Here is a 115343-nt window from a genome sequence, read left to right as displayed (position 1 = left end):
CGGACCTGCCGGGTCTTCCAGTTGATGGTGAAAGCGTTCTTCTCGAAGCCTTCGGCTGCCTTGGCCTGCGCGGAGTGGTCCAGGAGGGCTGGAGTGACCATACGGATACCGTCTTGCACGGCCTTGGTGATCAGGTCGGCCGACGGGTAGCCGGAGTCGGGGTGGTGCCCTGCCGGTTTCACGCCGTGCTCCGCGAGCTTGTGCTGGATGGGGGCGGTAGCTTTCACGTCCGGCACGGTCGCGTCGGTGGTATGCACATCGGTGATCAGATTCGGCTTCACCCCTGCCCCTGCCCCTGCCCCTGCTTCGGCTTCGGCTTCGGCTTCGGCTTCGGCTTCGGGGAGTGTGCCGCACGTTCCGGTGGGGTGGATCTTGTAGCCCAGCCAGAACAGGTCGTCGTCCTTGGCCGCCCAGCGTGCGTCCGCGTCGCAATGGGAGGCCAGGCGGAGTTGGCCGCGCGGGACGCCGTCGCCGGCGTCCCGCTTCCTGATCACCTGCCGCCCCGGGCATCGCTGCGGATGATGCAGGTCTGCACGAGGACCTGCCGCAGCAGGCCCACAGCCTCGATCTCACGGATCCATGCCGGGGTATCACCGGCCCAGGCGGCCGGCCCGCCACAAGGCCAGGGCGTCCTGGCCGAAGACTTGGGCGAGACGGCCGCGCTTCGTCTTCGAGGACGGCATCCGCCAGCCGTCGGTCCCGGGCCCGTACCGCTCGGCGAACTCCAGGACACCGACCTGTCCGGCCAGCCAGGACGGGACCGTAGCAACGAGCGCCCCCAGGCGGCCCGCACACCTCCCCGGCCAGCTCGAGGCGGTTCAAGTCCCGCACTGCACTGAGCATTTTCAACTTGGCCACTGATCGGGTGACGAGGTGGTGGTGAAACGGGCAGAGCCCCCGGGCTGTTGAGCAAGGTATCGATGCTCAACTCTTCAGCCTGGGGGCTCTGTTGGTTCCCTGTCGTGCCGTACTCGATGTTGCGCATGCCCTCGTGGAGTGGGTGACGATGCTGATCGTCACCCGGGAGGGTGACCGCCGGTGCAAGCTGCCGCCCTCCGAGCGGGCCCTGGCCGCACTGGTGTACCTGAAGAAGAACGACACCCTGACTCAGATCGCGGCGGGTTTCGGGATCAGCGTGGGTACCACCCACGCCTACGTTCACGGCGTTGTGGCGCTCCTGGCAGGCCGGGCGCCGGGCCTGACCGCGGCTTTGAGAACGGCGGACGCCCGGTATGTCCTGCTGGACGGGACCCTCGCCGAGTGCGACCGGGTTGGTGACGGCCGCGCCGACTGCTCGGGCAAACACCGCCGCCACGGGGTAAACATGCAGGTCATCACCGCGCTGGACGGAGCCCTGGTCTGGATCTCACCCGCTCTCGCGGGCCGGATCCACGATCTCACCGCGGCCCGTCGGCACCGGATCATCGCCACATGCATCCGCCTCGGCATCCCCGTCCTGGCGGACAAGGCCTACCAGGGGCAGGGCCCCGGAGTGTTCCGGGAATGTCCGGTTTGATCACATGGGCGGCGGCTGGTCCTGGGCATGAAGCGAGCACGGCACCTGTGGATCATGGAGTTCTCTAGGCTTCACGATCTGCAGGGGTGCCGTGCTCGTCGCTTCATCTTCCCGTATGGCCGTCGCGCCCGTGTGCGCGCCCCTGCTGGCGCGGTCGCCGACCGAGTCGGAGCCGCCCGTCCCGGACGGCCTGCTGCAGGCCTTGGCCCAGGTGCCTGATCCACGTGATCCGCGTGGGGTGCGCTACCGGCTGGCGATCGGGGTGTGCGCGATGACCAGTGCCGGCCACAACTCCCTTGTGGCGATCGGCGAGTGGGTGAGCCGCTGCGACCAGCAGGTCCTGGCCGTCCTCGGCTGTCCCTTCGACCCGATCGGCGGGCGGGTGCGGCGCCCCGACGAGAAGACCCTGCGCGACGCCTACGGCAGGGTCGACCCGGCTGAGCTGACCCGGGCCGGCTACGCACGACTGGCCGTCCTGGCCCAGCAGACAGCGGCCCAGGAACCGAGCGTGCAGAATCCAGAGGGACTGGCCGAACGCGAACCGTGCCGTGCCCACCGCTCCGCCGGCGGCGAACCCCGGCCCCGCCCGCGGCGACGGGCTCTCGCGGCCGACGGCAAGTGCCTGCGCGGGGCGAAGCGCCCAGACGGCTCCAAGGTCTACGTCTTCTCCGCGGTGCGCCACCAGGACGCGCTGACTGTCGCCGCCCGCGAGGTCGGCGCCAAGACCAACGAGATACCCGAGATCCAGCCCCTGATGGAACAGATCCCCGACGAGGAACTGGAGGATGCCGTGGTCACCCTCGACGCCCTGCACGCCCAGCGCGAGCACGCCCGCTACCTCGTTGAAGAGCGCGGCGCACACTACCTGCTCAGCGTGAAGGGCAACCAGAAGAACCTCGCCCGGCAGCTGAAGTCCCTCCCCTGGAAACAGATCCCGGTCCTGCACCGCACCAGCGAACGCGGCCACGGCCACGGCCGCGAGGAGATCCGCGAACTCCAGGTCGCCAGCGTCAACGGGCTCCTGTTCCCGCACGCCCGCCAGGTCGTCCGCACCCGCCGCCGACGCCGCCCACTCGGCACGAAGAAGTGGACGGAGGAGATCGTCTACGCGGTCACCGACCTGCCCGCCGAGCAGGCGAGCGCCGACGAGATCGCGGCCTGGGCCCGCGACCACTGGACAATCGAGAACAGCGTCCACTGGGTCCGGGACGTCGTCTTCGGCGAGGACGCCCGCACCATCCGCACCCGCAACACCCCAGCCATCATGGCCACCCTCGGCGACCTCGTCCGCAGCACACTCCGCGCGGCCGGCTGGGTCAACACCGCAAGCGCCAGACGCGCCCACACCAACCCCGCCACCATCCTCCAACTCCACGGCATCACATGATCAAACCGGACATTCCCGGAACACTCCGGGGCCCTGCTACCAGGGAGCCGGCGACATCGTCGCCGTCCCACACCGCCGGCGACCCGGCAAAGACCTCACCGTCAAACAGAAGTCCGTCAACCGGGCACACTCCCGACTCCGGTGGCCCGTCGAGAGAGCCATCGCCCGGATCAAGACCTGGCGCATCCTCCGCAAAGCCCGAACCAGCCCGAACAAACTCACGTCAATCACCAAAGCCATCCTCACCCTGGAGGGGCACCGCTGAAAAGGTTCAGTGCCCGGAACAGCACGGCGCGGTCGTCCGCACCGATCCGCTCGCCCGGACCGGTACGGGCTTTCACCGGCACGGCAAGCGCCGGGCGCCCGCCGGCCCGGTACCTGCGCCACCACGTGCCCGCCGAGCGCTCCGACACCCCGAACGCCCCAGCCGCCTGCCGGTACGGACCCAGCCGCCCCGACTCCGGTGCGGCCACCACCCGCAGCCGCACCACTTCCTGCACCGCCGCCCGTCACCCGAACCCGTCACACACACCCAACGAAACCGGGCAGTCAAAGAGTTTCGATTCAGTATGCTTCTAATCTGCCCACTGAAGATTCTAGGGCCAGCAACGACGCCAGGGAAGGAAATCGGAGTGCGCAAAGAAAGAAAGTGGTGCCGAAATGAGTGAAACATACTCTGCAGATCCGGCCCGTACAGACGAGGACAAACTCGTAAACCTTGATTCGGCTATTAGGGATCAGGTGCCCTCCTGGGTGGCCTATTCGGGCTACTTTGAGGTGCAGCACGTCAGTAGTAGTGGCGTCACCTTTCAGAACGCTGAGGCCATCCCCATCGGAAGCCCGGAGATTTCTTACGCGAACACCTGGTACATCGGCTCTACGACCCTGGTCAACAGCAGTGACGTCGAGCAGACACTGTCCACCCAGTCGTTCAGCCAGGCCATAAACGAAACTCTGAGCACTTCCGTGACGCGGGGTCTGAGCGCCACCGCCACTGTGGGCGCCTCATACACGTACTCCGGGTTCGCGGTCAACACCACGCTCAGCACGACCGTCAATTTTAGCAAAACCGAAACCCAGACCTCCTCGGTCACGCAGACGTACACAGCGCCGTCCCAGAACATCAAGGTCCCTGCCCACAGCAAGGCCGACGTCGCTGTCGTGCTGCAGCAGGCCAGAGCCACCGGCCGGCTAGCCCTGAACACCGACCTCGGCGGCAACGCAACTTTCGATGTGTATCGCCCCTCAAGGCACCACTTCGACGTCCCGATCTATGGAATCCTAGGCCCGCTGCGATACGGCGGAATAAAATATAAGGTCCACCCGCCTCCCTTGCCTACCGGGATCACGGTGGACGACGCCACACAGACCGTCAAGTTCGACGGTATCGCCAGTTACACCGCCAATTATGGCACTACCATGTCCGTACAAGTCGCCATCACCCCCTATGGCGTCGGCCTCGCGCCCGCTCCGTCCCAGGCCCCTTCTACCTACGAATACAAGATCTTTCCCGAGGTGGACACTGAGCGGGTAAATCCCCTGGAAATTTAGCCGCCCCAGGAGGTCTATTCACGAGATTCTCGGGCTGGTTGTCGTTGATCACGGAAGCGGCCCTGCTCGGTAGCGTGACGTTTTGCGACAACGTCAGATTTCTACCGGGCAGGGCCGTTGGGATGGAACGTTACGACGGGGCTGGACGCAGATCAACTGGATGCGCTGGTGGCCCGTGTCTATGCCGAACTGCGGGCCGTGATCTTGTTCCGCTTTGACGGACACCTTTGGTGTGTTGGTCAAGCCGCCAAGGCGGTCTCATATTCGGCGGGACTACGGTAGCCGAGACTGCTGTGGAGACGGTGCAAGTTGTACCAGCTCTCTGGGCGTGATCCGCTTTGACGGACATCTCAGAGGGCGTTTGAAGTAGGCGGATTGCCCTTTGTTGCCCTAGTACGTCCCTCGCCAGGTAGGTGTGGTTTCGTCCGTTATTCGCTTGGCGAGGTTGTCGATCGAGGCGATGTAGATCATGACTTCGGAGCTGGTGGTGAGGGTCTCGTAGTCGCGGGCGAGGCGGCGGTGCATCATGATCCAGCCGATGCTCCGCTCTACCACCCAGCGTCTTTTCAGTGGGCGTTAAGTCTGTTTCTGGTAGCGGCCTCGTCCGGGTTGGGTGAGGAAGCCTTGGCGGGTGAGGCGTCTGAGGCGGCTGCGGGTGATGTTGACGGATGCTTCGTCGGTGGGCATGTCGAGGAGTTCGTGCAGGTCGCTGGCCCGGAACGCCTGGTCGGGGTGCTGGTTGCGTCGCCGATGGTCTGGTAGGCGGTGCTCGACTCGGGCGGATCGGGTTCGGTGCCGGTAGGTGCGAGTTCGGTGATGACCTTGCGGGTGGTGGCGAGGTCCGCGAGGCGAGCTTCGGTCTCGGTGAGGGCGGCGGTGAAGTGTGCGATCTGATGGCGGAGTTCGTCTGCCCGGGCTGTGGCCTGGTTCTCCCGGAGGTGAAGGTCCACCAGGAGTTCGGTGATGTTCACGCGGCCAGCCCGATGGTGTCGCGCCAGGTCGGCGTGGGTGTGGTGAGGCGGCGGGCCATGTTGGCGGTGGAGGCCCAGTAGACGCGCGAGGCGGAGGTGTCGGGCCGGTGGTCGTACTCACGGGTCAGACGCCGGTGGAGCATCAGCGTGCCGTTCGTCTGCTCGACCACCCACCGCTTGGGCTGCGGGACGAACCCTTTGCCCTGGTCGGCAGGGTTGCGGCGGACGACCTCGACGCCGATGTCCAGCAGGGCGCCATGAACGATGACCGCTTCCTTGAAGCCCTGGTCCACCAGCACCTTCTCCAGGCGCATTCCGCACCGCTCGGCGGCCTGGTCGAGCAGGGCGATGCCGGCTGCGTTGTCGTGCGCCGAGGCAGCCATGACGACGACGCCGATGATCAGCCCCAGAACGTCGACGGCCAGTCCCCGCTTGCGCCCCGACACCTTCTTGTTCGCATCCAGCCCCGTCGTGGCCCTGGGAACACCCGCCGCAGCACGGACGGACTGGGTATCGATGATCACGAGGGACGGGTCCTCTAATCGGCGGGCCCTCTCCCTGACTTGGCAGCGAAGGAGTTCCTGGATCCGCTGGTCAAGCCCGCCCTGGCGCCACAACCTGAAGTAGTAGAACACCGCCGACCAGGCCGGGAAGTCATGTGGCAGGAATCGCCACTGACAGCCCGTCCGGTTCTGATAGAAGATCGCGTTCACGACCTCCCGGAGGTCGCAGGACCCGGGATCTCCGGTCGCCGACCGCGCCACCCTGTCCTGCTTCCAGGCCGTGATCATCGGCTCGATCAACGCCCACTGCTCGTCCGATAAGTCGCTGAGGTACGGCTCTCTCTCCACGCCCCGCATCTCAGCATGGACATGCTCACCAGGCGGCCCGGACGGCGATCAGTACCACGATCGAGCGATCACGAACCGAGGAAGGTCGGACTTAACGCCCACTCATGACGTGGAAGCCGCGCTTTTCCGGGTTGCGGTTGACGACTTCGACGTCGATTCCGAGGCGGGCGCCGTGCTCGACGACGGTGTTCTTGAAGCCGGTGTCCACCCAGCTTTTCGCGATGAACCTCTTCCAACCTGACGGGTGGTTGGATCGGGGTTCCCGGTGGTGGGCATGAAGAAAGCTCCTGGTAGACGGGTTCACGACCAAGATCACCAGTCCGCCAGGAGCTCTCGTGCTTGTCTGCCCGTCCGCCATCGATCTGTCCAGCCGCACCCTGCAGCACCTCTCCGGTCTTCTCGCAGGTCACCGCCGCCGCATTGAACCTTTTCAGCGGTGCCCCTCCAGGGTGAGGATGGCTTTGGTGATTGACGTGAGTTTGTTCGGGCTGGTTCGGGTTTTGCGGAGGATGCGCCAGGTCTTGATCCGGGCGATGGCTCTCTCGACGGGCCACCGGAGTCGGGAGTGTGCCCGGTTGACGGACTTCTGTTTGACGGTGAGGTCTTTGCCGGGTCGCCGGCGGTGTGGGGCGGCGACGATGTCGCCGGCTCCCTGGTAGGCCTTGTCCGCCAGGACGGGGATGCCGAGGCGGATGCATGTGGCGATGATCCGGTGCCGACGGGCCGCGGTGAGATCGTGGATCCGGCCCGCGAGAGCGGGTGAGATCCAGACCAGGGCTCCGTCCGGCGCGGTGATGACCTGCATGTTTACCCCGTGGCGGCGGTGTTTGCCCGAGCAGTCGGCGCGGCCGTCACCAACCCGGTCGCACTCGGCGAGGGTCCCGTCCAGCAGGACATACCGGGCGTCCGCCGTTCTCAAAGCCGCGGTCAGGCCCGGCGCCCGGCCTGCCAGGAGCGCCACAACGCCGTGAACGTAGGCGTGGGTGGTACCCACGCTGATCCCGAAACCCGCCGCGATCTGAGTCAGGGTGTCGTTCTTCTTCAGGTACACCAGTGCGGCCAGGGCCCGCTCGGAGGGCGGCAGCTTGCACCGGCGGTCACCCTCCCGGGTGACGATCAGCATCGTCACTGAGGGGCACCGAAGAAAACGGACTGTGCTTGCGCGAGAAACTTACGCTGCGAGCTGTATCTTCTCGTATTCGCGGTGAACCTCTTGCGGGGTCTTGTACCCAAGTCCCGAGTGCAGGCGTCTACGGTTGTAGAAGACTTCTATGTACCGCACTATCGCCTTGCGTGCGTGTTCCCGGGACGGGAAGGTAGTGCGATACACGAGTTCGTTCTTAAGGGCTCCGAAAAAAGACTCGGCCATGGCGTTGTCCCAGCAGACTCCGGTCTTGCCGACCGAGGGCCGCATTTGCATCCTTTGAAGTTTCGTTCGGAACTCTTGTGAAGTGTACTGGGCGAGTTCAACCGATCGATGCAACACCAGGTTTTTGAAGTGAGCGTAGTGATACTTACCTTGACCAAAGGATAGGTAAGTGGCAAAGCGCACGACCCCGTACTCGGCAGAACTCAAAGAGCGAGTAGTGCGGGAAGTACTCGACAAATCACGCCCCCACGCGGATGTCGCCAAGGAGTTCGGTGTCACCGAGAGCTCGTTGAGTCGTTGGGTCGCCCAGTACCGGAAGCGGCACCTCGCAGGCGAACCGATGGCAGATTCCATCGCCGCGGACGAGCGTGTCCGCGAGTTGGAGAAGAAATTGCAGGAGGTCACCACCGAACGGGACTTCCTAAAAAAAGCGGCAGCCTTCTTTGCCCGCGACCATCGGTGACCGAGAAGTATGAGTTCATCGACGGCGAGAAGGACAATTTCCCGATCACGGGCATGTGCACCTGGCTTGACGTTTCCACCTCTGGTTTCTACTCCTGGAAAATGCGACCGGCTTCGCCCACTTTTGAGCGGCGTGAAAAACTGAAGCTCATCATTCGTCATGTCTTCGACGAATCCGATGGCACCTACGGATACCGCCGAGTTCACGCCGCCCTCGGCCGCAAGGGCGTCGAGGCAGGGCCCGAGCTGGTGCGTCTCCTGATGCGGGACCTGGACCTGGTCCCCTGCCAGCCAAGGCCCTGGCGGATCACGACCGTGTCAGACAATGATCAGCCGGCACTCCGGGACTTCCTCGGACGCGACTTCACGGCCGCCGCTCCCGGACAGAAACTGGTGGGAGACATCACATACATCCACACCTGGGACGGCTTCCTCTACCTGGCGACGGTGATTGACTGCCACACCAAGGCCGTTGTCGGCTGGTCCATGGCGAACCACATGAAGACATCCCTCATCTCGGACTGAGGGGCACCGAAGAAAACGGACTGTGCTTGCGCGAGAAACTTACGCTGCGAGCTGAATCTTCTCGTATTCGCGGTGAACCTCTTGCGGGGTCTGAGGGGCACCGAAGAAAACGGACTGTGCTTGCGCGAGAAACTTACGCTGCGAGCTGTATCTTCTCGTATTCGCGGTGAACCTCTTGCGGGGTCTTGTACCCAAGTCCCGAGTGCAGGCGTCTACGGTTGTAGAAGACTTCTATGTACCGCACTATCGCCTTGCGTGCGTGTTCCCGGGACGGGAAGGTAGTGCGATACACGAGTTCGTTCTTCAGGGCTCCGAAAAAAGACTCGGCCATGGCGTTGTCCCAGCAGACTCCGGTCTTGCCGACTGAGGGCCGCATTTGCATCCTTTGAAGTTTCGTTCGGAACTCTTGTGAAGTGTACTGGCTTCCTCTGTCAGAGTGAAATATGCATCCATCAGCGAGCTTGATATTGCCCGCTGCCATGTCGACGGCGTCCGAGATGAGGGATGTCTTCATGTGGTTCGCCATGGACCAGCCGACAACGGCCTTGGTGTGGCAGTCAATCACCGTCGCCAGGTAGAGGAAGCCGTCCCAGGTGTGGATGTATGTGATGTCTCCCACCAGTTTCTGTCCGGGAGCGGCGGCCGTGAAGTCGCGTCCGAGGAAGTCCCGGAGTGCCGGCTGATCATTGTCTGACACGGTCGTGATCCGCCAGGGCCTTGGCTGGCAGGGGACCAGGTCCAGGTCCCGCATCAGGAGACGCACCAGCTCGGGCCCTGCCTCGACGCCCTTGCGGCCGAGGGCGGCGTGAACTCGGCGGTATCCGTAGGTGCCATCGGATTCGTCGAAGACATGACGAATGATGAGCTTCAGTTTTTCACGCCGCTCAAAAAGTGGGCGAAGCCGGTCGCATTTTCCAGGAGTAGAAACCAGAGGTGGAAACGTCAAGCCAGGTGCACATGCCCGTGATCGGGAAATTGTCCTTCTCGCCGTCGATGAACTCATACTTCTCGGTCACCGATGGTCGCGGGCAAAGAAGGCTGCCGCTTTTTTTAGGAAGTCCCGTTCGGTGGTGACCTCCTGCAATTTCTTCTCCAACTCGCGGACACGCTCGTCCGCGGCGATGGAATCTGCCATCGGTTCGCCTGCGAGGTGCCGCTTCCGGTACTGGGCGACCCAACGACTCAACGAGCTCTCGGTGACACCGAACTCCTTGGCGACATCCGCGTGGGGGCGTGATTTGTCGAGTACTTCCCGCACTACTCGCTCTTTGAGTTCTGCCGAGTACGGGGTCGTGCGCTTTGCCACTTACCTATCCTTTGGTCAAGGTAAGTATCTCTTGCATGGCGGGAGTCCGCGAACTTCGGGGCACCTCAAACCCACCCCGGCAAGCCCCCGAACAGCGAAAACGACGGAACTACAGCTGCCGTGACCGTGCCCAGTTTCTGCTTGCGGCCGAATCCCGCCGCCCGCAAGCGGCCCCCGCCACGCCGGTCGTGCAGGACCGGCTCGCGGGCGGCCGCCCACTTCGGGGCGATCTCTTCGGTCAACTCGCCGAGATGCTGGCGGGACACACTGGACAGGGCAGGATGAGCACAGGCCGCACGGGCCCAGGATCGCTTCACAACCATGCTCAACCCGTGCGGCCCGTCTCATGTCACGGCCCAAGCCGAGCCGATCTCGCATTGCTCCCCAACTCGTAAGCCCCCGGCACAGCGATAGAACACATCACCTGCCTTGATCACACTGACAGGTTCCGCCGGGATTTTGAAACAGCCCTGGGGCCCTCGACTTTCGCGGTTTTCGCAGTCGCTCGGGCGGGTGGGAGTGCTGGCGTTCGGTGCCTGGGGGCTTGGCGTTGGCCGTAGGCTGCGGCTGTGGATGAGTCGCTTGTTGCGCGGGTGCGCTTGCTTGATCAGCAGGGTCGGTCGGTGAAGACGATCGCCAGGGCGACGGGGATGAGCGCCGGAGATGTTGTAGGGGTGCTGAATGGCGCGGCGGAGGCCTCGGGGTCGAGTCGCGGCGGGCCTCGTTGCTGGGTGAACGCCGGCTGGAGCCGCAGTGTGGATCTTGAGGGTGTGCCGCAGTGGGCGGGCCATGATCTCGGGGCTTCCGATGCGGAGGCGGGGCGCGGTCTGCTTACGGTGCTCGTCGCCGCGGACAGCACGCGCTCGACGAAGGCGCAGGTCGCGGGGTTCCTGTTGGACGTGTGGTGTCTGGGGGTGAAGAACGCACTCGCCCCGGAGCCGATGAGTGAGAGTCGGCTGGCCGGACACCGCGGGCTCTACTTCAGCGCCTTCGAGGGGCATGTGCAGGTTCCGGCCGATCTTGCCCGTGCTCTGGTGTTCGGTGCTGCCGCCTACGCGCGCGGCTTCGGGTTCGAACCCGAGGGAGAACTCGCCGAGGAGTTCATGGAGGCCGCCGTGCTGCTCGGCGAGCCTGCGGGCCCGAGCCCGATCGGCTTCGGCCGGGATGGCAAGCCCTTCTTCGTCAACGGCCCCTACGACGATCCCGAGGTGGTGTTGCGGACTCTGCGGCGCGCGGTCGGAGACGACGGTTTCCACTTCGAGGTCGCCTTCCCCGAGCAGCCGTCGCCGCGACGTCGCTTGTTCGGGCCGCGCCGGTAGCGATCGGCGCGCTGGAGCCGAACAGCGGTTCCCACCTGGGTGGGTGACAGGCAGGCTGTTCTAGCCCGTGGTGGGCCGGGGCGTCGGCAGCATCGGTGTTGTGGCGGCCGCGCCCGGGGAGGGGAAGCCGATGCCCGCAAGTCCGGTGGTGCCCGCGTCGCTGCTGGGGAAGCTGCGCGTGTTCACTACGCCGGGGTTCACGACGTTCACCGCGATGATGACGGGGCTGGTTGCGCAGACCGGGGCCGGCACGGTGACCGGGATGCTGACCGGGGCAGGCTTGGCCCGGGCCTGGCCGCACGACCGGGCCCATGCCTTCTTCTCCCGGACCCGCTGGAACGTCGACATCCCGGGGATCATGCTGGCCCATCTGATCGCCGACACGCTACTGCCGCAGGGGTGTGGCGGTCACGGTCGCGGTCGACGACACCTTGTTCAAGCGGAGCGGGAAGAAGGTGTTCGGTGCCGCGTGGCAGCACGACGGCGCCGCCAAAGGCCCGAAGCCGGTCGGGCGCGGAACGTGCTTCGTGGTGGTCGGGATCGTCGTGGAACTGCCGTTCCTGGCCCGGCCGGTGTGCCTGCCGGTGATGGCCCGGCTGTGGCGGCCCAAGACCGGACCGTCGAAGGTCGAACTCGCCGCGTCGATGGTGAAACTGCTGGCCGTGTGCCTGGACCGGCCCCTGCACGTGGTGGCGGACGCCGCCTACCACGGCAGGGCCCTGCGCCACCCGCCCGAGACGATCACCCTCACCACCCGTGTGCCGGCCAGCGCCGTGCTGTTCGACCTCGCGCCACCGCCGACCGGGAAGCGCGGCCGCCCCCGCCTCAAGGGCGCCAGGCTGGGCACGCCCGCCGAACTCGCGGAGACCGCCACTTTCACCACCACGCGCGTCGCCCGCTACGGCCGCACCGACCAGGTCCACATCGCCGATGTCCCCTGCCTCTGGTACGGCTCCTTCCACACCCAGCCCGTCCGCATCATCCTGATCCGCGACGAGGACACCACCACCGGCTACGACCTGGCACTGGTCACCACCGACCTCGCCACCTCCGCCGCGGCGCTGGTCACCCGATACGCCTGGCGGTGGTCCATCGAGACCACCTTCGCCGAAACCCGCACACTGCTCGGCGTCGGACAGGCCCGCAACCGCACAGAGAACGCCGTCCGACGCACCGTCCCGTTCGGCCTATACTGCTACTCGGTCACCGTCGTCTGGTACACGTTGCACGGCCACCATCCCAGCGACGCCGCCGACCACCGCGCACGAGCCCCCTGGTACACCACCAAGACCGAGCCGTCCTTCGCCGACATGCTCGCCAAGCTCCGCCGCGTGATCATTGCCGCCCGGTTTCTCCCCCTCACCCCAGGCCAGCCGACAGGCGCCGAAATCCAGGCCGTCCACCAAGCCTGGGCCCAGGCAGGCCTCCAACACACAGCCTGATCACGCAAGCTCCGCGAGAACAGCGAAAGTCGAGGGGGCCCAGACGGGTGATAATTTCTTACGGCTGCCGATGGTTCGCGAGCTAGCGCTATTCCTGACGTATCTTCGCTGCACCGATACGTCAGGAGCCAGAGACAATGAACAGACTCGTAGGTAAGAATTTTGATTCCCCGGACGAAACTAGACGCTTCGACAAGGGACGGCTCGATCTACTGAACACCGACCGGGGCCAGGTCGGAAGGGCCACCTTCGAACCCGGCTGGCGCTGGTCCACCCATGTCAAGCCGATTGCTGACACTGACAGTTGCCGGTTCGCCCACACCGGCTACATTGTCAGCGGACGGGTGAAGGTCGTCATGGACGACGGTGAGAGCCACGAGTACAAAGCTGGCGACTTCATGGAAATCCCTCCAGGACATGATGCTTGGGTGATAGGCGAGGATCCCTGCGTTGCACTGGACTGGACCGGCTTCGGGGACTACGCCAAGCCAATGTAAGGCTGCCGATCACCCGATTTCTCCCAGCAAGCTCCGGGCTTCAGCGGTGGGCCACGAACAGTCGGCCTGTCGGGAAGCCCAGCTTCACCGTTTCAACGTCTGTGAATCCGGCCTTGTGGAGCTTGCCGGTCCACTCCTGCTCCGAGAGGAGCTTCCGCTGCATGAACTGTTGGTGGTAATAGGTGACCACGGCGCTGAACCGACGCTCACGAGCGTTGCGCAAGTAGGGGACGGCTTCGGTGAGGGCCATGATCCCCCCCGGCCGGAGTGCGTCGCGGCACCTGGCCAGCACCGCGTCGGCGAGGTGCTCCTCCTCCGGCATCATGTCGTGGAAGACGAAGCCCGCGTGAATGACGTCGGCGCCCTCCAATGGGCTGGGGTCGTCGGCAACCGACTGGATAGAGCGCTCCAAGACGGTGAGCCGGTCGCCCATGCCGGCTTGTTCGGCGGCCTTCTCAGCGGCTCGGCAGGCACCTGCGTCCAGGTCTAGGCCGATGCCGGTGGAGCCGGGGATGTGCTGGAGCACTTCGATGAGCAGGCGGCAGCTCCCTGCACCGAGGTCGGCGATCCGGCTTGGCTCGGCGCTGAGAATCCGCTCAAGCGCGGCCGGGTAGAAGGCGAGCGAGCCCATCCACTGAGAGCTGATCGCGACTTCGCGCCCGTCCCGCCGGTAGCGCCGGCCCGCCGCCTCGGGATCGATAAAGAACTCGCGGGCATGTTCGATGAACGGCCGGTTCGCGTTCATCGCCCACGACACATAGCCAGCGCGGTGCAGGATTCGCGGGAAGTCCGGGACGGTCCGGTACTCCTGGGCATCAGGGCGGACTGGCTCGATGATGCCGGCACACTCGATGGCCTCCAGGTAGCGGCCTGTTGCCTCCAGGGGGAGGCCGGTGTGAGCGGCGAGGGATACGGCGTCGAAGGTGCTGCCGGGCTTGATGAGGTCCATGGCTCCGAGGCGGTCGCCAATCTCAAGGAACGCGGCAGCCGCGGCGATGTCGGGGGCCTCCCCGCTGTGCTCGATCTCGCTCGCCAAGTTCCGGACGGTTTCAGGGAAAGACATGACACTTCCTCCAAACTTGTCGCTTTAGCCACGTTAACGCCTTTTTTAGCCTCCGGCTTGGCACTGTCACCTTGTTCGGCGGCCTGGGATGATCTTCGGGTTGTCGGTGTCTGGGGAGGGGAGCCGTGGTGTCGGATGTGGTGCCGTCGTACAAGAACCACCGGCATCCCGTGGAGGTCATCTCGCACTGTGTGGCTGTACTTCCGCTTCCCCCTCAGCTACCGCAAGGCCGAAGAGTTCATGCTGGAGCGCGGCGTGGTCGTCTCCTACGAGACGGTCCGCCGCTGGTGCCTGAAGTTCGGCCAGACCTAGGCCAGCAGCCTGCGCCGACGGCGCCCACGACTGGGCGAAAAATGGCACTTGGGCGAGGTGCTCATGGCCCTGCAGCCGTCCGCAGCCGACGTCCAGATACACGTCCGGTTCCCATACGTGTATCTGGACGCGACCTACTGCAAGGCCAGGGTCGAGCACCAGATCGTGTCCCGGGCCGTGGTGATCGCCACCGGGATCACCGAGGACGGCGGCCGCGAGGTACTGGGGGTGATGGTCGGGGACAGTGAGACCGAGGTGTTCTGGACCCAGTTCCTGCGTCACCTGCGCGAACGCGGTCTGACGGGGGTCCGGCTCGTGATCGGCGACCACCACAGCGGCCTGGTCAAGGCCATCCGCAAGGTCATGCTCGGGGCCGCCTACCAGCGCTGCCGCGTTCACTGAAGCCGTCAAGAATCAACCTGTTGCTTCGGGGTCAGCGGCTCGTTGGCCTGGTATGGCGATCACGGAGGAGATTCTGCCCCAGCTGGGCTGCCGTTTCGCGGTGTTGCTGCCGCATCTGAACGAGCGGCAGCGGCGTCTGGCGGTGGCGGCCGAGGCACGGCTGCTTGGCTACGGCTGGGTGTGCGCTGCGGCCCGGGCAGCGGCCGTCAGCGAGACCACCGTGCGCCGGGGGATCACGGAACTGGAAGCCGGCACCGGGCCGCTGCCCGGCGGACGCATCCGTATCGAAGGCGGAGGTCGTAAACCGGCCGATGAGATCGACCCCGCCTTGGCGAACGCGCTGATGGCCTTGGTCGAGCCGGACGAGCGTGGCGATCCGGAATCTCCGCTGCGCTGGACAACGAAGTCGTTGCGCCATCTGGCCGAGGAGCTGACCCAGCAAGGGCATCCGGTCTCCGCACCGACGGTGGGCCGGCTGCTGAAGCAGGCCGGCTTCAGCCTGCAGGCCAACGCCAAGGTCCTGGAAGGCGCTCAACATCCCGACCGTGAAGCCCAGTTCCGCTACCTCAACGAGCAGGTCAAGCAGCACCAGGGGGCAGGCGAGCCGGTGATCAGTGTGGACACCAAGAAGCGCGAACAGCTCGGCCGCCTGCCCATGGCCGGACGCGAGTGGCGGCCCAAGGGCGATCCGGTGCAGGTCGAGGACCACCACTTCTTCTTCAGCGGACCGGATGTTGAGCAAGCCATCCCGTACGGGATCTACGACATCGCCCGAAACACCGGCTGGGTCAGCGTCGGCGTCGACCACGACACCGCCACCTTCGCCGTCCCCGCCGCTCTCGCCACCGACGGCGTCAAGTGCTGGGCGGACAAGGCCTACCAAGGTGCGGGTGCTGCCGTCCGCGTCCCGTTCCGGGGCAAGAACCTTCGCGGCTGGCGCCGACGTCACAACCGGGACCACGCCAAGATCCGCAGCCTCGGCGAACGCGCCATGGCGACCCTCAAGTGCTGGCGACTCCTGCGGAAGCTCCGCTGCAGCACCACCCGAATCACCGCAGTCGTCCGAGCCGTCGGCGCCCTCGAACTCGCCAACTGATCAAGATGGAAAAGGCTCACTGCCGCTCGTTCAGGTGAGGGAACAGCACCTCGAACCTCAACGCGAGTTGATCACTGACCTCGCCGGATATGCGAATACCACACAAACGAGCCAACCACGGAAAGCAACACCTTGATTCTCTGCAAGCCCGTACGCAGTCGTAGCACCTTGCCAAGCTGGGTGCCAGGCCCGGGCGGAGACCAGGGTCTGGCACCCAACTTTCTATTCAAATGGCGCGTCGAGAGACGGCTGGGCGAAATCCTTCAGGCCCGGAGCCCCTGGACCTGAATTTAGGGTACATTCCCCTACCACGGGCTCTATTTCGCATCCGTCCTTAGGGTTACCCCACCTCTCTGGAATATTCATCCACGAATATTCTCCAGAATACGAGCCAAACTGTCGCCAGTCGAAAGCTATCGCTCGAGAGCCGTCCCAGCGGGCGCCAGCCCCTGTGACATCCGCCAGACTGCTGCCATTGGGGAGGGTCTTGTAGACGTGGATTCCAGCTTTCGGGTAGACCGCATGAGAGCCCTCGGCGGAGAAAGCCTGCAGATGGATGCCGTCGCTCCGCTGCTCGAGTCGCAAGTTCTTGTCCCCGAAGTCGAACGTTTGGGACCACGAATGCTGACTTAGAACGATACTGCGCGGAAGGCCCTGCTCGAATCGCACTGTGAGATGCTCCCAGTCACCCACATGATTACCGAATGTAGCCCATCCACCTATGCAGGTATTTCCCCATTGCATTCCGAGGCAAACGCGTTTGCCGTTATTGTAAGGATAGAACATCCAGTAGATTATGTCGGTGGTTTCCGTACTTCTCCCCGAAGAATCAACCTTGGGTATGATCTCGGCGTACATTGGGGATTCCGAGACTGGCTGCCCATTCAAGAACGTTGGATCCGTGCATGACGGGCACCCAAGAGGTTGATTTGTGACTAGGTGGCCATATGAGCGATGCGTATTTGCGAGAAAGAACTCGACGCCAGACGGGTTGTAGGTTTCCCGCGGGGCTAGGTACACATCGGGCGCGAAAGCCCGTGCCCAGGAGGCGGGGACTTTACCTTGCTGTGCTTGAAATGTCGATATTTTCCGCTTATCGAGCACGCGGTAACTGGAGTCTGGACCCCGGTAGTCATGAGAGCTCGTGGCACGGAATGTGGATGCGGTAAGGCCGATATGATCCTTCGCGTCAGTCTGCCAAATGCTGACATCCCGATCTGCACCCGATCCGGCATCATCCCATATCTTCGTCCACCTTCCCTGATATGTTAGATCCGAGCGCACGCATCGCACGGAATCACGGGAAGGCTTACTGTAGGATGAATTTGCTACAGTTCCGAGGCACGTATAGCCTGCCGGGGCTAGCGGTTCCCAAACCGACCCGTCAAGATCTCCCCCCGACCCTCTATCGTTCCAGATTTCTCGAAAGTCTACTGGAGGCGCGAGAGTAACGCCATCATCCTTTACGAGAAATGCATTCAAAGGTGCGGTCGAGTGAGAATCCATGGCTACGTCACCGATGCTTCTGAATCCGGGATGGCTTCCCGAGTTCGGTCTCCATATTGAGACGTCTCCATTTGCCCCACTTCCGGAATCATCGTATATTTTAATGAAGGAGGAAATGGGTATTATTTCCAGGCTGGGCGAGTTTTCCGCCGCGCTGTAATTCGTCTCTGACCGCGCGTGCGCGGCGGAAGCGGAGAGTGGCACCAGGGAAGCCGTCACGACGGCCACGAGGCCGCTGAGCAAGGCGCGAAGTCTCATCAACTCTCCTTTTCACCTGCCGGAAGAATGCCCGTGTTACTTATCGGTAAGTTTTAACAGGGCGCCTCTGGAGGGTCAATAGCCTGGCCGGACATCCTGCATCCCTATGTCTGGGGGTTTGATATTTAGTGATTGCGATCACGAATCTTTCGGATGTCGTCGGCCGGGTTCGTTTGCGGATCATCGCTGCCGCGACCCTCTGATCTGCGGAAACCTCGGTGAATCGTGGGCGATCAAATCCGGAGACGAGGCCATGAGAGTCCGTGATCGAAATATGCACAAGTGATTACTGAAAACCTCGCCCCGTCCGGTGTGACTCAGGCAACGGCACGTCCAGGGCCCCGGAGTGTTCCGGGAATGTCCGGTTTGATCATGTGATGCCGTGGAGTTGGAGGATGGTGGCGGGGTTGGTGTGGGCGCGTCTGGCGCTTGCGGTGTTGACCCAGCCGGCCGCGCGGAGCGTGCTGCGGACGAGGTCGCCGAGGGTGGCCATGATGGCTGGGGTGTTGCGGGTGCGGATGGTGCGGGCGTCCTCGCCGAGGACGACGTCCCGGACCCAGTGAGGCTTATTCACGGGGGTTCGTAGCCCGATTTCCTTGATCATGAAGAGGGCCCTGCTCCGTAGCCTGATGTTTGCGAAGACGTCAGTAGCCGTTGTCGTACCGAGAGGTTCGCTTGGTGGTCGAACGAGGGTTCCCGGTCGGGTGGTCTTCTGGTGGCACGGGCATGAAGGCAGGGCCTCCTGCACAGCTCGTGGGTGTCGAATCCATCCGAGCAACAGGAGGCCCTGTTGTCGCAGTCTTCCGTGCCGACGCCCGCCGGGTCCAACTCGGTTACCCGGTCGTGTGATTGCCTCGCCCATCAGTACGGGAACGCGGGCGACCATGCCGAGCGTGCGCCCGCCTATCCCTCCGACATGACGGATGAGGAATGGGCGGCGGTGCGCGATCAGCTGCCCGTGCCCGCATGGCTGAACGGGAAGGGCAGACAGCCTGAGGGCTACTGCCACCGGCAGATGATCGACGCGATCCGCTACCTGGTCGACAACGGCATCAAGTGGCGGGCGATGCCGGTCGATTTTCCCACCTGGGACCGGGGCTACGCCTTCTTCCGGCGCTGGCGCGACAAGGGGCTGATCACCGAGTTCCACGACCGGCTGCGCGGGAAGGTCCGCGCGAGCGAGGGCCGCGCCCCGGAGCCGGCCGCCGCGATCATCGACTCGCAGTCGGTGAAAGCAGCCGCGTCGGTGCCGGCCGCCTCACGCGGCTTCGACGGCGGCAAGAAAATCAACGGGCGTAAGCGGCACGTCATCGTGGACACGCTCGGCCTGCTGCTGATGGTGCTGGTCACGGCGGCCGACGTGACCGACCGCGATGCCGCCTGCAGCATGCTGGAAAAGCTCCGTGCCCGCTACCGGAAGATCAGCCTGGTCTGGGCCGACGGCGGCTACACCGGCCGCCTGGTCGACTGGGCGAAGGAGACACTCCGGCTCACGCTGGAGATCGTCAAACGCAGTGACGACATGAGCGGGTTCGTGGTGCTTCCGCGCAGGTGGGTGGTGGAGAGGACGCTGAGCTGGCTGATGCGCTCGCGGCGCCTGGGCCGGGACTACGAGACCCGGCCCGAAAGCAGCGAAGCCGCCGCCCTGTGGTCGATGACCATGCTCATGGGGCGCCGCCTCGCCCGCCACCGGAGCCGAAACGTCACCCGGCCACCCGCCGCGGCGTGAACACCCCAGGACGCTCCTCGGCCAGCCAGCCCCGCTCCACCAGCCGCTTAACCTTCGACCGCACCCCCTCAACCTTCGCCGGCACCCCCTCCAGACCCAGCCGCCCGGCCAACTCCCGTGCCCGCAGCCCGGACCCGCCCGCCTCCGCCTCCAGCACGCCCACCAGCCGCTGGTAGTCCGGCGCGAGCGCCTCCACCGCCAGGCCCTCCCGCCAGTGCGGCACCACCGACCCCGCCACCGGCGCCTTCGCCACAGCCGCCTCCGCCTCCGGCGGCTGTTCGGCCTCCGGCTCCGGCGCGGCCAGGGCCTCGGCCAGCTCCACGCGGGCGATGGCCCGCCGCTCCAGCACCGCCTCCGCCTCCGCAAGCTCGGCCAGCACCCGCTCCACCTCCTCGCGAAGCTCTTCGACCCGAACCTGCGCAGCCGTCTCGCGTGCTTCCAACAAGCCCATGACCGAAGCCATCGACGACCTCCGTGTCATCCCGACAAACGTGACGGCCCGACTCTTCCTCGATGCCACGGAGTGCATGCCTGACCAGCGGAAACCCACCGATCACGTCCGGAAAGACAACGGCTACTCAGATCATTACCGGGGCAGGGCCGTTGAGCTGGGACGTTACGACAGGGCTGGACAAGGATCAACTGGGCGGGCTGGTGGAACAGGTCCACCGGGCGTTGGTGGAGGATCCGGACCGGACGGTGACGCCGGGGCGGATGTGGGTGCTGGGGCTGTACAAGTCGGTGGTACTGGTGCTGTTCCTGCTGCGGCAGAACCCCGTCCAGGAGGCGGCCGCGGAGCTGTTCGGGATCTCCCAGGCCACTGTCTCCAGGCGGTGGACGACGCTACTGCCGGTGGTGGAGAAGGTCCTGGCCGGACACGTCCCGGACCCCACGGAGATCTCAGCCGGCCGCATCGTCCTGATCGACGGCACCCTGGTGACCACCTGGGACGGGGCAAGCGAGGGCACAACAATGTTCTCCGGCAAGCACAGGGACACCGGCTTCAACCTGCAGGTCGCGGCCACTTTGTCAGGGGATCTGCTCGCGGTCCCGGCGCCCGTCCCGGGCTCACGGCACGACATGCATGCCTGGCGGCAGTCCCACTTTCCCGGGACGTTCGCCAACCGGGAGGACATCGGTGACCTGGGCTACCTCGGCTCCGGGATGCTGACCGCGAGACGCAAGCCCCCAGGCCGGGAACGGCCCGCCGGAGACAAGGTCTACAACCAGAGCATCGGCAAACTCCGCGCCGCGGTCGAGCGGGCGATCGCGCACCTGAAGGACTGGAAGATCCTCGCCACCCGCTACCGCGGCGCCCTCCAAACCTTCCCCCTCATCACCAGGACCATCACCGCCCTCGCCTTCTACAAGAAGGGCTGGTGAACCCCGTGAATAGGCCTCCCGGTCTCCCGACGTATCTCGAACACGAGCCGGATCGCTCGCTCCCGCAGCTCAGCGGGGTATTTCCTCGGTGCCGGCATGACTCCAACCCTTCCAGGGTTCAGAGCCTCCAAGATCCCCGGGGCGGTTCAGACTGCCAGGGAGCCAAGGGCCTGGCCCACCTCGACACCGGCCAGGTCACCTCCTGGACCTCCTGGCATCGCTGGAGCCTGATGAGCGTCCTCGCCTACGCCCTCCTGGCCATCGGCGCCCTCCACGAGAGGCAACGGGCCAACCCCGAGACCGACGAGACTGATGCCGACAGGGCGATGGGGCCCGTCAGCCCGTGTGAACTCCTCGCCTTGCTCCGGGCCTTCGCCCTGCCCCGACCCCGCCAGGACACCGACCCCGCCCACGCCCTGCACTGGTCGCGACGGAGCCGTCCATCACCAGAATCGCGCAACAGCCTGCCACCGCCGCTGGAACGACATCACCGCACCAGCCACCACATGACCAGGAACCTCACCCGTCACGAACTACAGCTGCCGTGACGGTGAGGGAGTGTTCCGCTGATGACGGCGTACCCACGAACGCAGGGTCTCTGCATTGATCTCAAGTTCCCGGGCCGTCTGGGATATCGGCTTGTTCGTAGAGAGAGCCAGCCGGACAGCTTCCTCGCAGAACTCCGGGTTGTACGGGTTGGAACGTGCCACTTGCATTACCTCGTTTCCTTACAGATCGACCCTACTGGGTCGCTGTCCGGAAACTTCGGGGCCCCTCACCCAAAGCGCCCGGAGGCGGCCCCCAGCCTTCAACAGGCAGGGCAACTTCGTGTTGCTATCCCCGCAACCGCCCTGGCGTCGTTCCCAACCGCTGCCTCAACAAGGTTGTCAGGGTGGAGGCGTTCTCGTAGCCGACCCGGTACGCGACGGCCTCGGTCGGCAGATCAGTCGTACGTAGCAGATACGTGGCCTGTTCGATCCGGATAGCCTGTATGAACCGCAGGGGGGACACCCCTAGTACCTTGTCCACGGCCCGCTGTAGCGTCCGCTCACTCACTCCGACCGCGCGCGCTGCCTCGGCCATTCGCAGCGGTTGATCTATATGGTCCCGCACCCAGCGCTCGAATGCGCTGACGGTGGGGTCGGTACGGGCCAGGTGGCTGGGTATCGCGTACCCAGCTTGAGTGGGGCGTTCGTCGACCACCAAATAGCGGGCCGCGAGTTCCGCGAGGACGGGGCTGGCCTCCCGGACGAGGGCGAGCGCGAGGTCGAGGTGCGCCATAGCGGCGCCGGCGGTGGTGACCCCATCGGCATGGGCCAGCATGTTGTTCTCCTCTAGCTCCACCTGGGGGTAGGCATGCCGGAAGGCCGGTCCCAGCCACCAGCTGGTGGTAGCGCGGAGTCCGTCCAGCACCCCTGCCTCGGCAAGCAGAAACGTACTTGTACAGGCCGCGGCGAGTGGGATCCCGTCGGCCCGGGCCTGCCGCAGGACGGCCCGGGCGGCCGCGCGCTCGGGGGCGGCCACCCAGTCCAGCAGCGGCCCTGGCTGCTTCGGGCCGACACCAGGTACAAGGAGCAACCCGGGCGACGGCGCGTCCTCGGCGGCGACGGCCTCGATGACGTGCCCTGCGGCAGTCCGCACGGCGCCCTGTCCGACGCGAACCCGGACTACCTCCCAGCGTGGCGGTGGATGCGGCAGCTCCGTCCGTAGGTCATTGGCCATCTGAAGGATGTCCTGGACGGCCGCGAGCCCGGAGTCGAAGAGGCCGTCAATGACCAGTACCCAGATTCTCATGTCGAAAATGCTAAAGCATCCGTCGGATCCGCCTCTGCTGGCGGCGGTGGCCCGCTTCTATGGTGGTCTCACCGCAGCACACAGTACGTAACTACCCCTTAGGGAGACCAGCTATGACAATTTCCCCCATGCCCGAGGTCACCCCGCCTCGGCCTGCTCGCCCGCATCGAGGCCAAGCCGGAGCATGCCCAAGATGTCGAGGAGCTCCTCATAGGCGCTCTCGATCTGGCCCAGCAGGAGCGCGGGACCACTGAACCTTTTCAGCGGTGCCCCTCCAGGGTGAGGATGGCTTTGGTGATTGACGTGAGTTTGTTCGGGCTGGTTCGGGTTTTGCGGAGGATGCGCCAGGTCTTGATCCGGGCGATGGCTCTCTCGACGGGCCACCGGAGTCGGGAGTGTGCCCGGTTGACGGACTTCTGTTTGACGGTGAGGTCTTTGCCGGGTCGCCGGCGGTGTGGGACGGCGACGATGTCGCCGGCTCCCTGGTAGGCCTTGTCCGCCAGGACGGGGATGCCGAGGCGGATGCATGTGGCGATGATCCGGTGCCGACGGGCCGCGGTGAGATCGTGGATCCGGCCCGCGAGAGCGGGTGAGATCCAGACCAGGGCTCCGTCCGGCGCGGTGATGACCTGCATGTTTACCCCGTGGCGGCGGTGTTTGCCCGAGTAGTCGGCGCGGCCGTCACCAACCCGGTCGCACTCGGCGAGGGTCCCGTCCAGCAGGACATACCGGGCGTCCGCCGTTCTCAAAGCCGCGGTCAGGCCCGGCGCCCGGCCTGCCAGGAGCGCCACAACGCCGTGAACGTAGGCGTGGGTGGTACCCACGCTGATCCCGAAACCCGCCGCGATCTGAGTCAGGGTGTCGTTCTTCTTCAGGTACACCAGTGCGGCCAGGGCCCGCTCGGAGGGCGGCAGCTTGCACCGGCGGTCACCCTCCCGGGTGACGATCAGCATCGTCACCCACTCCACGAGGGCATGCGGAACATCGAGTACGGCACGATAGGGAACCAACAGAGCCCCCAGGCTGAAGAGTTGAGCGTCGATACCTTGCTCAACAGCCCGGGGGCTCTGCCCGTTTCACCACCACCTCGTCACCCGATCAGTGGCCAAGTTGAAAATGCTCAATGCGGCGGCGGTGACCTGCGAGAAGACCGGAGAGGTGCTGCAGGGTGCGGCTGGACACATCGATGGCGGACGGGCAGACAAGCACGAGAGCTCCTGGCGGACTGGTGATCTTGGTCGTGAACCCGTCTACCAGGAGCTTTCTTCATGCCCACCACCGGGAACCCCGATCCAACCACCCGTCAGGTTGGAAGAGGTTCACTGAAACAGGCTGAACCGATGCTGTTGGTGATCTTTCGGTGGGCAGGCTGCGGCAGAGCTTTGGGGAACGGCTTCTGGGCCGCGGGCTGCTTCGACTCCCGGACCATCCCGTGGCCCTCGGATCAGGCACTTCCACCAGGTACCCGCATCCACCTCGACGGGCGGGAACGACGAGCAACTCGCACAGGCGTGACGTTTCCTCACCCCACCGCGTTGAGCCTGGCGATGCACCGAGCCGTCCCCCGGCTCCCGCGGGTGCCGGCACCGCATTCCTCCCTCGGTCCCGGCACCCCGTCCTCCTGGGAGACACCCATTCCCCGGTCCGCCTGCACCGCGCAGCAACCTCCAAGCGCGCCCTCCGACCGGCCACAGCCGAAGAACCCACTCCCGCACATCCGCTCCAGGCGCGGCAGGGATTCCCGCTCAGCAGCCCCGGTGGATGAACCTGGAACGCAAAGAGGCCCGCCCCTGCGTGCAGATCAGGTCAGGTCAGCGCGCTGACCAAGCTCCGCCGCCGGGTCAGCGACGGCCGCCAGGAGCGACACGAGATCATCACCGACAACACCCTGATCCGCGTTGCCGTCGATCTCCTGATGCACCACGCCGCCACCCTGGCCGGTGACACCGAGAAGGAGCTGCTGGAGTCGGTGACCGCCCAGCCCCCGCTGAGCACAGCTCGCCTGGCTGTCGCCACCGCCATCGCCGCCCTGGAAGACATCGACGACCGGCCGAAGGAGGCCGTCGCCCTGCGCAACTCGCACCCTGTTGATCAGTTTCCGGGCCTTCCAGCAGCGGCCCGCCCCGTTGGCGACCTGGTACGAAGCCGGGATGCCGACCGCATAGCCGAGACCCGGCGGGCGTATGCCCCGACGCAGTTGACGGCCGCAGTACACCTCGTCGCCCGCGAACCAGCGGGCTGCGATCCCTGCGGCGAGGCCGTCGGCGGCCACGGCCCGCGCCTGCTGCGGTTTCGTCGCGAACCCGGTCCGCTCCGGCACCCCGGCGACCTCGCGGCGTTCCTCGCCCGCCGCCCAGTCCGCCGGGAGGCACAGACCCGATCGATGATCACCTCCGTGGTTGCGGTGAACCGCCACCAGGTGCACCGCCACCTGACACAGACCGGTACCACCGATCGCACCCGAGTGCTGCCTGCCGGCTCCCACACCGTTCATGGACGGCTTCGCATCCCCCGTCCTGTCCACCACCCACACCGCCTCCTGCCCGGCGAGTTCATCGACGACCAGACCGACGGTCTCCCTCCGGGCCAGGTCGTGACCGACCCGGGCCCGGGACATCAGGTGAACCGGCGCCCGTTCACGCACACGGGCGGGGTCCGCCCCTTCGGCGCCCAGGACCGGCCGGGAGGAGCGGTGTCCGAACGGAGTCCGCACTGATCCGCCCAGGCCACCACCGCCTTCTCCGCCTTCGCCCGGCGGCGATCGCCGGGTACTCACCGTCAGCCAGGCATCGACCTTCGCCTGGTCCTGGCGGTACGAATGCCGCTCGGACCGCTGCGGGGAGAACCCGTGCCGGCGCAGCCACTTGCCCACCCCCCCTGCTCCGTCATCACCACCCCCGTGAACATCCGGATCGACTCAGCGGCCAAGGGGCGGGTCCACAACGGACCGCCAGAACCGTCCTCGGGCGTGTAGTCGGCCATTGAGCATTTTCAACTTGGCCACTGATCGGGTGACGAGGTGGTGGTGAAACGGGCAGAGCCCCCGGGCTGTTGAGCAAGGTATCGACGCTCAACTCTTCAGCCTGGGGGCTCTGTTGGTTCCCTATCGTGCCGTACTCGATGTTCCGCATGCCCTCGTGGAGTGGGTGACGATGCTGATCGTCACCCGGGAGGGTGACCGCCGGTGCAAGCTGCCGCCCTCCGAGCGGGCCCTGGCCGCACTGGTGTACCTGAAGAAGAACGACACCCTGACTCAGATCGCGGCGGGTTTCGGGATCAGCGTGGGTACCACCCACGCCTACGTTCACGGCGTTGTGGCGCTCCTGGCAGGCCGGGCGCCGGGCCTGACCGCGGCTTTGAGAACGGCGGACGCCCGGTATGTCCTGCTGGACGGGACCCTCGCCGAGTGCGACCGGGTTGGTGACGGCCGCGCCGACTACTCGGGCAAACACCGCCGCCACGGGGTAAACATGCAGGTCATCACCGCGCCGGACGGAGCCCTGGTCTGGATCTCACCCGCTCTCGCGGGCCGGATCCACGATCTCACCGCGGCCCGTCGGCACCGGATCATCGCCACATGCATCCGCCTCGGCATCCCCGTCCTGGCGGACAAGGCCTACCAGGGAGCCGGCGACATCGTCGCCGTCCCACACCGCCGGCGACCCGGCAAAGACCTCACCGTCAAACAGAAGTCCGTCAACCGGGCACACTCCCGACTCCGGTGGCCCGTCGAGAGAGCCATCGCCCGGATCAAGACCTGGCGCATCCTCCGCAAAACCCGAACCAGCCCGAACAAACTCACGTCAATCACCAAAGCCATCCTCACCCTGGAGGGGCACCGCTGAAAAGGTTCATTGGTTGGTCCAGTGATGACGTCCGAGTGGTTGACACCCCGACAGGGCGATCCGGTGGATGATGGCTCATACGCGGAACATGTCGCAGCTGGGTGCCGGCCTGCCATCGTCGCGTCCACGGCGTAAGCAGCTGGGGGTACGCCCGGCCCAGGAGTTGCAGGGCCCAGCTGTCGAGAGTTCGTCCCCGATTCCGTCGCCCCGTAGAACTTGAGGTGGCCACGAACACGATGGCGCCACAATCTCGCGGTCATCGTGCGGCATGATCGCTGTGTACTGACGTAAAAAATATTAAATTCACATTCGCCACTCTCCCCCGTTTAGCGCAAATTCGGAGTCCGAATGGCGAAATTTGCACTCTGCTGGTTTAAGGTTTTTCCTCCACGCGACGCGTGTGACTAGTGTTGCTGCATGCCAAAGAGTGCGGGTGACTGATTCTATGTTCTTTCTCGGGCTTATCCTATGATGGGGTCGACGGATTCTTTGGCCGCAGCCGCGGCGGAGGCCCTATTCAGTCAAATCGCAGAGCAGCTTCCCCTTTCAGTTTGGGTCACTAACTATGACCTGGCAGTTCTTCGGCACGTCAATGGGCGTGGCATGGATTGTATGCCTTCCCTGCCGTCACCATCCGGGAAAATCAGTGATCGAGACTACTTCGATAAGCGGCAGCTTCAAAACCCTGACGTGGCCGCCCATTTCCGTGCTCGTGCGGGTGAGACTGTTTCTTGGAAAATGGCAACACGCGGTTACCTGGCCTGTGCTGTGCCGTTGCGCGACCAAAATGGTGAAGTAATCGGAGTAATTGGTACTGCGCTCGATTTTTCGGCCGCCGAACGCGAGAAGACCTATCGGAAAAGTATGGAGGATCTCTTCTACGAACTGGCGGAGCAGGCTCCTGGATTGGTCGCCATTCTGGATGAAGAGCATCATTATCTTTTCGCGAGCACGAAGTACTTGTCCACCCTAGAGCTAACCGATCGCGACGTTATCGGGCATTCAGTTGATGCTGTGATTCCCGAATCTAGGCGCTGTACAGGATTGGAGTCCGGCCCGGAAGGAAAGGGTGATGTAAGGTACTGGCTTGATTCTAACGAAGCCAGGCTGCGCAGCCAAGTATTTCCGGTGCACGGCCCAGACGGTACTTTTCTGCTCGAGGTTGCCATTTCCGAGGACGGCGGGCCGAGGCGCGAACCCGAAGCCGGGGAGTCGCCATCTCCACCTCAAGCCCCACAGGATGCCGTCGTCGGAAGAACCCCGTTTACGACTGTATTCCAGGCTTCGCGGACCCCCATGGCCGTCTGTAATCCAGAAGGTTTCCTCAAAGATGTAAACTACTCTTGGATTCAGCTACTAGGGGATGTCCCGGTTGGCGATAAAGTGAGTTTTCAGTGGGTTGCTCAAGCATCCCGCAGCTTTCTCCGCGAGGCTCTTGATGGGCTCCGAGGCCAGACTACAGTATCCTGCAAAGGTATGGTTCTAGACAGCGGGAGCGATGTCATCGTAGCCGACATTGATCTGGCTCCCCTGGAACTTGATTCCGGTTCCATTCTTTTGTCAATCACAGCACTGAAAAATCCCGAAAATGGCGCCACGGCGGCAGACATCCCCAACCTCAACGAGTTGGATGGAAAGATTATCGAGCTCCTCGCGCTCGGTGCTAGCAACGCTAAAATTTCGGATTCGCTCAGTTTGAGCCGACAAGGGCTAGATTATCGCCTTAAGCTGCTTAAAGAGCGCCTCAATGCAAATAGTCGAGGAGGTCTCGTGGCACGCGCCTACAATAGGAGAATTTTTGAGCCTGATAGGTGGCCTCCGGTACTTCGAGCTGCAACAGATGTCCATGAACAGAGAAATAGCGAAACGTCATGAAATGTCAGAAGGCGAGGTGGTACTTTCTCCTACGGGCGACTATTGGGGAGCGGGGGCGGCAAGAATGAAATTGAGAGCGGATGTTCCGCTAGTTCATAAGCTTGGAAATGGCGTTGCGGCGTGGGTATCTTCTGTGACGCTCGCCCGACGACCTTTCAGTGAAGTCTTCCAGAGTCCTTTATGGCCGCTTATTCGGCTAGATGCAGGAAAGGGGAGCATGCAAAGCCTCCCCCATTTATTCGATTGTCGGCTGTGTGGTGCCCACATTTTTCGCAGGGCTCTTCAACGCACGGCCTTTCGCTCCGATGCTTGAGGAATGTCACCCCGTCCAGGACATTTGACGGGAACAGCCCGATGAAGAGGGTGTACTCGCCCAGCTCAACGGACTCCTCCGGCAACTACTGATCTTTGACGTCGTGTTTGATGATCTGGGTATGTGCGGCATATCGGTTGTATGGGGACTCGAACTCGTAGGTCGTTGAGCCCAGTTGATCTGGAGCGGCGGCGTTTGCAGGCGGCTGATTTATTCGGACAGGGGATGCGGCAGAGCATGGTCGCGCGGGTGCCTTGGGGTGACGCCGCAGGCGGTCAGCCTGTGGCGGCGGGCCTGGGATGGGGGCGGCCGGCCGGCGCTGCTGTCCAGGGGGCCGGGTGGCAGCTCGTATCTGAGTGCGGAGCAGGAGCAGGAGCGGGAGCTGGAGGGTCTGCTGCGGGCGGGGCCGGCGGCGTACGGGTGGGAGGACCAGCGGTGGACGCTGGCCCGGATCGGGGTGGTGACCGGGGAGCGGTTCGAGGTCCGGTATGAGATCTCCGGGGTGTGGCGGCTGCTGGACCGCCTGGGCTGGTCGTGGCAGGTCCCCAGGGTGCGTGCCGTGGAGCGTGACGGGGAGGCGATTGCCGCATGGCGCACGGAAACGTGGCCGGCGGCCTCTCATCCGCGCAGGTCACAGCAGGTGGCGGGTGGGTGTGCTTCGAGGACGGGGCCGGAGCCTGGCTGAACGGGCCCACCCGCCGCACCCGGGGCAAGGCCGGGCAGACGCCGGTACTGCGGCTATCGGGGAAGCGCAACGACAAGATCAGCATGGTCGCGTGGATCTGCTTCAAGGAGGGCGCGGAGCCCCGGATGATCTATGCAGTCAAGCCGTCGGGCGGCTGCACGAAGAAGGACTTTCCCCGCTTCCTGGCCCTGCTGCACCGCCGCCTGGACGGGCCGGTCACCCCCGTCTGGGACAACTACTCCAGCCACATCAGCACCCACGTGAAACAGTACGCACAGCAACAGGACTGGCTCACGATCACCCAACTGCCCCCGGGCCCTCAAGTTGGAGCATTGAGGGGCACCGAAGAAAACGGACTGTGCTTGCGCGAGAAACTTACGCTGCGAGCTGTATCTTCTCGTATTCGCGGTGAACCTCTTGCGGGGTCTTGTACCCAAGTCCCGAGTGCAGGCGTCTACGGTTGTAGAAGACTTCTATGTACCGCACTATCGCCTTGCGTGCGTGTTCCCGGGACGGGAAGGTAGTGCGATACACGAGTTCGTTCTTCAGGGCTCCGAAAAAAGACTCGGCCATGGCGTTGTCCCAGCAGACTCCGGTCTTGCCGACCGAGGGCCGCATTTGCATCCTTTGAAGTTTCGTTCGGAACTCTTGTGAAGTGTACTGGCTTCCTCTGTCAGAGTGAAATATGCATCCATCAGCGAGCTTGATATTGCCCGCTGCCATGTCGACGGCGTCCGAGATGAGGGATGTCTTCATGTGGTTCGCCATGGACCAGCCGACAACGGCCTTGGTGTGGCAGTCAATCACCGTCGCCAGGTAGAGGAAGCCGTCCCAGGTGTGGATGTATGTGATGTCTCCCACCAGTTTCTGTCCGGGAGCGGCGGCCGTGAAGTCGCGTCCGAGGAAGTCCCGGAGTGCCGGCTGATCATTGTCTGACACGGTCGTGATCCGCCAGGGCCTTGGCTGGCAGGGGACCAGGTCCAGGTCCCGCATCAGGAGACGCACCAGCTCGGGCCCTGCCTCGACGCCCTTGCGGCCGAGGGCGGCGTGAACTCGGCGGTATCCGTAGGTGCCATCGGATTCGTCGAAGACATGACGAATGATGAGCTTCAGTTTTTCACGCCGCTCGAAAGTGGGCGAAGCCGGTCGCATTTTCCAGGAGTAGAAACCAGAGGTGGAAACGTCAAGCCAGGTGCACATGCCCGTGATCGGGAAATTGTCCTTCTCGCCGTCGATGAACTCATACTTCTCGGTCACCGATGGTCGCGGGCAAAGAAGGCTGCCGCTTTTTTTAGGAAGTCCCGTTCGGTGGTGACCTCCTGCAATTTCTTCTCCAACTCGCGGACACGCTCGTCCGCGGCGATGGAATCTGCCATCGGTTCGCCTGCGAGGTGCCGCTTCCGGTACTGGGCGACCCAACGACTCAACGAGCTCTCGGTGACACCGAACTCCTTGGCGACATCCGCGTGGGGGCGTGATTTGTCGAGTACTTCCCGCACTACTCGCTCTTTGAGTTCTGCCGAGTACGGGGTCGTGCGCTTTGCCACTTACCTATCCTTTGGTCAAGGTAAGTATCTCTTGCATGGCGGGAGTCCGCGAACTTCGGGGCACCTCACATGCCGACGTGAGATGCTCAGCAGCTCGAGGGCCTCGCCTGATGCGCTCTTGCCGCGATCATCATCCCATCAGTGGCCGCGCGAGAAAGCTCGGTAGTCCTCATGGTGGGCGTGACTCCAGGTTTGGGAGCTGTTGTAGCTCCAATAACCAGCATGCCAAGTATGCTGCCATTGGCCTGAGTGCAAGCAGCCATTGCTGTCGAAGTAGCTGCTCTGCCAGTGGCTCTCCCAGTACCCATCGTGCCAGGATCCGCGATCGTTGTGCGTGATTGCGCTGGCGGGGGCGGCAGCGAAGGCAGTGGAAGCCGCCCCGATCGCCGCGCCGCCAGCCAGCAGTACGGCAATGGCGGATGCCGCAAGAGTGCGCTTCACGTGGTGCTTCTCCATGATCTTCCGTCCTTCCACTGAGGCTGCCGCAGAGGTGCAGCGGCCGGCATACCCGATTCGTGACAGGCGCTTACCAAGACTGTCGGACAATCACATTCCGATGGATTCTCTACATATGCCCTTTATCGGACAGAGTAACGCCAGCTCTGTGGGGGCGCTGATTACAGCGGCAGCATGGGCACGATATCTCCAACACGCGGGCTTGTGCTGTCCTCAGCGAGTTCCGCCTGGCAGCCGCATGCAGTCCACCCGCGGCAGGTCCGCCTCGAAGTAGACCCGCAGCAGCCCCTCGTCCACCGAGCGCCAGCGCCTGCGGCGGCCCCGGTCATACAGCGGCGCCCGCCGGCGGCACACCCCGCAGGCCGGCCGGCGCTCCCACCTGCGGTCCGGCCGCACCGAGACGATCTTCACGGGTTCGACCGGGTGAACACGCACCTCCTCGACCACCGTGCGCCCGACCCCGGCCGCCCTCACCAGTACGTTCGCAGACACGCCGCACCCTTCGGCAGGTTCCTGATCATCACAATCAGAAACCTACGCAGGGCGCGGCGCTCGTCATCTCAGGACACGAACCGACCCACACATATGAGCGAAGAGCCCCAAATACCGGGCTGCCTTACGGAGAATGCCATGCTCTCCCACCAGCCCACAGATCCCCTTCCGCACCGTGGCCAGCTCCGTGTGAACTCCGGCACCATCAGCCTGCGCAGAGCTGGGCGGTGCCAAGTGGGCGCCGGGGAGGCGCCCACTTGGCGGCCCGGATCCTGTTCCGCAGCGTCCCGGTATTCACCCCGAGATCAGCCGCCACCGGCACAACGAGACCCACGCCCGCCTGAAACTCGATGGGGCAGTACTTCATCCCACAGAGACTCCGTTCTCCTGGGCCATCAAGATCCGAGTTTCTCTCGTCTCCAAAACTCGGGGGCACCGCCCGGGTTCTGCCCACTGTGTAAGTTGAGCAGACGCTGTTTCGGAATCGTTCCGCGATAGAGGAGATTTCTCATGTCCGTGACCCAGAGAGGCCCTGCATCGACAGGGAAGACCCCGCAACCTCCTCCACCGTTCCCGACGCCGTACTCGTTCTCATCCAGCAGTGTTCTGATGGAAGATGTCGTTGCCAGCGCGGACGCGATGCTGCCTAGCGGGCAGAAGCGGCAGTTTGCGTTGTTTGACGAACCGGTGTCCGGGGGGCCGCAGGGTGTGGTGCTGGATGACCACCGTGCCAAGGTACTCAAGCGGGATCCGTCGGTTCCTGGAGCCTACGCTCTGGTGGACGGGCCGTTTGCCGGAACGGACTGGCACGAGGTGGTCCCCGTGCGCACGCCGGACGGGAACACGTTCATCTTTCTCTCCAGGCAAGGAGAGGTAGCGGCGTACCAGGTCACTCCGACGGGATTCGCGAAGGTCAGTTCCAGCGTCGCTTTGTTCCTTCAGGGCTTGCGGGTTTCCTATGTCCCAGGGAGCCGGGATCCCCGGGTTACCTACGTCGATGTCCTGGGGAACCTGCAGGTCGTCAAATATTCCGGCGGGAAATGGCAGCCCTTGTATTCTCTGCGGTGGCAATACGTTTCCTTGGGCCCCATGACCGACTACAGCGTGGCCTGGCCGCAGCCCAGTGGAAAAATGGTAGTCGGCGCGGTTATTAACGGCCGTGGCGTGGTGTTGGAGGCACAATCTGGCTACATCGCCAACCCGTTCGGAACGTCGATGGGCACGGCGGGTGTATCCAGGATCCTGGGACCGGTTTTCGAGAACCCGCAAGTGGTGGACTGGGCTCTCATCGATACCAGCGGACACCTCGCGCTTAGCCGGGGCGGCGCCGTGGGCTGGATCGGCGCGGACATCGTCGCCCGGGAGGGCGCACTGGTGCCCGACAACAGCGGCCTGGCCCACATCTATGTGACCACGTACCGGGGGGACAGCGATGTCAGCGATCTGGCGGTCGTCCACCAGGGCGGCTCCGGCCCCAACGGCCCCACCTGGATCAGCGCTTTCAAGCCGCCCTCCGGTTCCGACGTGGACGCACCTGCCTTTTCGGTCAGCAGTGCCGTGGCCATCCCTATCCGCAGCGATGTGCTCCTGGTCCAGGCGGACCCGTACCCCGTGGATATGCCTACCCTCATCGCCCTCGAGGGCAAGGACCCGGATCAGGAGTTCTTGCCGGTCCGCCTCCTCACTCAGAACACCAGTAGCGGCCGGTGGCTGTTCGACCCGCTGCGCACCTCGGCGGTCAACGCCTACCGCGTGAACCGCTGGCGCACCGATATCAGCCTGTCCAGTGCCACGGGTATGGGCGTCCCCTTCCACCCCGTGACCCTGGAGGTCTCTGAAACCTGCCTTGTAGAGGCAGATCACCAGTTCTTGTTCGCGGAGCCCGGCCAAGCGCTGAATCTGCAGACTGACCACACCGGCAAGCTCAGCGTATCTGTCGGCGCGCCGGATCTGACCGCGCCCCGGCTGACGGTGACGGCTACTGCGCAGGACCAGACCGTGTCGCTGGACATCGCCCCAGACAAGGCGGTCCACGACTTCCTGGCCAGCAAAGGAACCTTGCCTGCAACAAAGATCCGCCCCGACGTCTTCTCACCGGACGCGCTCAAGGCAGCGAGGATCCCCGGCAGTGGGACCACACCGGGAAAATATGTGGTCCCATCCCAGACCTGGTCCACGAACAACGGGGTAGATGGCAGACCCACCCCGCAGAAGGCTGTCAAGGACATTCAGGATGTGATCAGCCTCGGTACAGAACCAGCGGGCACGCCCCCCACGCCCGGAGAGGCCGTCGGCGTCCTCCTGCGGCGCGAAGACGATGGGACTGTCACCCGGCAGGAGTTTCTGACCACCGAAGAATTCCACGCTCAGATCGCCCGGATCACGCAGCACCCCGAATACGCTGGAACTGTCGAAGGATGGTTCGACGACTTGGAGGAATTTGCCGGGGATATCTGGGAAGGAATCAAGAGCGGAGTAACGACCGTCCACCAATTCGCCATCGACGCGAAAAATGGATTCGTCCACATGGTCCTGAAAATCGGCGACACCCTCGTCGACCTCGGGAATTTTTTCGTCCGTACCGTCGAAGACGCATTCCAAGCCGTCCTGGGCTACGCCAGAATCCTCAACGCCTACGTTGAAGACTTCATTGACTGGCTCAAGGACCTATTCGACTTCCAGGCCATCTGGAACACCAAGCGGGCTATGCAGGAAGGCCTTTCTAAGATCCCGGACGCCCTGAAGCAAGGCGTCGCCTACGCCCGCCCCAAGATTGACTTCCAGGCCATGAGCAGCAAGATCGACGAAGCATTCGCTGCCATCGCCACGAAGATTGAGAGCAAAGGCACCCCGACCGTCGGAGACCTCGGCAACCCAGTCAGCATGGGCGCTCCGGCCGAACCGGCGATAGCCGACATGATTCAGGGGCCAAAGGTCAGCAAGTTCACAGACGCCATGTCCTACTACGCGAACACCGCCACCTCCCTGCCTCAGCAGCCGGATACACCAGCAGAATTCCAAACCGAAGACAATCCACTCACCCAGCTCATGGACGCCTTCAAAGGCACCGGAGGCGCGTTCGTCGAAGCAGCTCAGGCATTCGCCGAATGGGTGGCCAGCTACGGCGACAAGGAATTCACCGGCATCGCCCTCACCGAGATGCTGGACAAGATCAAAGCACTCCTGAAGTCCTTCCTCACCGTCGCCGAAAACCTCATCGACCTCGTCTTCGACGTCTTCTACTGGATGATCGACCAGCTCGGCCAGCTCTTCGATGCCAAGCCCGACTCTCTCCTGCTCACCTCCCTCTACATCTGGGCCCAGGAAGAAGCCGGCGTCACGCCTATAGACACCGACCTGACCCTCAGCGACATCGTCTGCCTTGCTGGAGCCATCCCGGCTACTGTCGCGTACAAGCTCGTCAGGGGCGTCGACACCCAGCCCTTCCCGACGGGAAGCCTTCCCACCAACCGAGTCCAACAGCCCCTGGACGCCCTCCCCGGCGACGACGAAAAGTGGACTCAATTCCAAAAAGACTACAACGACGCCGCCGTCTCCGTCGCCATCGCGGCGACCACCATAGGGGCGGCATTCGGCACCCTTATAGACTTGTACGCCCTCATAGAAGACGGAATGGAAGTCGGCCCGAATAAAATCTCACAGGCTACCCTCCTTATCGGCATTTCGATCTCACTAATCTTCGTGGGTCTCGGTCTGGCATTCGGCTGGCCGACCTCCCCAAATAACCCATTCCTAATCTGGCCGTGGGACGATAAGGAGGACCCTGCGAGCTGGTTCTCGTGGTTCCAATCGCTTTTCTCGACCATATTCTGGATTGTCGATATCGGAATGTGTATCGTTTCGTGGTGGGCATTCGTTAAGGGGCTGGAAAAATTTCCGGGATCATTCATCCTTTCGGGTGCGATAGGGCTTCCCATTCTGTGTGGCGAGGGGCTGCTGCTCAGCGGCCTCGCTGTAATCGGAGGGTTTATTGAGATTGCCGATAACGAGTGGAAGGATTACCAGTCCTGGATGGGCCTCCTGGCGGGCATTTCCGGATACTCCGCATTGGTAGTCAAGCCGCTGCTTTTGCAGGCAATCAATAACGCTGACACCTTTTTCATTCCGGGTATTGTTGAGGTTGCCATGCAGCCCATCAGCTATCTAGGCTGGCTCGGGTTCTCCATCCCCTCATACTCGAGATGGGCTGCACCCTGATGAATTTCTATTCCGATTTGACCGGCTCTCGTATCCCTCGTTGAGCCGGTCACAAACACGCAACCCCGAAGTGCTGTGGTATTGAGTCGAAACTATTTGACTGCGTGAGGCTTATTCACGGGGGTTCGTAGCCCGATTTCCTTGATCGTGAAGAGGGCCCTGCTGCGTAGCCTGATGTTTGCGAAGACGTCAGATCATTACCGGGGCAGGGCCGTTGAGCTGGGACGTTACGACAGGGCTGGACAAGGATCAACTGGGCGGGCTGGTGGAACAGGTCCACCGGGCGTTGGTGGAGGATCCGGACCGGACGGTGACGCCGGGGCGGATGTGGGTGCTGGGGCTGTACAAGTCGGTGGTACTGGTGCTGTTCCTGCTGCGGCAGAACCCCGTCCAGGAGGCGGCCGCGGAGCTGTTCGGGATCTCCCAGGCCACTGTCTCCAGGCGGTGGACGACGCTACTGCCGGTGGTGGAGAAGGTCCTGGCCGGACACGTCCCGGACCCCACGGAGATCTCAGCCGGCCGCATCGTCCTGATCGACGGCACCCTGGTGACCACCTGGGACGGGGCAAGCGAGGGCACAACAATGTTCTCCGGCAAGCACAGGGACACCGGCTTCAACCTGCAGGTCGCGGCCACTTTGTCAGGGGATCTGCTCGCGGTCCCGGCGCCCGTCCCGGGCTCACGGCACGGCATGCATGCCTGGCGGCAGTCCCACTTTCCCGGGACGTTCGCCAACCGGGAGGACATCGGTGACCTGGGCTACCTCGGCTCCGGGATGCTGACCGCGAGACGCAAGCCCCCAGGCCGGGAACGGCCCGCCGGAGACAAGGAACCTTTTCAGCGGTGCCCCTCCAGGGTGAGGATGGCTTTGGTGATTGACGTGAGTTTGTTCGGGCTGGTTCGGGCTTTGCGGAGGATGCGCCAGGTCTTGATCCGGGCGATGGCTCTCTCGACGGGCCACCGGAGTCGGGAGTGTGCCCGGTTGACGGACTTCTGTTTGACGGTGAGGTCTTTGCCGGGTCGCCGGCGGTGTGGGACGGCGACGATGTCGCCGGCTCCCTGGTAGGCCTTGTCCGCCAGGACGGGGATGCCGAGGCGGATGCATGTGGCGATGATCCGGTGCCGACGGGCCGCGGTGAGATCGTGGATCCGGCCCGCGAGAGCGGGTGAGATCCAGACCAGGGCTCCGTCCAGCGCGGTGATGACCTGCATGTTTACCCCGTGGCGGCGGTGTTTGCCCGAGTAGTCGGCGCGGCCGTCACCAACCCGGTCGCACTCGGCGAGGGTCCCGTCCAGCAGGACATACCGGGCGTCCGGCCGTTCTCAAAGCCGCGGTCAGGCCCGGCGCCCGGCCTGCCAAGAGCGCCACAACGCCGTGAACGTAGGCGTGGGTGGTACCCACGCTGATCCCGAAACCCGCCGCGATCTGAGTCAGGGTGTCGTTCTTCTTCAGGTACACCAGTGCGGCCAGGGCCCGCTCGGAGGGCGGCAGCTTGCACCGGCGGTCACCCTCCCGGGTGACGATCAGCATCGTCACCCACTCCACGAGGGCATGCGGAACATCGAGTACGGCACGATAGGGAACCAACAGAGCCCCCAGGCTGAAGAGTTGAGCATCGATACCTTGCTCAACAGCCCGGGGGCTCTGCCCGTTTCACCACCACCTCGTCACCCGATCAGTGGCCAAGTTGAAAATGCTCAATGCACCACGTCAGGTCACGGCTTGCCAGATGCCACCCGATGCAACGCACACGGAACCAGCCATTTTGATCATGGTGCCATAGTTTCTATAAAATCGGCCTACTATCAGGGCCAATTCCTAGAAATGTAGACCAAAATGAGTAGGGATGAGATTTATATCGCGAAAGCATTGTCGGATCTGGCTGTGTCGATCGCGTAGCGATAAAGCCTGGCTTCGGTTTAATCATTAAGCAGCCGCTAGCCGGACGATTTTATGTTTTTCATTGGCAGAACTTACCCTAAAGCCAATGACAGGTGGGTGAATCGTTCCGGGGCCGACGGTCTCGTGTATGATCGCTCTATGGCTCAAAAAATCGTCAAGGTGTTCACGGATGACCTAACGGGTGAGGAGACGGCCGAGGTGGCTACTCATGCCTTCTCGCTGGACGGAGTGTCATATGAAATTGATTTGACACCTGAGAGTTACGATCAGCTACTAGAAGCCTTCGGTCCTTTCTTGCGAGCATCACGGAAAGTGGGCAGGGGAGAAGGTAGAGCGAAGACGTCGGTGGCGCGCCCAAGGAGGGTCGGCGACATCAGGCGATGGGCGCTAGACAACGGCTATACGGTTAGTAATCGTGGTCGGGTCCCACTCAAGGTGCTACAAGCCTACGAAGCGTCGCACTGAGGGACGCTTGTTCGTGGGCCTGTCAGGCGCTCTTGTTGAGGGCGAGGGTGGTGGCGGTTTTGACGATCGTGGGTCGGCGTTAGGGGGGCTCGGTAGCGGGTGAGGATCTTCCAGGTTTTATAGTGGACTCTGGGCCGTTGGCGGCGGCGTGGCGTCGGGGAAGACGCAGGGGAACCCGGATGTGATCGAGAGGCCGGGTGCGGAGCACCTCGAGCTGTTCGTCGAGGCCGGCGCAGATCCGGGAGGCCTCGCTCTTGGATATGCCGGTGCCCGAGCCGGGGGCTTTGACCAGGTCGTCGACGGATCGGGTCGGCACACCGTGGACGTAGGCCTCCATGACCACGGCATAGAGCGCCTGGTCGATACGGCGCCGGCGCTCGAGCAGGCTGGGAAAGAAGCTTCTGGCCCGCAGCATGGGGATCGGGAGTCCCAGGTCGCCATCCTGCGTGATCACCGTCTTGTCCCGGTGCCCGTTGCGCCAGCCGGTGCGGGCCTCGGTCCGTTCGCCCCACTCGGCGCCGATCCTCGCAGTGGCCTCGGCCTCGATCAGTTCCTGCAGCAGGCGCTCGGCGACCTCGAGGACGGGCTCAAGACCGTCTGCCGAACGTAGTGACTCGAGCAGGCGAAGCAGGTCATGCTGGGACAAGGCCACCGTGCACTCCATGGGTTGAACTCGCCGTTCACCAAGGACATCTGCACGATGGCCCGCCTGTTCCCAGGGAGCATTCAGCAGCCGCCGATGCACGCGGGAGGACCACGACGGCGCACTTCGCAGCCAGGATCAGTTACACCGCTCAGCGGGACACCATCCCTGACCTGGTCTTTCGTGACTTTGAACCTGATCCGGACTCTGCTGCCCAATTTGCTGCGGGGGTGCGGGCGGGTCGGCGATGATCGTTCCTGAGGTCGTTTTTCCGTCGTGCGGCCGTGGAGGCGGTAGGGCATGTCGATGCGGCCGGTGGGACTGCCGGAGATCCCGGAGCAGACCGTGGTGGTGGCGCGGGCTGCGTTCCCCAAGGGGAGTCTGGCGATACGGGTGCGGGACCACCTCGCGGAGGTCTTCGCCGATGAGCCGTTCGCCGAGGCGTTTGGGCTGCGCGGGGCGCCGGGCCTGTCGCCTGGGGTGTTGTCGCTGGTGACGGTGTTGCAGTTCGCCGAGGACCTCACCGATCGGCAGGCCGCGGCGATGGCGGTGCGGGCCATCGACTGGAAGTACGCGCGCGGGGCGGATCTCACCGACACCGGCTTCGCTGCCAGTGTGCTCAGCAAGTTCAGGGCCCGGCTCGCGGACAACGGCATGGAGCGGGTGGCCTTCGACCGGCTCCTTGAGCACTGCAAGGATGCCGGGCTGGTGGCGGCCGGGGGCAAGCAGCGCACGGACTCCACCCATGTGATCAGTGAGCATTTTCAACTTGGCCACTGATCGGGTGACGAGGTGGTGGTGAAACGGGCAGAGCCCCCGGGCTGTTGAGCAAGGTATCGATGCTCAACTCTTCAGCCTGGGGGCTCTGTTGGTTCCCTATCGTGCCGTACTCGATGTTCCGCATGCCCTCGTGGAGTGGGTGACGATGCTGATCGTCACCCGGGAGGGTGACCGCCGGTGCAAGCTGCCGCCCTCCGAGCGGGCCCTGGCCGCACTGGTGTACCTGAAGAAGAACGACACCCTGACTCAGATCGCGGCGGGTTTCGGGATCAGCGTGGGTACCACCCACGCCTACGTTCACGGCGTTGTGGCGCTCCTGGCAGGCCGGGCGCCGGGCCTGACCGCGGCTTTGAGAACGGCCGGACGCCCGGTATGTCCTGCTGGACGGGACCCTCGCCGAGTGCGACCGGGTTGGTGACGGCCGCGCCGACTACTCGGGCAAACACCGCCGCCACGGGGTAAACATGCAGGTCATCACCGCGCCGGACGGAGCCCTGGTCTGGATCTCACCCGCTCTCGCGGGCCGGATCCACGATCTCACCGCGGCCCGTCGGCACCGGATCATCGCCACATGCATCCGCCTCGGCATCCCCGTCCTGGCGGACAAGGCCTACCAGGGAGCCGGCGACATCGTCGCCGTCCCACACCGCCGGCGACCCGGCAAAGACCTCACCGTCAAACAGAAGTCCGTCAACCGGGCACACTCCCGACTCCGGTGGCCCGTCGAGAGAGCCATCGCCCGGATCAAGACCTGGCGCATCCTCCGCAAAGCCCGAACCAGCCCGAACAAACTCACGTCAATCACCAAAGCCATCCTCACCCTGGAGGGGCACCGCTGAAAAGGTTCAGTGCCGTGCGGGACTTGAACCGTCTGGAGCTGGCCGGGGAGAGTGTGCGGGCGGCCCTGGAGGCCCTCGCGGGCGCGGCACCGGCTTGGCTGGCCGGTCAGATCGACGTGACGGAGTTCGCCGGGCGGTACGGGCCGCGCGTCGATGGCTGGCGCATGCCGCCCTCACAGACGAAACGCGACCGACTCGCCCAGGTCTTCGGCCAGGACGGGCTGGCCTTGTGCCGGGCCGTCTGGGCCGATGACGCCCCGGCATGGATCCGTCAGATCGAGGCCGTGTACCTGCTCCGGCAGGTCCTCGTGCAGACCTACATCATCCGCAGCGACAGCCGGGGACAGCAGGTGATCAAGAAGCGGGACGCTGACGACGGCGTCCCGCCCGGTCAACTCCGCCTGGCCTCCCCCCTACGACGCGGACGCACGCTGGGCGGCCAAGGGCGACGACCTGTTCTGGATGGGCTACAAGATCCACCTCACGGAAACCTGCTCCACTCTCCCCTGGGCCGGCGCCGGCGCCGACGCAGGGGCAGGGCGGGCTCCGAACCTGATCACCGACGTGCACACCACCGACGCGACCGTGCCGGATGTGAAGGCGACCGCGCCGATCCAGTGCAAGCTCGACGAGCGCGGGGTGAAGCCCGGCGAGCACTACCTCGACTCCGGCTACCCGTCGGCGGACCTGATCACCAAGGCCCTGAAGCAGGGCATCCGTATGGTCACCCCGGTCCTCCTGGACCATGCCGCGCAGGCCAAGGCCGCTGACGGCTTCGGCAAGAACGCCTTCGCCATCAACAACTGGAAGACCCGCCAGGTCCGCTGCCCCGCAGGCAAGACCAGCTCCCACTGGAGCCCCGTCAAACAGCACGACACCGACGCCATCGTGATCACCTTCAGCGTCTTGACCTGCCGCGACTGCCCCTTCCGGCAGCAGTGCACCACCTCGAAGATCGGGCGCCGCATGCTCACCCTGCGGCCCGAGGAACTCCACGAGAACCTCGCCCGGGCCCGCGCCGAGCAGAAGACGGACACCTGGAAGAACAAGTACACCCTCCGGGCCGGCGCCGAGGGCACCATCACCCAGGCCCTCGACATCACCGGCATCCGCCGGGCCCGCTACCGAGGCCTGCCGAAAGTCCGCCTCCAGCACGCCTTCTCCGCCACCGCACTCAACGTGATCCGGCTCGACGCCCACTGGACCACCGGCCCCCTCGACCACACACGCCCCAGCAGCAGGCTCGAACGGCTCAGCTACCGGCTCTCCGCCTGAGCGAATTGCGCAGCAGAGTCGACCTGTCGGACCTCGACATCACCCATATCGTCGCCACCGAAGGCTGGCACGACTTGACCGCCGGGATCGATATCGCCTCACGCCACGCGATCGGCTGGGCGACCGCCCCACCTACGAACCGAGCTCGTGGTTGGCGCACTGCGCAGCCGACCGAACACGTCGGCCAACTGGGCCGGCGATCTCCTACTCCGACCGTGGCTATCAATGCCCGGCCACGAACTCGCGGCCCTGTTAGCCAGTTCAGCATCCGGCTGTCGGTCGGCGTGAATTTTGCTGGCGGTGAGCGACACGAGTTCCTCGTTCGCCTCATCGGCCCACTAGTAGTGGCAGAGGTACCCAAAAGTGCCCTAGCGATACTCTAGTGGAGGTAGAGATGATTCCGTTTGAAGAACTTATGCTAACGGCGACCTCGACGGTTAGTGAGAGATTTCCAGGTGCGCTCCTCCTCGAAGCAGACGGGATGCCTCAAGGAGAATCAGCTGCAACTGGAATTGACCAGCTTGTAGATTGGCGATTCGTATTTCGCGTCGACGAGGTGGATACGGGAAAGGGGGGTACTGCCATCGTCAAGAACATGGCAGGAGATTGGGGTGAGGTGGACTTCATTCCGCAGCCATGGCTTGAGGATAGAGGGATGACAGACGGCGACATTATCATGTCGCTCTACGAAGCCGATTCGATTGTAAAGAATGCTCCAGTTAATTATCGCGGGGAATATGGTGCGGTCACTCTTCGATGGCCTCTGGGCCCCACTGAGGGGCAGCCCTACTACATTTTTCAGCTGATTACTCCTGGTGGGCAGTTGTATGGGTTCGTCGGAGTCCGCGACCATTCTTTTCATTATGTAAAGTAAAAATGACATGCGGAGCATCACCCAAATGTGTCACCTTCACGCTTCAGGCCTTGGAGGATGATAGTTAGTAGATCAGCAGCCTCCAGGCTGGCGGATGCCTCGGGCAGGCGATCGGGAACGACAGGTAGCGTCCCGATACCGATGGTGAGTTTGGTCTTAGACGTCATCTCATTTGGCCAGTCGGCGGTAGCAGATGAGGGTGCAGGCAAGGCTGGTGAAGGCGAGGAAGTGCTCGGCCTTGCGTTCGTAGCGGCGGTGGAGTCGTCGGCAGCCGGCGAGCCAGGACATAGTCCTTTCGATGACCCATCGGTGGCGGCCGAGCCGTTGTGAGGACTCGATGCCTCTGCGGGCGATGCGGTGTTTGATGCCGCGTCCGCGTAACCATCGTCGCAGGTGGGCGTAGTCGTAGCCCTTGTCCGCGTGGAGCTTGCCGGGCTTGCGTCGTCGGCGTCCGCGGCGTGAGCGGATGGGCGTTATGCCGCGGACGAGGGGCTCGAGGGCCTGGCTGTCGTGCAGGTTGGCGCCCGAGATTGCGACGGACAGGGGCAGACCGGTCCGCTCGGTGATCAAGTGGATCTTCGAGCCATACTTGCCCCGATCGACAGGATTCGGACCTGTCAGATCCCCCTTTTCAAGGCCCTCATGTTCACCGAGTCGATCGCGCAGCGGGACCAGTCGAGCTCGCCGCGGGCGCCGAGTTCGTCGAGGACCAGGCGGTGGAGCTTAGCCCACACGCGGGCCTTGCTCCACTCGGAGAACCGTCGGTGGGCTGTCGCCCCCGAAGGGCCGAACGATGCCGTGGGCAGCTGCTGCCAGGTGCAACCCGACGTCGCGACGAACACGATCGCGGCCAGTACTTCACGGTCACCGTGCCGGCGCCGTCCACCGCCTTGGGGCCGCGACGGCGCCTCCGGCACCACCCGCTGGAACAGCACCCACAACTCGTCCGGCACCAGCCGCTCAACGATCCCCACCATGAACGAGAGCCTACCCCGCGAGGACCAAATGAGATGGCTTCTTACGCCTCCAGCGTCGCGGAACCATCGGCTCCGACTGCGGGCGACACTCCAGCCTCGGCCACCGTTACCTCCGTCCGGATTTCCCAGCGTTTGACATGCCCTCAGCACACGCCAGGACGATGCGGGCCTTCTCTGCCGAGCGCCGGGCCGGCATCCCCGTCCGGAGCACCAACTCGGCACGCTCGGCCTCGGACAGCGTGATCTCCACAGCAGAAGGACCCGAATGCGACATGACAACAGGGTAGTAACTACTGAGGTTTTCAGGGTGGGGTCGGTGGGTCGATGGTCAGGTCTGTGGCGGTGAGGCAGCCGTCGATCAGGTGGGGCCGGAGCTGGATTCTGCGTAACTCGCGGCGGAGTGTGCGGTCGAGGTCGTCGGGTGTGTCGAAAGCGGTGTTGGCCATCGCTCTGCGCACGAGTGACCAGATGGCCTCGACGGGATTCAGGTCGGGTGCATAGGGCGGGAGCCGGACGGTAGTGAGCCAGTCGTGCTCGGCCTCATACCGCTTCAGTCCGGCGGCCAGGTGGGTGTTGAGGTTGTCCCAGACGACCACGATTGGGCCGCCGAGCTGGATGTGTGCCCTCACCAGCAGGTCGCGGTAGTCCTGCCAGGAGAAGCTCTTGCGGGCGCCCTTGAGCAGGAGGTGGGTGCGGGGCCGGTGGATGAGACGGCTCGGCTCGCCGGGTTTGTAGCAGCACAGGGCGGCGACCGAGGTCCGGCGGCGGGACCTGCCACGAACGCGGATGACGGGGGTGTGTCCGCGCCGGCCCCAGGTGCGGGCGCGGGGCGGCGTCATCGAGAATCCGGCTTCGTCCTCGAAGACGATCCAGCCGTCACACGCCGCCGCGAGCCTTTTACCTGGGGCCACACCTCCTTCTTCCACAGCTCCACCGCGTGCTCGTCGCGTTCGAGTGCTCTGCGGGCGGGTGCCTGCCAGGACCAGCCGTGCCGTTTCAGCAGCCGCCACACCGTCGTCACTGACAGGCTCATCCGCAGACGGCGGCGGATCACCGTCTGGACCCGGGCCAGGGTCCACCGCTGATCGTCGAAGCCGTGCGCTGACGGCCCCTTGCCGAGTTCCTCCTCAAGCGCGGCGAACTGGGCCTCGGTGACGGTCGGGGAGTTGGCCGGGCCCGCGGAGCGCAGGGCCTCCATGCCACCATCGCGCCAGGCACGGCGCCAGCGTTCCACCGACCGCACACTCACCCGCAGATCCTTCGCGATCACCGCGGTCTTCTCACCCGCCGCGAACCGTTCCCCGGCCTGGAGCCGGATCCTCTCCCGAGACGCCCGACGCTCAGCAGTCAGGCCCCCACCCTCCGGATAGCGCATACCACCGGCGTACCGCAGGGATCATGAACCGTCACCACCCGACGACAACCCGAAAACCTCAGTAGTTTTCGCATCGAGGGGCAGCCAATCGGGTGGTTCCGTCAGAGACTCGCTGCGAGCAGGATCAGCGCCTGGTGTATCCGCGTTGGACTTGTTGGCGTCAGGGGGCCGAAGGCTCCCTGAACCGTTGCTCTGTCAAGGAGGCAGCCATGTCAGGTATGGTCCGAAAAAGCCTGGATTCGCCCGATGAGACCCGTCCCTTCGAGGGGGGCATGGGGAAACTTGAGCTGGTGAACTCGGAAGGCGGCTCCGTGGGCCGCGCGACGTTCGAGCCGGGCTGGCAGTGGTCGAAGCACGTCAAGCCCATCGCCAAGACCGACAGCTGCCTCGCTGCCCACACGGGTTACGTGATCTCAGGCCGTTTGAAGATCGTCATGGACGACGGTCAGGAGGCAGAGTTCGGCGCCGGCGACTTCATGAGCTGCCCGCCGGGCCACGACGCCTGGGTCCTAGGCGACAAGAAGTGCATCGTCATCGACTGGCAGGGCTACGCCGACTACGCCAAGCGTTAGCTCGCAGTTTGCGGCCAGCGTCTGTCACGGCAGCTGTAGTTCGTGAGGCATTGGACGTCGTCGCTGGTCAGCGTGGCGGGTGGGTGCCTGCGGGCAGAGGTGCGGCCACCTGCATCGTGATCGTTTGTGAAGACGAATCAAGAGGCGGTGGCCGCGCAGGCCACGGTAGTACACGCCCTGTGGGGCGAGTCCTTCGAGGCCTTGATGGGCCGGGTCGCGGGCTGTTTCCCACGCCGGGAGACGCGGCTGACCTGCCGGAACATGGTTCAGGGGCTGCTGATGGTCAAGGACTCGGCGAACTGCTGGTCGCTTGTCGGCGTACACGTTTACGTCCCCACCCGCGTACGGATGAAAAGGGACAGTTGTTGATGCGGTGAGACCTGCTGCTCGGCACTCTGCTGCTTGGTCGGTGAGAGGCGGCGGAGGGTGGTCGACGATGGTCTTGGATCCGCGTCGTTGGTTGGAACTTCGGCGATTCCGAAGTCTGTTTGAGGTGCCCCGAAGTTCGCGGACTCCCGCCATGCAAGAGATACTTACCTTGACCAAAGGATAGGTAAGTGGCAAAGCGCACGACCCCGTACTCGGCAGAACTCAAAGAGCGAGTAGTGCGGGAAGTACTCGACAAATCACGCCCCCACGCGGATGTCGCCAAGGAGTTCGGTGTCACCGAGAGCTCGTTGAGTCGTTGGGTCGCCCAGTACCGGAAGCGGCACCTCGCAGGCGAACCGATGGCAGATTCCATCGCCGCGGACGAGCGTGTCCGCGAGTTGGAGAAGAAATTGCAGGAGGTCACCACCGAACGGGACTTCCTAAAAAAAGCGGCAGCCTTCTTTGCCCGCGACCATCGGTGACCGAGAAGTATGAGTTCATCGACGGCGAGAAGGACAATTTCCCGATCACGGGCATGTGCACCTGGCTTGACGTTTCCACCTCTGGTTTCTACTCCTGGAAAATGCGACCGGCTTCGCCCACTTTCGAGCGGCGTGAAAAACTGAAGCTCATCATTCGTCATGTCTTCGACGAATCCGATGGCACCTACGGATACCGCCGAGTTCACGCCGCCCTCGGCCGCAAGGGCGTCGAGGCAGGGCCCGAGCTGGTGCGTCTCCTGATGCGGGACCTGGACCTGGTCCCCTGCCAGCCAAGGCCCTGGCGGATCACGACCGTGTCAGACAATGATCAGCCGGCACTCCGGGACTTCCTCGGACGCGACTTCACGGCCGCCGCTCCCGGACAGAAACTGGTGGGAGACATCACATACATCCACACCTGGGACGGCTTCCTCTACCTGGCGACGGTGATTGACTGCCACACCAAGGCCGTTGTCGGCTGGTCCATGGCGAACCACATGAAGACATCCCTCATCTCGGACGCCGTCGACATGGCAGCGGGCAATATCAAGCTCGCTGATGGATGCATATTTCACTCTGACAGAGGAAGCCAGTACACTTCACAAGAGTTCCGAACGAAACTTCAAAGGATGCAAATGCGGCCCTCGGTCGGCAAGACCGGAGTCTGCTGGGACAACGCCATGGCCGAGTCTTTTTTCGGAGCCCTGAAGAACGAACTCGTGTATCGCACTACCTTCCCGTCCCGGGAACACGCACGCAAGGCGATAGTGCGGTACATAGAAGTCTTCTACAACCGTAGACGCCTGCACTCGGGACTTGGGTACAAGACCCCGCAAGAGGTTCACCGCGAATACGAGAAGATACAGCTCGCAGCGTAAGTTTCTCGCGCAAGCACAGTCCGTTTTCTTCGGTGCCCCTCAATACGCGCTGGTCGGCCAAGCGCGACATGTTCTGGAACGGGTTCAAGCTGCACATCAGCGAGAGTTGCACGGGCGCCGCCGAAGACGACCGCACCGCCCCCAACGTGATCACGAACGTCGCGACCACGGCCTCCACCGTCCCGGACGATGCCGCTCTGGACGGCATCCACCAGCAACTTCAGCAGCGCGCGCTGCTACCAGCAGAGCACTACCCCGACTCCGGATACGCCAGCGCGGACGGGATCGTCGGCGCGCGCAAGAAATACGGAATCGCCCTGATCCCCCCGGTCCTGCTCGACCACTCCCGCCAAGCCCGCGCCGCTGAAGGCTTCGATGCCTCCGCCTTCACCATCGACTGGAAATACCAGCAGGTCACCTGCCCGATGGGCCAGGCCAGCTCCTCCTGGAGCCCTTGCCTCCAGCGCGGCCGCCCGATGACCGTGGTCAAGTTCGCCCGTTCCACCCGCAGCCTCTGCCCTGCGCGTGACCAGTGCACCAGCGGCCGACAAGGCTACCGGCAACTCTCCTTGCACCCCCATGCCCTGACCGAGGTCCTACGGACCGCCCGGTCCGAGCAGACCGGACGGGACTGGCAGGCCGACTACGCCCTGCGCTCCGGAATCGAGGGCACCATCCGCCAGGCCGCCGCTGTCACCGATAACCGACGCGCCCGCTACCGAGGACTCGCCAAGACCCACCTCGAACACGTCTACAGCGCAGTCGCCCTTAACATCCTCCGACTGTATGCCTGGTGGCAGGGCAGACCACTCGACCGACGACACACCAGCCACCTCGCGCGACTCGAACTCACACTCTCCGCCTAGTACTGCAACCGCATCTGGCGTGACGGGTGGCTCGCGGGCTCGTTGATGTGACTGTGTGCTGATGCGCTGACGGTTGAGCAGGTCAAGTCGTGGTCCGAGGGGATAGCCGGGTTCCACGCTCGGTTCGCCCACCGTTTCGGCAGGTCGGAGCCCCGCGAGCGGGCGCTGGACTGACCTGAGCGGGTTGCTCGCGCCGCTGGAGAAGAAGAACGGGTGGACGCTGTCCGAGCAGGTCGGGCAGTTGCGCCCGGACGGCGTCCAGCGCCTGCTCAACCACTCCGACTGGGACGAGAACGCGGTCCGCGACGATGTGCGCGACTTCGTCGTGGAGACCATCGGGTCCAAGGACGCTGTCCTGGTCGGCGGCGACACCGGTTTCCTGAAGAAGGGCACCAGGTCCGCCGGAGTCCAACGGCAGTACACGGGTACCGCGGGTCGCACGGAGAACTCCCAGATCGGAACATTCCTGGCCTACGCCTCCGCCAAGGGGCGGGCGTTGATCGACCGCGAGCTTTACATCCCGCCTCCTGGACGAACGACCGCGACCGCTGCCGCGCAGCCGGGATCGACGACAAGGTCCCCTTCGCGACCAAGAACGAGCACTTCAAGTGGATGCTGCAACGCGCCATCGACGCGGGCGTCCCGTTCGCGTGGGTCACCGCTGACGAGGCATACGGGCAGGTCAAGCACGTGCGGGCATGGCTGGAGGAACGCCGGGTCGCGCACGTACTGGCCACCAAGGTCAACGACACCGTAATCACCGCGGCCGGCGGAGACGCCCGGGTGGACCAGCTGATCGCCGCCCTGCCCAGGCAGGCGTGGAAGCGGATCTCCGGCGGGCAGGGTGCACACGGCGAGCGGATCTACGACTGGGCCCGAGTCGCGATCCGTCCGTTCTGGGAGAACGGATTCGGGCACTGGGTGCTGGCCCGGCGCAGCGTCGGCCACCCGCAGCGCCACCACCCGCACCTGCGGGAACGCGGTCCGCTCGCCCCGGTGGGTGGCGGGTCGGCCGAACCGCGCGTCGTTCTCCTCACTGTCCGGCACGTCGAACGTGGTCCCGTCGACCGCCATCAAGCGCCAACGCCCATACCATGCGCCCGCAGTGGACTCGGTCGCCACAGGCCCGGCAGGCTGCTCGAAGAGAGCCTTCAACGGCTCGGGCCCGAGCCTTGCCCGGGTCCTGGAGACGGCACCAGGCGTAGGCACCTGCCACGAACCCGACCAGTGCCCGGCCCAGGCCAGACCCTGGGTGAGCAGCCGTGCGACCTCTTCGTAGCCCTGACCGGAGAACAAGCACATCGCCAGCACGAAGTAGACGACCACCCTCGGCGGCAGCAACCGGTTGCGCCGCCCGGCCTTCCCCGATTCCTCCACGACCCGGTCCACCAGCTCCGGCGGGAAGGTACGCGTCAGCAGTCCGATCGCGATCCGGTCCGACAACCGCTCATCCGCTCCGGCTTGACCTGTCCAGGGCGTGGCATCCATACACCTCCTGAACAGCACCTACCAGCCAAGATCCTTAAGTCACTGGTATTGAGCTAAAGACCGCCGGCGAAGGACGAAAGGCTCTACTCCCCCCGTTGATCACCCCATACCGTGCCTTGTGACCCGCCCAAGCTCACCTGGTACTACAACCGCAACCCGTCATCCACGCTGAGGAGACGTTCGTGTCGCGCATGATCCTGAAGATCGCCCCTGCCGTTCTCGCAGCGGCCCTCGCCGTGCCATTTATAGGGCCCGCCACCGCCCACGCCGACCAGGGCAGCCTCGTAGATCTCAACCAGGCCATCGCAGTCCAGGCCCCCTACTGGCCCAATTACACGGGCTATTATGAGCTCCACAACGTCAACAGCAGCGGCGTCACGTTCAATAACGCCGCAGCGGTCCCTGTGGGCAGCCCAGTGGTTTCTAACGGGGACACCTGGTACATAGGCTCCACAACCCTGGACAACAGCAGCGACGTCGAGCAGACCCTGTCCACTCAGTCGTTCAGCCAGTCCATCAGCCAGAGCCTGAGCACCGCCGTGTCCCGGGGACTGAACACCACCGCCACCGTCGGCGCTAGCTACACACTGTACGGAGTCGGTATCAACTCCTCGCTCAGCACGACCGTCTCCTTCAACAAGACCGACACCCAGACCACCTCGAATACTCAGACGTACACCGCACCGTCCCAGAACATCAAGGTCCCCGCACACAGCAAGGCCGCCATCACCGTCGTTCTGCAGAAGGTCAATGCCACCGGGCAGCTCGACCTGCACACCGACCTCGGCGGCACCGCGAGCTTCGACATTCAACGCCCCTCTAACCACCACTTCAACCTCACGCCCTACCAGATCCTCGGCCCCGGAACCATGACCGGGGGCACGAAGGTCAACGCACCCGCCCTGCCCAGCGGACTCACAGTCGACACCGCCACACAGAGCGCTAAGTTCGACGGCGCCGCCACCTACACCGCCACCTACGGCACCACCATGTCCGTACAGGTCAAACTCAGCCCCGACGGCACCGCCCCCACCACCGCCAAGGCCCCGGCCCCCACCTCCTATCAATACAACATCTCCCCCCGGGCCTAGAGCTTGGGTGTGTCAGCGATCTTGTGTAAGTCGTCTGGTGTTATTGGATGCTGAGCCGGTCCTCGAAGAAGAGTGAGAACTGGTTCAGTGCCTCTTTCCAGTGTGCGGCGACGTGGTTCGCGTCGCGCGCTTTCGGGTTGATCTGCTCGCGGACCGCGAGGTAGAGGACCTTTAACGCGGCCTGCTCCGAGGGGAAATGGCCTCGATTTCGAGTGGCCTTGCGGAGCCGGGCGTTCATGGATTCGACCATGTTCGTGGAGTAGACCACGGTCCTTATGGCCGGCGGGAACGCCAGGTAGGGCGTGAACTCCGGCCAGGCCGACCGCCAGGTCCGGACGATCGCGGGATAGCGTTCTCCCAGCTGAGAGGCCTCGAAAGCATCGAGGGCCTGCTCGGCCGCGGTCTCGGTCGGGGCTGTGTAGATGGCCTTCAGGGCCGGGACCAGCTTGGGGTGGTCCCGCGACGACGAAAGCCTGAGCGAGGCTCTCGTCAGGTGGATCACGCAGGTCTGGACGGTGGCTTTGGGCCAGGTCGCGGTGACCGCGTCGGGCAGGCCCTTCAACCCGTCACAGACCACGATGCAGACGTCCTCGATGCCCCGATTTCGTAGCTCGGAGAGGACCGCCATCCAGGTGGTGGCGCCTTCACCCTCGGAGCCGACCCACAAGCCCAGGACGTCTTTGCGGCCGTCCATGTCGACGCCGACGGCCAGATAGACCGGCTTCGAGGTCACCGAGCCAGAGCGGATCTTCACCCACAACGCGTCGATGTAGATGATCGGCCAGACCGCGTCCAAGGGCCGGTTCTGCCAGGTCACGAGCTCGTCGATCACGGCGTCGGTGACCTTGCTGATCAGGTCCGGGCTGACCTCGACCCCGTAGATCTGGGCGAGGTGGGAGCGGATGTCGCGCACGCTCATGCCGCGGGCGTAGAGGGAGAGGATCCGGTCGTTGAACCCCGCCAGGCGGCGGGCGTTCTTCGGTACCAGCCTCGGTTCGAAGTCGCCGTTGCGATCCCGCGGCACCGCCAAAGTGACCGCGCCGGCGTCCGTCAGCACCGTCTTGGACGAGGTCCCGTTGCGGGAGTTCCCCGACCCGTGACCTGCCAAATCTCCGCGTTCGTAGCCGAGGTGTTCGCTCATCTCGGCTTCCAGGGCCCGCTCCAGAACGGCCTTGGTGATCTCCGTCAGCAGCCCGCCCTCACCGAGCAGAGCCGCCCCCGAGGAGTCAGCCTTGTCGAGCAGCCGCTCGACCACCTCGTCAACCGTCTTGTCGTCGGCCACGGACGCGGCCGCTCCGTTTTTGTCTGCCATGACTCGTCCGATCCGCCTGGCCCACAGGCCCGAGGCCGAGCCCCGGGCCAGGCTTCCACATCACGGACTTACACGAACTTTCAGACACGCTCTAGAGCTTCGGCGTAGTCATGTGACGCCCGTTTTTGGGCTCATCGCTCTCTTCTGTGGGTTCTGGCGGGGCTCGGTTGTACTCGGCCGGGCAGGGGTCGGGAGTATCCGGCAAGGCACAGGAGGATGATGGCGCGGAGGGCTTCGACGCTGCGGAAGCCGTAGTCGTGGCGGATGAGCAGGCAGATCTTGGTGTTCATCGATTCCACGCGGGCGTTGGTGAGCCGGTGTGTCAGCGTGTTGGCGATGTCGTGCCGGCGGGTGCGGGCGAGCCGGACGAAGGGGTGCAGCTTGCTGCGGGAGGCCCAGGCGAGCCAGGCGTCCAGCAGGTGCACGCGTTCCGCGCCACCGGGCCCGAACACCTGCCGCAGCTGCTCTTTGAGCAGGTAGGCGAGGTAGAGCGGCTTGTTGGCAGCCTGGATCAGGGACAGCTTGGCCCGCTGCCGGTCGGTGAGGTCCTCCGGTTTCTTCCACAGCGCGTAGCGGGAGTCCTTGAGCTGGCCGGCCAGGGCCTTCATGCCCGCCCGGCGGGCGTCGTTCCAGACCTGGCGGCGGACCGCGTCCAGGGCGTCGCCTGCCCACTTGACGACGTGGAACGGGTCCAGGCACAGGGCCGAGTTCGGGGTGCATTGGGCGACCACGTCCGCGATCCACTCGGCCCCGTCCGCGGAAACGTGGGTCAGCGCCCGGGAGCGTTCGGCACCGAGGAGGTCGAAGAAGACGCGGACGGTCTTCTTCGAACGGCCCTCGACGACGTACAGCAGCTTCCCCGTGTCGTGGTCCACGACCACGGTCAGGTACTTCTGGCCCCTGGCGAAGGAGACCTCGTCGATGCCGATCCGCCTGACGTCGGCGAGGCGGCCGCCGTCCTGACCGTCCCGCTCAGCCATCACCCGGGCCAGGACGGAACCGACGGTGTGCCAGTTGATCCGCAGCAGTACCGAGATCAGCTTCTTCGAGGCGCCGGGGGGCGAACCAGGCGACCGTCTCGTCGAAGGGGACCGTACGTCCGGCGCCGTGCCGGGCCCACGGACGGCCACTATCACCACGCCGTGCGCGGGGCAGTCCACCCGCGGCAGGTCCGCCTCGAAGTAGACCCGCAGCAGCCCCTCGTCCACCGAGCGCCAGCGCCTGCGGCGGCCCCGGTCATACAGCGGCGCCCGCCGGCGGCACACCCCGCAGGCCGGCCGGCGCTCCCACCTGCGGTCCGGCCACACCGAGACGATCTTCACGGGTTCGACCGGGTGAACACGCACCTCCTCGACCACCGTGCACCCGACCCCGGCCGCCCTCACCAGTACGTTCGCAGACACGCCGCACCCTTCGGCAGGTTCCTGATCATCACAATCAGAAACCTACGCAGGGCGCGGCGCTCGTCATCTCAGGACACGAACCGACCCACACATATGAGCGAAGAGCACGTTTTTTGATCATCCGGGGGGGAGGGTCATGAATCAGGCTCTGACACGAAAATAGGATGCACCTGGGCAGGTCAGGTAGCTGTGATGGGGTCAAAGCGGATGGTCAGGCCGAGACTGTTGGCTTCCTTGGTCATGCGGCGCATGGCGCGGGCGGGATCGCGTTTGGTGAAGTGGTCGGCGCCGAGTTCGCGGTAGGGGGCGTGGTCGCTCAGGACGTGCCAGATGGCGATTGCGATCTTGTGCATGACGGCGACCAGGGCTCGTTTGCCGCCTCGGCGGGCGGAGATGCGGCGGAAGAACACCGACAGGTAAGACGCCTTGTTGCGGATTGCGGCCATGGCGGCGACGCCGAGCAGGCGCTTGAGGTTGTGGTTGCCGTGCCGGGTCCGCCCTGACTTGCTCACCCCGGCCGATTCGTTCTGCCCCGGGCAGACGCCGATCCAGGAGGCGAGGTGCTGGGAGGTGGCGAACTGGGCCATATCCCCGCCGGTCTCCGCGAGGATCACCTCGGCTGCGAGGCGGCCGACCCCGGGGATGGTGTCAAGCAGGTCCAGGTCCTCTTCCCGCTCAATCAGCAGGGTGGCGATGCGTGTGTCGAACGCGGTCGTGGTGGAGCGGAGCCTGTCGATCTCGTCGAGGTAGTGCCTGATCATGAAGGCGTGATGGCCGGTGAAGTCTCCGTCCACGGCCACGATCAGGGCGGGGATCTTGGCGCGGGCCTTGCCAACGGCGAGGGCCGCGAGCTGTTCGGGATCACGCTCGCCGGCGATCAGCGCCTCGAGGATGGCCCTCCCCGAGACCCCGGTCACGTCGGTCAGGACCGAGGTGAGCTTCATGCCGGTGTCCTCGAGCTCCTTCTCCAGCCGCTGTGCTTCCCACCCCGCGGCGCGGACGATCTCGGTGCGCCGACGTGTCAGGTCACGCAGCTCGCGGACCGCTCGCTCGGGGACGAAGGAGGCCATCACCATCCCGGACGCGCCGGCCCGGGCCAGGAATGCCGCGTCGTTCGGATCGGTCTTGCGGCCCCGGATTCCCTTGAGATGGGCCGGGTTGACAAGCATCAGGTTCAGGTGCGGCTGCAGCAGGTAGTACACACCCCGCCAGTAGTCGGAGGTCGCCTCCATGACAACAACCTCGACCTGACGTTCGACCAGCCACGCCAGCAGTCGGCGCAGCTCGGCCCGGGTGGTGCCGAACCGTTCGGTCTCCAGGCTCCACGTCCCAGTCCGCGCCGAGCTGGGCGTACGCACGCACGCCATCAGGAACCGCTTGCCCAAGTCCACTCCCGCGGAACGCAGATGGATGACTTCGTCCTTCATGTCCTGCCGCGCCATGACCCCTCCCGACTGCCTCACACGACCGAGCAGAGCGGGCACCCCGGAGAGGTCAAGGGGAGAATCGGAGTCTGACACGCGTGCTCCGGGCAGCGAACGACACTGCCGTGGCGACAATCCGTGGTCCCCTGGCTGACCCCCATCGCCATCCTGGCAAACGAGTTCACTGACATCGCAGAGCTATCGGCTGACCGAGGCACCCATCATCAATTTTCTCGTCTCCGAGGTGATCAGCGCAGCCACTCAGGCGGTCCTGGCAAGATTTTCGTAGGCGTTGATCGGAGCTGCGTGCATTCGTGACGGATCGTCATTCTGGTTGCAGGCTAGGGACTGTCTTCAAAGGGTTCTGATGGGGGATCATGTGTTGCATGGTGGGTCGTCATGAGCTGTCGGATCTGGAGTGGGAAGCGTTGTCCGCGCTGTTGCCGCGGTCGTCGTCGGGGCGGCCGCGGCTGGATGACCGGCGGGTGCTGAACGGGATCGTGTGGAAGCTTCGGACGGGTACGGCGTGGCGTGATGTGCCGGCACGGTATGGGTCTTGGCAGACTCTGTACACACGTTTCCGCAGGTGGGCGCTGGACGGAACGTTCACGCGGATGCTGGCCGCGGTCCAGGCAGAGAGAGATGCGGCCGGTGACATCGACTGGCTGGTATCGGTCGACTCCACGGTCGCGCGGGCCCATCAGCATGCCGCCGGTGCCCGCAAAAAGGGGCAGGGCGGGGGGACGAAGTGTGTGATCACGCCCTCGGTCGATCCCGAGGCGGACTGACCACGAAGATCCACCTCGCCTGCGACGATCGCGGCCGTCCGCTCGGCTTCGTCCTCACCGGCGGCAACGCCGCCGACTGCACGCGCTTCGAGGAAGTCATGCGCACCATCAAGGTCGGCCGGGCCGGGCCCGGCCGACCTCGAACCCGCCCTGACCATGTCCTGGGCGACAAGGGCTACAGCTCCCGCAAAATACGCGCCTACCTGCGTAAACGCGGCATCGGCCACACGATCCCGGAACGCCGTGACCAGCGCGCCAACCGATCCCGTCGAGGCCGTGCCGGAGGCAGACCGTGTGCCTTCGACAGGCTGCTTTACAAGAAGCGCAACGTGGTCGAGCTCCGGGCTCCATGCCGTCGACCACCGCCTGTCCTGGCGGCGGGGCTTGTTCAGTCCCTTCCACGGTGCCGTCGCAGGACCTGAAACGATCGTGCCGTCGGGCCGACGGATGTCACCGGCGAGCCGGTCCTGCACATACTCACGCAAACGGTCGTTGTCCACGAGCTTCGCCGTCTTTGGGCGCTTCGCGGCCTGCTGCGCCTTCCACTGGGCTACCACAGCGCGGTAGACCGGCTTGCCGCTCCTGGTCGCGGCGTTGCGACGCAGTTCGCGAGAGATCGTTCCCGGAGCTCGCCCGATCGTGCGGGCGATCTCACGCACGCTCTTGTCCTGAGCTTTGAGCACTGCAATCTCCTCACGCTCGGCGAACGACAGGTACCGGCCCGAGGGCTCGTCCAGACTCAGCGGCGCCATCCCGCCAGCGTGTCGGAACCATCGGATCCCGACCGTGCCGACACCCCGACCTCCTCGGCAGCCTGGACAGAAGTGATCCCCGAGGCGATCAGGCGCCAGAAGTCTCGTTGCACAGCGCGCGATGGCTCAGGCCGGCCCGGTGAGCGCATCGGCGGCCGCATCGCCCTATCCGCAGCCCACTGCCGACGCAGACCTGCTGGCGGCTGCGACCCTTGCTTCCTCGGCAGACCCATTACACACCTCCATGATCACGAGGTGTTGCGACGACCAGTTGAATCCACCCTGGCTTCCTCTGTCAGAGTGAAATATGCATCCATCAGCGAGCTTGATATTGCCCGCTGCCATGTCGACGGCGTCCGAGATGAGGGATGTCTTCATGTGGTTCGCCATGGACCAGCCGACAACGGCCTTGGTGTGGCAGTCAATCACCGTCGCCAGGTAGAGGAAGCCGTCCCAGGTGTGGATGTATGTGATGTCTCCCACCAGTTTCTGTCCGGGAGCGGCGGCCGTGAAGTCGCGTCCGAGGAAGTCCCGGAGTGCCGGCTGATCATTGTCTGACACGGTCGTGATCCGCCAGGGCCTTGGCTGGCAGGGGACCAGGTACAGGTCCCGCATCAGGAGACGCACCAGCTCGGGCCCTGCCTCGACGCCCTTGCGGCCGAGGGCGGCGTGAACTCGGCGGTATCCGTAGGTGCCATCGGATTCGTCGAAGACATGACGAATGATGAGCTTCAGTTTTTCACGCCGCTCAAAAGTGGGCGAAGCCGGTCGCATTTTCCAGGAGTAGAAACCAGAGGTGGAAACGTCAAGCCAGGTGCACATGCCCGTGATCGGGAAATTGTCCTTCTCGCCGTCGATGAACTCATACTTCTCGGTCACCGATGGTCGCGGGCAAAGAAGGCTGCCGCTTTTTTTAGGAAGTCCCGTTCGGTGGTGACCTCCTGCAATTTCTTCTCCAACTCGCGGACACGCTCGTCCGCGGCGATGGAATCTGCCATCGGTTCGCCTGCGAGGTGCCGCTTCCGGTACTGGGCGACCCAACGACTCAACGAGCTCTCGGTGACACCGAACTCCTTGGCGACATCCGCGTGGGGGCGTGATTTGTCGAGTACTTCCCGCACTACTCGCTCTTTGAGTTCTGCCGAGTACGGGGTCGTGCGCTTTGCCACTTACCTATCCTTTGGTCAAGGTAAGTATCTCTTGCATGGCGGGAGTCCGCGAACTTCGGGGCACCTCAGAATCGGCCATCGCCTTCTTGTGGGACTGGTGGATGGACCTGAGGTCGGCGGCCGTCTGGGTGGCGGCGAGCATGGCTGGAGAGGTCAGGAACCTATTCGTGTCAGACACCATCGCGTTGAGCGCGGTCATCGCCGGCATGAGGGGCAGCGCCATCCTGGCGGCGTCCTGCTGGACGGATGCAAGGTATTGGATGAGAGCGTTCGGCAGCACCGGGACCGCCTGCTTCGCTGCGGCTGTGGCGTTGAAGATGTCGTGCATGTGCCGGGTCTGGTCTGTCATGCGCACGTCGACGGCGGACGTGAGCTTCGCGATCGAGGCCTTGACGACCGCCTCTTGCTCGGCCCCCACCGCGGCGATGGACTCCCTCAATCCAGCTGTGGAGGGCGAAAGCGTGCTGTGGGCAGCTCCCACAGCCACGCTGACCTCAATCCACTCCTCCTGGTGTCCCCCCTCCATACCGAGGGATACGTCATGGGGGCCGGCTGGAGGCGGCCCGCTGGAGGGCAGCTCCGGGAACTCCAGGCGCTGGCTGCTCTCCTCAGCCTCCGCCGATGCAGGCTCCGGAGAAGAGGTGACGTGCATGGGTGCTCCTTGTCGATGAATCATCGTCTCTACCTACTGGTGACGGCGAAGGCCCCCTCCGGCAATAAATCCTGGATCACCGGATGTGATGTAGCTCATGCCGCCGCGGCTGCCCCACCCCCACCAAGCGGTAGACCGGGCCGCAGAGGGCTGGGCGGCCACTGGGGTGGGGGTCGCACCTCGCTTTCCCTGACGAGCAGATCACCGCTCCAAGGCTCGTGGCCCCGCGCGACCAGGGCCTGGGTCGATCAGGCGAGCGACTGCAGTCAGAAGCGGGCCCCGTGGAGTGCAGCGGTGCGGCTAGAGTCCGAGACCTGATGAGAGGTCACGACCTGGGCCAAGCTCAGCAATGTGGAGGCGATCTATGGGGACAGCGCTGAGGATCGATGCCGACGGCATGATGGTCACAGTTCCCTGGCCGGAGGATGAGGCCGAGCAGAGAGAAGCAGTACGCACTGCCGTGGGCGGCTCGGCGGATACGGCGGTCTACCACCGCAGGGCCCACCTTCATGTCCACGGGAACGGGCAGGCCGAGAACCTGCCCATGAACCTTGCAGCGTGGGCGCTGGCATCGGTGTGGCGTGGGATGGACATCCCGTACGGGCTGTACGGCCCGGTCGTGGTGACGGGCCCGCAGCTCACGGAGGTGGATGAGGATCTGGTCGGCGCAGTGCTGGCGGTATGCGCGGCGGTTCTGGAGATTCTTCAGGAGTGGAAGGCCCGGCCGCCAGTGGGGGAGCAGCAGGCCCGTGCGGAACTCCTGGCCGCCGCCCGCCACTCGGTCACGGCCCACGCTTGATCGGGCCGTGGGACTGGCGGTGAACGTACGTGTGTGGGGCCTGCTGGCGGGCCCGCAGCTGTTCAGGGGGATGGTCAGCTGGTGGTGACGGGGGCGGGGTGGCCGGACAGTACGAGGTTGATGGTGTCCTCGGTGAGGGTGTCGAGGGTGATGTCGTAGGTTCGGGCCATCTGCTGGAGCCGGGCGATCGTCCGGTGTAGGGCGGTGGTGTTGCCGGCGGCCCGCTCGATGTGGAGGAGGTCGCGGTAGAGGAGTTCGGAGGACTCCTCGATGTCCAGGGCCTGCTGGACGATGCGGCGGGCGGCGTCGAGGTCGGGGTCGGGGCCGTCTGTGTGCCAGAGGGCGAGGGTGTGCGCGGTGTCGGTGATCCTCGACAGCGTCTCCTGAATCACGGGTTCGGCCCAGGGCAGGCTCCGTCCGTCGAACGGCTTGCCCCTCACCAGCCCCATCGCGCTTTCGAGGTCGGCGATGCCGATCTTCGGTCCGGCGGCGAGCCCGCGGGATGCCAGCTTGCGGAACAGGTCCCAGTCAGAGGTGACGGAGCGGTGGAATCCGTACCCGCTGCCGGCCTTCGGCCGCGGCAGGAGCGGGAGTCCGTCCTTGGTGGCGCCCACTTCGCTGCGGAGTTCCGCGAGCCGCGAGTGCAGGGTGCGCGCCTTCCACGGGTTGACCGGGTCCATCGCCTTGCACAGGTACTCGGTGCTGCGTCCGGGGCGGAGGTGGATGAGGGCTGCGACGGCGGTGGTGCGGGGGGTGTGGGCGTGGGAGGAGCCGGTGCCACCCGTGATGCGCAGCGGGCCGAGCACATCGATCCGTACGCCCCTGGGCTCGCCGGGCTCTGGTGCCGTGGACTCTGTGGGCGGTTCGGGTTCCTGGTCGGTCGGCTGGTGGGGGAGGGCGGCCGGTTTGGTGAGCTGTCCGGCCGGGTCTTGGGGGGTGCCGGCAGCCTGCTGATCCGTCGTGGGCTGTGAAGCCGGTACGGGCCCGAGGCCGGCGAGGAGTGCGGGGAACGGGTTGCCGGGGTCCTGGGCGTCCGCGCTGGTGACGCGCACGGTCAGCGGCTGCCCGCTGGCAGCCGGCTGCTCGTGGTTCTCGGCGAACTCCCATGCCCCGGTCGCTGCTACGGGGTCCTGGGTAGACACCTTGAGGGCGTGCACGTACTGGTGGTACTGCTCGTCGGTGACGCGCTGCAGGCTCACCGGCAGGCCGAGCGGTTCGAGGCGGCTCTCCTGCTCGCGGGTGGTGTCGAGGATTTCGGCGTGGGGGAAGACGCGCCGGGCGGCGGGGGTGGCGGGCAGGACCACGGCGGTCTGCAGGGTGCGGGCGGCGGCGAGGGCTTCGGCGAGCTGGGTGACGTGTTCCTCGCCGTGCTCTCCGGCACCGATCAGTAGCCACGGCAGGATCTGTTCGCCGCTCTGGTGGGCTTCGAGGAGGAGTTCACCGAGGTCGGCGGCGACAGCCGGGAGGTGGGGCATTGTCCGGACCCGGCCCTGCGGCAGCAGGCCGGCCAGGCGGGTGCCGAGCCCGGCGGTCAGGATCTCGCTGTAGTCGGTCCACTTGCAGGTCCCCAGCTCCAGAGCCAGGGCGCGGGCGACCTCCAGGACTTCGTCTGGAGTGCCGTCCAGGAGCAGGACGCGGCAGGTCATGAGGTCGGCCAGCAGCAGGCCGTCGTCGGTGGCGCCGAGGGTGACCAGCCCCGGGTAAGGGGCCTCGACATCCTGGAGGTCCGTGGCGGGCGGCAGGACCGCCTGATTGTCCAGGATCCAGGTGAGGGCGTCTGGGCCTGCGGTGAACGGGGTGATGGGCTCGGCGGGCTCGTCGAGCAGCAGGGTGATGCCTTCTGTTGCGAGGTGCGCGCCGCGCAGTGCGGGCAGGGTGCGGCCGTCCGCGCCGGCCTGGTGGGCCAGGGTGCGCAGGATGCGGTCGAGGAGTTCGGCGTCCGCCAGAGTGCCGGTGGCCCCGAGGAGTTGTTCTAGGTTGGTGGGGTCGAAGTCCTGGGCGATGGTCTGTCCCGCACGGCGTCGGCGCTGCTGCAGGATCCGGCGTACTCCGAGGGCTCCTGCGAGGGAGGCGGCGAGGAGTGTGCCGATCCCGGCGGTCATCGTCCAGTTGATGCTGATGCTGCTGCTGCCGGTGGCGGCGGTCTGTGGGGCGGCCGTCGCTGGTGCATCGGACGGGCTTGCCGCGGGTGTGGGTGCGGCCTGCCGCGGGAGCGGGGCGGTCGATGTCGGCGCGGTCGCAGGAGGAGTCTGTGCTGAAGGCTGGGACGGTGCTGGCGCCGGAGCGGGGGAGGCCTGCGTACCGTCCACGGTCGGCGGCGTGGCGGCGGGCGCGGCCGGGGTGGGTTCGGCTGGAGTGGCGTCGCGCGGGGGGAGGGTGAGCTGTTGTCCGGGGTAGATGAGGTCGGGGTTGGTGAAGGAGCCGCCGTTGGGGACCGGTTCGCCCTGGTTGAGGTCGAAGATCTCGTGATATCGATCGGGGCTACCGAGCTGCTCGCCCGCGATCCGTGCGAGGCTGTCACCTTTCTCCACGCGGTACTCGCTCTGCCCGGCCACGGCTGCGGGAGTCTGACTGTCCTGGGCCTGGCCCCCTCTGGAGGGCACGGAGGCGGCGTCAGCGGGGAGAGTGAGGGTCCAGCCGGGCTGGATGGGCCGATCGGCGTGGAACACGAGTCCGTCGGTCATGGTGTGGCCCTCGTTGAGGACGGCGATGTCGGTCCAGCGTTCGCCGTCGCCCAGGGTCTGCTCGGCGATCGACCAAAGGCTCTCAGCCGGGCGGACGTCGCGCACTGTGTGCGTCACCGCGCCGGTCCCGGCCTCACCGGCCGCCGCGACGCCGGCGCTGCTCCCGGTCAGGGTGCCGGGCACGGCGGCCGCGCTCACGCTCACCTCCCGCGCGGCGGAGGGTGCTGCGGAGGCCGGTGTGGCGAGGGCGGGTCCGGCGGGCAGAGCGAGGAGGACGGCGCCGACGAGGGCGGCGGCGGCCCGCTGCCCGACGAGGCCACGGATCTGCGGGGCCGCGCGGCCGCGGAGCTGGGCGGGGATTTCCAGCAGGACCGCGCACGCGAACAGCACCCATCCTGCCCAGCCGGCGACGGCGAGAGCGAGGAGGAAAACCTGCCCGGAGTCGTCGGTCGACAGCAGGCTGGACAGGGCGGCGATTCCGGGCGGGCCCACTTGTGCGGTGGCCCACCACAGCAATACGGGCAGTCCGCCGAGCAGCGCGAGCAGGACGGCCAGGCTGAGCAGGCCGCGCAGCAGGGCGGCTGCTGTATGTGCTCCGCTTGTCCGGCGGGGGCCGGAAGGCTTTGTGGTGGGCTTGGGCATGGGTACGGGGCCCTTCTTGAGCGGGTCAGCTATTCGGGCTGGGTGACGCCGTGGAGCAGGCGGGCGCTTCCGTGCCCGGTGACTTCCATCGAGCCGATCCCGACGATCGGCAGGAACTTCGTCGTGTACGAGGCGCGGACGGTCACGGTGAGCTGCGTGCGGTCCGCGGACAAGGTCGTTGATCCCTGGCTGCCGGCCCGGGCGAGGTAGGCCTGGGCGGCGGCCGCCGCGGCCTCGGGGTCGACTCGGATGCCCGTGCCGTTGACGGCGGAGGCGGGGTCGATGGCCTGTCCGGCGGCGCGGGCGGCTTCCATCGCGACGGAGTCCGCGCGTTCGGTGGCGCGGAGTTTGCCGCCTCCGTCGATGGCCAGGCCGATGATGGCCAGCAGCGCGATGGTGACGATCGCGGTGTAGATCGCGATCCCACCCGCATCACTACCCGGGGATGGCGACGCCGGATGCGGCGCCGGTGGGGAGGTGAGTTCGGGCACGGCTCATCCCTCCCGGGATCGGAATGCGTCAACAACGGACGTGAACTGGCTGGTCAGCGTCCGGGACCCGGGAACCCCGGGGAGGAGAAGATCAGCCAGCGGCACCGTGCACGAGATCGTCACGGTGACGGTGCCGACCTGGCCGAGTGGGACGGCGAGCCCGGCTGTATTGACGGTGACGCTGGTGGAGGCGCAGCGGATGCCCTGGTCGTTCAGGGACCGGGCAGCTGCTGCGGCCGCTTCCGTCTGGGCACCGGAGGCGGTACGGGAAATAGAAGCGGCGCGGGCAGCGTCCTCGGCCGCGGCATCGATCTTGGCGCCGGAGGTGACGATGCGCCCGCCCGCGATCGCCGTACACAGCAGCATCAGCATCAGCGGCGTGACGATCGCGGCGGCGATCGCCTCACTGCCCCGGTCCTCCCGCAGGCGCCCAGGCCAACCGGCCCGGCTTCCCCGATGCTCCACGGAGTCGTGGGTGGTCATGGTGCCTGCACCCACCGCTCGCGGGGCGCTCCGGCCGACTGCGACACGCTCAGCCCGGCCAGTCCGGGGATCAGCGACGGGGCGAGCCCGGTGACCGTCACCCGTACCTCGCCGGCGCTGCTCCCGGATGTGCTCACCGTGCTCTGGGCCAGGCTGCTGCCGGCGATCCGTCCCAGGGTTTCCCGGGCCCGGGCCGCGCCCGCGCCCTCGGGGGCCTGGTAGGTGCGGGCAGCGGCGACGCCTTCACGGGCGGCGGTGAGCGCAATGTTGCGGGCGTACATCCACATGGAGGCCTGGACCACGGCGATGGTGACCAGGATGACGAAGGGAAACACGATCGCCATCTGGATCGATGACTCCCCCCGGTCCTCCCAGTGCCCACCTGTGCCCGGACAGTTGGGCCCGTTCGGGACCGGTCCGGCGTCGTCGTGCGGTTGCACGCTTTTCCCGCCTCCCCTTGTCGTGTGAGGTCGTGCGCCGTCGGGTCAGATGCCGGAGAGGGCGGTGTTGTATCGGGTGAGGACGATCGCGATGGTGCCTGCGATGGCGAGGGCGCCGGCGACGGCAGCGACCCAGATGATGATCGTGGTGATCGAGATGTCGCCGCGGTCGTCGGCCTCAGCCTCCTCGATACGCGACTTCAGCCACTGGGACAGGCGGATGACGTGCTTGGTCATGACGTACTCCTAGCTGAGGGTTAGGTGTTGAGCATGCGGATGATGGCGGGGAAGGCGATCAGGAGCATCACCAGGACAGCGAGGAGCGCGCCGGGGGCGGTCATCTTCTCGCTGTCGGCGTTCGCGTCGGCCGCCTGAGCGGACAACAGCTCGGTGCGCAGGTTCTTCGCGCGGGAGCGGAGGGTGGAGTAGACGGAGGCGCCGTCGTCGGAGGACTGCCGCATGATCGCGGCCAGGTCGTCAAGGACGGGCAGGTCGAGCTCGGCAGTCAGCCGGGCCAGCGACTCCCAGTGCGCCACCTTGTCGACGTGCGAGCGGGCCAGCGCCCCCCGGATCCGCTGGAACGCCCACCCCTGACCGACCTGTGCGGCCTGCTCCATGGCCTGCTCGGCGGACACATTTCCGGCCCGGCGCAGCGCTACGAGGTCGAGGTAGGCCGCCATCGCGTGCGCGAACTCGGCGCGGGCCCGCTTGGCCTTGTCACGCAAGGCCAGGTCGGGGGCGAACCACAGCACCAGCGCAGCCAAAATCCCCACGATCGCCGGCAGATACAAGGGCAGGCCCAGTAGCAGGAGCGGCACTGTGGACAGCGGCGGCAGCAGCAGACCGGCCCCCGCGAGCGCCACCTTCATCAAGACGAACCGGGCCGGGGTGGTGCCAGTCAGAGCGAGATCCTTGTACGGGATCCGCACGCCGGGTACGTCGGCGAGGCGCTCGAGGAGCCACTGCCCCCACTGCTCGTCCCGGTCCGTGCTCTCGATGTCGACGCGTGCGGGCGCAGGCCGGTTGAGACGGTCCAGGGCAGGGCCGAGCGCGGGTGCCGGGCGCAGGACTTCGCGGACCAGCAGAGCCGTACCGGCGCCGATGGCCGCTCCGGACAGGATCGCGGCGAGAGGCATCACGCCGTCACCTCCACAGTCTCGTGACCGGCCGCGATCTCCACTGGCGTAGGGGTGACCGCACTGCGCGGGTCGGCGATCAGGAACCTCGGTACCGGCTTCGTGTCGGCGATCTGCCGCATCAGGGCGAGGACTCCGATGAAGCCGGCCGAAAGGACAGCGAGGACGAGCTGTCCGAGAAGGGCGCCGTAGGGGGCGGTGTAGGAGGGGATGAGGAACCCGGCTCCCACGACGCCGAGGGTAATGATCGTCATCCACCGCATCGTGGTCCGCGGCTTGGCCCGGTCCGCCTCGATCAACCGGCGGCGGGCGACCTCCTCGTGAACCGACTCCGCGAGATCGTCCAGTGCTTGGGCCAGGCCGGGGCCGCAGTCGGCGGCTGAGAGAACCAGCGCGGCGACGACCTTGTCAGCGGTCACATCGTTCAGAGCGTCGCCGAACTGGCGCAGCGCGTCGGTGGGCCGCCAGCCGACCTGGAGCCGGTCGACCAGGTCGCCGACCTCGGAAGCGATGTCTTCGGGGCAGCCCTTACGCGAGATCTGCAGGGCCTCGTCCAAGCCGCGACCCAGGCGCAGTGTGCTGGCCAGGCGCTGCGTCCAGTCACCGAGCGCCTCGAGCTTCCCGATCCGTACCGTCGCCGACTTCGTGGGCGAGAGCAGCCAGGGCACGCCGACGACCGCGAGGAACACCAGCACTCCCGCGATGAACACTCCGGTCACCAGCCACAGCAGCACGCCGACAACGGCGCCGGTAGCCAGCCGCGTACGCCGGGCCATCCGGGCATCGCGGCTGGCGGCTGAGCGCCCGGCACGCAGCCGCGCGGCCAGAGATGGTCCCTTCGGGGTGGTGGTGCCCACGATCCCGTAGGCAAGGCCGACCAGGCCGCCCGCGAGGGCGAGGCCGGCCAGGACCCACATCAGCAGGATGGTCACAGCTCGCCCTCCTTGACCAGCAGGGGCAGCGCGGCCGGCCATGCCCCGGCCGGGTCCATGAGGAGGGATCCGTCGAAGCCGACGCGCCGCAGGTCGGTGATGCAGCGGGGCTGCATGAGCGGTACCGCCCTGTGTTCACCCCACTCCGGGCGCGGTCCGAAGATGGCGTTGGTCTCGGGCCGTCCGCCTTCTCCGATGCCGGTGACTTCCAGGACGTGGGAGATGAACCGGTGGCGGTGCCCGCCGATCTTCGTCTCGTCGATCGAGGACACGAACGCGATGAAGTGCAGGCCGTTCGCCGCCTGCCGGTACGCGAGGCCCTCGGACATGTTGGCCTGCGCCAACAGGTAGAGCTCGGCGATCCGGTCGAAGACCACGGACGGGTGGATGGCGTGCAGGGTGCACAGGTTGCCGCCCGCACCGTTCGTCATTGCCTGCAGCATCGCCACGATCTCCGGGCCGCGGACTTCACCTACGACGATCCGCGTCAGGGTCATGCGCAGCGCCCGGTACATCAGGTCCATCAGGGTGATCTCGCCAGCCGCCTGACCGGCGACGATCTCACCGTTGGACTCGCGCGCCTCCATCGGCACGACCTGGCGGTGATGCCCGTTCTCGTGTGCGAAGAGCTCGTACTCGGTCTCCAACGTCGCGAACCGCTCGTCCGGGTCGATCTCTTTCAGCAGCGCGCGCAGCAGGGTCGTCTTCCCGGCGGCCTGACCGCCCACGATCATGACGTTCTTTTCCGCGCGGACACAGGCGCGCAGGAACTGCTCCAGGGTGCTGTCGAGCATCCCTCGGCCCACGAGGTCGGGCAGGTTGGCGTGGCGCATGCTGTGCCGACGGATCGTCACGTAGGTCCCCGGCGTGACATTCGTGACCGCCTGCAGCCGGGAGCCATCCACCAGCCGCAGCGCCAGGAAGGGGTCAGCGGTCGACAGGCTCCGCTCATTCTGGCCGGTGGTCCGCCGCGCCAGGTCGTGCAGGAGCTCGCGCAGCTCCTCATTGGAGTCGGCCACCGGCGCTACCCGCACCCGGCGGCCGTCGGTGAAGTCCAGCCACACCTGCTCGTACCCGTTGATGAAGATGTTCTCCACCAAGGTGTTGTCCAGGTGCTGCTGGAGCCGACCGGCTCGGAACTGCAGATCGAACACGGCCTGCGCGATCGCCACGTCCTCACCAGGGCCCGTGGCGATCCCCCGCTTGATCGCCTCGGCGTCCGACCACACCGCCACCTGCGTGTTGATCAGATGGCGGCCCTGCTGCTCCTGCGCCGCCAAGCTCATGCCCGGGCGCGTGCGCAGCAGGTCGCTGAGCCGCTCCCCGACCTCCTTCTTGATCAGGCGCACAGCCGCATAGTCCACCGCCGCCCCCGTTCCAGGTGTCACGGCAGAGGCCGGGGCAGGGCTGGACGGGACGCTTCGGGGATCGACAGGTCCCGGCCCGGTCGGCGCGGGCCGCACCGGTACAGCGCGGGGGCTGGCCAGACGGGCATGCAGCGAACCGGGTGCGACCTGGGGGTCGTTGTGGAGCGGGTTAGCGCGCACCGTTCACCACCCGAGTTTCAGCGCCAGTCGGTGGGGGAGGGGGCGCCAGGCGGGAGCGGCGGATCGCCACCATCTCCTGCAGGCGCACCGCGGCCGACCGCGCGGAGCGCATCAGGGGGGCGGCCTCGAACCTGCGGGGCTGTTCCGCTCCGTCGGACAGTACGGCGGCTTCCTTGGGCCGCCACGGCAGAACCGCTGTCACCGGCACTGCGAGCTTCTTGCGGACCTCCTCCTTGGAGAACGGCCCTTCGTCCAGGAGCAGCAGCCCGATGTCGGCGCCGGCGCCGAGCTGTTCACGCAGCGCGGTCAGGCGGACCTCGGCCTGGGCAAGGCTCCGCAGGGTGTTGCGTGCTACGACGGCCACGACGTCCGCCTGCCGCGCGAGCACCGCCGATGCCCCCACCGTTCCCCGGCGCCCCAGATCCACGATCACGTCATGCTGATGCGCCTCGATCCCCGTGAACAGCCCGGCCAGCGGCTTCCACACCGGCTCCATCGCAGAGGCATGCGCCGGATCGTAGAGACCAGGCAGGACCAGACGGTCCCGGGTACCGGCATCGGTCACGTCCACGAGCTGACGCCAGAACGCCTCTGCCAGCTGCCCCTGGCGTGCGGCCAGCCCCAGATTCCGCAGCCCGTGCGTATTGCCCAGGGTGCCCTGGAGGGCGCCGGACAGAACGGCCCCGCCATCCGGATCGGCCTCGGCCAGTACCAGCCGGTGCCCTTCCGGGAGCGGCCATGCCATCAGTAGCGCCATCGCCGTCGTCGTCACCCCTGGAGCACCCAGTCCGCCGACCAGCGCGATGACCGCCATCAGCTGCCCTCCTGCGGGGCCAGAATCAGAGCCACGGCACCGGTGGCAACCCGCGCGGCCAACGAGGGGCCCTGCACGACGGGTACCGCGACATCCACCACCACGATCCCGGTGGCCGGTGCAGGCAGCCCCACCGCGACCACCGTCGCCTCCACCGTCTTCGGTGCGGCGGGCTCGACCGCCTTGCCGCCGGCTGCTGCACCCTGGTTGGGGTCCGGCGTCGACACGATCAGGACCCTCTGCCCCGGCGCCAGCCGGCTCGCCGGAAGCTGTGACGGCTTCAGTGCCACACCCACCAACTGCTCGCCCGCCTTGATCAAGGACACTGATGTGACCTGGCCAGGCGACAGCAACGCCCCCGCCTTCAGGCCGACCGCGGCCCGCTGCCCGACGACGCCCGCCTTCTTCTCGAAGGGAACCGCCTTGACGGCTGGATCCAGCGCGAGAGATGCGGGCGCGAGGTCGGCGTCGGTGAGCGCCGCACCCACCGGTACATCCCGAACCACCACCAGCACCGCGGTGCGCTGCCCGGACGCGGTGAACAGCAAAGCCCCCGAAAGGCCGCCGGCGGCGATCAGCGCGACGGACAGCGCGATCAGCCCGGGCCGGCGCCGACGCTGGCGCACCAGGCGCGGCGCGGCCGCCGGTTGTGCTCCCGGACCGCTCGGGCCGGGAACGGAGCGACCCGGCGCGGGCGAGGTGGTGGTGCTCACGTGCTGTGCCTCCAGAAGAAGGGGAAGGACGAACCGATGGCCGTTGGGAGCGCTGCTACTGGCCGACGACTTGGAGCTCTCCGATACGGACCGGTGCCTGAGAGGTGCGGGTGGTCGTCAGGTCGCCCTGCTGACCGCCGCCGACCCAGTGCACCGCCCACGTCGTCGTCGCGGTCACTGTGTACTCACCGACCCGGGAGTACCCCGCGATGCCGCACTGACCGCTGGCCTTGTTCGGCGGTGTCAGACCGAACGCCGGACTGTAGGGGGTACCGGGGAACGGGCAGGACACCGTGGTGCCGTTACCGAAGTTCCACACCACGTTCTGCACGGTCGCCGTGGCCGTCACCGTCACCCCCAGCGCGGTCGCGCTCGCCGACGTCGGCCCGGTCGTCTGCGGCCCGGGGCCGTTCCACACCCAGACGGGCACGCCAACCGTGCCCGTGCCGCCTTGCTTGGGCGCCATGCCGATGTTCGCGCCGAGCAGCCGCATCTTGGTGACCGCCTCCTCGGCCAGGGCTTCGAGGTTGGGACCACCGCCATACCCGGGCGGCGGGTTCTGCCACCACCTGTATCCGCCGTTCAGCGGCTGTCCCGGGCACTGGCCGTTGTAGATGGCCCCGTCCCCCGGTGTGTGTCCGCTCCAGACCGGATCATCGGCGGGCGGCTGCGGCTCAAGCAGCAGCCAGTAGCAGGCGCTGGACTGGTCGAACCAGCCAGACTCGCTGTGGCATGGCACTTCGAAGGTCCCGCCTGAACCGTCACGGGCTACACACTTGGCGGAACTCCCCCCGCCTCCCCCTCCGGCGCCACCTTCAGGAGGGCGTCCGGTCTCAGGCGGCTTCTCTCCTCCTGAGGAGATGTCGCAGTCCAAGACGCCCTTTGGGCACTTCGTCCCCGGCTTCGGCGGCTTGGGTCCCTCCGCCGCTGAAGCAGTAGAGGCGAACAGCGAGAGCACGGCGACCGACACGGCCAAGACGCGGGGGATGGTCAGCACGTGGAATCCCGGTCGATCTCGAAGTTGCGTACCTGCCACGCTCCGCCGATTTTGAGGACGGTGTAGGTCGCGACGTGGCGTCGCTTGGTGTCGAGGGTCTTCACCGGCTCGCCTGAGGCCTTGTTCACCTGCACATACCCAGTCGTGTCGATGCAATCGGTGATGGTGCCCGCCGGAGGCTTCTGCGACATGGCCAGAGCGCTGACCTTCGGGGACAAGGCAGGCTTGCCCTTCATCACGGATCCCTTGTCCACGTAGTAGATGCGGGTCTCCTGCACGGCGTTGTAGGCCTTGTCCGTCGCGACCTTCTCGATACCGGTGTCCTTCATGGTTCCGGTGGCGTACACCTTCACCTGCGCGTCCCAGAACGCCTCGTAGAGAGCGAGGATCGCGGTCTTCTCTGAGGCTTGCGGATCCACGGAGGGGCTGGGAGACGCGGAGAGACTCGGGGGCGGGGGCGCGGTGGCCTTCTCGTCTTTGGAACACCCGGTGGTGAGGGCCGTGGCGGTCACGGCAACGACGGCGACTGCGAGCAGTCGGTGGCGGGCGGTGCGGGTGTGGTGCTGTCGTGCCGTTGTCACGGAGATCTCCCCGGTGGTCACCTCGTGGGGCGGGTGGTCTTGGCCTCCCGCCCGCCGCGTCATCGCTGGTGCAACGTGTTGCTGCCGTCACAGTGCGTTGTACAGCGCACCATACGACGTCAACGCCGTGGGTCCTATGGCGTTCTGGGGCGGGGGTAAACGAACAGCCTGGTTTGCCCTGAAATGCCTTCACGCATATGCCAATTGCTCAACGGATGGCAGCGTTCCTGTCTCATCTGGCGGGATGGTTCGGCGGGTGGAGGGATTTCGGCGGACTGTGGTTGAAATCAGCCACCCTGGCTCATTCTTTGCTGTTGGCAACTCTTTCTGGAGCTGATCGCTGATCTTCTCACTACTGGCTGCTCCGCCGGTCACGATCAGGTCCCGGCTACGCCCGAACCGGGGATCTCCGGGTGCGTCCAGGCGATGGAGTACTCGCCGTAGGAGTCGATCAGCCAGTTCTCGATCTGGGCTTCCCGGTCGGCGACTTGGTCCATCAGTTCGTCCTGGTCGTTCTGCGCTTGCCGGTAGTCCGGTCCTTCCTCGGAGGACAGGCCAGGGCGCGGCAGGGGCTGTGAGGTCATCTGGCGGCTCCAGGAAAGGGGTTGTGCCGGACAAAGGTCGACTGCGGCGTAGTGGGCGGCATGCGGCGGGTGCCCGTGATCGCCCGCCGAACGGGGGTTAGAGCTGGGTCCAGCCGCGGGGTTCAGCAGTGCCGGAGAGGGGCGTCCAGACCTTGCCGTGCGGTCCGTGGGCTTCGAGGTCTTCGAGGACGGCGGCGCCGAGTGGGACGTGGGTGGCGAGGCGGGTGACGAGTTCATGGTCTGCGGTCATCTGCCTCAGGTCCTCGATGCGCCTGGTGAGGGTGGGGCGGGCTGCGCCGGTGAGGATGAACAGGATGCGGGGGAAGCGGGGGTAGAAGCGCTGCCAGGCGAGCACGGCTCCCTGGTCGGCGATGTTTCCGCGCCGGCCTGGGGGCTGGGGGGTGTAGCTGTGGAAGCGGGCGTAGGTGATGAGTTTTCGGGCCAGGCGCTCGCTGCTCATGGTCGTGCGGTCGATTTCCACGAAGGCCCGGTACTGCAGGCGGCGCGGGCTGGCGACGGTGTAGTGGAGGACGGCGTCCGCGATGAGCCGGTCTTCCCCGACGGTGTCGGGAAGGCGGTGGGTGACCTCGGGCACCCAGTCCAGGGGCTCGTACTCGTCACCGTGGGCTCGGGCGTCGGCGAGGAAGGCGAGGTGGGCGCGGACACCGGTGAGGGTGTGGGCGGCGCGCAGGGAGGCCGCGATGGGGCTCTGGATGGTGGTGGGGGTACGGCCTCGGAGCTCGGGCCAGTCGGTGACCGTCTGGGCGCCGGCCGGAGTGAGGAAGTAGGCGTGCATCCCGTGCTTCCCGCCCAGAGTGGTGTGCGTGATCAGACCGTCCTCGCGCAGCGGCACGAGCACCTTGTGGATCTTCCGTGGCGGCGTGTGGGGCGTGAGCATCTGGTGGAGCTGGGTGCTCGTGAGCAGCCGGTACTGCGAGATCAGGGCCAGGGCCCGTCGTGCGTGGGTGTCGCCGGTGGGGGGCTGGAGCGTGGGGGTGAGGCTCATCGGTACTGGTCCTTTGCGTCGTCGGCCGAGGTGGCGGGCGTAGTGCGCTTCTGGGTGAGGAATGCGCGGACCTTCGCCTCCTGGGCGAGTGCCTCCTCGGTGAGCACCGACAAGGGGCGGGCGCCGGCGTTTCGGTGCGCGGCCCGGTAGAGCGCGGCGGTTTCCTTGCGGCGGGCGAGGTCGCCGAAGACTTCTTCGAGCTCGGGGCCGCGGATGCGCAGGGGTCCGATGCGCTCGCCGTCAACGGTGAACGAGGCGTAGTGCCACCACCGGTGGAGGCCGGCGACGTCGCGGGGGGTGATGGTGGCGCCGGGCCACTGGTTGGTGATCTGGGTGATGGCCTCGATGGAGCCGGCCGTCGTGGACAGGCAGGAGGCGTTCTGCAGCAGGGCGGCGCGGGTGGTGGGGGAGAGGCGGGTCATGAGCTGGGTCATGCCGTGCAGGCGGGCGCCGAATTTGCGCAGTTGCTCGGTGATTTCGGCGAGGACGGTGTCGGAGCCCTGGTCGAGTGAGATCAGTTCGTCGAGGTAGAGGCGGAAGGGGCGGCGCTTCTTCTCGGGGAGGTCGCGGCGGGACAGGCCGGCGCGTAGGAAGTCCCGGACGATCAGTGAGATCAGTAGCCGGTCGGTGGGCCCGGTGCCCGGCGGGCAGATCCACAGCACTTGGCCCTCGTCCATGGCGCGGCGGATGTCGTAGCCGCTGACGGGGCAGCCGAAGAAGGCGCGGATGACGGGGTTCGCGCCCAGGCGCTCCAGGGGGTTGAGGACGGTGGGCAGTGCTTCCTTGGGGAGGTCGGGGAAGATGCTGGTCCACCACTTGCGGCTCTCCTCGTCCAGCACGGCCACGGCCAGACTCCTGAAGGAGGGGTCGGTCAGCAGCGGCCGGATCTGGAACACGGTCGCCTGCTGCTCGGGGGCACCGTCCGCGATGGCGGCTGCGTTGACGGCTACGAGCGCTTCGACGGCCTTCGTCATGACGGTGAGAGCGCGCGGTGTCGTTGCGTCGTCCCATCCCAGGGCCGTCGCGAACGCCTCGACGACTGCGGCGGTCACCTCGTGCGGCGGCTGCCCGCGGGTCATATCGAGGAGGTTCCAGCTGCCCAGCAGGTCGTCGGGGTGGCTCACGGTGAGGTCGAACAGGGCGATCCGCTCCATGATCTCGTCGTGAGCGAGGTAACGGGCCGCGTCGGCGAGGGAGTCGCCGTGGGGGTCGACGAACCCGAGCCCGCGGCCGTTGTGGGCGCTGGCAACGGCATGGACCAGGGCGCGCATCGTCTTGCCCCAGCCGGCCTTGCCGGACTGGACCTCGAAGAGGGTGTCGTCCTCGTGGGTGGCCAGCAGCCGCTCCCGGCCGTCCGGGCCCCGGTGCCAGCCCTGCGGCAGGAGGTCCTTGCCCCGCTCGAAGGTGGGCATGTCGCTCTCCAGCAGCGGCACCTGTGCCTGGCGGGTGGGGGGCTTGAGGAGCCCGGCGAGCTCCTCGATGTGCGCCCACCCGGACCGGGCCGGCTGCATCAACCCGCTGGCCCACCGCGCGTCGAAGCGGTCCCGCCACGGCCACCGGTCGGGCCCGATCCGTACCGGACCCAGAGACCATCCCTGGGAGGCAAGCCTGGTGGCGCCCGCGTAGACGTCCATGGCCGCGCCGATCCGCACCAGGCGTGCCTCCGCGCGGCCAGCCGTGTCGGAGGCACAGCGCACCAGGATCTGCACCCGCACCAGCCCGGGGCTGTGGGCGAGCTTGCCCAGAACGGTGTCGCGCTCCAGGCGGCGGGGCTGGGGCGACATCACCATCTGGCCGCGGCCCTTCCCGCGCCACTCTGCCGGGTCCAGGAGCCGGCCGAAGGCGACGGACGCGCTGTCGGTGGAGTCCTGGGTGAGCCAGCGGGCCTCACGCCGTGCTTCACGACGGGCCTCGTTGCGGGCCTGCTGCATGGTGTGGAAGCGGTGGGAGGCCAGCTGCCAGCGGGAAGCGGGGGAGAGGTCGACGCACACCTCAGCCAGATCACCGAGCTCGGCGTTCAGGTCGCCGACGGCATCGATCAGCGGCTGCAGCGGATCCGGGTCCAGCGGCACGTCCCGCAGGCGAGATCCGGGCTTCCCGTGCAGGGTCAGCACCGCGCGCACCGTGTGCTCGCGGCGCTTGTCGGCGACCGGGTTGGCCGGCTTCACCTGGACGCGGTCGCCGTAGGGGGTCTGGGCCAGCAGTCCGTATGCCGAGGCGGGCGCCTCCATCCGGTAGCCGAGGGGTCGGAGGCCGTCTGCCCGCAGCCGCAGCCGCAGCGCCCGGGCCCGCCGGGGCGTCCACCAAGGTCCGGACCCGGCGGCACGGATCAGCTGCATCCCCTGGCGCCAGATCTGTTCCGCGCTCGGATCGAACTCGCCGGTGGGCACCAGCTCCACATGCAGACGCCGGGTCAGGGCCTCGGCAGCGAGACGCCTTTGCACGAACTCCCAAGCGGCCCAGATGGCGGCCGCGGCCAGCACCAGCCACCAGGCGTTCGCCGCTGCCCAGTCGATGAGGGCCCCGAGGGCGGTGAAGATGTCCGCGACCGTTCGCAGGAGCCCGGCCGCCTTCACAGGGTGCGCTTCCATGATCGATTTCCGTTCTGGGTGAAGCGGACGGTCGCGGTGCGGCCGTCGAGGAAAGTCCCGGCCGGGTCGGCTCCGGCCCACACCAGCCGCACCACCACCCGCACCGCACCCGGGACGGCGCCGGTTGGGGCCGGGGTGTCGCGGCGTGCGGTCGCGGCCTGGATCCGCACCTGCGTGTAGCCGGCGGTCTCGGCCAGCCACGCAGAGCGGGCGAGAGCAAGAACCTGCTGCTCGACCACGGAAGACAGGTCCGCCGCGCTGGCCTGGTCCAGCGCCCGCTGGATGAGCGGGTCGGCGGCCAGTCCCGAACCGGACGGCGGGAGTTCAGCCGGCCCCGACGGCAAGGAGGGCAGAGCGGTGTGGCCGGTGGCGGACGCCGACGCGGTCCTGCCGGGTGTGGGCTGGCTGAGGACCTGCGGTTGGCTGGTAGAGCGCGCTGGCTCGGCCGGTTGGCCTACGGACGTGGAAGCCGGCTTCAGCGCGGGGAGTTCGGCCTGCGAGGAGGGTGCGGGTTGGGGTCGCTGCCCCCCGCCGGCCACCACCGCGGTGCCTTTGCCGCTGAGTCCGGAGTGGAGGAGGAAGGTTCCGGCCGCGGTGAGGAGGGCAGCGGCTGTGAGGAGCTGGCCTCCCGACCACCGGGTGCGGGTGCCGTGCGCCGAGGCTGGTGCCCGAGCAGCCATGAAGAGGCCTTTCGTGAAGAAGGGGGTTGGGGTCTGTCCCACGAAACGACGACGTCCTCACCGGTCTGCTCACCGTGGTGACCCTCGTGGCATCACGGGTGGGAAACAGTTGCGGCGGTGACTCCCCAGCCGCCCGCTCCGACCTCCCCATCGCAGGTCAGCGGCGCGAAGACGTGGCGAGCTGGGCGCAGCACGGACAGTCCGTCGCCGCTCCAACTGGACGTAGGTTCCCGTTTGATCTGTCGGAACGCGCTCGTCCGACCTGGGCCCTTGCCGCCGTGTCTCAGTGACTTGTCAGCGGATTCGTCCCATTGACCTGTCGAATTCCTCAGACAGATCGGACATCTTGTCCGGCTCGACAGTTGGGTGGGACGCTTGTCCCGCCGCACTCCAGGTGGCAGGCGACCGAGGACCTTCCCCGCTGGCCGGATCTTCGACGTAGGTGGCTGCTTGTCATATGGTCGGTGGACCGCAACATGGCGTTTTCGGGCGAACGCCTGTGCCCGCTGGGTGTGGCCACACGTCCGGTGAACGAACTCCGCAACGCGCCAGTCGTATCCCTGTGCCCGCACCAGCTCGTAAGATCCAACCTGGCGCGGACACCGACCGTGCTGACCCTGCGCCAATTTGGGGGAAGTGGATGGAGTTCCGGCTGCTCGGGCCGGTCGAAGTGTGGCGCGAGGGGCGGCGGCTGGCGCTGGGAGGGCCGAAGCCGCGCGCCTTGCTTGCCGCCCTTCTCCTGGCGCACGGCCGAGTGGTCTCGGTGGACCGGCTGGTGGACCAGGTGTGGAACGAAGACCCGCCGCCGACCGCGCGGGCACTGGTCCAGACATACGTTTCATCCCTGCGTCGTGCGGTAGGAAGCGACGTGCTGGAGACCCGGCCGCCCGGGTACGTCATCCATGTACCCGCCGATGGGCTGGACTTGGAGCTGTTCGAGCGACTCGCCGGGGGTGGCAGGGACGCGCTGGCCGCAGGCGAACCAGAGCGCGCAGCCAGGCTCCTGCGCTCCGCGCTGAATCTGTGGCGTGGTGCCCCGCTGGGCGGAATCGGTGAGGCGTTGCGGGTGGACGCTCATCGCCTGGACGAACTGCGGCTGGCTGCACTGGAAGAGCGGGCCACCGCCGACCTGGCTCTGGGCCGGACGGCCGAGCTGCTCGGCGAACTGCCCGCGCTGGTGGCCGACGCGCCCCTGCGGGAACGGCTCCGAGGCCAGCTGATTACCGCACTGTACCGAGTGGGCCGCCAGGCCGACGCGCTGGCGACGTACCACGAGGGGCGCCGGTTGCTCTCCAACGAGCTGGGTATCGATCCCGGCCCTGAACTGCGCCGCCTGTACGAGTCGATCGTGCGGGCCGCCCCGGAGTTGACCGTGCCGGCGAGGGTGCCTCCACCGGCCGTGTCGCCAGCTCACCTACCCCCGCGCGTGGCGGACTTCACCGGCCGCGACCAGGCCCTCGGGACGCTGATCGAGGGGCTGACCACACCAGGTTCGATGCAGCTGGTGTCAGGGAGCGGAGGGGTGGGAAAGTCGGCGCTGGCGGTACAGGCCGCGCACCAGGTGGCCGCCGCGTACCCGGACGGCCAGCTCTACGCCGACCTGCGCGGCACCGTCGGGCCGCCGGCCCTGCCCGGTGAAGTGCTCGGCTGGTTCCTGCGAGCGCTCGGCTTATCGGACGGTGCGATACCCGATCGGCTGGAGGACCGGGTCGGACAGTTCCGTAGCGTGCTGAGCGGCCGTCGGGTGCTGCTGGTCTTGGACGACGCCGGCGACGAGGCACAGGTACGGCCGCTGCTCCCGGGCAGCCCGGCCTGCGGTGTGGTGATCACCAGCCGCAACCGTCTGGCGGGGCTCGCCGGCGTGGCCCGGATCGAACTGGACGTCCTGGCCGATGCCTCGGCCGTAGAACTACTGGCTCGCATCGTCGGCGCCGACCGGGTCGCTGCCGAGCCGAGTGCTGCCGCCCAGGTGGCCCGGCTGTGCGGCAACCTGCCGCTGGCAGTGCGCATCGCCGGAGCGCGGCTGGCCACCCGGAAGCATTGGCGGGTCGCCGCACTGGCGGCTCGGCTGGCCGACGAACGCAGTCGGCTGGATGAACTGCGGGCCGGTGACCTGGAGGTGAGAGCCAGTCTCGGTCTGAGCTACCACGCCCTTGATGCTGAGGCGCGCACGGCCTTCGCGCGCCTGGGTCTTCTCGGTGTACCGGACTTCACGTGGTGGGTGCTGGCGCCCCTGCTGGACGTGCCGGAGCCGGTGGCCGAGGAGGTCTGCGAACGGCTGATAGACGCTCAGCTTCTCGACTACGTCGGCTGCGACACCGCCGGGCAGCCCAGGTACCGGCTGCACGATCTGCTCCGCGTCTACGCCGCCGAGCAGGCCGAGGCGACACAGCCTGTGGCTGAGCGGTCCGACGCCCTGGCCCGGTTGCTGGGAGGCTGGCTGTGGCTCGTCACGCAGATAGCGGCCGCGCAGCCCTCTGGCGCGGTGCAGCCGCCGACCGGGAGCGGGACGGCCTGGCCGGTCGCTCCGGAAGTGGCTGCCTCGGCGCTGGCCGATCCCATTGCCTGGTTCGCCACGGAGGAGCGGGCGCTGGTATCCGTGGTCGAGCGGGCCGCCGCGATGGGTCTGGACGTGGCCGCCTGTGCGCTGGCGGCCGCGCTTGCCGCTTCCGGCTTCGCCGTCGGCAACCGATTCGAGCAGTGGGACCGGGTGCACACCACAGCGCTGGCCGCCGCCCGCCGGGCAGGCAACCTCGCCGGAGAGGCCACGCTGCTGACCGGTCTCGGCCAGCTCCGCTATGAGCAGGACTGCTATACCGACGCCGAGCGGTACTTCTTGCAGGCGCTGCCGCTGTTCGAGACGGTCGGTGGTGTCCGGGGCGTGGCCGTGGTGTTTGCCGGCCTCGGCTCGGTGAGCCGGGAGCGCGGCTGGTTCGCCACCGCCCGCGGTCAACTAAGCCGCGCTCTCCATGGTTTCAGGATGCTTGGCGATCAGGCGGGTGCCGGGCACACGGCCCGCCTGGCCGCGTCCGTGCACCTGGAGGAGGGCACCTACCCGGCGGCACATGAGCTGCTCGCCGAGGCACGCGCGGCCTACCGGCGGATCGGCAGCGTTCGCGGTGAGGCGTTGGTGCTGCGCACAACCGGTCTGGTGCACCGGGCGGATGGCGAGTACGAGCGGGCGGTCGAGTTGTGTACCGACGCCGCCGAGATGTTCCGTGGGATCGGCGACCGGCTGATGGCCGCGTACGCCGATCAGGCGCTGGTCAAGGCGCGGATCCGTCTCGGCGAGACGCACGGTGCCCGGACCACGCTGGTCGCAGCCCTCCGGGAATGCCGCGACCACAACGATCCGCTCGGTGAGGGCCTGATGCTCCGCACCCTCGGTGAGCTGTCGCTCGCCGAAAACCGGCTTGAGGAGGCCGCCAAGGAGCTGCGGGCGGCGATCCAGATATGGGAGGGGCTGGGCCTGCCGCTCTTCTGCGCCCGCGCGGCACGCGACCTGGCGGCTGTGCACGAGGCAGCCGGCGATCACGGAACGGCGGCCGAGCTGCGCGCCGACGCACTGCGCGTCTTCGCCGGCTTCGGCGCCCGGGAGCACGGCGAGCTGTCCCGACAAATCAGCCGTTGAGCCGAAGGGACCTGTCGAAAACCCTGGCCCGACGGCTTCGGCGGCTCTTGCAGTGGATTTACAGCGACGTCGGCGAGCCTCTCACCCAGCACCAAGAGCGCCGTATCCCGCTGAGGAGTCGATCTTGAAATCACCCCTGCTCCACCGCATCACCACCGCCGCTCTGGGCCTGTCCCTCGCGGCCGGCGCGACGCTGGCGGCGGCGCCGTCCGCGCTCGCGGCCACCGCCTCGGACATCGCCCGCGTCGCCAACCAGGAGGCAGCCCAGCCGCATACCTGCTCGTACTACGGCAACTGCCCCGGCGCCGGCTGGTGCGCGGTGTTCGCCACCTGGATCTGGCAGCACGCCGGTGTGTCCGATCTGGGCGGCCTCAACATCAGTGCGGTGGACTTCTACCGGTACGGAGTGAACAAACACACCGTCGACCAGGTGCCGAACGTCGGAGACGCGGTCGTTTACAACCTGAACGGCACCGGCACCTACGCCGATCACGTGAACATCGTGGTGGCCGTCTCCGGTGACACCGTCACCACGGTCGGCGGCAACGAGAGCAACACCGTGCAGCGCACCAGTTGGAACTGGAAGAACGGCTACAACGCGAGCGGTCAGCGCGCGAGCGCGTACATCGCGCCGGCTGGCCTGAGCACCCCCGTCGCCCCGAGCGGGTCGTCGAACGGCCGGGCCGTCCAGTACGGCCAGACGCTTGAGGAGTTCGAGCGAACACCCGACGATCGTCTGCGTCACACCTGGTGGCCGGACGGCGGAGCGCCGCAGTCCGCGGTCATGAGCGAGACCCCGGCGGGCTCGATCCGCAGTACCCCGGCCGTCACCACCTACAACGGCCAGCTTCAGGTCTTCGCCCGGGGCCAAAACGACAAGCTGGCCCATGTCTGGTACTCCGGCGACACCTGGAGGTCGGAGCAGTTCTCCTCCGACGTCGCCGGCCGGCCTGGGGTGGCCGTGTACAACAACGAACTGCACGTGTTCTACCGGGACACCGCCGGATACCTGAAGCACCTGCGGTGGGACGGCTCCTGGCACTCCGAGAGCCTCTGGTCCAACCAACGCCTTGCCGGTGACCCCACGGTCACCGTGTTCCGCGGGCAGCTCCAGGTCTTTGCCCGCACCGCCGACAGCCAGCTGTTCAACACCTGGTGGGGGGCGGCCGGCTGGGGCACCACGATCGTGCCGGGCAGCAGCCTGATCGCGGGCGACCCGGCGGCCATGGTCTACAGCGACCAACTGCAGGTCTGGTCGCGCGGCGTCAACGGCCGCCTTGAGCACAGCTGGTACACCGACCGCTGGAACAACGAGACCCAGTACGACTGGCCGACGGTAGCAGGCGACCCGGCACTGACCGAGTTCCGTGGCGAGCTCCAGGTGTTCGCCCAGTCCGGCGGCGGCCTGTTCAACGCGTGGTGGCACGACGCCTGGGGCACGACGACCATCCCCGGGATCAGCGCCAGCGGCAATCCCACCGCGACCGCCTACAACGACATCCTTGAGGTCTTCGTTCGCGGTGCCGACGGCGCACTCCAGCACGCCTGGTACACCGCTGGTTGGCAGACCGAATCCCTGGGCGGACCGATCAGCTGATCCGGCAGGCGTGACTGGCCGGGTGCCCACCCTACGAATGGGCCCCCGGCCACTGCGCTCCTACAGAGGTGTAGGTTCCGATCTGAGTTGCCGGCCGAAGCCAGTCCCGTAGGTGCTGGTCGCGTTGCCCAGCCCGGCCAACACCGGGCCGTTGTAGCGCAGACCGTCGACCTCGACCCCGTAGTGCTGGATCGTGTGCGGCTTGGCCACCAGGAACTCGAACGCCAGCTCAGGCCGGGCCGACATCCGCCGCCGTCCGGCCCGGCCCAGACCGATCCGCAGCATCTCCAGCGGAGACAGCGATACCTTCGGCCACTGCGGGATGACCAGCCCGTCGTACTCACTCCGGTGATAGACGAATGCGGTCGCCATCCCGGCCGGTCAGCTGGAACGGTTGAGCCGCGATCTCCACGACCGTGCGGTCGAAATCAGCGAGCAGGATGCGGACGAGCTCCAGCCGGCTCTCGTAGGCCACCAGCCGTCCTGTCGTCGCGGCGTGGTACCAGCCCGAGTAGTGCTTCTGCGCGCGGTACCAGCGGAATTCGCGTACCGGGAGGCCGCGGGCCACTTCGTCACACTCGGTCGAGAGGTGCCTCGACCTGCCGCCCGTCAGCCCGGCGATACGTTGTCCGGACCGTCCCGCTATCTGTCGTAAGCGCTTTGCCCGAACCAGCCGACACGGCAGCCGCTTCGTGTCCGATGTCAACGACACCAAGACACTGGCCCTCACCAGCAGTAACCTGGACGAGAAGCCGGGTAAACCCAACGAAAGGCTGGATCTCCAGCCGAGAGGGGCTGCCGCGTTTCTGGGAGAGTGTTGGACCGAAGAGAACCCCCTCTAGTGCCAAGTTGAAGACAGATTGCTTGGACACTGACATCTCTAATCGGAACCTACACTGGAGAGTTCAGAGCGGTCTCGCCCCGCCCGCGTAATCGGGCATGGCCGTCACGGGGTCAATGCGGACCGATTTACCAGGCCGGGGTGCGTTGATCATCTTTCCGTCGCCGAGGTAGATCCCGACGTGGTGGATGGTGGAGTCAGCGGTGGGGCTGTAGCCGTAGAAGACGAGGTCACCGGGCTGGAGTGCGGCGAAGCCGGCGGCGGCGGGAATGCGCTGCCCTGTGCCGGCTTGGGCGGCCGCCGTACGGGGGAGGGTGATGCCGGCTTGCGCGTAGGCGTACTGGGTCAGTCCGGAGCAGTCGAAGCCGGTGACGGTGCGGCCGTCCTGCCCTCCGGGCGAGCAGCAGATTCCCGTGCTGGGCCCGGACGGTCCGCCACCACCCCAGGAGTACGGGACGCCCTGCTGGGCGAGGGCTGCCGCAATGAGAGTGCCGATGTTTCCGGAGGGGACGGTGGGTGTGTTCCCCAGGGAGTCGTAGCGGTCGATGCCCGACAGGACGTCGTCCACGTACGCCCACGACGCGTTGTAGGTGTACAGGGCCGCGCGCAGCTGCTCGCGGTCGGTGAGGTTCCGGCCCCTGCCGCACACGTAGACGGCTGCGGAGGCGGCGGCGTCGTCGGCGTTGTGCGGGGAGAGGGTGCCGTCGGCGTTGCCGTCCACGCCGTTCGCGACGAACGTGGCGGGAAGGAACTGGAAGGGGCCGACCGCGCGCTCGAACTCGCTGTCGCCGTCCCAGCGGCCGCCGTCGGTGTCCGGGATCGCGGTGGTGTTGCCGCCTGCTCCGGATCCGTCCAGGCGGGGGCCGATCACCGGAGGGGTGATGTCTCCGCCTGGGGTGATCTGCCGGCCCTGGGCGTGGTCGGACTCCACCCGGGCGATCCCGGCGAGGATCTGCCAGCGCATGCCCCTGCATCCAGAGACGTGCGCGGTGACCTGGGCGGCGCCGGTGAGGTACGCGGTGAGCATCCGCTGCGGGATACCGGCCGCACCAGCGCTCGGCGGGGCGCCCTGCCCTGCCGAGGCCTGGCCCGAGACGGCGGCCAGCAGGACCGGAGCGGTACAGCAGGCGGCGGCCACCAGCAGGAGCACACCCAAACAGCCCATCTTCTTCCAGCGGCTCACAGGCCCTCGCCCTCCCCCTCGCGGCGGCGGCGCTCGGCGGCGCGGGCCTCGAACTTCGCCCGCAACCGTGCGGCGTTCGCCTCTGCCGCCGGGTCCGTGCCGGCTGCGGATCGCGGTCCGGCCGCCGTACCGGAACGGGCGAGAGACGGATCCGGGCGAGAGGTTGGCGAGGGCGGGGCGGCAGGAGCCGCGGCGCCTGGCCGGATCGGAGGGGCAGGTGTGGACGTGGGGAAAACGGTGGGAATGGTGGTCGGGGTTGTCGGGGTAGGCGTGGGCGTGGGGGTGGGCCGCGGAGGCGGGGTACGGCTTGCGGTGGTGAGGGGAGCTGTGTAGATGGTGGCAGCGATGGCCGTGTTGCGGACGGCGGCGGCGGGGTCGTTGACTTGCCAGGCGGTGGCCAGCCGTTGCCCAACGTGGTCCACACCGTTGCGTACGGCCCGGCCTCCTTGGCCCCAGGCGAAGGCGTCATCGCTCAGGTGGTTACCTGTCACGCGGAGCTGAGTCCAGGCGTCCTGGGTGTACTCGCTCGCCGTCGTCCGAGCCGCGTGGAGGGTCCGGGGCAGCCCGAAGGTCGCGCCGTAGGCCACGCGGCCGGCCCGGTGGGTGATGCGGTAGCCGCGCAGCCGGGAGGCACTCTGATGGATACGGGACCCGAGCAAGGGCCGGTCGGTTGCCGGATCGTGCAGGACTTCCCCGGTCTGCTGGTCGACCTGCATCTCTCCCGCCGGATGCTGCTGGCCGCCAGCGGCCCGATGGAGGGCGGTGGCCGCAGAGTGGCGGGAGGGCGGGGGACCGACGAAAAGGGAGTGTGCGCCGCGCAGGGCCAGCGCCAGGGGGGTGATGCCACGGCGGCCCTCGGCGAGCGCGTCGCCGATCGCCCGGCCCGGGGTGAACGGCATGCCGGTGGGGTCGGTGAGGGTGGCGAGGCTGCCCAGCGAGCGCAGGCGCGTCCCGAACGCGCTGTGGGCGGGTGAGGACCCGGCCCCCCTGAAGCCGGCTGAGCCTGCGCCGGGGCGTGGGCCGTGGACGGCGAGGGCGGCGCCGAACTCGCTGTTGTCGCCGCGGAGGTGGCTGCCGCCGACCTTCGAAAACCGCATCCGGGTGGTCATGCGCTGCCCGAACGTAGACGCGGCGGCCATCATGCGGCGGTGGAAAACGAGGAAAGCCACCGCGACGGCGTCCAGGAGCAGTAGCCGCTCCACCATCAGATCGGGGCCGCTGCGGGAGAACACCACATGGACGGTGATCCCGAACAACGGGAGCATGATCGCGGCGACGAAGGACACCATCACGGAGACGATGAACACCCCGAACCAGCGCCACAGCACCATCCGGGAGGGGCCGGGCAGCATCGCCCACACCCATGCCACACCACCACACGCGGCCGCGGCCGCGTCGCCGGCCTGAGCGCCGAACATGACCAGGACCATCGACATCACCATCAGCGCGATCACCACGACCGCGACGAGGAGCAGCAGGGCGGCGCCGACCCGGTCCCAGGAAGGCTGCTTCGCGTACGCCGCCGCGTCCTTGCCCCGATCGCCGGCCTTCTCCAGACCGGCGAGCATCTTCATGAACTCCGGGTCGGCCGTGTTGCGATCCCACGGCATCTCCGTCGGATCCTGGGGAACCAGCCCCACCCCTGGGGGTTTGCGGCCCTCGCAGTAGGCCCGTGCGGGGCCCCGAATCTTCCGGCAGACGTCCTTATTGCCCGAGCCCGGCTGCTTCTTGTCGAGCTTGGCGACCCAGGCGAGGTGGACTTCGTAAGCGGCCTTGTCGGCCGGGTCCTTCGGGTCGAGGACAGTTCCGTACTGCAGCAACATGTAGGGCTTGACGACCAGGGCGTCGGTCAGCGCGTCCTGGATGGGCTTCACCACGCTCGTAGCCTGCGCTTCCTCGCGGTAGCAGGTGTCGCGCATGGGGCCTACGACCGCCCCACACACGCCCGCTCCGGTTTCACCGAAGTAGCTGCGGGTGGTGATCTGGGCGACCTCGATGGCAGCCTCGTGGGCCTGGTTGAGCGGGCCGTCCTGCCCGAGGAGGTAGTCCGGGCGGATACAGGCGCTTGCCGCGAAGGCCGCGATGACCAGGGTTAGAAGGATCTCCCCGAGTCCGGTGCCGGCCTTCCCGCGCATGAACACGATGCCGCCGAAGATGAACGCCCAGCCCAGCAGGAGTTCCTTGAGACCCAGGGCATCGACGACGTGGGTGTTGTAGGTATCGGCAAGGTCTTGCGCGGGGGCAGCCAACAGACGCAGCAGGGGGAAGTCGAAGACGAAGTCGACCAGCCAGCAGCACAGTCCGACCAGCAGCCGTGCCAGCGAGAACAGTCCCCCCAGCACCAGGACCTGGAACTGGCCGGACACATTCAGGACAGGGCCCCCGTCGGCACCCAGTTCGTAGCCGTCCAGCGGGACACCCTCAGAGCTGGCCACGTTGAGTGGGGCCAGCAGCCCCCCACCGACGGTGCCGCCGCCGTCGGCCGCGGCGGCGACGGCCGTGTTCACCGTGAGGAAAACGACCGTCATCAGCGCGACGAACCCAGCCGCCCTCAGGGTTCCCCGGTCCAGGCGCAAGCGCGTGATCACAGCCGCCGTCCCGCGGTGGACACCAGAGCAATGGCGGCCGCAACAGCAATGGTGGAGAACAACAGCAGGCCGGTACGGGCGTCGAGCACGCCGGGCCACAATGCCGCCCGCTGAGGCACCGGCGCGGACGCCGCGGCGGCTGCCGGGGTGGTGTTCCGCGTGCAGGAGTCGTGGGCCCTGCCGATGATCCACCGGCAGGGCTCCCCTACAGCCGGCTCTGAGGCGGACACCGCGGCCCCTGGGGCAGTCGGGCGGGCGTGGGGCAGTGCCCAGGCCGCGACGGTGCAGGCGAGCAGGAGCAGGGTGACGGCCGTGACGAGCAGCAGTCGGACACCGTTCGTGCGGTTCATCGCTTCCCCCCGGAGGCCTCGGTCCGGCCTGCACGGCCGGGCGTGGTGTAGATGGATTCGCTGATGCGCGGTACCGGGGGGACGACCACTTTGATCCGGCCTACCTGCATACGCGGATCGCGCAGCAGCATTTCCCCCTCGCGCCCTGCCTGACCGACCGGTGACAGGCCGGTGGTGACCAGCCGGAGCAGGTCTTCGTCCGCGCCGTCCAGGCCAAGGAAGGCCAGTCCCTTGGCGGCGCGGGCCCGGTCGGTGGTGCGGGCGAGGAACCGGTAGGCGATCAGCGCGCGGTCCGGGCCGAGTTCCGCTTCGTCGTGGGCGCCCAGAAAGGCGCCGGCACCGTGCTTGCGGCCGTCGTGGAAGATCTCGTGGACCAGCGCGGCTCCCTCCGCCGAGGAGGTGAGCCAGTAGGCCTCATCCACCACGACGGAGCAGAAACGATCCGGCTGCGTGAACGCGGCCTGCCGGGCGATCGCCGCGATCAGGTACAGCACCGCCCGCCCGATCAGGGCCTCCAGCGGCTGCTGACGCAGCACCTCCGCATTGGCGAAGGCTTCCCTCGGGGGGAGCGTGAGGCCGGTGGTGGTGAAGACGACCAGGTCGGCGCCCAGGTCCCCGTCCAAGGTGACCGGCGGCAGGTCCGGGTCGAAGACCATCGCTGCGAGGGGGTTTCCACGCACGATCCGCAGCAGGTCGGCCATGGTCGCCGCCGTGTCCCCGCGGGTCGTGCCCCCACCGGTTTCGGCCAACGCGGACAAGACGTCCAGGACCTTGCCCATCGACGGCTCCGGCCCGGCCACGACTTCTTCGACCGCGTGGTGCAAGACGGCGCCCGCAGTGGTCATCGCCCCGACCCCCAGCTGCAGGGCCAGGTAGGACAGGGCGTAGTGGGCGCCGACCGGCCCGCCGAACACCCGCAACGGGTCGATGGAGATGCGGGCCTGGGCGGCGTCGATGACCTGGCAGCGCTCACCCATCGCCGACTGCCCGAAGGACGCCCATTCCCGGATGGGGGTGCGGTCGATGACGATGGCCCGACCGCCCCGGTCCACCACCGCACCGGTGACCAGCTTCTCCAGCACGCTCTTGCCGCCGCCCAGGTCCCCGACCACCGCGCTGGACGCGGACGCGTTGACCTGCGGGGCATCGGCCGGGTTCAGCAGGACGGGGCGGATGGTGCCGCTGTCCAGGTCGTGGCCGACCAGCATCCCCGCCGGATCACCCACCCGCGACAGCGTGAACGCGCCGCAGGCGGCCCAGTCCTCGGAGAGCTGGTGCTGCGTGAACTGCTGCAGTTTCGGCGCCCGTACCCCGCCCGGCAGACCCAGAGCGAACAGCTCCTCCTGCATCCCATACGGACGCACCAGCCGGTAGTCACCGCCGGCCAGGACCGCCGACAGCGTCCTCGCCCGCGCGTCGCAGGTCGCAGCGTCCGGCCCCCACACGGTGAGCACGGTCACGGACTGCACCTCGACCTCGACCGAGGTCCTCGCCATCCGCGCATCCTGCTCGGCAAGATCCCCGGCCGCCTCAGGCAGCGAATGCGGCATCCCGGTGGGCTGCGCACCGTACTGCCCGGACTGGTCCAGCAGTTCGCGCTTCTTGCACTGGACCTGCGCGCGGGCCTTCTTCGCCGCCACCACCCGCAGGTCCACCGCGACGTCCACCGGGAACGGCAGTCCTTCCAGCTGGGCCAGGACGTCGGCGTGCTGGACCGACACCGCCGGCGGGAGCTCCGCCAGGACCAGGTGCGCCTGATAGCCGGTCCCGGCCTCGGACTCGACCTGCAGCCACCGCCGGCCCACCGGCGAGGACATGCCAGCCGACCGCCACCACGGACCACTCGCCGTCTTGGTCTCCTTACGGGTGTCCTGGCCGCCCTCGGCCAGCCGGATCGCGCCCAGATCGGCGTACGAGGGGGAGTGCATTTTTCCCGCGCGGACCTGGCTGCCGTAGTGGGGGCTCTGCTCGGCGTCCGAGAGGAGCGGCTCCTGACCGAGCCCGCGGTGGACCGCGTGCTGCACCATCCACACGATTTCCGCCGCCGACGCAGGCCGCAGCCCCAGGCCGCCACCGAATGAGGTCTGGATCCGCTCGGCTTCCGCGAACGCCGCCTCCACCTCCACCTCGGAGACCGCAACCGGCGCAAGGTCCAGCGCCGCCGCCAGCTCCGCGTACAAGCCGGCGAGGGACGCCGTCACGGCTCCGCCCCGACTGGGCAGCGGCACAGCAAGCCACAGGGTCCGCTCGTGCATCTCCTCACCAGTCAGGAGATCAACGGCCGCGGCGCAGGTCTCCGCCCACCCTGCCAGCTCCCACCACTGCGTCCCCGCCGTCATCCGCTCGGCGACCTCACCGGGATCGGTGCGCGATGCGAGCACGAACAGGCGCGGCTCCATACCGGGCATGGAGCGCACCAGCGAGGTGATGCGCTCCAGCAGCTCCTGGTGAACCGCGGCAGGCAGGTAGCCCCCCGCCAGGGGCGTCACCCGCCACACCGCCCAGACCTTGGCCGTGGCCGACCACAGCAGGTGCCCGGCGACATGCCGAAACAGGGTCCGCATCACGCCGCCCTCCCCACAGGCCCGGCCGCATCCGCAAGCAGCCGCGACAGGCCCGATCCGGCCGCCGCACGGTCGCGTGCCGCGGCCCCTTCGGCCACGACGGCCGGTACGCCGGGCGGCACTTCGGGTGCCGCCTCGATCACGAACCGGCCCCGCACGTGGGAGGGCCGCCGGTCGCGGGCAACGTGCCCACCGATCCGCCCGGCCGGATGCCGCGCCAGCAGGGTCAGCACCCCGAGCAGCGCAGTGAACGGATTCTGCCCCGCGATCTGCGCGCCGCGCGCCGCCCACACCGCGACCAGCCACAGCACGATCGGCACCGGCCCCGCCCACGACCACCAGGCGTACGTCTTGACCAGCGTGACTGCGCCGCCGCCCATCACGACCAGCTGCGCCGGTGTGTAGGGGCCGAACCAGATCGTCCAGTCCCCGAGCTTGCCCAGCACCCACGGATGCCGACGCGCGCTCGTGTATACCCGCGCGACACGCGTCCGTGCAGCCGTGCTCACAGGGCACCCCCATGGCCGTCCGCTGTGGCGCGGGGGCTGACTTCGAGGGTGATGGATCCGGCACCGTTGGCCGGGTTTTTGACCTCGTCGGTGAACATGCCGGCGAGGTCGTTGCGGGAGGCGTAGAGACTCAGTACGACGATCAGCCCGAGGACCGCGCCGATCGCGGCCTTGATGGAGAACTGGCGGACGATGGCGGCGATAACGAGCACCACCAGGGCTACCTTCAGCCCCGCCTCGCCCCAGTCGCCCACCGTCCCGAGCAGGGAGTCGCCCAGCTCGTCGAGCTTGCCCGCCAGCATCACGGTGTTCGTCGCCTTCATCGGGCACCACCCGCGACAGCAGCAGAGGAACGAGACGCCGCGCCCGCGGGCGGCGCGGTGACGCCGGCCTCCAGCCCGCTGACTTCCCAGCGTCCGGCCCGAGCGGTCACCTCCAGCCGGTAGACCAGCGGCCACCGCACCCCCACCTGGTCCTCACCGATCACCCGGACCCGTACCCGCGCCCGAGCCCCGTCCGCAGGCACCGCAGCGCCGACGGCGGACTCCGCGTCCGCGACTACGTTCTCGACGCTCACCCGGACGTACGGAGCGGCCTTCGGTGCAGACACCGCCAGTCCCGGCGACAGGTACCGCTCCAGACCGGCCCCCTGACCGCCGAGGTAGGCGCGGACGAACTCGCCCAGCGACGTCGCCAACGCCCCCGCGGACGGGACGGAGTGGGTGAACCCGGAGTCCGGCACCGGCACAGCGTCCGGGGCGGCGATCTCAGCCGGCGAACCGCCGATCGTGACCGGGCCGCCGTCCTTGCCTCCGGTCCCGGACACCGCGAAGTACCTCACCAGCGCGCCACCGCCGGATGCAGGGCTGCTCGGCGCTGCGGGCACCGCCTCCTGGGCCCGGCCAGGGTATGCCGCGACCACTGCCGTCCACCCGCCGCCGGGCGCCCACGACGTCCGCACCGTGACCGCACGGACAGCCACCGGGGTGCCCGCATTGGAGCGGGGCCACTTGGGGAGCTCTGCCTGCGGGGCCAACGTTCGCACGGCCGCCGCCACACCGTTGTCCGGGGCGGCCGCGTCGGAGCGCAGCCACAGCTCCACGAACATCTCTGCCACACCGCCCGGTTCGGCCGGAGGCCGGACGCCGTCCGAGACGCGCGCGGTGGGCGCGGCCTGGGCCACCGTCGTCTCCGGCGAGGCCAGGGCGACGGCCAAGGCCAGGGGACCGGCCGCGAGCGCGGTCCAGATCCCGAACCGGGCGAACCGGGGCCCGCGGGAGACCGGGCGGCGGCCGGGAACGGTCTCGGGACGGGATCGGCGCAGAGACACAGCTGACGAGGCGGGTGTCCGCCGGGCCGTACGGCTCCGGCGTAGGGGAGTGGGACTCATGGCGACGCCTTCCGTGGGAGGGGAGTTGCTCTGCCCCACGAAACGGCGGCGTCCTCACCGGACCGCTCCCCACGGCAATCCCTCCGACATCACAGGTGAGATACAGCCGGAACGGTGACTTACCACGACCTCCCCACCGCAGGTCACAGCCCTACAGGCCCGCTTCTCACCGGGTGGCTGGGGACATCACTGGTTGGTCCCCCAGCAACTCACCGGCTCCAGTCGGGCGGATGGACGGCCTGGTGACCGAGGAGGGTGGCGCCATGGAGCCGAGATGGTCCCTGGTGTGCGGGGCGTCCAAGGGGGTGGTCGCGGTACGCGGCCCGGCCACGTCGGTGCGCGGACACTGACTGGTCCGTTGCACCGTGACTCCACCGGTCCCTCGCGGTTCCGGGTGAGCCGGGGCGCGGGGATCGGGACGCTGGCGGCACGGGCATGGCCCCCGAGCACGCCCCTGCCGGTGCAGGCCACGGAACCCGTCCCCACACCCTGGCGAAACGTCACGCGTGGCGGCGGATGTTCACGGGGGCGGGCGCGGGTCCGGTCGTCAAGTTGCCCGCCGGTCGTGCGTGGATCTACCGCAGTGGGTACCACTAGAGCGGCGTGGAACGATCTCCGGGGAGCGATGAATGACCGACATTCGTATGAGCGCCGATGTACGCGCCGTACTCGGGCCCGACGGTATCGCCCAGGCCGGGGCGGTCACCCTCGCCAACGCGGTGTGCGTCGGCTGCGAGACGAGGATCGATCCGGATGAGCCGGCCAACGTGGTCGTCCGGATCGGCGGCCACGTCGCCCACGTGCGATACGCGCACGCCCGCTGCCACGCCTCGGCCGTCGTCCGGGTTCCCGAAGCCCGCACCCCTCGCACCACGGCCGCGCCGGCGGCGCCGGACGAGGGGGTACCCATGCTGATGACCGCCTCTGCCGTCGAGCACGGCCGCTCTGTGCTCCCCACGCTCTTCGCAGAGATCGGGGCGCCGGTCTTCCTCCGCACGGGAACGGGATCCGAGCTCATGGACGTTCTGGCTTCCCGAGTCCTGGCTCGAGGCTTCTCTGCCGTGGGCCGTATGCGCCAGGCCCCGCCGCGCGCGGACCAGTGGCTGGCCGCCTACACCACACCGGGGCCGGACAACGTCTCGGAGCTGACGGTGATGGAGCCCGACGGAACGATCTTCTACACCGGCCCGATCCACCCTCCGGCCCAGTGGATTGCTGGCGTCGAGCAGTTCGGCTGGAGTCTCAATGACGGAGTCAAGCCGACTGTGTGATGGGCGGGGTGGAGGTGAATGTCCTTCCGTCACGCAGCAGCGCCCACAGCACGCTCGCCCTTCGGCGGGCCAGAGCGATGACTGCCTGAACATGCTTGCAGCCCTCGCCGCGCTTCTTGAGGTAGAAGTCCCGGTTCGGCCCCTCACGCATCATGCTGGTCTGCGCGGACATGTAGAACACCCGTCGCAGACGGCGGCTGTAGCGTTTGGGGCGGTGGAGGTTACCGGTGCGGCGACCGGAGTCACGCGGAACAGGCACCAGGCCGGCCGCGGATGCCAGGTGTCCAGCATCGGCGTAGGCTGACAGGTCACCGGCCGCCACGACGAACTCGGCGCCCAGTATCGGCCCCATGCCGGGCAGGGACTCGATGATCTCCGCCTGCGGATGACTGCGGAAGGTCTCGCGGATCTGCTGGTCGACACGCTTGAGCCGGTCGTCCAGGGCCAAGATCTGTGCGGCCAGGTCGGCGACGATCTGCCCGGCGACATGCTCGCCGGGCAGCACGGTCTGCTGGGCCCGGGCAGCCTCCAGCGCGGTAGCCGCGACTGTGTCAGCTCCCCGAACACTGCGGTTGGCCAGCCAGGCCGTCAGCCGGGCCCGCCCTCGGCGGCGGATGGCGGCCGGGGTCTGGTAGCCGGTCAGCAGCACCAGGGCACCCTTGTGAGCGGAGTAGTCGAAGGCCCGTTCCAGCGCGGGGAAGACACCGGTCAGTACGTCACGGAGCCGGTTGATCATCCGCACCCGGTCGGCCACCAGATCCGATCGGTGGGCGGTCAGCAGAGCCAGATCGGCAGTCAGCTGGGCCGGCACGTTGATCGTGGAGAAGTCGTTGTGGTGGCGGGCGGTCTCAGCGATGACATAGGCGTCGCGCGCGTCGGTCTTCGCCTCGCCCCGGTAGGCCCCGGACATGCGGTTGACCGTGCGGCCAGGTACGTACACAGCCTGCTGGCCATGGGCGGCGAGCAGGGCCAGCAGCAGTGCGGAGGACGTGCCGGAGATGTCCACCGCCCAACGAACCTCGTCGGCCAGCTCCAGGATCTCGCCCATGGCGGTCAAGATCACCGACTCGTCGTTGTCGACCTTCCGCGACCACAAGGTCGCACCCGTCCCGTCGACGACTGCCACCCAGTGATGGCCTTTGCCTGCATCGATGCCCACCCAGACTCGGGCCTGCCGCTTACTCACTTGCCCCTCCTCGTTCCGCGCAACTTGCCGTCGGCCCGAGGAACACCCCGCTGTCGTCTCCGTAATCAGCGACCGCACGAAGCGCGCACATCTCAATCAGCAGCCAGGGCGCCCCGAAGAGCCGGGCGGCCACTCCATCCAAGCCACTGAAGGCAGAGCGTCATCAGCCACACCCGGCCCTCCCGGGCCACCTAACAACTTACGGAGCGTCATGTACGTGGGGAAGGCAGGGATCAGCGACGTCCCCGCAGAGGATCAGCGTACGAAGACCCGCCTCATGCGCGAGGCCGCCGCAGCCGGACGATTCGTCGGCGCCCGCATCACCACCCACCACCTCGGATGACTGCGACCACCCTGCCGCCCCGGCTGCAGGCGCCCAGCGGGTCCAGCACCGGGTTGACTGCTCGAACCAGGTCTGGATCGAGTTGATGGAGCACGCCGAGGCGCAGGGGATCAGTGAGCGGCAGGTCACAGCTCTCCACGAGGTCGCGATGGTGGGCCGAGCGCGGCGTTCTCGCTACGAGCGGCAGGAAGCGATCAACACCCAGCAGGCAACCCGGTACCTGCAGGCGCTGACGAAGGCCGGCGTGCTGACCGCGATCGGGCAGACCAAGGGACGCCCCTACGCTGCACCCGGCTTCCCCCCCCGAACGTCATGGCGACCGCCCGCCGACCGCATCGCATCATCAACCCCTACGCCACCGCCTAACACCTCGACGCTGGGATTCCCGCCCGAAGGGCCCTGCGCGTGCGCGAGGTCTCCCGCCGCTTTCGACCGCGCGATGCCCCTCTTTCGCCCAGGTGGGGGCATCGTCGCGCCGACTGAAAGCCGCGCGGACTGGAGTTCGCCTTGTTGCTGCGTGGAAGCCGGGCGTGAAGGATGGCTCGGTGAGCTGGAGGGCCTCGCATCAGACTCGCCGGCGCCGAGGACAAACTTGCACAGCTCGACAACGAAGCGACTCGCCGGAGTCCGGCCGCCGACTTGGGCATGCCCTCGATCAGACAGGTCGCTGCCCGCAGCACCGAATCGTGCCGAGGGCTGCGGTTCGGCTGACAGCCCGGCGGCCGAACCCGCAGGAAGGCACTACCGGCTCCCGCGTGCCTCCATCCGGGCACCGGCGCCCGACTGCCGGGGCAACCCGCTGGACGTGCCGGTACCGGCCTCATTAGCAAGGGTCCTGCGGGCCACATCGGCGCGGGTGGCCGCGTCCGGCGGCGGGGCCAGGGTGATCCCCACGTCGGTGAGCATGCTCAGGTCCAGCGTCCACGTGATGCGGGATCGGGCCGTCCAAAGGTCGAATGCTGAAGCGATGTGTAGGTCGGCCTGGGCGCCGGTCATCTTGGTGACCTTCATCAGGTGGGCGCGGGCCTGGGGCGCGAGCCCGCGGATCTGGGCGAAGCCGAAGTGTGTGGCCGTGTGGCAATCGGTGCACAGGCAGATCAGCCGCTTCAGGGTCTGCACACGCGTGGCATCGTCATAGCTCCACCGTTCGTGCGCCTCCAACCAGCGCTTTGCCTCCCGGTTCGCGCCCGCGCCGCACGCCTCGCAGCGGTCGCCGGCGCGGCCATAGATCATGCGGCGGAGGTGGTCCCAGTCCTTCTGTGCGACGCAGGACCGCACGTTGGTGAACCAGCAACTGCTCGGCACGAGGTCGACGAACAACCCGCTGCCGAGCGAGCGGTCCTCGCCTGGCAAGAGCTCAGGGATGTCCACCCCGGGGGTCCAGCGCTCCAGGTCGGCCATCCCAGCACGCGGCGCATACCAGCGCCGGGCGGTCCCGTCCCATCGGGCTCCACCCGCCTTGGCCTCGTCCTTTTCCGCGAACGGAACATCCAGCCAGATCCGCTCAACTGCCATGCGATCGCTCCCTGTTGCTGGTAGGCCAGTTGGTGGACTTCACTCTAGAGACAACCACTGACAACACGTCAGACAATGGCGCAATCGTTCTAATTCGAAGCGATCTTCCAGCTCGACGTCGAGGCGGCCCTCCGGGTCAACGTGTGGCTGACCGAAGGCGCCTTCCTTCAGGCAGGTCGCCGCCCGCCTATCCGTTGATCAACCCCAGGCGGGCCCGGCGGACGGGTTACGGTTCAGCCGCGAGTGCGTCGGACGCAGCTGACAGCGAGGCCAGCCACGGCGTGGAATGCGAACGCGCCAGCGGCCACCAGTGCGGGAGTGCCCTCCGGCACATATCCAGCGACGGACGACACGACAGGCAGGGCCGTCAGGCTGCTCAACCCGCCGACAAAGCCCAGGCCAGCCACCGCGCGCTCATTGGCCTACAGGCTGGGCTGCTACGCCAGTGCGATGCAGGAATTGCCGGGCCCCACGGAGTGTGGTGCGCAGACCGCGCTGGGTGGCCTGGCTGTCGAGGCGTACGTCGAGGGCGCCGGGGAGGGTGCTTTCGGCCCGTCGACCGGTGGGGAGCCGCGAGGCGTCGAGCCGGTCCCGCTTGGCGATGAGGGTGCCGAGTTCGTGGCGGCTCACGGCGTCGGGGCCGGCGAGGTGGTGGATTCCGGTCGCGTCAGCGGTGGCCAGCTTGTTGAGCGACGCTGAAGATGAGCATGAGGGCGACGCGCTGGTTGTCGATGGGGAGGGATGAAACGACCCCGGCGGCCGTCAGGCCGCCGGGGTCGTCGTGAACACGGTGTCGGCTTCGTGCTCACTCTGTCGCGTGTGTCTCGGTGATGGCGGTGCGGGTGGAGGACTCGTCGACGATTCCCTTCTCCTCGGTGAAGGCGGCGATGAGGGACTGCCAGGCGATGTTGTTGACCGATCGCGGCAGGCCGCGGCTGGTGAGGTGAATGAGCTCGACGGCGTCGTCGGAGAACAGCGTGTCCTCGCGCCCGGCGATCGTGAGGTGGTGCTTGATGTAGCTGGCGGTCTCCTCCCTGCTCATCGTGGGCATCTGATAGCTGATCGAGATCCGCTGATCCAAGGCCGCCAGGACGCCGTGCTTCATCCGCTTGCGCAGGGTGGGCTGGCCGATCAGCAACACCGCGAACGGCGTCGTGGAGTCCATGTCGTAGTTGGTGAGCATGCGGATCGCGTCCAGCTCCTGGTGGTCGAGCAAGTGCGACTCGTCGATCACCACGGCCGGCGTCCTGCCCCGTTCGTCGACCTCCGCGGCCAGCGCGGCGGACGCCTGGGTGGCGAGAGCGGCCAGGTGGAACTTGGGGGTCCCGCCCAGGCTGGTGACGATGCGGTCATAGAGGCCGCGCATGCCGACCTCGGGATTGGGCTGGTAGATGACCGTGAACCGGGCCGGGTCGAGCGAGGCGACGGCGCCTTTGAGGGCGACGGTCTTGCCGGATCCGACTTCGCCGGTGACCACGCCGATCGCCCTGTTGTTGATGCACCACGCGATGCGGGCGGCGGCTTCCCGGTGGGAGTGGTGCTGGTGGAGCATGGACGGGGCCAGGTTGCGGCCAAAGGGGACGCGGGTGAAACCGAAGTACCCCTGAACGCGGTCGATCATCGCGGTCCCCGCCCGTCGTCCATCAGGGACGAGTAGTTGATGCCCTTCGCGGTGTTCGCTGTGTGTGTCTCGTCGAGGATCTTCAGGTAGTCGATTCCAGTCGGCGGGGCCGACTCCGGCGGTGTCTCCGGCCTCGCCTTCGGATGGGTGTGCCGGCCCACCCGATGCGGGACCGCCTTGCCCGCGCTCTTGCCCGAGGTCCTCACCTCGATCTCGGTCAGGTCGAACGGGTCGAAGACCAGCTCGACCTTCATCCCGACCAACATCGGATCGACCTCGTAGGTGTTGCCGTGCAGGCTGACCGTCGCGGTCTTCGTCACGGTCCGGAACTCCGACCACAGAAACGCCTCCCGAAGATCAGCGGGGCTGGGCAGCGGCAGTGGCCGGGGAATCGAACCCAGCCACCGTTCGATCGGAGGCTGCCCCGTCTCCGAGTGCACCGTGCGGTGATAGACCGTCTCGACCCACGCGGTGAAAAGCCTGTTCAGCTCGGTGAGATGCTCAATCTGACCGACACGTTCCTCATCGAGCTCGACCAGGAACTGATCACGGACGGTGCGGAAGAACCGTTCGATTTTCCCCCTGCCCTGAGGCCGTCCGGGCTTGGAGTGCGTGAGGCGGATGGCCAGGGAGGCGCATGCCCGCAAGAGCCACGTGTCCACGAACGCCGACCCGTTGTCGACGTAGATCGACTCCGGGACCCCGCGGGCAGACAGCGCCGGCCGCAGAGCGGCGGCCAGGCGGACGGTGTCCTCCGCGAACCCGAACCGGTGGCCCACGATCGCCCGGCTGTGATCGTCGATGAACGCGAACAAGTACGTCTTTCGCCCGCCGATCCTCGGTCCGTGGAGGGCATCCCCGGTCCACAGCTCGTTGCCGCGGGTGGCCTCGAACCGGCCGAACACGCTCTTCTCGCCGCCGGCGCCGGTCAGGCCGGCGTCAGCGAAGTGACGCTGCAGCGTCCGGTCGGTCGGCGACCAGCCCTGAGTCGTCCGCAGGATCCGCTGGATCTGCGCGGCCGTGCGGGCGGGGTTCTCCTTTTTCAGCGCGGCCGCCAGGTCCAGCACCTCGACCGGGGTCCGTGGGGTGACCTGCCGCTGGGCCGGCACCAGCGCGGGAAACCCACCCGCGCGGTAGTGACGGGCCCAGCGGTCCAGCGTGCCGCGGGCGACCCGAACCTGTCGGCCGAACGGGTCGGTGTGCTCCTTCGCGGCCAGTTCGCGGGCGAGCTTCCCGCGCTGGCGTGTCGTGAGCTTCGTGTCGATCAAATCCTGGATCAAGCCGTAACGGAACAGGCCCACCTGCCGGGCCCGCTCCGCCCGGCGACGGTCCTCGTCCTCACTCGGTGACATAGGCAACCCACCTCACGTCTCGAACAACGCCCGCCGCTCAGCCGGCGGACACGATCAAGACTTCCGGCACCCTCCGATCCCGCCCAGGGGCGGCCCGTGTTGATCAAATAGCGGAAGAAGACGAGGTCAGCAGCCTCCCGCCTATCGCCCTCCCGGCGAACTCCCACCGCGACACCGTGAGCATCCCCGGCCACTTCGTCGCAGCCGCCCGATGGGCGGCCGCGACCGCCGAGACCGCATCAGCGAGCGTCGAAGGCGCCGCATCCGGCATCACCGGGTCGTCCGCGAGCGCGACCAGAGCGACGGTGAAATGCCGGCGCACGTCCTCCGCCCGTTCGGCGAACGCCCGCAGCCAGCCACGGACCGTGCCCTCGGCCAAGCCCAAGTGGGCGGCGATTCGGCGGTGTCCCATGCCCAGGGCGGCTATCTCCAGCCCGGCCCCGATCACCACGGCAGCATCCGCCCGCCGCGGCCAGAGAACCTCCGCCAGCAGCACGTGCGTGACCTTGCAGCCCGAGCAACGCGTACGGCGCGGCCGCAGAAACAGCCGGGCCCCAAGATCACCCCGGATCGACCGCGGCCGGCCGTGACCCCACGGCGCGAGAACCGCCCCACATGCCGGACAATTCAGGCGACCCTGCCGAAGCTGACGCTCCACCAACAGCCCGTCCGAGTCGACAACCAGCACCGACACCTCCACCTGACCTGCAACGATCAGCCGGAACCTCTCCAAACGGACCACCGGTCATGCTCGACTTGCCCGATCACCTGTCTGCCCTGTTTGGCTTGCTGTGCTCCCACGGACCAGGTCGAGACCCAAATCGTTTCGTCTGGATGGTGCGAGCTCGGACAATGGAAGAGCTGGAAGTAGCGACTCTCCAAGATCGAAGCAGGTTGCTGAGGCAATGACTGAAACGCCATCCACCATGCAGATGGTCACCTTTGCTGCATGGCGGGACGATGCCCTTCACACGGGCGGCCCGGCTGATCGCCGCTACGTCACCCTGGCTGAGCTTCTGGTCCGACTAGTGCTCTGACCGCATAGGTTCACCGGGTTTCTGCCCGCGCTGAGGCTGGGGCCGATTGGATGGGGGCTGACATCCCGGTCAGCGTGTGGAGGCGTGGTGGCAGATCCGGTCAAGGTCCGCAGACTGACTGATCAGGAGGGGCAGCGGCTGCAGCAGATCGTGCGTCGGGGCAGCACCAGTTCGGTGCGCTACCGGCGGGCGATGATGCTGCTGGCCTCGGCCGGCGGGAACCGCGTGCCGGTGATCGCCCGGTTAGTGGCGGCCGACGAGGACACGGTGCGCGACGTCATTCACCGCTTCAACGAGATCGGCCTGGCCTGTCTGGACCCTCGATGGGCGGGAGGCCGTCCCCGCCAACTCAGTCTTGAGGACGAGGATTTCGTCGTTCAGACGGCCACCACCCGCCCGGTCAAGCTCGGCCAGCCCTTCACCCGCTGGTCGATCCGCAAGCTCGCCGCCTACGTCCGTAGGGTCCACGGCCGGGTGATCCGCCTCGGCCGCGAGGCCCTGCGCTGCCTGCTCGCCCGACGCGGCGTCACTTTCCAGCGGACCAAGACCTGGAAGGAGTCCACCGACCCCGACCGCGACGCCAAGCTGGACCGGATCGAGCACGTCCTGGACTGCTTCCCCGACCGCGTTTTCGCGTTCGACGAGTTCGGTCCGCTCGGCATACGCCCGACCGGCGGATCCTGCTGGGCCGAGCAAGGCCGGCCCGACCGGATCCCGGCGACCTACCACCGCACCCACGGCGTGACCTACTTCCACGGCTGCTACTCCATCGGCGACGACACCCTCTGGGGCGTCAACCACCGCCGCAAGGGCACCGCCAACAGCCTGGCCGCGCTCAAGTCCATCCGCGCCGCCCGCCCCGACGGCGCCCCGATCTACGTGATCATGGACAACCTCTCCGCCCACAAGGGTGCCAAGATCCGCCAGTGGGCCCGGAAGAACAAGATGGAGCTGTGCTTTACCCCGACCAACGCCTCCTGGGCCAACCCCATCGAGGCGCACTTCGGGCCGCTGCGGCAGTTCACCCTCGCCAACTCCCACCACCCCAACCACACGGTCCAGACCCGTGAACTGCACCGATACCTGCGCTGGCGCAACGCGAACGCCCGTCACCCCGACGTCCTGGCCGCGCAACGCCGCGAACGCTCCCGCATCCGCAGCGAGAAGGGCATCCGCTGGGGAGGCCGCCCCAGCACCGCCGCAGCCTGAGCGGACTGCGGCTGCCGACCGGGCAGCCGGGATCCGATCCAGCGATCAGCTGACGCGGGCGGCGATGGTTCGCGCACAGACCAGGGACTCGGTATGCGTCGTGTCCACCTCCAGGTCATAGATCACGGCCTCGTGCACCACATCCGCCTGCGACGCGGCCATCCCCTGGATGCGATCTCCTCGTGCGACCTCACGGCCTGCGGCGACCGCACTCTCACACCTGACGCCGACCCACAGCACGGCCAGTCCGCCAAGAGCCTTCTGCCACCGCTGCTGGGACCCTGCTCCGCCGAGGAAGACGTCATCGATGATGACCCTGGCGCCTGCACGGGCCATCGCCACGACGCCGTCCATCCAGGCAGCCTCCAGCGCCCGGAAGTCCGCCCCGACGCTCACCCCGCCGTCCACCGCGAACACGATCCCTCCGTCCGACGCCCGCATCTTCGCGGGCAAAGCGTCGACGAACGAGTCGCACCCGAACGCCAGCCACGGATCCGGCAGTACTGACTGCAGACACCGTACGATCCCGGACTTCCCCGAGCCGGAACCACCGTTGAGAATGATCATCTGAATCGTCACCGCGCCACGGTAAGGCGCGTAACCCACGGCACGAAACAAATATCGGCACACACTGCTCTGCTGCCACAACCCGGTGAACGTTCCCGGTCAGAGCACTAGGGAGTTACGGACTCGGGCTGACATGGAAGGCTCAGATGTTCGACGAGCAGCCACACCCGGCGTTCGCTCGGATGATGAAGGCATCAGCAGGCACCGGAATCCCCACCCTTCAGTTGCTGGCCATGGACGCGCCCTACCTGCAGGCGATCGACGGCGACTTCGAGGGCTACGCGGGCAACGAACTCGTATTGACCCTGAGGGAGTTCGACAGTTCCAGCTGGGATGTCCGCACAGCCGACGCCTGGGTGCTGAGTGAGATCCAACGGCGTTACCCCGACGCCAGGCCAATGACCTCAGACGAATGGGACTCCACGAACTGATCCTCCCGAGGATGGAGCCACGGAGCCACCGGTTGTGCACGAGCTCTTCGTGCACACGGTGTCGTCGCACACGAAGCAACCATCAGAACCCAGACACCGACACAGCCTGTGCCCAACAGGAGTGTCGCCGTCCCCCCGCTTCATCGCCACGCAGAGTGTCGTCCAACACCAGCCTCGCCGTGCCCCGCGCCGCACACACCACCCCGTACTGGACCTGGCGGTTCACCGGCGGCCTGGTGGTATCCCTCGCCGGTCAGTCATCGCCGATCCGGCCGGGCGTTTGATCTGGGCATCGGACGCGCTGCCGGGGGCCACTCACGACCTGACCGCGGCCCGGACCCATGGCATTCCCGCCGCTCTCGCCACCGACGGCGTCAAGTGCTGGGCGGACAAGGCCTACCAAGGTGCGGGTGCTGCCGTCCGCGTCCCGTTCCGGGGCAAGAACCTTCGCGGCTGGCGCCGACGTCACAACCGGGACCACGCCAAGATCCGCAGCCTCGGCGAACGCGCCATGGCGACCCTCAAGTGCTGGCGACTCCTGCGGAAGCTCCGCTGCAGCACCACCCGAATCACCGCAGTCGTCCGAGCCGTCGTCGCCCTCGAACTCGCCAACTGATCAAGATGGAAAAGGCTCAGTGCCCCACCGACTTCCAGCACGACGATCAAATGATCCCGGCACAGCGATTGAACACACCTTGTCACATTGTCAGGTTCCGCGATGGTGCCGTCGTCTGCCTGGAAAAGCAGGTGCAGTCCCCGCGCGTCTCGTGTGCGGTGAGGCAGAGTGTTCCATGATCGGGTATCGGGTGTGAGTTCTGCAAAGAATGGCAACAGCGATTGCGGTCGCCACGACTGCCTCACGCCCGTCTCAGGGCGTCACAACGTTAGCTGGAGGCAAAGGTTAAATGTCTAACATCGGACGTCTAGCGGCCAGGCTGAGTAGCCGAGCGATGACGTATGGAAGACGGACGTCCGGTAGGACTCTGAAATGGGTCGCGTACCTGTGTGCGCTATTTACTTTCATGCTCGCCCAGAGCCTTGCCCAGGCCGCCCCTCCGGGTACCTGGATCAGTACTAGCGCCATGGAGGAGATCCGCCTAAACCACACGGCAACGCTTCTCAACACCGGCAGAGTCCTTGCGACTGGTGGCATCAGCGCTGATGCGCCGGAACGTTACAACCCCACCGATGGGACCTGGAGCACGACCGGACCTCTGGGAACCAACCGCAGTTCTCACTCGGCAACGCTGCTGCCCGACGGCAGAGTCCTGGCGGCGGGCGGCTTTAGCAGTACCGGCGTTGCTTTGTCGTCGGCTGAGGTTTACAACCCGGCTAGCAATACATGGAGCGCCGCCAACTCCATGGCTGCATTCCGCTCGAATCACAGGGCGACACTCCTGCCCAACGGCAGAGTGCTCGTAACCGGCGGTTCGGGAGCTGACGGAGTTTCTCTCTCGTCGGCTGAGGTATACAACCCGGCTAGCAATACATGGAGCGCCGCCAACCCTATGGCTGCGGCCCGCTCGAATCACTCGGCAACGCTGCTGCCCGACGGCAGAGTCCTGGCAGCGGGCGGCCTTAGCAGTATCGGCGTTGCTTTGTCGTCGGCTGAGGTTTACAACCCGGCTAGCAATACATGGAGCGCCGCCAACTCCATGGCTGTACTCCGCTCGAATCACACGGCGACACTCCTGCCCAACGGCACAGTACTCGTGGCAGGGGGTCTTTCTGCATCGGCGGAGACCTACAACCCCACCAGCGATACGTGGAACGCCACCGGAGCTATGACAACCCCCCGGCGTCTCCACACAGCAACACTGCTGACCAACGGCACGGTACTCCTTGCAGGCGGCCGCGGCACTAGCGGGGTTGTCGTATCGTCGGCGGAGTTTTACGACCCCAGCGGACGTACGTGGAACGCCACCGGATTTATGACGGTTGCCCGCGCAGGGCATACGGCGACACTGCTGCCCAACGGAGACGTCCTCGCTGCTGGAGGTACATCAGCCAACCAACCGCTGTCGTCGGCAGAGCTGTATACCCAGCCGCTCTTGCTCTCCGCGACCGATCTCGTGTGTGCTCCGAACCCCTCGGCGTCCGGGCAGAACGTGACCTGCACCGCCACCGTGACGGGCGCAGGCAACCTTCCGGGCGGGCAGGTGGAGTTCAAGGACGGCAACACGGTTCTTGACACCGTCCCCCTCGCCAACGGCCAAGCACAGTTTGAGACCAGCACACTCACGTCCGGCATCCACACCATCACGGCCACTTACAACGGTGACCCCACCCACGCAGCCTCCAGCGACACCTTCACCCAAACCGTCAACCAATCCGCCACGACTACTGCCACGAATCTGGAGTGTGCTCCGAACCCCTCGGCGTCCGGGCAGAGCGTGACCTGCACCGCCACGGTGACAAACACGAGCTCGGGTACCACTCCGAGCGGGCAGGTGGAGTTCAAGGACGGCAACACGGTTCTTGACACCGTCCCCCTCGCCAACGGCCAAGCACAGTTTGAGACCAGCACACTCACGTCCGGCATCCACACCATCACGGCCACCTACAACGGTGACCCCACCCACGCAGCCTCCAGCGACACCTTCACCCAAACCGTCAACCAATTCGCCACCACAATCACGGATCTGGAGTGCACCCCTAACCCGTCAATTTTCGGGCAGAGCGTGACCTGCACCGCCACGGTGACAAACACGAGCTCGGGTACCACTCCGAGCGGGCAGGTGGAGTTCAAGGACGGCAACACGGTTCTTGACACCGTCCCCCTCGCCAACGGCCAAGCACAGTTTGCGACCAGCACTCTCACGTCCGGAACTCACACCATCACGGCCACTTACAACGGTGACCCCACCCACGCAGCCTCCAGCGACACCTTCACCCAAACCGTCAACCAGGCCACCACAATCACGGATCTGGAGTGCACCCCTAACCCGTCAATTTTCGGGCAGAGCGTGACCTGCACCGCCACGGTGACAAACACGAGCTCGGGTACCACTCCGAGCGGGCAGGTGGAGTTCAAGGACGGCAACACGGTTCTTGACACCGTCCCCCTCGCCAACGGCCAAGCACAGTTTGCGACCAGCACCCTTACGGTCGGAACCCACACCATCACTGCCACCTACAACGGCGACAGCGGACATCAGGGCTCCACCGGCCAGGTCACCCACACCGTAAATCAGCAGCCGACAACAACGGTCGTGGTATCCGCCCCGAACCCGTCGAACGAGGGGCAGGACGTTACGTTCACTGCCACTGTCTCCGATACCACCACCCCGACGGGCACGGTGGACTTCACCGACGGCTCCGTCATCCTGTGCGACAACGCGCAGCTGACGGAGACGAGTACGGGGTCAGCGACAGCGACCTGCACGACCAACACACTCACGGTCGGCGACCACCCGGTTACCGCCGCCTACTCCGGCGACACCACCCACGAGGCCTCGACCAGCACCCCCTACACCCACACAGTGAACGCCCTCACATGCGCCACCATCGACACCAACACCATCCCCGCCCGTTACACCCTCATTGAGGGCGGCAACCGCAGCGACATGCTCACCGGCACCGCCGGGCCCGACATCATTCTCGGCCACGGCGGCAACGACCAGATTAACGGCCAGGCCGGCGACGACCTCCTCTGCGGCGGAAACGGCAACGACACCATCCGCGGCGGCGACGGCAACGACCGTATCGAAGGAGAAGACGGCAGCGACGTCCTGCGCGGCGAAAACGGTGACGACACCGTCATCGGTGGAAACGGCAACGACGTCCTCTTCGGAGGCCCCGGCAACAACACCCTCGACGGCGGCCCCGGCAACAACGTCATCAACAACAACTAACCTCGCGTTTCCCTGAACGAGCTGTCCAAGCAGTAATCAGAACAACAGAAAGTGCCTCTGACAGGTAAAAAGTAAGGACCTTCCAGGCCCTTACTTCGCACCTGGCAGAGGCACTTTGGAGCGTGTCTGAAAGTTCGTGTAAGTCCGTGATGTGGAAGCCTGGCCCGGGGCTCGGCCTCGGGCCTGTGGGCCAGGCGGATCGGACGAGTCATGGCAGACAAAAACGGAGCGGCCGCGTCCGTGGCCGACGGCAAGACGGTTGACGAGGTGGTCGAGCGGCTGCTCGACAAGGCTGACTCCTCGGGGGCGGCTCTGCTCGGTGAGGGCGGGCTGCTGACGGAGATCACCAAGGCCGTTCTGGAGCGGGCCCTGGAAGCCGAGATGAGCGAACACCTCGGCTACGAACGCGGAGATTTGGCAGGTCACGGGTCGGGGAACTCCCGCAACGGGACCTCGTCCAAGACGGTGCTGACGGACGCCGGCGCGGTCACTTTGGCGGTGCCGCGGGATCGCAACGGCGACTTCGAACCGAGGCTGGTACCGAAGAACGCCCGCCGCCTGGCGGGGTTCAACGACCGGATCCTCTCCCTCTACGCCCGCGGCATGAGCGTGCGCGACATCCGCTCCCACCTCGCCCAGATCTACGGGGTCGAGGTCAGCCCGGACCTGATCAGCAAGGTCACCGACGCCGTGATCGACGAGCTCGTGACCTGGCAGAACCGGCCCTTGGACGCGGTCTGGCCGATCATCTACATCGACGCGTTGTGGGTGAAGATCCGCTCTGGCTCGGTGACCTCGAAGCCGGTCTATCTGGCCGTCGGCGTCGACATGGACGGCCGCAAAGACGTCCTGGGCTTGTGGGTCGGCTCCGAGGGTGAAGGCGCCACCACCTGGATGGCGGTCCTCTCCGAGCTACGAAATCGGGGCATCGAGGACGTCTGCATCGTGGTCTGTGACGGGTTGAAGGGCCTGCCCGACGCGGTCACCGCGACCTGGCCCAAAGCCACCGTCCAGACCTGCGTGATCCACCTGACGAGAGCCTCGCTCAGGCTTTCGTCGTCGCGGGACCACCCCAAGCTGGTCCCGGCCCTGAAGGCCATCTACACAGCCCCGACCGAGACCGCGGCCGAGCAGGCCCTCGATGCTTTCGAGGCCTCTCAGCTGGGAGAACGCTATCCCGCGATCGTCCGGACCTGGCGGTCGGCCTGGCCGGAGTTCACGCCCTACCTGGCGTTCCCGCCGGCCATAAGGACCGTGGTCTACTCCACGAACATGGTCGAATCCATGAACGCCCGGCTCCGCAAGGCCACTCGAAATCGAGGCCATTTCCCCTCGGAGCAGGCCGCGTTAAAGGTCCTCTACCTCGCGGTCCGCGAGCAGATCAACCCGAAAGCGCGCGACGCGAACCACGTCGCCGCACACTGGAAAGAGGCACTGAACCAGTTCTCACTCTTCTTCGAGGACCGGCTCAGCATCCAATAACACCAGACGACTTACACAAGATCGCTGACACACCCGCACTTTGTGCCCACACCAGGGGCCCGGGCTCCGGACCCCGGGCCCCTGGTGCCCTGGGTGGGGTTGCGGGGGGTGCCCCTATGGGTTTGGTCAAGGTGATGGGGCGGGTTGGGGTTCGTAGAAGGTGCCGTCTCTGAGCATGGCGAAGAGGACGTCGGCTCGTCGGCGGGCGAGGCAGAGGAGTGCTTGGGTGTGGTGCTTTCCCTGCGCGATCTTCTTGTCGTAGTAGGCCCGGGATACGGGGTCGGCGAGGGCGGCGAAGGCGGAGAGGAAGAAGGCCCGTTTGAGCTGCTTGTTTCCTCTCCTGGACGGCTGTTCGCCGCGGATCGACGACCCCGAGCTGCGGGTCGCGGGGGCCAGGCCGGCGTAGGCGGCGAGGTGGGCGGCGGACGGGAACGAGCTGCCGTCACCGACGTCGATGAGGATGCGGGCTCCGGTCCTGACGCCGATCCCCGGCATGGACGTCAGGACCTTGGAAAGAGGGTGGTTCTCCAGCAGTTCCTCGATTCGGGCGGCGAGGAGTTTGCGCTGGTCAAGCGCCGCTTGGAGAGAGCTGGCGAGGCTGGGAACGATCAATGCGGCCGCGTCGGTGCCCGGGACGACGACGGTCTGTTCGTCTAGCGCCGTGAAGATGTCCTCGACGAGCCGCTCGGCCATCCGGGGCGCCTTGGGACGTATCAAGGTCACGAGTCGGCGGCGTCCGGCCTTGCGGATCTGGGCCGGGGAACCGAACTGGTCGAGGAGCTTGAGCACGGCCGGGTGCTGCACTCGCGGGCCCAGGACCCGTTCCAGCGAGGGATGGATCTGCGTGAGCAAGCCCCGCAGGCGGTTGCTGATCCGGGTTGCCTCACCGGCGAGGTCGTCGTCGAAGCCGACGATCATCTCTAGTGCTGTGACCGGAAAGGTTCACCGGGTCGCGACGCCCGGCACGGCACCTCGCCGCGTTGTCGGACCACGCCGGTACGTCCAGTACGAGGCGCGGTCCTCCGCCTTGCGATGCACCGCACCGAACGCCGCGACCCGGTGAACCTTTCCGGCCACAGCACTAGCTCGGCGATGGTCTCTTCCTCGAGGTCGACCGAGCGGAGGGTGTGGGGCATGACGCGGGCGGCGTCCGCGATGACGAATGCGTCGCGGGCATCGGTCTTGGCCTCGCCTGGATAGAGATCGGCGATCCGTCTCATCGTCAGGCCCGGCAGATAGGCGACTGGGCAGCCCATGTCACGGGCCACCGCTAGCGGCAGGGCCCCGATCGAGGCCGGCTGGTCGACCACAACGAGCACGGTCCCGTGCTTGGCCTGCCGTTTCCCGAAGACCTCGCGGAGCCTGGGCTCGCTGTTGGGCAGCCGTTTATCGAAGGCCTTCTTCCCGGCCGGCGTGACGGCGGTGGCGTGGTGTTCGCCCTTGCCGACGTCCAGGCCGAGGAAGGCACCGATGCCGCTGATGTCGATCACGTGCGTCCTCCGCTCGTCCCCATCGCCCGGCCGTCCCACGGCACCGATCGCCACATCCACATTACGAAGAGCCTCCCGACCTGCAGAAAGGCCGGTGGTCATGCCCCTAATCAGCGGTCTGTCGATGCCTCCGGAGCCGGTGACACCACCCCCCAGGCCATGCGTTCGACAGGGGGAGAAAGTCATGCCAACTCCGGAGGCCGGGCGCCCCGTTGCGGGGCAACCAAAACGGTAATGGGGGGCCTGTACAAGGAGGCTTATTCAGGGGGGTTCGTAGCCCGATTTCCTTGATCATGAAGAGGGCTGTCTGTAAGCAGTTCTTTGGGCCCCACCGTGACAGTGGTTTCTGGCCCCATTGATGTACCAAGTTGATTTGGCTCCACCTGGGGTGTTCCAGTGACGCCCACGAAAGGGAGGACCCGCCCGCCCTGGCTACTTCGCGACCGGTGGCGTAGTTGAGCGACCCACGGCCGGAGCGGTTCGTGCTCGCGAGCGGGAGCTACACGGACATCGCCTGATCTTGCTGCGGTGTGTGGAGGCTCTTCAAGCTCGTGCGGTAGCCGAGGGCCATGGAGTAGGCCCTTGGCCACCGCTCGGGATGCCCGGTTGGGTTACCGGAGGTGCCCCCTGGCCGTTCCTGGTGTGGAATCCCAGAAGAAAGCGCGGACCTGCGATCCGTGCCGAGCGGAGGAGCACGCTATGTCGACGGCGACCAAGCCGAGCATTGTATTCGCGCACGGGCTGTGGGCCGATGGCTCCTGTTTCAGCAAGGTGATCCCCGTGCTGCAGCAGGAGGGGTACGAGGTGGTGTCCGCCCAGAACACCTTGGAGACATTGGAAGGCGACGTCGACGCGGTCTCCCGCGCGCTGGCGCGGGTCAGCAGCCCGGCCATCCTGGTGGGTCACTCGTGGGGCGGATTCGTCATCACCGCGGCCGGCACCGACGACCGCGTCGCCGGACTGGTCTACATCGCCGCACTGGGCCCGGACGCCGGCGAGACCCCGCAGGACCTGATCGCCAAGTACGACGCCCCGCCGCTGTTCTCCCACCTCGACGTTGAGGACGGGCGTATCTGGATTGCCCGGGACGGCATCTCGCACTTCTGCGGAGACCTGTCCGAGCAAGACCAGCAGCTCGTCTGGGCGACCCAGGGCGCGCCGCCCGCGGACCTTCTCTCCACCGCCAAGACCGACGATCCCGCCTGGAGGTCGAAGCCCAGCTGGTACATCGTCGCCAAGCAGGACCACGCCATCAACCCGGACCTGGAACGCTTCATGGCCAAGCGCATGGGTTCCACTACCGTCGAGGCCGACACCAGCCACGTCACGATGCTCTCCAACCCCGCACTGGTACTCGACACGATCCGAACCGCCGCGAAATCGGTGTAGGAAACCCCAGGGGCCGAGCCTCCCCCCGGCTCGGCTGGTCCGATTGGCGACGTCGCCACCAGGCCCGATCCCAGGCCAGCCGCTACAGCGCAAGCCGCTCAGGTATGAAGATCACGATCTACGACTGGAGTGACTAGGGCGGAACGGATCAGCGAGGCCCTGGAGCTGCACACAGAACGGTGCAGTGCGCAGGCCATCAGCCCGGACGCCGCGGCTTCGGCCCCGTTCGGCCCCGGGACAACCCCAGGGCGACGTGCCCACGTTGGAGTGAATGCTGTGGGCCGTCCGCCTCGCGACGACAGGGTGTGGTCCGTCGTTCACGGTCATGTCGGGGCCGTGTCGTTCGGGTACACGGTCATGTCGGGAGGCCGGGGTGGGTTCGTCGCGGGTCGAACTGTTTGCGAATATCCGCAGGGACAAGCGTCTTGATCCCTCGCTGTCACAGCGCGCGTTGGCGGAGAAGTACGGCACTGAAGTTTCCCCGTGATCCTGGACACTCGATGTTTACGCTGCGAGGGCGTGCTGGTGTCGCTGCCTGGTCTCGGCCGGGGTGAGGTAGCCGAGGGTCTTGTGTTTGCGCAGGCGGCGGCGGTTGTAGAAGGTTTCGATGAAGTTGAAGACGTCGGCGCGGGCTCTGGCCCGGTCGGGCCAGATGCGGGTGCCGATCTCTTCTTTGAGGAGGGCCCAGAAGCTTTCCGCGGCGGCGTTATCGAAGCAGGATCCGGTGCGTCCGCAGCTCTGCCGCAGGTTCAACTCCGCTATCTCACTGCGGAATTCGGCTGATGTGTATTCGCTGCCGCGGTCGCTGTGTATGACGCATCCGGGGCGGAGTTCAGCCCGCCCCTGGGCCATCTTCAGGGCGTCGGTGACGAGGGAGGCCCGGTGGTGGTCGGCCATGGCGTAGCCGACGATCTCGCGGGTGGCCAGGTCCAGCCAGCAGGCGAGGTAGAGCCAGCCCTCGGCGGTGGGCAGGCAGGTGATGTCCCCGACCAGCTTGGTACCAGGGGTCTCGGCGTGGAAGTCGCGGCCGATCAGGTCCGGGGCCGGCCGGGCCTTCTTGTCCGCTCGGGTCAGTGAACGCCGCTTGCGGCGGGTGACACCCTGGATGCCGGCCTGGCGCATGATCCGGGCGACACGCTTGCGGTTCACCCGCCGGCCCCCACGCCGCAGCTCGGCGTGGATCCGCGGCACCCCGTAAGTCTTGCGGGAGGCGATGTGCAGGACGGTGATCTCGTGGGCGAGAGCGTCGTCGGCTGCCCGGCGGGCCTGGCGGCCGGCTTCGCCCTCGCACCAGGCGTAGTAAGAGGAGCGGGCGATCTTCACCGTCCGGCACAGCAGGGTCACCGGATAGCAGGCCTTCTCCGTGTGGATGAACCGGTACAGCACGCTCACCGGTCGCTCTCCTTCACGAAGAAGGCCGTCGCTTTTTTCAGGATCTCGATCGTCTGCTGCTGCTCACGGTTCTGCCTGCGCAGGCGCTTGAGTTCCTCGCGTTCGGCGCTGGTCAGCCCGCCCGGGGCGCCCTCGCCACGGTCGGCCTGATCGCGGCGGACCCAGTTGCGCAGACTCTCCGGGCTGACCCCGAGCTCCCGGGCGACCTCGGTCACCGTCCTGCCGGAAGACCGGACGAGCGCGATCGCGTCCCGCCGGTACTCCGCCGAGTACCGCTTCGTGTACTTACTTCCCACCTGGCACTACTTCCTCTGGAACCACACGTCCCAGTCTCCAGGTGTCCAAGACCAAGGGGAAGCTTCACCCTCGACTGTGTCATCAACGACGACGTCGCCAAAGACCGCCAGTCCTTCATGGACGCCGTGGTGTCCGAGAACCTCGACCGCGAGAACTTCGACCCCATCGAGGAGGCGCTGGCCGTAGAGGCCCTCGTCGCCGCTTTCGGAACAGGCCGTGCGGTCGCACAGCACTACGAGCGCGTCGACGGTTGGGTGTCCCAGCGCAGGGTCCTTCTGGAACTCGCCCCCGCCGTTCAGAACCTCGTGAGAACGCGGGCCATGGCGTTGGAGCCGGCCCGCCGGCTCGGCAAGCTCACCCGGGACCAGAAGTGGGACGAGGCCAAGCAACTCGCGTGGTGGGAGCAGGAGCAGGGCGACCGGCAGACACAGGCTGAGGAGCGTAAGGCCAGGCGGAAGGCTTCAGCCGGCCACGCCAAGCAAGTCGCTTCGACCGCACCGTCGATGGGTTCCGCCGCTACCAGTGCTGCGGCGGAGGTTCCGCACCCGCGGGTGGATGCTGCGCCCGCGGGCGCCCCGGATTCGGACGACGACTGGATCCACATCGCCAAGGTCAAGCGAATGGACTGGAGCGATCCCGAGAAGATCGCCATGGTGATCATCGAGAAGATGGACGGAGCGCAGCGGGAGGCCGTCATCGACTGGCTCATTGCGGCTCGCGAGCATGCGCCCGTGAGCCGGGAGGAGGCGGTGTCCGGCGGTCCCTGTCTCTGATGCTGGGTCATGTGGGTGGGCCCCGCCCGGGTTTGGCGGGGCTCACCCACAGCGACCACCGATGATTTCTGTGGGGGGGCGTCACTTACAGAAGTGTTGCATCAGGCTGGCGCCGTACGGTAGATGCGTGCGGTGGTCACACGGACTTCTCGAGGGTGATGCGAACCGTTGCCCAGCGAGAGGCTGCTGGGGCATAAGCGGGCCTGCCCCGTCTGGTGCGTTCTGCGAGTCTGGCTCTGCACCCCTGATCCGGGCCGGTGGCCTGGTATCAGGTGAGCTGTGGGACGGGGTGCTCCTGAGCATCCCGTGAATGATCAAGGACTTCCGGCTTTCTGTCTTCTTTCGTCGGCCTCAGGAGCAGTTCACCTGATTTCTCCCAGGATGCCCTGGGCTTCAGCCTGGGGAGGAATGGGTCCTTGGGGCGGAGCCGCGGAGCGGCGGAGTTCTCTGCGCATCTGTTCTGACCTGCACTCTCTTCCGTTGTCAGTGGCGGGTGTTAGGTTCCGGTCGTGACGAGAGCAGCGATGGCCGAGCAGGTGACCGGGCGCGCCCGGTACACCTACCGGCTGCGCCTGTCGTCCACCGCCCGTACCACTCTGGAAGCGGAGTGGGGTCGGTGTCGTTGGGTGTGGAACGAGTGCGTGGCGATGTCCCGCAAGGTCCACAAACTCAACAAAGCCACCGAGACGAAGACGACGTGTGGTCCGGCGCAGCTCGGCAAGATGCTGACCGACGCGCGTCGTTCGATGTCCTGGCTGCGCGATGGCGCCTCGGTGCCTCAGCAGCAGTTCATCCGGGACTTCGTGAAGTCCCGTGCGAAGGCGCTGGGGGGCATCAAAGCGAAGATGCCGATGAGGCAGCGGGCCGGGATGCCCCGGATCAAGCGGAAGCGGGGCGCGGCGCCGTCGTTGAACTACACGCAGCGCGGCTTCCGGCTCAAGGGCGGTCGTCTGCACCTGGCCGGCGGGATCGTCTTGACGGTGGTGTGGTCGCGTGAGCTGCCCAAGCCGCCGTCCAGCGTCCGCGTGTACCGGGACAGCCTCGGCCACTGGCATGCCAGCTTCGTTGTCCCCACCGTGGCCGAGGCCCTGCCGGAGACCGGCGCCGCGATCGGCGTCGACTGGGGCGTGAAGGAGACCGCGACCACCACCAGCGACACCCACGACCTGCCCCACGCCCAGCACGGCAGGACTGCTGCTGCGAAGCTCGCGCACTACCAGCGGATGATGGCCCGGCGCCGCACCCCCAAGAACAAGCCCGACACCAAGGGTTACTGCAAGGCCCGCCGGGCAGCGGCGAAGGTGTCCAAGAAGATCGCCCGGCAGCGGCAGGACACCGGACGCAAGTGGGCCAAGTCCGTCGTCCGCGACTTCGAACACCTCGCCGTGGAGGACTTCCGCCCGAAGTTCCTCGCGAAGACCACAATGGCCCGCAAAGCGGCCGATGCCGCGATCGGCGCCACCAAGACGGCCCTGATCGAGATGGCCCGCAAGCACGAACGCACCGTGTACCTTGTCCACCCCGCGCACACCACCATGGACTGCGCACACTGCGGAGCGAGAGCCAAGCACCGCCTCCCCCTCGCCGAGAGAACATATGCGTGCACCGCCTGCGGAACCGTGTCCCCCAGGGACAAGAACTCCGCCCGCGTGGTGCTCGTCCGGGCTGGTCTCAACCCGGCTAGTGCTGATCTTGTAAGCCCTGCCACCTGCCACCTGCTAGGTGTCAGGCGAAGTGAGCTAGGAATCCCCTTCCTTTAGGGAGGGGAGGGGTCAATACGCCCCCTCGCTGAATGCTTCCGCGAACTTCTCGTTTCAGCCGGCCGGGGGTTGGCTTGTGGCTTTGAGGTTCAGGGGCGGGCGGGCGGTCAGGTCAGAACGGATACTGTTCCGCCGGCGCCGGCGCCGGCGCCGGGGTGCCGGGTTGTACGGCGAGCCTGCCGGTGGCGGGTCCGCGGACAGGCCGGAATTTTTTGGTGACGGTGGCTTTCGCGTAGGTGAGGGACGGGGCGGCTTCCTCGGCGTCGATCTCGACGACGGTGCGCTGTTGTCCTTCTTTGTCGTTATAGGTGTGCTGCTTGAGGCGTCCGGTGACGATGACGCGCATGCCGCGGGTCAGGGTTTCGGCGGCGTTTTCTGCTGCCTGCCGCCATAGCGTGCATCGCAGGAACAGGGGTTCGCCGTCGGTGAACGCGCTGCGGTCACGGTCGTAGACGCGTGGAGTGGATGCGACTGTAAAGTCGGCGACCGCAATGCCGGAGGCGGTGAACCTCAGCTCTGGATCGGCGGTCAGGTTGCCCACGACCGTGACTGCGGTTTCGCCCGCCATGATGCCACCCCTCAACGCTCCCGAGTACATGCAAGACCACCGTACTGGGCCCGTATTGTTGGCCGCGGCGAGCTGTCAGGGCTGGCGGCGGCACCGTGCGACTGGCCGGGTAGTGGACACCGCGCAGTGGAAGACATGCGGCGATCCATGCCTTCGGCCGATACCTCATTGGCAAGCGGAGCGAGCTCGGAACTGGCTCAGTCATACCGGAGCTCCGCATTCCCGAGACGTCTTCAAGGTTGGTGACTGGGCGGAATTCGGTGGTGTGGCTGTGAGGGTGCCCCCGAGGCCATGTGTGAACGCGGCCAAGCGAATGGTCTCGGGGGGTGGAGGACCATTGGCCCGCTGTTTCCACTGGTCCCCGGGGGTTTCCCTGCTCCATGATTGTATGTGATCTTGGAGGGCAGGGCGCGGGGTCCTTAGTCCTTACCTGGAGAGTCTTTGGTCCTGAGGCTTTCCTTCGGGCTTCATGCGACGGGCACCGGTTTCCCCGGAGCAGGGCGGGGCAGGCCCCGGCCCAGGTGACAGGACTGCTCGACGCATCCGCGCGTGGGGGCGAGCCTGTCCTCCGGGACCTTTCATCGCCTCGTTCACCTGTTACCGGTGGCGCGGGGCGGAGAAGGAGCCGTGCGAGCGGCGCCGCCGGGACGTCGAGCTGACGGACCGGTGGGCGCCTCGGGGGTGAGGCGGCTGGTCAATGGCCGTGCGGGACGGGTCGTTGCTGACGGTATGGAAGGTGTGTTGGTTCTTCCTGGGTGCCGCCCGGGGCACCCAGCCCCAGGTCTCTCGGGCGGCATGTGGAGCCGGTCCCGCCCGAACGGATGGGACGGTGCGGGGCCGGTCCGATGCGCAGCCTCGGGAGGGGCTACATGTCAATAAATACCTGATTTGTTTTGTATGTCCGGTGATTGGTGGTGGTGTGTCCGAGGTGAGCGGTCACCGGGGGCGGTCACACCGGGCCGGGCGGGGCACCTCACGGTGGCAGTGTTGTTTCCGCCGCAGATGAGGTCGTTGCCGCCCATGCCGTTGACGATGTCGTTTCGGGTGAGGGTGAGGGCGAAGATGATGTTGTTGCCGTTGGTGCCCCTCAGGATCTTCGCAGCGAGGGTCCGTATAGACCTGCGCCCCGGCACCTTGTGTGCGGGTGCCGGGGCATAGCCGGGGTGCTGGTGGGTGGGTTTGTTAGCAGCTGATGCGGGTGTCGATGGTGTCGGTGTTGCAGGTGTCGGTGCCTGTGCCGCCGTTGGCGGTGTCGGTTTGGCCGTCGATGGTGTTGAGGGTGTCGTTGCCGTTGTTTCCGTTGGCGGTGTCGTTGTCGGGTCCGGCGTTGATGGTGTCGTTGCCGTTTTGGCCGTTGATGGTGTCGTTGCCGGTGCCGGCGTAGATGAGGTCGTCGCCGTTGGCGGCGTTGATGGTGTCGTTTCCGCCGAGGGAGCAGATGACGTCGTTTTGGTTGGTGCCGGTGAGGTTGTCGTTGCCGGTGGTT

95 protein-coding genes and 22 pseudogenes (1 of these 117 running past the window's edge) are annotated in these 115343 nt (G+C 66.6%); 46 read left to right on the top strand and 71 right to left on the bottom strand.

Translation table 11 applies throughout. From position 1 onward, the window contains the following. On the bottom strand, positions 1 to 494 hold the 5' portion of the coding sequence (locus tag AC3IYI_RS39945) for a hypothetical protein (RefSeq protein ID WP_489411999.1). It extends 208 nt beyond the left edge of the window; 494 of the gene's 702 nt are visible here — the first part of the coding sequence; its start codon is at positions 492 to 494; its stop codon lies off the left edge, out of view. Positions 495 to 949: 455 nt separating this feature from the next. On the opposite strand from AC3IYI_RS39945, the pseudogene AC3IYI_RS39940 reads away from it, so the two are divergent. The 3 genes and pseudogenes from AC3IYI_RS39940 to AC3IYI_RS39930 form a co-directional block, all read left to right on the top strand. Beyond that, positions 950 to 1486, top strand: a pseudogene (locus tag AC3IYI_RS39940) (transposase); the annotation flags it as partial. A gap of 145 nt (positions 1487 to 1631) precedes the next feature. After that, positions 1632 to 2903 (top strand): ISAs1 family transposase, encoded by a 1272-nt coding sequence (locus AC3IYI_RS39935; RefSeq protein ID WP_489411998.1) that lies wholly within the window; start codon positions 1632 to 1634, stop codon positions 2901 to 2903. A 52-nt stretch (positions 2904 to 2955) separates the two neighbouring features. After that, positions 2956 to 3168 (top strand): annotated as a pseudogene (locus AC3IYI_RS39930) (transposase family protein); the annotation flags it as partial. Here AC3IYI_RS39930 and AC3IYI_RS39925 read toward each other — a convergent pair. Next, on the bottom strand, positions 3146 to 3376 hold the full coding sequence (locus AC3IYI_RS39925; RefSeq protein WP_489412254.1) for a helix-turn-helix domain-containing protein: 231 nt from the start codon (positions 3374 to 3376) through the stop codon (positions 3146 to 3148). The pseudogene AC3IYI_RS39930 and the gene AC3IYI_RS39925 overlap by 23 nt on opposite strands. A gap of 187 nt (positions 3377 to 3563) precedes the next feature. Here AC3IYI_RS39925 and AC3IYI_RS39920 point away from each other — a divergent pair, with 187 nt between their 5' ends. Beyond that, entirely contained in the window at positions 3564 to 4454 is an 891-nt protein-coding gene (locus AC3IYI_RS39920) for an ETX/MTX2 family pore-forming toxin (RefSeq protein WP_489411997.1), read from the top strand. Positions 4455 to 4844: 390 nt separating this feature from the next. On the opposite strand, the pseudogene AC3IYI_RS39915 reads toward AC3IYI_RS39920, so the two are convergent. The 6 genes and pseudogenes from AC3IYI_RS39915 to AC3IYI_RS39890 form a co-directional block, all read right to left on the bottom strand. Then, positions 4845 to 5024 (bottom strand): annotated as a pseudogene (locus tag AC3IYI_RS39915) (transposase); the annotation flags it as partial. After that, positions 5021 to 5425 (bottom strand): hypothetical protein, encoded by a 405-nt coding sequence (locus AC3IYI_RS39910; protein ID WP_489411996.1) that lies wholly within the window; start codon positions 5423 to 5425, stop codon positions 5021 to 5023. The gene AC3IYI_RS39910 and the pseudogene AC3IYI_RS39915, both read right to left, overlap by 4 nt. Further along, on the bottom strand, positions 5422 to 6285 hold the full coding sequence (locus AC3IYI_RS39905) for an IS5 family transposase (protein WP_489411995.1): 864 nt from the start codon (positions 6283 to 6285) through the stop codon (positions 5422 to 5424). Before AC3IYI_RS39905 ends, AC3IYI_RS39910 begins: the two co-directional genes overlap by 4 nt. Before the next feature lie 85 nt (positions 6286 to 6370). Then, positions 6371 to 6499 (bottom strand): annotated as a pseudogene (locus AC3IYI_RS39900) (IS5/IS1182 family transposase); the annotation flags it as partial. 207 nt (positions 6500 to 6706) lie between these two features. After that, positions 6707 to 7399: a transposase gene (locus AC3IYI_RS39895; protein WP_489412253.1), complete on the bottom strand. Its 693-nt coding sequence runs from the start codon at positions 7397 to 7399 to the stop codon at positions 6707 to 6709. A 48-nt stretch (positions 7400 to 7447) separates the two neighbouring features. Next, positions 7448 to 7738: pseudogene (locus tag AC3IYI_RS39890) on the bottom strand (integrase core domain-containing protein); the annotation flags it as partial. 76 nt (positions 7739 to 7814) lie between these two features. Here AC3IYI_RS39890 and AC3IYI_RS39885 point away from each other — a divergent pair. Both AC3IYI_RS39885 and AC3IYI_RS39880 read left to right on the top strand, forming a co-directional pair. Next, positions 7815 to 8108 (top strand): transposase, encoded by a 294-nt coding sequence (locus tag AC3IYI_RS39885; RefSeq protein WP_489411963.1) that lies wholly within the window; start codon positions 7815 to 7817, stop codon positions 8106 to 8108. Further along, positions 8105 to 8632: an IS3 family transposase gene (locus AC3IYI_RS39880; protein WP_489411994.1), complete on the top strand. Its 528-nt coding sequence runs from the start codon at positions 8105 to 8107 to the stop codon at positions 8630 to 8632. Before AC3IYI_RS39885 ends, AC3IYI_RS39880 begins: the two co-directional genes overlap by 4 nt. Positions 8633 to 8765: 133 nt before the next feature. Here the strand turns inward: AC3IYI_RS39880 and AC3IYI_RS39875 are convergent. After that, positions 8766 to 9938, bottom strand: a pseudogene (locus tag AC3IYI_RS39875) (IS3 family transposase). Between the two features lie 569 nt (positions 9939 to 10507). Here AC3IYI_RS39875 and AC3IYI_RS39870 point away from each other — a divergent pair. Beyond that, positions 10508 to 11257 carry a hypothetical protein gene (locus AC3IYI_RS39870; protein ID WP_489411993.1) on the top strand — a complete coding sequence of 250 codons (750 nt, stop codon included), beginning with the start codon at positions 10508 to 10510 and terminating at the stop codon, positions 11255 to 11257. 60 nt (positions 11258 to 11317) lie between these two features. On the opposite strand, the gene AC3IYI_RS39865 is transcribed toward AC3IYI_RS39870, so the two are convergent. Continuing rightward, positions 11318 to 11605 (bottom strand): hypothetical protein, encoded by a 288-nt coding sequence (locus AC3IYI_RS39865; RefSeq protein ID WP_489411992.1) that lies wholly within the window; start codon positions 11603 to 11605, stop codon positions 11318 to 11320. A 50-nt stretch (positions 11606 to 11655) separates the two neighbouring features. Here AC3IYI_RS39865 and AC3IYI_RS39860 point away from each other — a divergent pair. Together AC3IYI_RS39860 and AC3IYI_RS39855 are read left to right on the top strand one after the other, a co-directional pair. Beyond that, positions 11656 to 12699, top strand: a pseudogene (locus AC3IYI_RS39860) (IS701 family transposase); the annotation flags it as partial. Between the two features lie 137 nt (positions 12700 to 12836). Next, positions 12837 to 13196 carry a cupin domain-containing protein gene (locus AC3IYI_RS39855; protein ID WP_489411991.1) on the top strand — a complete coding sequence of 120 codons (360 nt, stop codon included), beginning with the start codon at positions 12837 to 12839 and terminating at the stop codon, positions 13194 to 13196. A gap of 40 nt (positions 13197 to 13236) precedes the next feature. Here the strand turns inward: AC3IYI_RS39855 and AC3IYI_RS39850 are convergent, their stop codons facing one another. Further along, on the bottom strand, positions 13237 to 14259 hold the full coding sequence (locus AC3IYI_RS39850; RefSeq protein ID WP_489411990.1) for a class I SAM-dependent methyltransferase: 1023 nt from the start codon (positions 14257 to 14259) through the stop codon (positions 13237 to 13239). Between the two features lie 128 nt (positions 14260 to 14387). Between AC3IYI_RS39850 and AC3IYI_RS39845 the strand changes: the two are divergent. The 3 genes and pseudogenes from AC3IYI_RS39845 to AC3IYI_RS39835 form a co-directional block, all read left to right on the top strand. Beyond that, positions 14388 to 14643 (top strand): annotated as a pseudogene (locus AC3IYI_RS39845) (IS6 family transposase); the annotation flags it as partial. A gap of 27 nt (positions 14644 to 14670) precedes the next feature. Next, positions 14671 to 14970 (top strand): annotated as a pseudogene (locus tag AC3IYI_RS39840) (transposase); the annotation flags it as partial. 55 nt (positions 14971 to 15025) lie between these two features. Then, on the top strand, positions 15026 to 16069 hold the full coding sequence (locus AC3IYI_RS39835; protein WP_489411989.1) for an ISAzo13 family transposase: 1044 nt from the start codon (positions 15026 to 15028) through the stop codon (positions 16067 to 16069). Between the two features lie 222 nt (positions 16070 to 16291). Here AC3IYI_RS39835 and AC3IYI_RS39830 read toward each other — a convergent pair whose 3' ends face one another. Further along, positions 16292 to 17833: a Vps62-related protein gene (locus tag AC3IYI_RS39830; RefSeq protein WP_489411988.1), complete on the bottom strand. Its 1542-nt coding sequence runs from the start codon at positions 17831 to 17833 to the stop codon at positions 16292 to 16294. Positions 17834 to 18203: 370 nt separating this feature from the next. Next, positions 18204 to 18407 (bottom strand): hypothetical protein, encoded by a 204-nt coding sequence (locus tag AC3IYI_RS39825; protein WP_489411987.1) that lies wholly within the window; start codon positions 18405 to 18407, stop codon positions 18204 to 18206. Positions 18408 to 18749: 342 nt separating this feature from the next. On the opposite strand from AC3IYI_RS39825, the gene AC3IYI_RS39820 reads away from it, so the two are divergent. Further along, positions 18750 to 19562, top strand: a complete 813-nt coding sequence (locus AC3IYI_RS39820; protein ID WP_489411986.1) for an IS5 family transposase — start codon at positions 18750 to 18752, stop codon at positions 19560 to 19562. Here the strand turns inward: AC3IYI_RS39820 and AC3IYI_RS39815 are convergent. Next, on the bottom strand, positions 19537 to 20013 hold the full coding sequence (locus tag AC3IYI_RS39815; protein ID WP_489412252.1) for a hypothetical protein: 477 nt from the start codon (positions 20011 to 20013) through the stop codon (positions 19537 to 19539). The two genes, AC3IYI_RS39820 and AC3IYI_RS39815, sit on opposite strands and share 26 nt — an antisense overlap. A gap of 152 nt (positions 20014 to 20165) precedes the next feature. Here AC3IYI_RS39815 and AC3IYI_RS39810 point away from each other — a divergent pair, with 152 nt between their 5' ends. Continuing rightward, a complete protein-coding gene (locus AC3IYI_RS39810) occupies positions 20166 to 20945 on the top strand; it encodes a transposase family protein (protein WP_489411985.1) in 780 nt (259 codons plus the stop codon). A gap of 230 nt (positions 20946 to 21175) precedes the next feature. Next, positions 21176 to 21493: a hypothetical protein gene (locus AC3IYI_RS39805; protein WP_489411984.1), complete on the top strand. Its 318-nt coding sequence runs from the start codon at positions 21176 to 21178 to the stop codon at positions 21491 to 21493. Here the strand turns inward: AC3IYI_RS39805 and AC3IYI_RS39800 are convergent. The 4 genes from AC3IYI_RS39800 to AC3IYI_RS39785 form a co-directional block, all read right to left on the bottom strand. Further along, positions 21479 to 21661 (bottom strand): transposase, encoded by a 183-nt coding sequence (locus tag AC3IYI_RS39800; protein ID WP_489411983.1) that lies wholly within the window; start codon positions 21659 to 21661, stop codon positions 21479 to 21481. The two genes, AC3IYI_RS39805 and AC3IYI_RS39800, sit on opposite strands and share 15 nt — an antisense overlap. Before the next feature lie 118 nt (positions 21662 to 21779). Beyond that, a complete protein-coding gene (locus AC3IYI_RS39795; RefSeq protein WP_489411982.1) occupies positions 21780 to 22739 on the bottom strand; it encodes a GlxA family transcriptional regulator in 960 nt (319 codons plus the stop codon). Between the two features lie 260 nt (positions 22740 to 22999). Next, positions 23000 to 23749, bottom strand: coding sequence for a transposase (locus tag AC3IYI_RS39790; RefSeq protein WP_489411980.1), 750 nt, complete (start codon positions 23747 to 23749; stop codon positions 23000 to 23002). Between the two features lie 791 nt (positions 23750 to 24540). Then, positions 24541 to 25611: a transposase gene (locus tag AC3IYI_RS39785; RefSeq protein WP_489411981.1), complete on the bottom strand. Its 1071-nt coding sequence runs from the start codon at positions 25609 to 25611 to the stop codon at positions 24541 to 24543. Between the two features lie 223 nt (positions 25612 to 25834). On the opposite strand from AC3IYI_RS39785, the gene AC3IYI_RS39780 reads away from it, so the two are divergent. The 4 genes and pseudogenes from AC3IYI_RS39780 to AC3IYI_RS39765 all read left to right on the top strand — a co-directional run. Beyond that, complete coding sequence (locus AC3IYI_RS39780; RefSeq protein ID WP_489411980.1) at positions 25835 to 26584, top strand: transposase; 750 nt, start codon at positions 25835 to 25837, stop codon at positions 26582 to 26584. Positions 26585 to 27196: 612 nt separating this feature from the next. Continuing rightward, positions 27197 to 28459 carry a PAS domain-containing protein gene (locus AC3IYI_RS39775; RefSeq protein WP_489411979.1) on the top strand — a complete coding sequence of 421 codons (1263 nt, stop codon included), beginning with the start codon at positions 27197 to 27199 and terminating at the stop codon, positions 28457 to 28459. A 572-nt stretch (positions 28460 to 29031) separates the two neighbouring features. Then, a complete protein-coding gene (locus tag AC3IYI_RS39770) occupies positions 29032 to 29457 on the top strand; it encodes a transposase (RefSeq protein ID WP_489411978.1) in 426 nt (141 codons plus the stop codon). Beyond that, positions 29361 to 29711 (top strand): annotated as a pseudogene (locus AC3IYI_RS39765) (hypothetical protein); the annotation flags it as partial. The gene AC3IYI_RS39770 and the pseudogene AC3IYI_RS39765, both read left to right, overlap by 97 nt. A 121-nt stretch (positions 29712 to 29832) precedes the next feature. On the opposite strand, the gene AC3IYI_RS39760 reads toward AC3IYI_RS39765, so the two are convergent. From AC3IYI_RS39760 to AC3IYI_RS39750, 3 genes are all read right to left on the bottom strand, one after another. Next, a protein-coding gene (locus tag AC3IYI_RS39760; protein ID WP_489408176.1) for an IS3 family transposase occupies positions 29833 to 31004 on the bottom strand; the annotation gives its coding sequence in 2 pieces (ribosomal slippage) (positions 29833 to 30752 and positions 30752 to 31004; 1173 coding nt in all). Between the two features lie 138 nt (positions 31005 to 31142). Then, on the bottom strand, positions 31143 to 31460 hold the full coding sequence (locus AC3IYI_RS39755) for a hypothetical protein (RefSeq protein ID WP_489411977.1): 318 nt from the start codon (positions 31458 to 31460) through the stop codon (positions 31143 to 31145). Between the two features lie 213 nt (positions 31461 to 31673). Beyond that, complete coding sequence (locus tag AC3IYI_RS39750) at positions 31674 to 31952, bottom strand: transposase family protein (RefSeq protein WP_489411976.1); 279 nt, start codon at positions 31950 to 31952, stop codon at positions 31674 to 31676. 510 nt (positions 31953 to 32462) lie between these two features. Here AC3IYI_RS39750 and AC3IYI_RS39745 point away from each other — a divergent pair. Together AC3IYI_RS39745 and AC3IYI_RS39740 are read left to right on the top strand one after the other, a co-directional pair. After that, a complete protein-coding gene (locus tag AC3IYI_RS39745) occupies positions 32463 to 36170 on the top strand; it encodes a hypothetical protein (protein ID WP_489411975.1) in 3708 nt (1235 codons plus the stop codon). 325 nt (positions 36171 to 36495) lie between these two features. Beyond that, positions 36496 to 36972, top strand: a pseudogene (locus AC3IYI_RS39740) (helix-turn-helix domain-containing protein); the annotation flags it as partial. Between the two features lie 35 nt (positions 36973 to 37007). On the opposite strand, the pseudogene AC3IYI_RS39735 reads toward AC3IYI_RS39740, so the two are convergent. Continuing rightward, a pseudogene (locus AC3IYI_RS39735) lies at positions 37008 to 37758 on the bottom strand (transposase). A gap of 366 nt (positions 37759 to 38124) precedes the next feature. Here AC3IYI_RS39735 and AC3IYI_RS39730 point away from each other — a divergent pair. After that, positions 38125 to 38538 (top strand): histone-like nucleoid-structuring protein Lsr2, encoded by a 414-nt coding sequence (locus tag AC3IYI_RS39730; protein ID WP_489411974.1) that lies wholly within the window; start codon positions 38125 to 38127, stop codon positions 38536 to 38538. A gap of 147 nt (positions 38539 to 38685) precedes the next feature. On the opposite strand, the pseudogene AC3IYI_RS39725 reads toward AC3IYI_RS39730, so the two are convergent. Then, a pseudogene (locus tag AC3IYI_RS39725) lies at positions 38686 to 39190 on the bottom strand (transposase); the annotation flags it as partial. Between the two features lie 291 nt (positions 39191 to 39481). Here AC3IYI_RS39725 and AC3IYI_RS39720 point away from each other — a divergent pair. The 4 genes and pseudogenes from AC3IYI_RS39720 (at position 39482) to AC3IYI_RS39705 (ending at position 42949) form a co-directional block, all read left to right on the top strand. Beyond that, a complete protein-coding gene (locus tag AC3IYI_RS39720) occupies positions 39482 to 39961 on the top strand; it encodes a transposase (RefSeq protein WP_489411973.1) in 480 nt (159 codons plus the stop codon). Positions 39962 to 40049: 88 nt separating this feature from the next. Beyond that, positions 40050 to 40800: pseudogene (locus tag AC3IYI_RS39715) on the top strand (transposase). Positions 40801 to 41169: 369 nt separating this feature from the next. Beyond that, positions 41170 to 42075 carry a transposase gene (locus AC3IYI_RS39710; protein WP_489412251.1) on the top strand — a complete coding sequence of 302 codons (906 nt, stop codon included), beginning with the start codon at positions 41170 to 41172 and terminating at the stop codon, positions 42073 to 42075. A 382-nt stretch (positions 42076 to 42457) separates the two neighbouring features. Next, positions 42458 to 42949 (top strand): hypothetical protein, encoded by a 492-nt coding sequence (locus AC3IYI_RS39705; RefSeq protein WP_489411972.1) that lies wholly within the window; start codon positions 42458 to 42460, stop codon positions 42947 to 42949. Positions 42950 to 43117: 168 nt separating this feature from the next. Here the strand turns inward: AC3IYI_RS39705 and AC3IYI_RS39700 are convergent. Beyond that, a protein-coding gene (locus AC3IYI_RS39700; RefSeq protein WP_489411971.1) for an IS5 family transposase occupies positions 43118 to 43926 on the bottom strand; the annotation gives its coding sequence in 2 pieces (ribosomal slippage) (positions 43118 to 43578 and positions 43578 to 43926; 810 coding nt in all). Between the two features lie 302 nt (positions 43927 to 44228). Then, a protein-coding gene (locus AC3IYI_RS39695) for an IS630 family transposase (RefSeq protein WP_489406316.1) occupies positions 44229 to 45301 on the bottom strand; the annotation gives its coding sequence in 2 pieces (ribosomal slippage) (positions 44229 to 44791 and positions 44791 to 45301; 1074 coding nt in all). A 209-nt stretch (positions 45302 to 45510) separates the two neighbouring features. On the opposite strand from AC3IYI_RS39695, the gene AC3IYI_RS39690 reads away from it, so the two are divergent. The 5 genes and pseudogenes from AC3IYI_RS39690 to AC3IYI_RS39670 all read left to right on the top strand — a co-directional run. Next, positions 45511 to 45873, top strand: a complete 363-nt coding sequence (locus tag AC3IYI_RS39690; RefSeq protein ID WP_489411970.1) for a cupin domain-containing protein — start codon at positions 45511 to 45513, stop codon at positions 45871 to 45873. Between the two features lie 126 nt (positions 45874 to 45999). After that, positions 46000 to 46242: a hypothetical protein gene (locus tag AC3IYI_RS39685; RefSeq protein ID WP_489411969.1), complete on the top strand. Its 243-nt coding sequence runs from the start codon at positions 46000 to 46002 to the stop codon at positions 46240 to 46242. Between the two features lie 188 nt (positions 46243 to 46430). After that, positions 46431 to 47602 (top strand): IS3 family transposase gene (locus AC3IYI_RS39680; RefSeq protein ID WP_489408176.1). Its coding sequence is split into 2 segments (ribosomal slippage): positions 46431 to 46683 and positions 46683 to 47602, totalling 1173 coding nucleotides; the frame shifts between segments, so codons are not numbered across the junction. Between the two features lie 32 nt (positions 47603 to 47634). Continuing rightward, complete coding sequence (locus tag AC3IYI_RS39675) at positions 47635 to 48468, top strand: transposase (protein WP_489411968.1); 834 nt, start codon at positions 47635 to 47637, stop codon at positions 48466 to 48468. 66 nt (positions 48469 to 48534) lie between these two features. Then, positions 48535 to 49419 (top strand): annotated as a pseudogene (locus AC3IYI_RS39670) (IS701 family transposase); the annotation flags it as partial. 246 nt (positions 49420 to 49665) lie between these two features. Here AC3IYI_RS39670 and AC3IYI_RS39665 read toward each other — a convergent pair. Further along, positions 49666 to 49956 (bottom strand): annotated as a pseudogene (locus AC3IYI_RS39665) (transposase domain-containing protein); the annotation flags it as partial. Between the two features lie 191 nt (positions 49957 to 50147). On the opposite strand from AC3IYI_RS39665, the gene AC3IYI_RS39660 reads away from it, so the two are divergent. Then, positions 50148 to 51047, top strand: a complete 900-nt coding sequence (locus AC3IYI_RS39660; protein ID WP_489412250.1) for an ETX/MTX2 family pore-forming toxin — start codon at positions 50148 to 50150, stop codon at positions 51045 to 51047. Between the two features lie 40 nt (positions 51048 to 51087). Here AC3IYI_RS39660 and AC3IYI_RS39655 read toward each other — a convergent pair whose 3' ends face one another. The 3 genes from AC3IYI_RS39655 to AC3IYI_RS39645 form a co-directional block, all read right to left on the bottom strand. Further along, on the bottom strand, positions 51088 to 52359 hold the full coding sequence (locus AC3IYI_RS39655; RefSeq protein ID WP_489411967.1) for an IS256 family transposase: 1272 nt from the start codon (positions 52357 to 52359) through the stop codon (positions 51088 to 51090). 131 nt (positions 52360 to 52490) lie between these two features. Continuing rightward, positions 52491 to 53762: an ISL3 family transposase gene (locus AC3IYI_RS39650; protein ID WP_489411966.1), complete on the bottom strand. Its 1272-nt coding sequence runs from the start codon at positions 53760 to 53762 to the stop codon at positions 52491 to 52493. Positions 53763 to 53941: 179 nt separating this feature from the next. Further along, positions 53942 to 55204: an IS110 family RNA-guided transposase gene (locus AC3IYI_RS39645; RefSeq protein ID WP_489411965.1), complete on the bottom strand. Its 1263-nt coding sequence runs from the start codon at positions 55202 to 55204 to the stop codon at positions 53942 to 53944. A gap of 368 nt (positions 55205 to 55572) precedes the next feature. On the opposite strand from AC3IYI_RS39645, the pseudogene AC3IYI_RS39640 reads away from it, so the two are divergent. Continuing rightward, positions 55573 to 56312, top strand: a pseudogene (locus AC3IYI_RS39640) (IS5 family transposase); the annotation flags it as partial. Here AC3IYI_RS39640 and AC3IYI_RS39635 read toward each other — a convergent pair. The 4 genes and pseudogenes from AC3IYI_RS39635 to AC3IYI_RS39620 all read right to left on the bottom strand — a co-directional run. Next, positions 56313 to 56887: pseudogene (locus tag AC3IYI_RS39635) on the bottom strand (transposase); the annotation flags it as partial. Positions 56888 to 56891: 4 nt separating this feature from the next. Continuing rightward, entirely contained in the window at positions 56892 to 57605 is a 714-nt protein-coding gene (locus tag AC3IYI_RS39630) for an IS3 family transposase (protein WP_489411964.1), read from the bottom strand. Continuing rightward, positions 57602 to 57895, bottom strand: coding sequence for a transposase (locus AC3IYI_RS39625; protein WP_489411963.1), 294 nt, complete (start codon positions 57893 to 57895; stop codon positions 57602 to 57604). The genes AC3IYI_RS39630 and AC3IYI_RS39625 overlap by 4 nt, the downstream gene beginning before the upstream one ends. Positions 57896 to 57899: 4 nt before the next feature. Then, positions 57900 to 58547 (bottom strand): hypothetical protein, encoded by a 648-nt coding sequence (locus AC3IYI_RS39620; protein WP_489411962.1) that lies wholly within the window; start codon positions 58545 to 58547, stop codon positions 57900 to 57902. A 364-nt stretch (positions 58548 to 58911) separates the two neighbouring features. Here AC3IYI_RS39620 and AC3IYI_RS39615 point away from each other — a divergent pair, with 364 nt between their 5' ends. Then, entirely contained in the window at positions 58912 to 59346 is a 435-nt protein-coding gene (locus AC3IYI_RS39615) for a hypothetical protein (protein ID WP_489411961.1), read from the top strand. 74 nt (positions 59347 to 59420) lie between these two features. Here AC3IYI_RS39615 and AC3IYI_RS39610 read toward each other — a convergent pair whose 3' ends face one another. From AC3IYI_RS39610 to AC3IYI_RS39535, 16 genes are all read right to left on the bottom strand, one after another. Next, a complete protein-coding gene (locus AC3IYI_RS39610) occupies positions 59421 to 62522 on the bottom strand; it encodes an AfsR/SARP family transcriptional regulator (protein WP_489411960.1) in 3102 nt (1033 codons plus the stop codon). A gap of 179 nt (positions 62523 to 62701) precedes the next feature. Further along, the gene (locus AC3IYI_RS39605) at positions 62702 to 63163 is read right to left on the bottom strand and encodes a pilus assembly protein TadG-related protein (RefSeq protein ID WP_489411959.1); all 462 of its coding nucleotides are present in this window, start codon (positions 63161 to 63163) and stop codon (positions 62702 to 62704) included. 3 nt (positions 63164 to 63166) lie between these two features. After that, positions 63167 to 63646: a TadE/TadG family type IV pilus assembly protein gene (locus AC3IYI_RS39600; protein ID WP_489411958.1), complete on the bottom strand. Its 480-nt coding sequence runs from the start codon at positions 63644 to 63646 to the stop codon at positions 63167 to 63169. Continuing rightward, positions 63643 to 63996 (bottom strand): TadE family protein, encoded by a 354-nt coding sequence (locus tag AC3IYI_RS39595; protein WP_489412249.1) that lies wholly within the window; start codon positions 63994 to 63996, stop codon positions 63643 to 63645. The genes AC3IYI_RS39600 and AC3IYI_RS39595 overlap by 4 nt, the downstream gene beginning before the upstream one ends. Before the next feature lie 135 nt (positions 63997 to 64131). Continuing rightward, positions 64132 to 64323: a hypothetical protein gene (locus tag AC3IYI_RS39590; RefSeq protein WP_489411957.1), complete on the bottom strand. Its 192-nt coding sequence runs from the start codon at positions 64321 to 64323 to the stop codon at positions 64132 to 64134. A gap of 20 nt (positions 64324 to 64343) precedes the next feature. Next, positions 64344 to 65222 (bottom strand): type II secretion system F family protein, encoded by an 879-nt coding sequence (locus AC3IYI_RS39585; protein ID WP_489412248.1) that lies wholly within the window; start codon positions 65220 to 65222, stop codon positions 64344 to 64346. Then, complete coding sequence (locus AC3IYI_RS39580) at positions 65222 to 66154, bottom strand: type II secretion system F family protein (protein ID WP_489411956.1); 933 nt, start codon at positions 66152 to 66154, stop codon at positions 65222 to 65224. The genes AC3IYI_RS39585 and AC3IYI_RS39580 overlap by 1 nt, the downstream gene beginning before the upstream one ends. Then, on the bottom strand, positions 66151 to 67701 hold the full coding sequence (locus AC3IYI_RS39575; protein WP_489411955.1) for a TadA family conjugal transfer-associated ATPase: 1551 nt from the start codon (positions 67699 to 67701) through the stop codon (positions 66151 to 66153). Before AC3IYI_RS39575 ends, AC3IYI_RS39580 begins: the two co-directional genes overlap by 4 nt. Then, positions 67691 to 68515, bottom strand: coding sequence for a CpaE/TadZ family protein (locus AC3IYI_RS39570; RefSeq protein WP_489411954.1), 825 nt, complete (start codon positions 68513 to 68515; stop codon positions 67691 to 67693). Before AC3IYI_RS39570 ends, AC3IYI_RS39575 begins: the two co-directional genes overlap by 11 nt. Further along, positions 68515 to 69228 (bottom strand): SAF domain-containing protein, encoded by a 714-nt coding sequence (locus AC3IYI_RS39565; protein ID WP_489411953.1) that lies wholly within the window; start codon positions 69226 to 69228, stop codon positions 68515 to 68517. The genes AC3IYI_RS39570 and AC3IYI_RS39565 overlap by 1 nt, the downstream gene beginning before the upstream one ends. Positions 69229 to 69283: 55 nt before the next feature. Then, complete coding sequence (locus AC3IYI_RS39560; protein WP_489411952.1) at positions 69284 to 69967, bottom strand: ATP/GTP-binding protein; 684 nt, start codon at positions 69965 to 69967, stop codon at positions 69284 to 69286. A gap of 251 nt (positions 69968 to 70218) precedes the next feature. Beyond that, on the bottom strand, positions 70219 to 70806 hold the full coding sequence (locus AC3IYI_RS39555) for a hypothetical protein (RefSeq protein ID WP_489411951.1): 588 nt from the start codon (positions 70804 to 70806) through the stop codon (positions 70219 to 70221). Positions 70807 to 71183: 377 nt separating this feature from the next. Next, positions 71184 to 71390, bottom strand: coding sequence for a hypothetical protein (locus tag AC3IYI_RS39550; protein WP_489411950.1), 207 nt, complete (start codon positions 71388 to 71390; stop codon positions 71184 to 71186). A gap of 97 nt (positions 71391 to 71487) precedes the next feature. After that, positions 71488 to 72396 (bottom strand): replication-relaxation family protein, encoded by a 909-nt coding sequence (locus AC3IYI_RS39545; RefSeq protein WP_489411949.1) that lies wholly within the window; start codon positions 72394 to 72396, stop codon positions 71488 to 71490. Next, on the bottom strand, positions 72393 to 74987 hold the full coding sequence (locus tag AC3IYI_RS39540; protein WP_489411948.1) for a type IV secretory system conjugative DNA transfer family protein: 2595 nt from the start codon (positions 74985 to 74987) through the stop codon (positions 72393 to 72395). The genes AC3IYI_RS39545 and AC3IYI_RS39540 overlap by 4 nt, the downstream gene beginning before the upstream one ends. Next, positions 74969 to 75709 (bottom strand): hypothetical protein, encoded by a 741-nt coding sequence (locus tag AC3IYI_RS39535; RefSeq protein ID WP_489411947.1) that lies wholly within the window; start codon positions 75707 to 75709, stop codon positions 74969 to 74971. Before AC3IYI_RS39535 ends, AC3IYI_RS39540 begins: the two co-directional genes overlap by 19 nt. A 598-nt stretch (positions 75710 to 76307) precedes the next feature. On the opposite strand from AC3IYI_RS39535, the gene AC3IYI_RS39530 reads away from it, so the two are divergent. Together AC3IYI_RS39530 and AC3IYI_RS39525 are read left to right on the top strand one after the other, a co-directional pair. Further along, positions 76308 to 79298: an AfsR/SARP family transcriptional regulator gene (locus AC3IYI_RS39530; protein ID WP_489411946.1), complete on the top strand. Its 2991-nt coding sequence runs from the start codon at positions 76308 to 76310 to the stop codon at positions 79296 to 79298. A gap of 124 nt (positions 79299 to 79422) precedes the next feature. After that, positions 79423 to 80895, top strand: coding sequence for a DUF8189 domain-containing protein (locus tag AC3IYI_RS39525; protein WP_489411945.1), 1473 nt, complete (start codon positions 79423 to 79425; stop codon positions 80893 to 80895). A gap of 60 nt (positions 80896 to 80955) precedes the next feature. Here AC3IYI_RS39525 and AC3IYI_RS39520 read toward each other — a convergent pair whose 3' ends face one another. The 9 genes from AC3IYI_RS39520 to AC3IYI_RS39480 form a co-directional block, all read right to left on the bottom strand. Continuing rightward, positions 80956 to 81267 (bottom strand): hypothetical protein, encoded by a 312-nt coding sequence (locus AC3IYI_RS39520; RefSeq protein WP_489411944.1) that lies wholly within the window; start codon positions 81265 to 81267, stop codon positions 80956 to 80958. Beyond that, positions 81236 to 81463 carry a hypothetical protein gene (locus AC3IYI_RS39515; protein WP_489411943.1) on the bottom strand — a complete coding sequence of 76 codons (228 nt, stop codon included), beginning with the start codon at positions 81461 to 81463 and terminating at the stop codon, positions 81236 to 81238. The genes AC3IYI_RS39520 and AC3IYI_RS39515 overlap by 32 nt, the downstream gene beginning before the upstream one ends. A gap of 337 nt (positions 81464 to 81800) precedes the next feature. Next, positions 81801 to 82919, bottom strand: a complete 1119-nt coding sequence (locus tag AC3IYI_RS39510) for a C40 family peptidase (RefSeq protein WP_489411942.1) — start codon at positions 82917 to 82919, stop codon at positions 81801 to 81803. Further along, entirely contained in the window at positions 82916 to 85507 is a 2592-nt protein-coding gene (locus tag AC3IYI_RS39505) for a hypothetical protein (RefSeq protein WP_489411941.1), read from the bottom strand. Before AC3IYI_RS39505 ends, AC3IYI_RS39510 begins: the two co-directional genes overlap by 4 nt. Then, positions 85504 to 85857, bottom strand: coding sequence for a hypothetical protein (locus AC3IYI_RS39500; RefSeq protein WP_489411940.1), 354 nt, complete (start codon positions 85855 to 85857; stop codon positions 85504 to 85506). The genes AC3IYI_RS39505 and AC3IYI_RS39500 overlap by 4 nt, the downstream gene beginning before the upstream one ends. Beyond that, positions 85854 to 88421, bottom strand: a complete 2568-nt coding sequence (locus tag AC3IYI_RS39495) for an ATP-binding protein (RefSeq protein ID WP_489411939.1) — start codon at positions 88419 to 88421, stop codon at positions 85854 to 85856. Before AC3IYI_RS39495 ends, AC3IYI_RS39500 begins: the two co-directional genes overlap by 4 nt. Continuing rightward, on the bottom strand, positions 88421 to 88867 hold the full coding sequence (locus AC3IYI_RS39490) for a hypothetical protein (protein ID WP_489411938.1): 447 nt from the start codon (positions 88865 to 88867) through the stop codon (positions 88421 to 88423). The genes AC3IYI_RS39495 and AC3IYI_RS39490 overlap by 1 nt, the downstream gene beginning before the upstream one ends. A gap of 59 nt (positions 88868 to 88926) precedes the next feature. Further along, entirely contained in the window at positions 88927 to 89253 is a 327-nt protein-coding gene (locus tag AC3IYI_RS39485) for a hypothetical protein (RefSeq protein WP_489411937.1), read from the bottom strand. Next, on the bottom strand, positions 89250 to 90260 hold the full coding sequence (locus AC3IYI_RS39480) for a conjugal transfer protein (RefSeq protein WP_489411936.1): 1011 nt from the start codon (positions 90258 to 90260) through the stop codon (positions 89250 to 89252). The genes AC3IYI_RS39485 and AC3IYI_RS39480 overlap by 4 nt, the downstream gene beginning before the upstream one ends. A gap of 689 nt (positions 90261 to 90949) precedes the next feature. Here AC3IYI_RS39480 and AC3IYI_RS39475 point away from each other — a divergent pair. After that, on the top strand, positions 90950 to 91591 hold the full coding sequence (locus tag AC3IYI_RS39475) for a hypothetical protein (RefSeq protein ID WP_489411935.1): 642 nt from the start codon (positions 90950 to 90952) through the stop codon (positions 91589 to 91591). Here AC3IYI_RS39475 and AC3IYI_RS39470 read toward each other — a convergent pair. Continuing rightward, entirely contained in the window at positions 91575 to 92777 is a 1203-nt protein-coding gene (locus AC3IYI_RS39470; RefSeq protein ID WP_489411934.1) for an IS110 family RNA-guided transposase, read from the bottom strand. The two genes, AC3IYI_RS39475 and AC3IYI_RS39470, sit on opposite strands and share 17 nt — an antisense overlap. A 217-nt stretch (positions 92778 to 92994) precedes the next feature. On the opposite strand from AC3IYI_RS39470, the gene AC3IYI_RS39465 reads away from it, so the two are divergent. After that, positions 92995 to 93120, top strand: coding sequence for a hypothetical protein (locus AC3IYI_RS39465; RefSeq protein WP_489411933.1), 126 nt, complete (start codon positions 92995 to 92997; stop codon positions 93118 to 93120). Positions 93121 to 93861: 741 nt separating this feature from the next. Here AC3IYI_RS39465 and AC3IYI_RS39460 read toward each other — a convergent pair. The 5 genes and pseudogenes from AC3IYI_RS39460 to AC3IYI_RS39440 all read right to left on the bottom strand — a co-directional run bounded on the left by AC3IYI_RS39460 (position 93862) and on the right by AC3IYI_RS39440 (position 98266). Next, complete coding sequence (locus tag AC3IYI_RS39460) at positions 93862 to 94635, bottom strand: DUF5710 domain-containing protein (protein ID WP_489411932.1); 774 nt, start codon at positions 94633 to 94635, stop codon at positions 93862 to 93864. Positions 94636 to 95049: 414 nt separating this feature from the next. Continuing rightward, positions 95050 to 95334: pseudogene (locus AC3IYI_RS39455) on the bottom strand (dTDP-4-dehydrorhamnose reductase); the annotation flags it as partial. A 106-nt stretch (positions 95335 to 95440) separates the two neighbouring features. Then, positions 95441 to 96256 (bottom strand): ExeA family protein, encoded by an 816-nt coding sequence (locus AC3IYI_RS39450; protein ID WP_326790575.1) that lies wholly within the window; start codon positions 96254 to 96256, stop codon positions 95441 to 95443. Beyond that, a complete protein-coding gene (locus AC3IYI_RS39445) occupies positions 96253 to 97608 on the bottom strand; it encodes a transposase (RefSeq protein ID WP_489411931.1) in 1356 nt (451 codons plus the stop codon). Before AC3IYI_RS39445 ends, AC3IYI_RS39450 begins: the two co-directional genes overlap by 4 nt. A 103-nt stretch (positions 97609 to 97711) precedes the next feature. Then, a complete protein-coding gene (locus tag AC3IYI_RS39440) occupies positions 97712 to 98266 on the bottom strand; it encodes a DUF6431 domain-containing protein (RefSeq protein WP_489412247.1) in 555 nt (184 codons plus the stop codon). 466 nt (positions 98267 to 98732) lie between these two features. Here AC3IYI_RS39440 and AC3IYI_RS39435 point away from each other — a divergent pair, with 466 nt between their 5' ends. Continuing rightward, positions 98733 to 99854 (top strand): IS630 family transposase, encoded by a 1122-nt coding sequence (locus tag AC3IYI_RS39435; protein WP_489410304.1) that lies wholly within the window; start codon positions 98733 to 98735, stop codon positions 99852 to 99854. A gap of 45 nt (positions 99855 to 99899) precedes the next feature. Here the strand turns inward: AC3IYI_RS39435 and cpt are convergent, their stop codons facing one another. After that, positions 99900 to 100433: a chloramphenicol phosphotransferase CPT gene (cpt, locus tag AC3IYI_RS39430; protein WP_489410303.1), complete on the bottom strand. Its 534-nt coding sequence runs from the start codon at positions 100431 to 100433 to the stop codon at positions 99900 to 99902. Positions 100434 to 100567: 134 nt separating this feature from the next. Here cpt and AC3IYI_RS39425 point away from each other — a divergent pair, with 134 nt between their 5' ends. The 4 genes and pseudogenes from AC3IYI_RS39425 to AC3IYI_RS39410 all read left to right on the top strand — a co-directional run bounded on the left by AC3IYI_RS39425 (position 100568) and on the right by AC3IYI_RS39410 (position 106188). After that, positions 100568 to 100852, top strand: coding sequence for a hypothetical protein (locus tag AC3IYI_RS39425; RefSeq protein ID WP_489411930.1), 285 nt, complete (start codon positions 100568 to 100570; stop codon positions 100850 to 100852). Between the two features lie 256 nt (positions 100853 to 101108). Beyond that, positions 101109 to 101468: pseudogene (locus AC3IYI_RS39420) on the top strand (transposase family protein); the annotation flags it as partial. Positions 101469 to 101934: 466 nt separating this feature from the next. Next, a complete protein-coding gene (locus tag AC3IYI_RS39415) occupies positions 101935 to 104706 on the top strand; it encodes an Ig-like domain repeat protein (RefSeq protein WP_489411929.1) in 2772 nt (923 codons plus the stop codon). A 210-nt stretch (positions 104707 to 104916) separates the two neighbouring features. Then, on the top strand, positions 104917 to 106188 hold the full coding sequence (locus tag AC3IYI_RS39410; RefSeq protein WP_489411928.1) for an IS256 family transposase: 1272 nt from the start codon (positions 104917 to 104919) through the stop codon (positions 106186 to 106188). A gap of 126 nt (positions 106189 to 106314) precedes the next feature. Here the strand turns inward: AC3IYI_RS39410 and AC3IYI_RS39405 are convergent. Both AC3IYI_RS39405 and AC3IYI_RS39400 read right to left on the bottom strand, forming a co-directional pair. Next, positions 106315 to 107112 (bottom strand): annotated as a pseudogene (locus tag AC3IYI_RS39405) (IS110 family RNA-guided transposase); the annotation flags it as partial. A 161-nt stretch (positions 107113 to 107273) separates the two neighbouring features. Next, positions 107274 to 107678, bottom strand: a pseudogene (locus AC3IYI_RS39400) (IS110 family transposase); the annotation flags it as partial. Between the two features lie 699 nt (positions 107679 to 108377). On the opposite strand from AC3IYI_RS39400, the gene AC3IYI_RS39395 reads away from it, so the two are divergent. After that, positions 108378 to 109067: an alpha/beta fold hydrolase gene (locus tag AC3IYI_RS39395; protein WP_489411927.1), complete on the top strand. Its 690-nt coding sequence runs from the start codon at positions 108378 to 108380 to the stop codon at positions 109065 to 109067. Positions 109068 to 109571: 504 nt separating this feature from the next. Here the strand turns inward: AC3IYI_RS39395 and AC3IYI_RS39390 are convergent. Together AC3IYI_RS39390 and AC3IYI_RS39385 are read right to left on the bottom strand one after the other, a co-directional pair. Then, a complete protein-coding gene (locus tag AC3IYI_RS39390; RefSeq protein WP_489408528.1) occupies positions 109572 to 110459 on the bottom strand; it encodes an IS3 family transposase in 888 nt (295 codons plus the stop codon). Further along, entirely contained in the window at positions 110456 to 110755 is a 300-nt protein-coding gene (locus AC3IYI_RS39385) for a transposase (protein WP_489408527.1), read from the bottom strand. Before AC3IYI_RS39385 ends, AC3IYI_RS39390 begins: the two co-directional genes overlap by 4 nt. 117 nt (positions 110756 to 110872) lie before the next feature. On the opposite strand from AC3IYI_RS39385, the gene AC3IYI_RS39380 reads away from it, so the two are divergent. Together AC3IYI_RS39380 and AC3IYI_RS39375 are read left to right on the top strand one after the other, a co-directional pair. Next, complete coding sequence (locus tag AC3IYI_RS39380; protein ID WP_489411926.1) at positions 110873 to 111529, top strand: hypothetical protein; 657 nt, start codon at positions 110873 to 110875, stop codon at positions 111527 to 111529. A 524-nt stretch (positions 111530 to 112053) separates the two neighbouring features. Then, the gene (locus AC3IYI_RS39375) at positions 112054 to 113289 is read left to right on the top strand and encodes an RNA-guided endonuclease InsQ/TnpB family protein (protein WP_489412246.1); all 1236 of its coding nucleotides are present in this window, start codon (positions 112054 to 112056) and stop codon (positions 113287 to 113289) included. A gap of 112 nt (positions 113290 to 113401) precedes the next feature. On the opposite strand, the gene AC3IYI_RS39370 is transcribed toward AC3IYI_RS39375, so the two are convergent. Next, a complete protein-coding gene (locus AC3IYI_RS39370) occupies positions 113402 to 113857 on the bottom strand; it encodes a single-stranded DNA-binding protein (RefSeq protein ID WP_489411925.1) in 456 nt (151 codons plus the stop codon). 1182 nt (positions 113858 to 115039) lie between these two features. Beyond that, positions 115040 to 115343, bottom strand: a 304-nt coding sequence (locus AC3IYI_RS39365; protein WP_489411924.1) for a calcium-binding protein, incomplete at its 5' end; no start/stop codon positions are given.

The sequence above is a fragment of the Streptomyces sp. GL_148 genome (assembly GCF_057834205.1).
This window is presented reverse-complemented; position numbering and strand designations above follow the sequence as displayed.

Coding starts and splice junctions, on each gene's coding strand:
- AC3IYI_RS39935 (WP_489411998.1), top strand. CDS start 1,632: ATGGCCGTCGCGCCCGTGTGCGCGCCCCTGCTGGCGCGGTCGCCGACC.
- AC3IYI_RS39920 (WP_489411997.1), top strand. CDS start 3,564: ATGAGTGAAACATACTCTGCAGATCCGGCCCGTACAGACGAGGACAAA.
- AC3IYI_RS39905 (WP_489411995.1), bottom strand. CDS start 6,285: ATGCGGGGCGTGGAGAGAGAGCCGTACCTCAGCGACTTATCGGACGAG.
- AC3IYI_RS39895 (WP_489412253.1), bottom strand. CDS start 7,399: ATGCTGATCGTCACCCGGGAGGGTGACCGCCGGTGCAAGCTGCCGCCC.
- AC3IYI_RS39865 (WP_489411992.1), bottom strand. CDS start 11,605: ATGTCGACGTTCCAGCGGGTCCGGGAGAAGAAGGCATGGGCCCGGTCG.
- AC3IYI_RS39855 (WP_489411991.1), top strand. CDS start 12,837: ATGAACAGACTCGTAGGTAAGAATTTTGATTCCCCGGACGAAACTAGA.
- AC3IYI_RS39850 (WP_489411990.1), bottom strand. CDS start 14,259: ATGTCTTTCCCTGAAACCGTCCGGAACTTGGCGAGCGAGATCGAGCAC.
- AC3IYI_RS39835 (WP_489411989.1), top strand. CDS start 15,026: ATGGCGATCACGGAGGAGATTCTGCCCCAGCTGGGCTGCCGTTTCGCG.
- AC3IYI_RS39830 (WP_489411988.1), bottom strand. CDS start 17,833: ATGAGACTTCGCGCCTTGCTCAGCGGCCTCGTGGCCGTCGTGACGGCT.
- AC3IYI_RS39820 (WP_489411986.1), top strand. CDS start 18,750: ATGACGGATGAGGAATGGGCGGCGGTGCGCGATCAGCTGCCCGTGCCC.
- AC3IYI_RS39815 (WP_489412252.1), bottom strand. CDS start 20,013: ATGGGCTTGTTGGAAGCACGCGAGACGGCTGCGCAGGTTCGGGTCGAA.
- AC3IYI_RS39805 (WP_489411984.1), top strand. CDS start 21,176: ATGAGCGTCCTCGCCTACGCCCTCCTGGCCATCGGCGCCCTCCACGAG.
- AC3IYI_RS39800 (WP_489411983.1), bottom strand. CDS start 21,661: ATGCAAGTGGCACGTTCCAACCCGTACAACCCGGAGTTCTGCGAGGAA.
- AC3IYI_RS39795 (WP_489411982.1), bottom strand. CDS start 22,739: ATGAGAATCTGGGTACTGGTCATTGACGGCCTCTTCGACTCCGGGCTC.
- AC3IYI_RS39775 (WP_489411979.1), top strand. CDS start 27,197: ATGCCTTCCCTGCCGTCACCATCCGGGAAAATCAGTGATCGAGACTAC.
- AC3IYI_RS39755 (WP_489411977.1), bottom strand. CDS start 31,460: ATGGAGAAGCACCACGTGAAGCGCACTCTTGCGGCATCCGCCATTGCC.
- AC3IYI_RS39745 (WP_489411975.1), top strand. CDS start 32,463: ATGTCCGTGACCCAGAGAGGCCCTGCATCGACAGGGAAGACCCCGCAA.
- AC3IYI_RS39730 (WP_489411974.1), top strand. CDS start 38,125: ATGTTTTTCATTGGCAGAACTTACCCTAAAGCCAATGACAGGTGGGTG.
- AC3IYI_RS39720 (WP_489411973.1), top strand. CDS start 39,482: ATGTCGATGCGGCCGGTGGGACTGCCGGAGATCCCGGAGCAGACCGTG.
- AC3IYI_RS39690 (WP_489411970.1), top strand. CDS start 45,511: ATGTCAGGTATGGTCCGAAAAAGCCTGGATTCGCCCGATGAGACCCGT.
- AC3IYI_RS39660 (WP_489412250.1), top strand. CDS start 50,148: ATGATCCTGAAGATCGCCCCTGCCGTTCTCGCAGCGGCCCTCGCCGTG.
- AC3IYI_RS39655 (WP_489411967.1), bottom strand. CDS start 52,359: ATGGCAGACAAAAACGGAGCGGCCGCGTCCGTGGCCGACGACAAGACG.
- AC3IYI_RS39645 (WP_489411965.1), bottom strand. CDS start 55,204: ATGGCGCGGCAGGACATGAAGGACGAAGTCATCCATCTGCGTTCCGCG.
- AC3IYI_RS39620 (WP_489411962.1), bottom strand. CDS start 58,547: ATGCACGTCACCTCTTCTCCGGAGCCTGCATCGGCGGAGGCTGAGGAG.
- AC3IYI_RS39615 (WP_489411961.1), top strand. CDS start 58,912: ATGGGGACAGCGCTGAGGATCGATGCCGACGGCATGATGGTCACAGTT.
- AC3IYI_RS39600 (WP_489411958.1), bottom strand. CDS start 63,646: ATGACCACCCACGACTCCGTGGAGCATCGGGGAAGCCGGGCCGGTTGG.
- AC3IYI_RS39590 (WP_489411957.1), bottom strand. CDS start 64,323: ATGACCAAGCACGTCATCCGCCTGTCCCAGTGGCTGAAGTCGCGTATC.
- AC3IYI_RS39585 (WP_489412248.1), bottom strand. CDS start 65,222: ATGCCTCTCGCCGCGATCCTGTCCGGAGCGGCCATCGGCGCCGGTACG.
- AC3IYI_RS39570 (WP_489411954.1), bottom strand. CDS start 68,515: ATGGCGGTCATCGCGCTGGTCGGCGGACTGGGTGCTCCAGGGGTGACG.
- AC3IYI_RS39550 (WP_489411950.1), bottom strand. CDS start 71,390: ATGACCTCACAGCCCCTGCCGCGCCCTGGCCTGTCCTCCGAGGAAGGA.
- AC3IYI_RS39545 (WP_489411949.1), bottom strand. CDS start 72,396: ATGAGCCTCACCCCCACGCTCCAGCCCCCCACCGGCGACACCCACGCA.
- AC3IYI_RS39540 (WP_489411948.1), bottom strand. CDS start 74,987: ATGGAAGCGCACCCTGTGAAGGCGGCCGGGCTCCTGCGAACGGTCGCG.
- AC3IYI_RS39530 (WP_489411946.1), top strand. CDS start 76,308: ATGGAGTTCCGGCTGCTCGGGCCGGTCGAAGTGTGGCGCGAGGGGCGG.
- AC3IYI_RS39520 (WP_489411944.1), bottom strand. CDS start 81,267: ATGGCGACCGCATTCGTCTATCACCGGAGTGAGTACGACGGGCTGGTC.
- AC3IYI_RS39500 (WP_489411940.1), bottom strand. CDS start 85,857: ATGAACCGCACGAACGGTGTCCGACTGCTGCTCGTCACGGCCGTCACC.
- AC3IYI_RS39495 (WP_489411939.1), bottom strand. CDS start 88,421: ATGCGGACCCTGTTTCGGCATGTCGCCGGGCACCTGCTGTGGTCGGCC.
- AC3IYI_RS39485 (WP_489411937.1), bottom strand. CDS start 89,253: ATGAAGGCGACGAACACCGTGATGCTGGCGGGCAAGCTCGACGAGCTG.
- AC3IYI_RS39475 (WP_489411935.1), top strand. CDS start 90,950: ATGACCGACATTCGTATGAGCGCCGATGTACGCGCCGTACTCGGGCCC.
- AC3IYI_RS39460 (WP_489411932.1), bottom strand. CDS start 94,635: ATGGCAGTTGAGCGGATCTGGCTGGATGTTCCGTTCGCGGAAAAGGAC.
- AC3IYI_RS39450 (WP_326790575.1), bottom strand. CDS start 96,256: ATGATCGACCGCGTTCAGGGGTACTTCGGTTTCACCCGCGTCCCCTTT.
- AC3IYI_RS39445 (WP_489411931.1), bottom strand. CDS start 97,608: ATGTCACCGAGTGAGGACGAGGACCGTCGCCGGGCGGAGCGGGCCCGG.
- AC3IYI_RS39425 (WP_489411930.1), top strand. CDS start 100,568: ATGTTCGACGAGCAGCCACACCCGGCGTTCGCTCGGATGATGAAGGCA.
- AC3IYI_RS39415 (WP_489411929.1), top strand. CDS start 101,935: ATGGAGGAGATCCGCCTAAACCACACGGCAACGCTTCTCAACACCGGC.
- AC3IYI_RS39410 (WP_489411928.1), top strand. CDS start 104,917: ATGGCAGACAAAAACGGAGCGGCCGCGTCCGTGGCCGACGGCAAGACG.
- AC3IYI_RS39395 (WP_489411927.1), top strand. CDS start 108,378: ATGTCGACGGCGACCAAGCCGAGCATTGTATTCGCGCACGGGCTGTGG.
- AC3IYI_RS39380 (WP_489411926.1), top strand. CDS start 110,873: ATGGACGCCGTGGTGTCCGAGAACCTCGACCGCGAGAACTTCGACCCC.
- AC3IYI_RS39375 (WP_489412246.1), top strand. CDS start 112,054: ATGGCCGAGCAGGTGACCGGGCGCGCCCGGTACACCTACCGGCTGCGC.
- AC3IYI_RS39370 (WP_489411925.1), bottom strand. CDS start 113,857: ATGGCGGGCGAAACCGCAGTCACGGTCGTGGGCAACCTGACCGCCGAT.